107 protein-coding genes and 1 pseudogene (1 of these 108 running past the window's edge) are annotated in these 115343 nt (G+C 67.3%); 70 read left to right on the top strand and 38 right to left on the bottom strand.

From position 1 onward, the window contains the following. The 4 genes from selA to AC3IMC_RS12055 all read left to right on the top strand — a co-directional run. Positions 1-660, top strand: partial view of an L-seryl-tRNA(Sec) selenium transferase gene (gene selA, locus AC3IMC_RS12070; RefSeq protein ID WP_490918795.1) — the 3' end only. It extends 672 nt beyond the left edge of the window; the window shows 660 of its 1332 coding nt (coding positions 673-1332); the start codon falls outside the window, past its left edge; it ends in the stop codon at positions 658-660. Positions 661-663: 3 nt separating this feature from the next. Then, entirely contained in the window at positions 664-2460 is a 1797-nt protein-coding gene (gene selB, locus AC3IMC_RS12065) for a selenocysteine-specific translation elongation factor (RefSeq protein WP_490918794.1), read from the top strand. 70 nt (positions 2461-2530) lie between these two features. Next, positions 2531-3565 (top strand): zinc-binding dehydrogenase, encoded by a 1035-nt coding sequence (locus tag AC3IMC_RS12060; RefSeq protein WP_490918793.1) that lies wholly within the window; start codon positions 2531-2533, stop codon positions 3563-3565. Positions 3566-3761: 196 nt separating this feature from the next. Next, positions 3762-4343, top strand: coding sequence for a lytic transglycosylase domain-containing protein (locus tag AC3IMC_RS12055; protein ID WP_490918792.1), 582 nt, complete (start codon positions 3762-3764; stop codon positions 4341-4343). A 13-nt stretch (positions 4344-4356) separates the two neighbouring features. Here AC3IMC_RS12055 and AC3IMC_RS12050 read toward each other — a convergent pair whose 3' ends face one another. From AC3IMC_RS12050 to AC3IMC_RS12040, 3 genes are all read right to left on the bottom strand, one after another. Further along, a complete protein-coding gene (locus AC3IMC_RS12050) occupies positions 4357-5265 on the bottom strand; it encodes a cytochrome P450 (RefSeq protein WP_490918791.1) in 909 nt (302 codons plus the stop codon). A gap of 82 nt (positions 5266-5347) precedes the next feature. After that, positions 5348-5527: a hypothetical protein gene (locus tag AC3IMC_RS12045; protein WP_490918790.1), complete on the bottom strand. Its 180-nt coding sequence runs from the start codon at positions 5525-5527 to the stop codon at positions 5348-5350. Between the two features lie 140 nt (positions 5528-5667). After that, positions 5668-5856, bottom strand: coding sequence for a hypothetical protein (locus AC3IMC_RS12040; protein WP_490918789.1), 189 nt, complete (start codon positions 5854-5856; stop codon positions 5668-5670). 710 nt (positions 5857-6566) lie between these two features. On the opposite strand from AC3IMC_RS12040, the gene AC3IMC_RS12035 reads away from it, so the two are divergent. From AC3IMC_RS12035 to AC3IMC_RS12020, 4 genes are read left to right on the top strand one after another with little or no spacing between them, the layout of a single operon-like run. Continuing rightward, complete coding sequence (locus tag AC3IMC_RS12035) at positions 6567-8738, top strand: bifunctional polysaccharide deacetylase/glycosyltransferase family 2 protein (RefSeq protein WP_490918788.1); 2172 nt, start codon at positions 6567-6569, stop codon at positions 8736-8738. Between the two features lie 15 nt (positions 8739-8753). Then, a complete protein-coding gene (locus AC3IMC_RS12030) occupies positions 8754-9032 on the top strand; it encodes a YciI family protein (protein ID WP_490918787.1) in 279 nt (92 codons plus the stop codon). Positions 9033-9065: 33 nt separating this feature from the next. Beyond that, complete coding sequence (locus AC3IMC_RS12025; protein ID WP_490918786.1) at positions 9066-9959, top strand: SMP-30/gluconolactonase/LRE family protein; 894 nt, start codon at positions 9066-9068, stop codon at positions 9957-9959. 13 nt (positions 9960-9972) lie between these two features. After that, positions 9973-11004, top strand: a complete 1032-nt coding sequence (locus AC3IMC_RS12020; RefSeq protein WP_490918785.1) for an aldo/keto reductase — start codon at positions 9973-9975, stop codon at positions 11002-11004. A gap of 10 nt (positions 11005-11014) precedes the next feature. Here AC3IMC_RS12020 and AC3IMC_RS12015 read toward each other — a convergent pair whose 3' ends face one another. Both AC3IMC_RS12015 and AC3IMC_RS12010 read right to left on the bottom strand, forming a co-directional pair. Continuing rightward, a complete protein-coding gene (locus tag AC3IMC_RS12015; protein ID WP_490918784.1) occupies positions 11015-11212 on the bottom strand; it encodes an NfeD C-terminal domain-containing protein in 198 nt (65 codons plus the stop codon). 54 nt (positions 11213-11266) lie between these two features. Beyond that, complete coding sequence (locus AC3IMC_RS12010) at positions 11267-12700, bottom strand: flotillin family protein (RefSeq protein ID WP_490918783.1); 1434 nt, start codon at positions 12698-12700, stop codon at positions 11267-11269. A gap of 256 nt (positions 12701-12956) precedes the next feature. On the opposite strand from AC3IMC_RS12010, the gene AC3IMC_RS12005 reads away from it, so the two are divergent. Continuing rightward, a complete protein-coding gene (locus AC3IMC_RS12005) occupies positions 12957-14129 on the top strand; it encodes a serine hydrolase domain-containing protein (protein ID WP_490918782.1) in 1173 nt (390 codons plus the stop codon). A 156-nt stretch (positions 14130-14285) separates the two neighbouring features. After that, on the top strand, positions 14286-15110 hold the full coding sequence (locus AC3IMC_RS12000; RefSeq protein WP_490918781.1) for a DUF1206 domain-containing protein: 825 nt from the start codon (positions 14286-14288) through the stop codon (positions 15108-15110). A 61-nt stretch (positions 15111-15171) separates the two neighbouring features. Here the strand turns inward: AC3IMC_RS12000 and AC3IMC_RS11995 are convergent, their stop codons facing one another. Beyond that, positions 15172-15936, bottom strand: a complete 765-nt coding sequence (locus AC3IMC_RS11995; protein ID WP_490918780.1) for an MBL fold metallo-hydrolase — start codon at positions 15934-15936, stop codon at positions 15172-15174. A 171-nt stretch (positions 15937-16107) separates the two neighbouring features. On the opposite strand from AC3IMC_RS11995, the gene AC3IMC_RS11990 reads away from it, so the two are divergent. Next, positions 16108-16842 (top strand): SGNH/GDSL hydrolase family protein, encoded by a 735-nt coding sequence (locus AC3IMC_RS11990; protein WP_490918779.1) that lies wholly within the window; start codon positions 16108-16110, stop codon positions 16840-16842. 29 nt (positions 16843-16871) lie between these two features. Here the strand turns inward: AC3IMC_RS11990 and AC3IMC_RS11985 are convergent, their stop codons facing one another. Continuing rightward, positions 16872-17573 (bottom strand): SCO1664 family protein, encoded by a 702-nt coding sequence (locus tag AC3IMC_RS11985; protein ID WP_490918778.1) that lies wholly within the window; start codon positions 17571-17573, stop codon positions 16872-16874. A 28-nt stretch (positions 17574-17601) separates the two neighbouring features. Further along, entirely contained in the window at positions 17602-18231 is a 630-nt protein-coding gene (locus tag AC3IMC_RS11980) for an MSMEG_4193 family putative phosphomutase (RefSeq protein ID WP_490918777.1), read from the bottom strand. 107 nt (positions 18232-18338) lie between these two features. Between AC3IMC_RS11980 and AC3IMC_RS11975 the strand changes: the two genes are divergently transcribed. From AC3IMC_RS11975 to AC3IMC_RS11940, 8 genes are all read left to right on the top strand, one after another. Further along, positions 18339-19727 (top strand): sigma 54-interacting transcriptional regulator, encoded by a 1389-nt coding sequence (locus tag AC3IMC_RS11975; protein ID WP_490918776.1) that lies wholly within the window; start codon positions 18339-18341, stop codon positions 19725-19727. Positions 19728-19741: 14 nt separating this feature from the next. Continuing rightward, complete coding sequence (locus AC3IMC_RS11970) at positions 19742-21742, top strand: vWA domain-containing protein (protein WP_490918775.1); 2001 nt, start codon at positions 19742-19744, stop codon at positions 21740-21742. Between the two features lie 84 nt (positions 21743-21826). Then, entirely contained in the window at positions 21827-22435 is a 609-nt protein-coding gene (locus tag AC3IMC_RS11965) for a dihydrofolate reductase family protein (RefSeq protein WP_490918774.1), read from the top strand. Positions 22436-22629: 194 nt separating this feature from the next. After that, entirely contained in the window at positions 22630-23568 is a 939-nt protein-coding gene (locus tag AC3IMC_RS11960; RefSeq protein WP_490918773.1) for a 5'-3' exonuclease, read from the top strand. Positions 23569-23750: 182 nt separating this feature from the next. Continuing rightward, the gene (locus AC3IMC_RS11955) at positions 23751-24053 is read left to right on the top strand and encodes a hypothetical protein (RefSeq protein WP_490918772.1); all 303 of its coding nucleotides are present in this window, start codon (positions 23751-23753) and stop codon (positions 24051-24053) included. Next, the gene (locus AC3IMC_RS11950) at positions 24043-24633 is read left to right on the top strand and encodes a hypothetical protein (protein ID WP_490918771.1); all 591 of its coding nucleotides are present in this window, start codon (positions 24043-24045) and stop codon (positions 24631-24633) included. Before AC3IMC_RS11955 ends, AC3IMC_RS11950 begins: the two co-directional genes overlap by 11 nt. Positions 24634-24673: 40 nt before the next feature. Continuing rightward, positions 24674-27280 (top strand): ATP-dependent helicase HrpB, encoded by a 2607-nt coding sequence (hrpB, locus tag AC3IMC_RS11945; RefSeq protein ID WP_490918770.1) that lies wholly within the window; start codon positions 24674-24676, stop codon positions 27278-27280. A 152-nt stretch (positions 27281-27432) separates the two neighbouring features. Further along, a complete protein-coding gene (locus tag AC3IMC_RS11940) occupies positions 27433-27582 on the top strand; it encodes a hypothetical protein (RefSeq protein ID WP_490918769.1) in 150 nt (49 codons plus the stop codon). Between the two features lie 12 nt (positions 27583-27594). On the opposite strand, the gene AC3IMC_RS11935 is transcribed toward AC3IMC_RS11940, so the two are convergent. Together AC3IMC_RS11935 and AC3IMC_RS11930 are read right to left on the bottom strand one after the other, a co-directional pair. Continuing rightward, positions 27595-29748, bottom strand: coding sequence for an amylo-alpha-1,6-glucosidase (locus AC3IMC_RS11935; protein ID WP_490918768.1), 2154 nt, complete (start codon positions 29746-29748; stop codon positions 27595-27597). A 140-nt stretch (positions 29749-29888) separates the two neighbouring features. After that, positions 29889-30566, bottom strand: coding sequence for an alpha/beta hydrolase family protein (locus AC3IMC_RS11930; RefSeq protein WP_490918767.1), 678 nt, complete (start codon positions 30564-30566; stop codon positions 29889-29891). 79 nt (positions 30567-30645) lie between these two features. On the opposite strand from AC3IMC_RS11930, the gene ligD reads away from it, so the two are divergent. Next, positions 30646-31668 (top strand): non-homologous end-joining DNA ligase, encoded by a 1023-nt coding sequence (gene ligD, locus AC3IMC_RS11925; RefSeq protein WP_490918766.1) that lies wholly within the window; start codon positions 30646-30648, stop codon positions 31666-31668. Positions 31669-31778: 110 nt separating this feature from the next. Here the strand turns inward: ligD and AC3IMC_RS11920 are convergent, their stop codons facing one another. Further along, positions 31779-32399 carry an L-threonylcarbamoyladenylate synthase gene (locus tag AC3IMC_RS11920; protein WP_490918765.1) on the bottom strand — a complete coding sequence of 207 codons (621 nt, stop codon included), beginning with the start codon at positions 32397-32399 and terminating at the stop codon, positions 31779-31781. Between the two features lie 136 nt (positions 32400-32535). Between AC3IMC_RS11920 and AC3IMC_RS11915 the strand changes: the two genes are divergently transcribed. From AC3IMC_RS11915 to AC3IMC_RS11890, 6 genes are all read left to right on the top strand, one after another. After that, on the top strand, positions 32536-32970 hold the full coding sequence (locus tag AC3IMC_RS11915; protein ID WP_490918764.1) for a VOC family protein: 435 nt from the start codon (positions 32536-32538) through the stop codon (positions 32968-32970). Positions 32971-33075: 105 nt separating this feature from the next. After that, positions 33076-33798: a hypothetical protein gene (locus tag AC3IMC_RS11910; RefSeq protein WP_490918763.1), complete on the top strand. Its 723-nt coding sequence runs from the start codon at positions 33076-33078 to the stop codon at positions 33796-33798. 18 nt (positions 33799-33816) lie between these two features. Next, positions 33817-34323, top strand: a complete 507-nt coding sequence (locus AC3IMC_RS11905) for an HAD domain-containing protein (protein WP_490918762.1) — start codon at positions 33817-33819, stop codon at positions 34321-34323. Between the two features lie 151 nt (positions 34324-34474). Further along, positions 34475-35770 carry an inorganic phosphate transporter gene (locus tag AC3IMC_RS11900; RefSeq protein ID WP_490918761.1) on the top strand — a complete coding sequence of 432 codons (1296 nt, stop codon included), beginning with the start codon at positions 34475-34477 and terminating at the stop codon, positions 35768-35770. Beyond that, entirely contained in the window at positions 35767-35988 is a 222-nt protein-coding gene (locus AC3IMC_RS11895; protein ID WP_490918760.1) for a hypothetical protein, read from the top strand. Before AC3IMC_RS11900 ends, AC3IMC_RS11895 begins: the two co-directional genes overlap by 4 nt. A 56-nt stretch (positions 35989-36044) precedes the next feature. Next, on the top strand, positions 36045-36605 hold the full coding sequence (locus AC3IMC_RS11890) for a dihydrofolate reductase family protein (RefSeq protein ID WP_490918759.1): 561 nt from the start codon (positions 36045-36047) through the stop codon (positions 36603-36605). A 27-nt stretch (positions 36606-36632) separates the two neighbouring features. Here AC3IMC_RS11890 and AC3IMC_RS11885 read toward each other — a convergent pair whose 3' ends face one another. Beyond that, on the bottom strand, positions 36633-37097 hold the full coding sequence (locus AC3IMC_RS11885; protein ID WP_490918758.1) for a hotdog fold thioesterase: 465 nt from the start codon (positions 37095-37097) through the stop codon (positions 36633-36635). A gap of 217 nt (positions 37098-37314) precedes the next feature. On the opposite strand from AC3IMC_RS11885, the gene polA reads away from it, so the two are divergent. From polA to rpsA, 3 genes are all read left to right on the top strand, one after another. Then, the gene (gene polA / locus AC3IMC_RS11880; protein WP_490918914.1) at positions 37315-39957 is read left to right on the top strand and encodes a DNA polymerase I; all 2643 of its coding nucleotides are present in this window, start codon (positions 37315-37317) and stop codon (positions 39955-39957) included. Positions 39958-40032: 75 nt separating this feature from the next. Beyond that, complete coding sequence (locus tag AC3IMC_RS11875; RefSeq protein ID WP_490918757.1) at positions 40033-41331, top strand: GNAT family N-acetyltransferase; 1299 nt, start codon at positions 40033-40035, stop codon at positions 41329-41331. Between the two features lie 221 nt (positions 41332-41552). Then, complete coding sequence (gene rpsA, locus AC3IMC_RS11870) at positions 41553-43028, top strand: 30S ribosomal protein S1 (protein ID WP_490918756.1); 1476 nt, start codon at positions 41553-41555, stop codon at positions 43026-43028. A gap of 195 nt (positions 43029-43223) precedes the next feature. Here the strand turns inward: rpsA and AC3IMC_RS11865 are convergent, their stop codons facing one another. After that, a complete protein-coding gene (locus AC3IMC_RS11865) occupies positions 43224-43721 on the bottom strand; it encodes a GNAT family N-acetyltransferase (protein ID WP_490918755.1) in 498 nt (165 codons plus the stop codon). Continuing rightward, positions 43705-44394, bottom strand: coding sequence for an IMPACT family protein (locus AC3IMC_RS11860; RefSeq protein ID WP_490918754.1), 690 nt, complete (start codon positions 44392-44394; stop codon positions 43705-43707). The genes AC3IMC_RS11865 and AC3IMC_RS11860 overlap by 17 nt, the downstream gene beginning before the upstream one ends. A gap of 442 nt (positions 44395-44836) precedes the next feature. On the opposite strand from AC3IMC_RS11860, the gene AC3IMC_RS11855 reads away from it, so the two are divergent. The 5 genes from AC3IMC_RS11855 (at position 44837) to AC3IMC_RS11835 (ending at position 51351) form a co-directional block, all read left to right on the top strand. Next, a complete protein-coding gene (locus tag AC3IMC_RS11855) occupies positions 44837-45172 on the top strand; it encodes a hypothetical protein (RefSeq protein ID WP_490918753.1) in 336 nt (111 codons plus the stop codon). A gap of 43 nt (positions 45173-45215) precedes the next feature. Beyond that, positions 45216-46430: a dephospho-CoA kinase gene (gene coaE / locus AC3IMC_RS11850; protein WP_490918752.1), complete on the top strand. Its 1215-nt coding sequence runs from the start codon at positions 45216-45218 to the stop codon at positions 46428-46430. Positions 46431-46523: 93 nt separating this feature from the next. Further along, positions 46524-48656, top strand: a complete 2133-nt coding sequence (uvrB, locus tag AC3IMC_RS11845) for an excinuclease ABC subunit UvrB (protein ID WP_490918751.1) — start codon at positions 46524-46526, stop codon at positions 48654-48656. Between the two features lie 187 nt (positions 48657-48843). Next, the gene (locus AC3IMC_RS11840) at positions 48844-49872 is read left to right on the top strand and encodes a TerC family protein (RefSeq protein ID WP_490918750.1); all 1029 of its coding nucleotides are present in this window, start codon (positions 48844-48846) and stop codon (positions 49870-49872) included. A gap of 108 nt (positions 49873-49980) precedes the next feature. Beyond that, a complete protein-coding gene (locus tag AC3IMC_RS11835; protein WP_490918749.1) occupies positions 49981-51351 on the top strand; it encodes an MFS transporter in 1371 nt (456 codons plus the stop codon). On the opposite strand, the gene AC3IMC_RS11830 is transcribed toward AC3IMC_RS11835, so the two are convergent. The 3 genes from AC3IMC_RS11830 to AC3IMC_RS11820 all read right to left on the bottom strand — a co-directional run bounded on the left by AC3IMC_RS11830 (position 51337) and on the right by AC3IMC_RS11820 (position 55749). Beyond that, complete coding sequence (locus AC3IMC_RS11830; RefSeq protein WP_490918748.1) at positions 51337-52611, bottom strand: alpha/beta fold hydrolase; 1275 nt, start codon at positions 52609-52611, stop codon at positions 51337-51339. The two genes, AC3IMC_RS11835 and AC3IMC_RS11830, sit on opposite strands and share 15 nt — an antisense overlap. A gap of 67 nt (positions 52612-52678) precedes the next feature. Then, positions 52679-53179: a GNAT family N-acetyltransferase gene (locus tag AC3IMC_RS11825; RefSeq protein ID WP_490918747.1), complete on the bottom strand. Its 501-nt coding sequence runs from the start codon at positions 53177-53179 to the stop codon at positions 52679-52681. Positions 53180-53205: 26 nt separating this feature from the next. Next, entirely contained in the window at positions 53206-55749 is a 2544-nt protein-coding gene (locus AC3IMC_RS11820; RefSeq protein ID WP_490918746.1) for a DEAD/DEAH box helicase, read from the bottom strand. Between the two features lie 95 nt (positions 55750-55844). Here AC3IMC_RS11820 and AC3IMC_RS11815 point away from each other — a divergent pair, with 95 nt between their 5' ends. From AC3IMC_RS11815 to AC3IMC_RS11735, 17 genes are all read left to right on the top strand, one after another. Next, a complete protein-coding gene (locus AC3IMC_RS11815; protein WP_490918745.1) occupies positions 55845-56624 on the top strand; it encodes a trans-aconitate 2-methyltransferase in 780 nt (259 codons plus the stop codon). Positions 56625-56776: 152 nt separating this feature from the next. Then, entirely contained in the window at positions 56777-58525 is a 1749-nt protein-coding gene (locus tag AC3IMC_RS11810; protein ID WP_490918744.1) for an ABC transporter ATP-binding protein, read from the top strand. A gap of 92 nt (positions 58526-58617) precedes the next feature. Next, complete coding sequence (locus AC3IMC_RS11805; RefSeq protein ID WP_490918913.1) at positions 58618-60336, top strand: ABC transporter ATP-binding protein; 1719 nt, start codon at positions 58618-58620, stop codon at positions 60334-60336. Beyond that, a complete protein-coding gene (locus tag AC3IMC_RS11800; protein ID WP_490918743.1) occupies positions 60333-60713 on the top strand; it encodes a GntR family transcriptional regulator in 381 nt (126 codons plus the stop codon). Before AC3IMC_RS11805 ends, AC3IMC_RS11800 begins: the two co-directional genes overlap by 4 nt. Positions 60714-60760: 47 nt before the next feature. Next, entirely contained in the window at positions 60761-63685 is a 2925-nt protein-coding gene (gene uvrA, locus AC3IMC_RS11795) for an excinuclease ABC subunit UvrA (RefSeq protein ID WP_490918742.1), read from the top strand. 82 nt (positions 63686-63767) lie between these two features. Further along, entirely contained in the window at positions 63768-64484 is a 717-nt protein-coding gene (locus AC3IMC_RS11790; RefSeq protein WP_490918741.1) for an HAD hydrolase-like protein, read from the top strand. Further along, complete coding sequence (locus tag AC3IMC_RS11785; protein ID WP_490918740.1) at positions 64471-65139, top strand: lysophospholipid acyltransferase family protein; 669 nt, start codon at positions 64471-64473, stop codon at positions 65137-65139. Before AC3IMC_RS11790 ends, AC3IMC_RS11785 begins: the two co-directional genes overlap by 14 nt. Before the next feature lie 59 nt (positions 65140-65198). After that, entirely contained in the window at positions 65199-67196 is a 1998-nt protein-coding gene (uvrC, locus tag AC3IMC_RS11780) for an excinuclease ABC subunit UvrC (RefSeq protein ID WP_490918739.1), read from the top strand. A gap of 69 nt (positions 67197-67265) precedes the next feature. Then, entirely contained in the window at positions 67266-68189 is a 924-nt protein-coding gene (rapZ, locus tag AC3IMC_RS11775) for an RNase adapter RapZ (RefSeq protein ID WP_221385646.1), read from the top strand. Then, on the top strand, positions 68189-69208 hold the full coding sequence (locus tag AC3IMC_RS11770; RefSeq protein ID WP_490918738.1) for a gluconeogenesis factor YvcK family protein: 1020 nt from the start codon (positions 68189-68191) through the stop codon (positions 69206-69208). Before rapZ ends, AC3IMC_RS11770 begins: the two co-directional genes overlap by 1 nt. 9 nt (positions 69209-69217) lie before the next feature. Further along, positions 69218-70198 (top strand): DNA-binding protein WhiA, encoded by a 981-nt coding sequence (gene whiA, locus AC3IMC_RS11765; protein ID WP_013600892.1) that lies wholly within the window; start codon positions 69218-69220, stop codon positions 70196-70198. Between the two features lie 99 nt (positions 70199-70297). Next, the gene (locus tag AC3IMC_RS11760; protein WP_454486811.1) at positions 70298-70924 is read left to right on the top strand and encodes a superoxide dismutase; all 627 of its coding nucleotides are present in this window, start codon (positions 70298-70300) and stop codon (positions 70922-70924) included. Positions 70925-71178: 254 nt separating this feature from the next. Next, a complete protein-coding gene (gap, locus tag AC3IMC_RS11755; RefSeq protein WP_490918737.1) occupies positions 71179-72189 on the top strand; it encodes a type I glyceraldehyde-3-phosphate dehydrogenase in 1011 nt (336 codons plus the stop codon). Positions 72190-72199: 10 nt separating this feature from the next. After that, entirely contained in the window at positions 72200-73426 is a 1227-nt protein-coding gene (locus AC3IMC_RS11750; protein ID WP_490918736.1) for a phosphoglycerate kinase, read from the top strand. Between the two features lie 108 nt (positions 73427-73534). Next, entirely contained in the window at positions 73535-74350 is an 816-nt protein-coding gene (gene tpiA / locus AC3IMC_RS11745) for a triose-phosphate isomerase (protein WP_490918735.1), read from the top strand. 48 nt (positions 74351-74398) lie between these two features. After that, positions 74399-74653 carry a preprotein translocase subunit SecG gene (gene secG, locus AC3IMC_RS11740; RefSeq protein WP_236802620.1) on the top strand — a complete coding sequence of 85 codons (255 nt, stop codon included), beginning with the start codon at positions 74399-74401 and terminating at the stop codon, positions 74651-74653. Between the two features lie 138 nt (positions 74654-74791). After that, complete coding sequence (locus AC3IMC_RS11735) at positions 74792-75187, top strand: RNA polymerase-binding protein RbpA (protein ID WP_221385640.1); 396 nt, start codon at positions 74792-74794, stop codon at positions 75185-75187. Here AC3IMC_RS11735 and pgl read toward each other — a convergent pair. The 6 genes from pgl to tkt are packed head-to-tail and all read right to left on the bottom strand — an operon-like array spanning position 75140 to position 83358. Beyond that, positions 75140-75910 carry a 6-phosphogluconolactonase gene (pgl, locus tag AC3IMC_RS11730; RefSeq protein ID WP_490918912.1) on the bottom strand — a complete coding sequence of 257 codons (771 nt, stop codon included), beginning with the start codon at positions 75908-75910 and terminating at the stop codon, positions 75140-75142. The genes AC3IMC_RS11735 and pgl overlap by 48 nt on opposite strands. Before the next feature lie 37 nt (positions 75911-75947). Then, entirely contained in the window at positions 75948-76889 is a 942-nt protein-coding gene (locus AC3IMC_RS11725) for a glucose-6-phosphate dehydrogenase assembly protein OpcA (RefSeq protein ID WP_221385638.1), read from the bottom strand. Continuing rightward, the gene (gene zwf / locus AC3IMC_RS11720) at positions 76886-78445 is read right to left on the bottom strand and encodes a glucose-6-phosphate dehydrogenase (RefSeq protein ID WP_490918734.1); all 1560 of its coding nucleotides are present in this window, start codon (positions 78443-78445) and stop codon (positions 76886-76888) included. Before zwf ends, AC3IMC_RS11725 begins: the two co-directional genes overlap by 4 nt. Positions 78446-78460: 15 nt before the next feature. After that, complete coding sequence (locus AC3IMC_RS11715) at positions 78461-80092, bottom strand: glucose-6-phosphate isomerase (protein WP_490918733.1); 1632 nt, start codon at positions 80090-80092, stop codon at positions 78461-78463. Positions 80093-80098: 6 nt separating this feature from the next. After that, the gene (tal, locus tag AC3IMC_RS11710) at positions 80099-81214 is read right to left on the bottom strand and encodes a transaldolase (protein WP_490918732.1); all 1116 of its coding nucleotides are present in this window, start codon (positions 81212-81214) and stop codon (positions 80099-80101) included. A gap of 26 nt (positions 81215-81240) precedes the next feature. Then, a complete protein-coding gene (gene tkt, locus AC3IMC_RS11705) occupies positions 81241-83358 on the bottom strand; it encodes a transketolase (RefSeq protein WP_490918731.1) in 2118 nt (705 codons plus the stop codon). A gap of 510 nt (positions 83359-83868) precedes the next feature. On the opposite strand from tkt, the gene AC3IMC_RS11700 reads away from it, so the two are divergent. Beyond that, complete coding sequence (locus AC3IMC_RS11700; protein WP_490918730.1) at positions 83869-84825, top strand: heme o synthase; 957 nt, start codon at positions 83869-83871, stop codon at positions 84823-84825. A gap of 213 nt (positions 84826-85038) precedes the next feature. Next, on the top strand, positions 85039-87297 hold the full coding sequence (locus tag AC3IMC_RS11695; RefSeq protein WP_490918729.1) for a SulP family inorganic anion transporter: 2259 nt from the start codon (positions 85039-85041) through the stop codon (positions 87295-87297). A gap of 94 nt (positions 87298-87391) precedes the next feature. On the opposite strand, the gene AC3IMC_RS11690 is transcribed toward AC3IMC_RS11695, so the two are convergent. From AC3IMC_RS11690 to AC3IMC_RS11680, 3 genes are read right to left on the bottom strand one after another with little or no spacing between them, the layout of a single operon-like run. Continuing rightward, positions 87392-88336, bottom strand: a complete 945-nt coding sequence (locus AC3IMC_RS11690) for a COX15/CtaA family protein (RefSeq protein ID WP_490918728.1) — start codon at positions 88334-88336, stop codon at positions 87392-87394. Positions 88337-88343: 7 nt separating this feature from the next. Next, positions 88344-89111, bottom strand: a complete 768-nt coding sequence (locus AC3IMC_RS11685; RefSeq protein WP_490918727.1) for an ABC transporter permease — start codon at positions 89109-89111, stop codon at positions 88344-88346. After that, complete coding sequence (locus AC3IMC_RS11680) at positions 89108-90076, bottom strand: ABC transporter ATP-binding protein (protein WP_490918726.1); 969 nt, start codon at positions 90074-90076, stop codon at positions 89108-89110. Before AC3IMC_RS11680 ends, AC3IMC_RS11685 begins: the two co-directional genes overlap by 4 nt. 166 nt (positions 90077-90242) lie before the next feature. Between AC3IMC_RS11680 and AC3IMC_RS11675 the strand changes: the two genes are divergently transcribed. From AC3IMC_RS11675 to AC3IMC_RS11650, 6 genes are read left to right on the top strand one after another with little or no spacing between them, the layout of a single operon-like run. After that, positions 90243-91049, top strand: a complete 807-nt coding sequence (locus tag AC3IMC_RS11675) for a helix-turn-helix transcriptional regulator (RefSeq protein ID WP_490918725.1) — start codon at positions 90243-90245, stop codon at positions 91047-91049. Further along, positions 91049-92512: a Fe-S cluster assembly protein SufB gene (sufB, locus tag AC3IMC_RS11670; protein ID WP_490918724.1), complete on the top strand. Its 1464-nt coding sequence runs from the start codon at positions 91049-91051 to the stop codon at positions 92510-92512. Before AC3IMC_RS11675 ends, sufB begins: the two co-directional genes overlap by 1 nt. Next, complete coding sequence (gene sufD, locus AC3IMC_RS11665; protein WP_490918723.1) at positions 92512-93753, top strand: Fe-S cluster assembly protein SufD; 1242 nt, start codon at positions 92512-92514, stop codon at positions 93751-93753. The genes sufB and sufD overlap by 1 nt, the downstream gene beginning before the upstream one ends. A gap of 17 nt (positions 93754-93770) precedes the next feature. Then, positions 93771-94127, top strand: coding sequence for a non-heme iron oxygenase ferredoxin subunit (locus AC3IMC_RS11660; protein WP_490918722.1), 357 nt, complete (start codon positions 93771-93773; stop codon positions 94125-94127). A 42-nt stretch (positions 94128-94169) separates the two neighbouring features. Next, positions 94170-94964, top strand: coding sequence for a Fe-S cluster assembly ATPase SufC (gene sufC, locus AC3IMC_RS11655; RefSeq protein ID WP_490918721.1), 795 nt, complete (start codon positions 94170-94172; stop codon positions 94962-94964). Between the two features lie 12 nt (positions 94965-94976). Further along, positions 94977-95309, top strand: a complete 333-nt coding sequence (locus tag AC3IMC_RS11650; RefSeq protein WP_490918720.1) for a metal-sulfur cluster assembly factor — start codon at positions 94977-94979, stop codon at positions 95307-95309. A 141-nt stretch (positions 95310-95450) separates the two neighbouring features. Here the strand turns inward: AC3IMC_RS11650 and ypfJ are convergent, their stop codons facing one another. Beyond that, positions 95451-96332, bottom strand: a complete 882-nt coding sequence (gene ypfJ / locus AC3IMC_RS11645) for a KPN_02809 family neutral zinc metallopeptidase (protein WP_490918719.1) — start codon at positions 96330-96332, stop codon at positions 95451-95453. A 58-nt stretch (positions 96333-96390) separates the two neighbouring features. On the opposite strand from ypfJ, the gene AC3IMC_RS11640 reads away from it, so the two are divergent. Next, the gene (locus AC3IMC_RS11640; protein ID WP_490918718.1) at positions 96391-97794 is read left to right on the top strand and encodes a class I adenylate-forming enzyme family protein; all 1404 of its coding nucleotides are present in this window, start codon (positions 96391-96393) and stop codon (positions 97792-97794) included. Next, positions 97784-98971: a thiolase family protein gene (locus AC3IMC_RS11635; RefSeq protein WP_490918717.1), complete on the top strand. Its 1188-nt coding sequence runs from the start codon at positions 97784-97786 to the stop codon at positions 98969-98971. Before AC3IMC_RS11640 ends, AC3IMC_RS11635 begins: the two co-directional genes overlap by 11 nt. Before the next feature lie 13 nt (positions 98972-98984). On the opposite strand, the gene AC3IMC_RS11630 is transcribed toward AC3IMC_RS11635, so the two are convergent. The 5 genes from AC3IMC_RS11630 to AC3IMC_RS11610 form a co-directional block, all read right to left on the bottom strand. Further along, on the bottom strand, positions 98985-99608 hold the full coding sequence (locus tag AC3IMC_RS11630) for an energy-coupling factor transporter transmembrane component T family protein (protein ID WP_490918716.1): 624 nt from the start codon (positions 99606-99608) through the stop codon (positions 98985-98987). Next, positions 99605-100351, bottom strand: a complete 747-nt coding sequence (locus tag AC3IMC_RS11625) for an energy-coupling factor ABC transporter ATP-binding protein (RefSeq protein ID WP_490918715.1) — start codon at positions 100349-100351, stop codon at positions 99605-99607. Before AC3IMC_RS11625 ends, AC3IMC_RS11630 begins: the two co-directional genes overlap by 4 nt. Before the next feature lie 9 nt (positions 100352-100360). Beyond that, the gene (locus AC3IMC_RS11620; RefSeq protein ID WP_490918714.1) at positions 100361-101005 is read right to left on the bottom strand and encodes a biotin transporter BioY; all 645 of its coding nucleotides are present in this window, start codon (positions 101003-101005) and stop codon (positions 100361-100363) included. 168 nt (positions 101006-101173) lie between these two features. After that, positions 101174-102004 (bottom strand): hypothetical protein, encoded by an 831-nt coding sequence (locus tag AC3IMC_RS11615; protein ID WP_490918713.1) that lies wholly within the window; start codon positions 102002-102004, stop codon positions 101174-101176. Positions 102005-102023: 19 nt separating this feature from the next. Next, positions 102024-103088: a spore photoproduct lyase family protein gene (locus AC3IMC_RS11610; RefSeq protein WP_490918712.1), complete on the bottom strand. Its 1065-nt coding sequence runs from the start codon at positions 103086-103088 to the stop codon at positions 102024-102026. A 193-nt stretch (positions 103089-103281) separates the two neighbouring features. Between AC3IMC_RS11610 and abc-f the strand changes: the two genes are divergently transcribed. Continuing rightward, entirely contained in the window at positions 103282-104880 is a 1599-nt protein-coding gene (gene abc-f, locus AC3IMC_RS11605) for a ribosomal protection-like ABC-F family protein (protein WP_454486354.1), read from the top strand. On the opposite strand, the gene AC3IMC_RS11600 is transcribed toward abc-f, so the two are convergent. From AC3IMC_RS11600 to AC3IMC_RS11585, 4 genes are read right to left on the bottom strand one after another with little or no spacing between them, the layout of a single operon-like run. Further along, complete coding sequence (locus AC3IMC_RS11600; protein WP_490918711.1) at positions 104877-105353, bottom strand: YbaK/EbsC family protein; 477 nt, start codon at positions 105351-105353, stop codon at positions 104877-104879. The genes abc-f and AC3IMC_RS11600 overlap by 4 nt on opposite strands. Before the next feature lie 3 nt (positions 105354-105356). Then, positions 105357-106229 (bottom strand): SURF1 family cytochrome oxidase biogenesis protein, encoded by an 873-nt coding sequence (locus AC3IMC_RS11595; RefSeq protein ID WP_490918710.1) that lies wholly within the window; start codon positions 106227-106229, stop codon positions 105357-105359. After that, positions 106230-106493 carry a hypothetical protein gene (locus AC3IMC_RS11590; protein WP_490918709.1) on the bottom strand — a complete coding sequence of 88 codons (264 nt, stop codon included), beginning with the start codon at positions 106491-106493 and terminating at the stop codon, positions 106230-106232. Beyond that, positions 106490-106918: a DUF3099 domain-containing protein gene (locus tag AC3IMC_RS11585; protein ID WP_490918708.1), complete on the bottom strand. Its 429-nt coding sequence runs from the start codon at positions 106916-106918 to the stop codon at positions 106490-106492. Before AC3IMC_RS11585 ends, AC3IMC_RS11590 begins: the two co-directional genes overlap by 4 nt. Positions 106919-107070: 152 nt before the next feature. Here AC3IMC_RS11585 and AC3IMC_RS11580 point away from each other — a divergent pair, with 152 nt between their 5' ends. The 3 genes from AC3IMC_RS11580 to AC3IMC_RS11570 all read left to right on the top strand — a co-directional run bounded on the left by AC3IMC_RS11580 (position 107071) and on the right by AC3IMC_RS11570 (position 109027). Beyond that, positions 107071-107796, top strand: a complete 726-nt coding sequence (locus AC3IMC_RS11580) for a beta-ketoacyl-ACP reductase (protein ID WP_490918707.1) — start codon at positions 107071-107073, stop codon at positions 107794-107796. A gap of 138 nt (positions 107797-107934) precedes the next feature. Further along, a complete protein-coding gene (locus tag AC3IMC_RS11575) occupies positions 107935-108699 on the top strand; it encodes an SDR family oxidoreductase (RefSeq protein WP_490918706.1) in 765 nt (254 codons plus the stop codon). 118 nt (positions 108700-108817) lie between these two features. Then, complete coding sequence (locus AC3IMC_RS11570) at positions 108818-109027, top strand: PLDc N-terminal domain-containing protein (RefSeq protein ID WP_490918705.1); 210 nt, start codon at positions 108818-108820, stop codon at positions 109025-109027. Positions 109028-109034: 7 nt separating this feature from the next. On the opposite strand, the gene serB is transcribed toward AC3IMC_RS11570, so the two are convergent. Further along, positions 109035-109928 (bottom strand): phosphoserine phosphatase SerB, encoded by an 894-nt coding sequence (gene serB / locus AC3IMC_RS11565; RefSeq protein ID WP_490918704.1) that lies wholly within the window; start codon positions 109926-109928, stop codon positions 109035-109037. Between the two features lie 404 nt (positions 109929-110332). On the opposite strand from serB, the gene AC3IMC_RS11560 reads away from it, so the two are divergent. From AC3IMC_RS11560 to AC3IMC_RS11545, 4 genes are all read left to right on the top strand, one after another. Beyond that, on the top strand, positions 110333-110752 hold the full coding sequence (locus AC3IMC_RS11560) for a hypothetical protein (protein ID WP_490918703.1): 420 nt from the start codon (positions 110333-110335) through the stop codon (positions 110750-110752). 98 nt (positions 110753-110850) lie between these two features. After that, entirely contained in the window at positions 110851-111636 is a 786-nt protein-coding gene (locus tag AC3IMC_RS11555; RefSeq protein WP_221385082.1) for an ABC transporter ATP-binding protein, read from the top strand. Between the two features lie 20 nt (positions 111637-111656). Then, on the top strand, positions 111657-112442 hold the full coding sequence (locus AC3IMC_RS11550; protein WP_490918702.1) for a sulfite exporter TauE/SafE family protein: 786 nt from the start codon (positions 111657-111659) through the stop codon (positions 112440-112442). A 7-nt stretch (positions 112443-112449) separates the two neighbouring features. Further along, a complete protein-coding gene (locus AC3IMC_RS11545) occupies positions 112450-113343 on the top strand; it encodes a TrmH family RNA methyltransferase (RefSeq protein ID WP_490918701.1) in 894 nt (297 codons plus the stop codon). A 73-nt stretch (positions 113344-113416) separates the two neighbouring features. Here AC3IMC_RS11545 and AC3IMC_RS11540 read toward each other — a convergent pair whose 3' ends face one another. Next, positions 113417-114802: an NAD(P)-binding protein gene (locus tag AC3IMC_RS11540; RefSeq protein WP_490918700.1), complete on the bottom strand. Its 1386-nt coding sequence runs from the start codon at positions 114800-114802 to the stop codon at positions 113417-113419. A 167-nt stretch (positions 114803-114969) separates the two neighbouring features. Here AC3IMC_RS11540 and AC3IMC_RS11535 point away from each other — a divergent pair. Then, positions 114970-115343, top strand: a pseudogene (locus tag AC3IMC_RS11535) (TrmH family RNA methyltransferase); the annotation flags it as partial.

Here is a 115343-nt window from a genome sequence, read left to right as displayed (position 1 = left end):
GGATTCACGTCCGCCGTTCCGCTGCACGAACTCAGCCCGCTGACGGCGGAACGGGGGGTGCCACTCGTGGCCGACCTGGGCAGCGGATTGCTGGCCCACGACCCCCACCTGCCGGATGAACCCGATGTTGCCTCGGCCCTGGTGGGCGGGGCCGACGTCGTCATCGCCAGCGGTGACAAGCTCCTGGGCGGCCCCCAGGCGGGTTTGCTGCTCGGCCGCAAGGAGATCATCACCCGCCTGGCCCGCCACCCGCTCGCCCGTGCCGTCCGTGCGGACAAGCTCGCCCTCGCCGCCCTGGAAGCGACCATCGCTGGTGGACCGCCGCCCGTTGTCCAATCGCTGCACGCCGACGCCGCGCAGTTGCGGCGCCGTACGGACAGGCTCGCCCGGGCCCTCGGGGTACCCGTCGTGCCCCATGACGGCCGGGTGGGCGGCGGGGGAGCCCCCGGTTTTCCCTTGCCGGGATGGGCACTCCGGCTCCCCGAAGGGCTCGCAGTTTACTTGCGGACCGGCGATCCCGCCGTGCTGCCCCGCGTCCATGACGGTTCCTGCCTGATCGACCTGCGCTGCGTGGCGGCAGGGGATGATGACCGGATTCTCGAGGCCGTGCGCCATGCGTTGGCAACCCTGCAGGTCGCGAATGCAGGCAGGGCGGGCTGAACCGTGCACGTCGTTGCCACCGCCGGACACGTCGATTCCGGTAAAAGCACCCTGGTCCGCGCCCTCACCGGCATGGAACCGGACCGCTGGGAGGAGGAACGGCGCCGCGGGCTGACCATTGACCTGGGCTACGCCTGGACCACCCTGCCGTCCGGCCAGGACGTTGCCTTCGTGGATGTGCCCGGCCACGAACGTTTCCTTGGCAATATGCTGGCCGGGATCGGTCCCGCTCCTGTGGTCTGCTTCGTCGTCGCCGCCGACGAGGGCTGGCAGGCACAATCAGGCGATCACCGGGACGCCGTGGCCGCCCTTGGAATCGAGCACGGCGTCGTGGTGCTCAGCAGGGCGGACCGGGCGTCCGGGCAGCGGGTGGCGGAGGTATTGGCACGGGCCCGCGTGGAGCTGGCCGGGACCGGCCTGCGCGATGCCCCCGCAGTTGCCGTCTCCGCCGTCGACGGCACCGGCCTGGCTGACCTGCGTACAGCGCTCGACGACGTCCTGGCCCAGGTGCCTGCCCCCACCACGGGCGGGAGGGCGCGGTTGTGGGTGGACCGCTCGTTCACGATCACCGGTTCCGGCACTGTGGTCACCGGAACACTGGCAGCCGGCACGCTTGCCCAGGGTGACCGGCTGGAGCTGCTTGGCCACGTCGGTTCCCGGCCCGTCGCCGTCCGCGGCCTGCAAAGCCGCGACACCTCATACACTTCGGTGGAGCCGGTGAGCCGGGTGGCGCTGAACCTGCGGGATATAGCCGCCACGGACATCCGGCGCGGGGATGCGCTGGTGACCCCCGACGCGTGGCCCACCACCGCCGTCGTCGGCATCCAGCGCACCACCGGAGTACCCTACACCGAGGTGCCGGAGCAGCTCATGGTGCATGTTGGCACGGCATCCGTGCCGGCCCGGCTGCGTCCGTTCGGTGCCGACCACGCCCGACTCGTCCTCGACAGGCATCTGCCGCTGGTCCTCGGGGACCGGCTGGTGCTCAGAGATCCGGGGAGCCGCTCCGTGCTGGGCGGCGCGCGCATCCTTGACGCGGACCCGCCGGCACTGCGCCGGCGCGGCGATGGTGCCCACTGGGCGGAGCGGCTTGCCGGCATGGACGCCGAGGGAGACGTGCTGGCAGAAGTTGCAGCCCGCGGAGCGGTGCAGGCAGGACATCTTCGCCGGCTTGGGCTGCTGCCCGGGCATGATGCGGAGGCGCCCCCGGGCGTCCGGGTTTTCGGTGACTGGTGGGTACATGCCCCTGTTCTTGAGGCATGGCAGCATCGCCTGCGTGCTGCGGTCCAGTCGCTGCAGGAGCGGGACCCCCTGGCCCCAGGCCTGTCGATGGGGGCAGCCCGGGACCTTCTCGCGCTGCCCGACGAAAGATTGCTTTCCCACGTCATCCTTGGGGCAGCCCTGGAACAGGACGGCGGCCACATCCGGCTGCCCGGCAGCCAGGGCAACCTTGGTCACATCGAACCGGCCATCGCGGAGTTGGAACGCCGGCTCCGCACCCGCCCGTTCCAGGCACCGGAAGCCGAAGATTTGGCAGCACTGGGGCTGGGCGCCCGGGAACTTGCTGCCGGGGAACGGGCCGGACGCATACTCCGGCTGCGCGACGGGGTGGTCCTGCTGCCTACAGCTCCTGCCCTTGCAATGCGCACCCTCGCCCGCCTGGACCAGCCGTTCACCACCAGCCAGGCGCGCCAGGCCCTTGACACAACACGCCGGATCGCGGTTCCACTCCTGGAGCACCTCGATTCACGTGGGTGGACCCAGCGCCTGGACGCCGGCCACCGAAACGTGGTGCGGTGACGGTCACCGCACCCGTGCAGAGTGCGGTGATCCCCCTGAAACCCGCGGCCTTTGCCTAAGGTGGAGGATTATGCGTGCAATTGTTATGGATCGGATTGCCGGTCCACTATCTGTCCAAGAGGTGGCTGCACCGGAGGTACCGGCAGGAGGTGTGGTGGTCGCAGTCGTGGCCACCGGGTTGTGCCGGAGCGACCGGCACGCCTGGGCCGGCCACGATGACATCGCGCTGCCGCACGTTCCCGGCCACGAGTTCGCGGGAAGAATCGCCGCCGTAGGCCCCGGAGTCACCAAGTGGTCAGTCGTTGACAGGGTCACGGCGCCCTTCGTCGAAGGCTGCGGGGCATGCCAGTGGTGCCGGGCCGGCAACGCGCAGGTCTGTCCGGACCAGCAACAACCAGGGTTCACGCACTGGGGTTCCTTCGCCGGGCAAGTCGTGATCCACGCTGCGGACACAAACCTGGTGGCCATCCCCAAAGGTGTCAGCTTCGAAGCCGCGGCGAGCCTGGGGTGCCGATTTGCGACGGCCTACCGTGCACTCACGGGTCGGGCACGCCTGGCGAAGGAGGAGTGGGTCACGGTCGTGGGAGTGGGCGGCGTGGGTCTCAGCGCCGTCATGATCGCGAAGGCACTCGGCGGAAAGGTGGTCGCCGTCGACCGCAACCGGGAGGCCCTCGCGGCAGCGGCTTCGCTGGGCGCCGACCACGTCCTGGTGGCAGACGGCGCAGACATCCCGGCACAGGTGCATTCCCTCACCGGAGGCAGCCACGTCTCCATTGACGCGGTGGGCAGTGAGCAGACGTGCGCGAATGCGCTGCTCAGCCTTCGCCGCCGCGGCCGGCACGTCCAGATCGGACTCCTCCCACCTGTTGACGGGCACCCCCGCGTGCCCATGGCCCGCGTCATCGCCTGGGAACTCGACGTCTTCGGCAGCCATGGGATGGCCGCGGCAGACTACCCCGGAATGCTCGCCCTGATCGGGTCCGGGGCACTGGAACCACAGAAGCTCATTGAACGGGTTATCGGACTGGACGAAGCCGCGGACATGCTGCCCCGCTTCGACACCGCAAACGTCGCGGGCATGACGATGATCGACCCCACGCGGTGACGCTTCCCGGGTGGGCTTGGACTGGTCTGGTTAGCCAGTGCTCCGGGTAAGGCGCTTCTTGGTCTTTAGCCTGTTCGTGGTGTGCGCCAGTGCAGCCTTCTCATTCGGGGTGATGCGTCAACCGGGTCCTGAAGTGCGAGCTGCCATGGCTCCGCCGCCGCGTGCGGGATTCAAGCTTGAGCAGGGGACCGGTGGCATGGCCACCGCGGTGAACGTCACCAGGAGCCCGGACGGGCAGTGGCTGGCGCAGGCAACCGCCCGGACAGGTATACCTGCCCGGGCCCTGCGGGCCTACGTTGCCGCGGCCGCCGCGGCGAACGAATCCATGCCCCGGTGCGGGGTCGGCTGGAACACCCTGGCCGCCGTCGGCTTTGTCGAATCCGGACACGGGTCCTACGGTGGCGGCACGCTCAATACCGCAGGGCAGGCGAGCGGCCCAATAGTCGGCCCCAGCCTCAACGGCCATGGATTCGCTGCCATCGCGGACACCGACGGCGGGACGCTGGACGGCGACGCCCTGTGGGACCACGCCGTCGGCCCCATGCAGTTCATTCCTTCCACGTGGCACCTTGTTGGACGGGACGGGAACGGGGACGGGACAGCAGACCCCTTCAACATCGATGATGCCGCCCTCAGCGCCGCCACGTACCTGTGCGGCCAGGGCCGTGACCTGACAACCTCCCACGGGTGGACTGACGCCATCTACTCCTACAACCAGTCCGAGGCGTATATCAGCCAAGTGCGGGACCAGGCCGTTGCCTACGCCGGGAAAGCGTAAGCAAACGAAGGAGTCAGGGGGCCGGCTCCCAGATGACGGGAAGTGCCTTCAGCCCGTAGACGATAGTGCTTTCCATGCGCTCCAGGCGGGCATTCGGAGCGACGGAAAGTCCGGGCAGCCTGGACAGCAGTGCCTCCAGCACGATCCTGGCTTCAAGCCGGGCGAGGGGTGCGCCGAGGCAGAAATGGATGCCGTGCCCGAATGCCAGGTGCCGGTTCGAATTGCGGTCGACGTCGAACTCGGCCGCGCGTTCAAACTGCCGCTCGTCGCGATTGGCCGAGCCAATCCAGGCCACGATCGGCGCCCCGGCCGGAATGTGTTCGCCGCCCACGTCGGTGTCCGCTACGGTCACCCGGTACATCGACTGGACAGGGGAGCGAAAGCGCAGAACCTCTTCCAACGTCTGGGGCAACAAGGCCGGGTCCTTCAAGAGACGCTCAAGGGTGCCGGGCGATTCGGCCAGGCATAAAACGGCGTTGCCGATCAGGTTGGTGGTGGTCTCGTTGCCGGCGACCAGCAGCAACGCGCAGAAACCCAGCAATTCAGGCACCGTGAGTTTTTGGCCTTCGATCTCGGCAGACAGCAGGCTGCTGATCAGGTCGCTGCCCGGCTGGTTCCGGCGCTGCCCGATCAGGGCCAGGAAGTACTCGACCATCTCTGTGGTGGTGGTGTCCTGCATCCCGCTGGATGCCGCCGTCCGTGACTGGCTGACAATGACATCCGACCAGTGTTTAAAGCGCTCGCGGTCCTCTACGGGGATGCCCATGAGCTCGGAGATCACTATGACCGGCAACGGGTAGGCCAACTCCCTGATCAGGTCTGCGCTGCCGCGGGCGGCGATGCCTTGCAGCAGTTCGTCGGTGAGTGCGGCGATCCGGGGAGCAAGCGCGTCCACGGCCTTTGGCGTGAAAGCCTGCGTCACCAGCGAACGCAGCTGCCGGTGCCTTGGGGGATCGGTGGTGATGAGGCTCGATGCAAACAGTTGGCCGGAACCGGAGGGATTGTCACCCCCCCATCCGCGACGAGAACGTGGCGTGCTCGGACAGGACCCGCTGGACATCGTCGTACCGGAACACGTGCCAGCTCCCCGACTGGTCGTCCTGGAAGACAGGGGCGGTTGCGCGCATCCGCTCGTAGTAGGGGAAGGGGTCAAGCGAATATTCGGGGGACTGGGTGAGGTCCATCGTCGCCTCTCTGCCTGCCTGGCGCCCAAGGGGGACGATAGGCGCCAAGTCCTTGACTGACCATAGAACCCCGATCCTAGCCAAAGCCTGTCCCTGGGTCACTAGTCCCGCCGTCGTAAATCCCGGTGCTTGCGGGCGGATCAGGTGCGCCGGGCACCTGCTGCGTCACTGGACCGCTTCCCGCCGTAAGCCACCACGGCGCCGGCCAGGAAGAGAAGGACGGAGAGGTACACGGGGCCCAGATGCCAGGGCGTGGCCAGGCCCCACGGGTAGTGTGCGGCGACGGCCAGGCCGGTGGTGGCGATGAAACCGCTCAGCGCGATGTGCACATGGCTGATGTAGTGGTAGAGCTGGGGCGCCCGTTCTGATGCGGGTGTGCCGGCCCCTGGGAGTGCGGATGGCGCGCATAGCCAATAGGAATCCCGGGCCGGCAGGTGCCTGTCAAGGGCATCACGCCGGGTTTTGTGGTAGCCCTTCCGGACCCTCTATGGTTGATGCTCGATGAAAGCCCCTGAGAAGACTTCCGACCAGCCGCGCGCCGTTCATACGCGAGGACCCGTGTTTGTAGATACCTCAGGCAGGCGCCTTAGGCGGGTCCAATTGATCGGCCTGGGGGTTCTCGGGCTTGTTGCAGGCTACGTCCTCCTGGTGCTGGCCGCATTCATTGGCGGGTCCGGAGTCTCCGCACCTTTCCTGCCCGTACCTGCCGCGGCAGGGGCCCACGATCTTCCGACAGCCCCGCCGGTTTCACCGGAGCCCGACCCTCACCCCGCGGACGGACTGTCCGGACCCGCCGTGCCCGCAGTAATCGGGTCGCCGGCGGCTGTTGCAGTGGCCGTCCCAGCCGCACCGCCGGTGGACAGTGCCGCTGCGGCGCCTCCTGCGCCGGCCGGTCCTGTTGCCGCTCCCGTTGCCACTGCCGTGCCCGCGGAACCCGGCATGAGCGGGACTGCACCCGGTTCGAGCGGGACGGCCCAGGGTGGCAAGGACACGGCCCCGGGCCAGACAACGCGGCCCTCGGCCCCCGCGCACCAGTAGCATGGGCCGCCGGAACGCCAGACCCGCCAAACGCAACGTCCCCGCCAACGTCCGGGCGCACTGGCTTGTCCTCCTGGCCACCCTGATGGCGCTGGGCCTCGCTTTGGCGGTCCAGGGGTACATGCACCACTTGGGCGGAGTCGGCAAGGACTCCGTGCCCGCGGATCCGTCTGCGGGCAGCGTCCCCAGCGCCGTGTCCCACGGCGGCCCGGTAGTGGATTCCCGCGGCGGGACGGTACAGGCCGTCAGCCCGCCGGACCGGACGGTCGCCCTGACGTTCGACGACGGCCCCGACCCAGAGTGGACGCCCCGCATCCTCGACGTCCTGCGGGAACACCATGTCCACGCGACCTTCTTCGTCGTGGGGTCTGCGGCGGTGGACCATCCGGACCTGCTGCGCCGCATCGTGGCGGAGGGCCATGAAGTGGGGGTCCACACACTGACCCACACGGACCTCGGCTCGGCCCCCGAGTGGCGCCGCGAGCTTGAGGTGCAGGGCGGCCAGGACGCTATCGTCGGGGTCACCGGCCAGGCTGCCTCCCTGCTGCGTCCGCCCTACACCGCCGGGAACGAGGCGCTTACCGACGGCATGTGGTCCGCGCTGCACGGAATTGCCGATGAGGGGTACCTCACCGTGCTGAGCAGCATGGACAGCAAGGACTGGCAGGCGCCAGGGGTTGAAGCGATCGAGCGCAACCTCATGCCGTCCGGGCCGCAGGGACAGGTGGTCCTGATGCACGACGGCGGCGGTGACAGGGGGCAAACGGTCGCCGCGCTGGACCCTGCACTTTCGCGGTTCTCCGACCAGGGCTACCGCGTCACCACGGTCGGTGAGGCCGTGGGCGTCGACAGCATGCGCCCCGCCTCCGGCATCGAGCAGATCCGCGGCGCTGCATTCGTCTGGGGCATCCGCCTCAGCGACTTCGTTGTCACGGCCATCTCGTGGGGCCTTGTTGCCGCCGGCGTCGTGACCTTCGTCCGCGCCATCCTGGTGATGTTCTTTGCCGCGCGCCACAGCCGCGCCGCGCGGCGCCTTCCCGGGGCCGGGCGGGCCCGGCGGAGGGCGGACGTGATGGTGGGGCCAGTGGTGACCGAACCTGTAACCGTGATCGTCCCCGCCTACAACGAGTCCGCCGGCATTGAAGCTGCGGTCCGCTCCATCGTGGCCTCCTCGCACCCGGTCGAAGTCATCGTGGTCGACGACGGTTCCACCGACGGGACGGCGGACATCGTGGAGGCCCTCGGCCTGCCCGGCGTTACGGTCATCCGGAAGGAAAACGGCGGCAAGCCGTCCGCGCTGAACGCCGGGATACAGGCTGCCAGCCACGATCTCGTGGTGATGGTCGACGGCGACACCGTTTTCGAGCCCGACACAGTCCGCGCCCTGGTCCAGCCCTTCGCCGATCCCGGCGTGGGTGCCATTTCGGGGAATACGAAGGTGGCCAACCGGGGCGGCATCCTGGGCGCCTGGCAGCACATCGAATACGTGGTGGGCTTCAACCTGGACCGCCGGCTGTTCGACGTCGCCGAATGCATGCCCACCGTCCCCGGCGCCATTGGCGCCTTCCGCCTTGGCGCCCTTCTCCATGTGGGGGGTGTCAGCGACGACACCCTCGCCGAGGACACCGACCTGACCATGGCGCTCTGCCGGGACGGCTGGCGCGTCGTCTACCAGGAGGACGCCCGGGCCTGGACGGAAGCTCCGGCAACCCTCGGCGCACTGTGGCGCCAGCGGTACCGATGGTGCTACGGCACCCTGCAGGCGATGTGGAAGCACCGGGGCGCGGTAGTCCAGCGCGGTGCGGCCGGCAAGCTCGGCCGGCGGGGACTCGGCTACCTGCTCGTCCTGCAGGTGCTGCTTCCCCTCTTCGCGCCCGTCGTCGACGTCTTTGCCCTCTACGGCCTGATCTTCCTCGACCCGCTGCGGATCGCGGCGCTCTGGCTGGTCTTCCTGGCGGTGCAATTGCTCATGGCCGCCTACGCGTTCCGGCTCGACAGGGAACGGCTCGGACCGCTCTGGACCCTTCCCCTTCAGCAGTTCGTCTACCGGCAGCTCATGTACCTGGTGGTCATCCAGGCCGTTGTTACCGCGGTGGCCGGCGTCCACCTGAGGTGGCACCGGATGGAAAGGTATGGCAGCCTGCGCGTCCCGCAGGCCCACAACCAGGCCTAGGGTAAGTTCGGACGCATGGAATGTGTCGTGATCTACAGGGTGCGTGAAGGCGTGGACCGGTCGATGGTCATGGAGGTTTATCCACGCCACAAGGCCTACTACGAGGCATTCCAGGCTGCCGGTGGAGGGCTGCTCGCGCTGGGCCCTTTCCTGCCTCCCGATCCGGATATCAGTTCCCTGGGCATTTTCACCTCACGCGGGGAAGCCGAGCGGTTCATCGCCGGCGATCCGTTCATCACCGAAGGACTTGCGGACCCGCGGCTCCTGGACTGGAATCCCGTCCGCTTCGCCTAGGCAGCGGCACGGCAACAAAGCAAAGGGGCTTGGATGGGTGGCACACTGACGGCTGGCGGCCTGGAGCGCCTTTACACGGGCTCCATCTGGGCCGAGGGCCCGGTCTGGGTACCTTCATCGCAGACCGTGCGGTGGAGCGACATCCCCAACAACCGCATCCTCCAGTTTGACCCCGCCACCGGGACGACACAGGAATACGCCACGGGGGTGGAGTACACCAATGGCCGGACGCTCGACGCCGACGGCAGCGTCGTGCAGTGCAGCCACGGCCGGCGCCGGGTGGAGCGTGACCGTGACGGCAGCGTGACGGCACTGGTTGACTCATTCCAGGGCCGCCGGCTGAACTCGCCCAACGACGTCGTCATCGCCACGGACGGCAGCGTTTGGTTCACGGACCCGCCCTACGGCATTCTTCCGGGCACCCGGGAGGGGCACGAAGGAAACCAGGAGTACGGCGGCTGCTACGTCTTCCGGTTCGAACCCGGGCCGGAGACGCTGACCGCCATGATCACCGACCTCGTGCATCCCAACGGGCTGGCCTTTTCGCCGGACGAGTCCGTCCTCTACGTCGCCGACACTGCCGGCCCGGGTTACGGCGTGCCGCTGCGGATCGTCGCCTACGACGTGCGCGACGGACAGTGCAGCACGGCAGGAACCGGCGTCGAACTGGAGGACGGGTGCGCTGCCGACGGCTTGCGCGTTGACGTCGAGGGCAGGATTTGGACCTCCGCCGGCCCGGCGGTCCGCATCTACTCGCCCGCCTTCGAACTCCTGGACAGCATCGAAGTGCCGGAGACGGTCTCCAACCTGTGCTTCGGCGGTCCCGATGGCCAGGACCTTTACATCACCGCCACCACCAGCCTGTACCGCATCCGCACCGCCACCGGGGACTCCGCGTCCCGGAACCCTGCCCCCAACCACGACTGATCGCGAGGACCCCATGCAGCACCGAACCCTTGGCCACAGCGGCACCATCGTCACCAGCTACGCACTGGGCACCATGACGTTTGGTGCGGAAGCCACGGAGGAGGCTTCCCACGCGATGCTGGACGCCTACTTTGCTGCCGGCGGCAACTTCGTCGACACCGCAGATGTCTACAGTTCCGGCGTCTCGGAAGAGATCATCGGCCGCTGGCTGGCCAAACGCCCCGGGCTGAGGGACGAGGCCGTCATCGCCACCAAGGGCCGGTTTCCCATGGGAACGGCGCCGAACGACGTCGGGACCTCCCGGCGGCGTTTGACCCGCGCACTGGACGATTCCCTCCGGCGCCTCGGAGTGGAACAGATCGACCTGTACCAGCTGCACGCATGGGACCCGGTCACGCCCCTGGAAGAGACCCTGCGCTTCCTGGACGACGCCGTGGGCCGCGGCAAGATCGCATACTACGGCTTCTCCAACTTCCTGGGCTGGCAGCTGACCAAGGCCGTCCACACTGCACGCGCCCACGGCTGGAGCCCGCCGGTCAGCCTGCAGCCCCAGTACAGCCTGCTGGTGCGGGATATCGAATTCGAGATTGTCCCGGCGGCACTGGACGCGGGAATCGGGCTGCTGCCGTGGTCCCCGCTGGGCGGCGGCTGGCTGTCCGGCAAGTACAAGCGCGACCAGCATCCCGCCGGTGCCACGCGCCTCGGTGAAAATCCCGAACGCGGCATGGAGGCGTGGAAGGCACGCAATGAGAACCCCAACACCTGGCGGGTCATCGAAGCGGTTGAGGACATTGCCGCCGCCCATGGCGTCAGCCAGTCACAGGTAGCGCTGGCGTGGCTGGCGGACAGGCCGGCCGTCACCTCTGTGATCCTGGGGGCCAGGACCGCCGAGCAGCTGGCGGACAACCTCGCTGCGGCCGACCTGCAGCTCAGCACCGACGAAATCCGCAGGCTGAGCCAGACCAGCCGGCCCCACACCGGTGTCTATCCCTACGGCCCGATGGCGCAGGAGCAGCGCAGCCGGAAAATGGAGGGCGGGCGGTAGCAGCGCGCTGTTAGTCCCCGTGCCGCAGCACGTCCGGGAGGGCGTCCACGTAGACGGTTTGGGGCGGTTCGAAGTAGATCACCAGCACCTCCTCACCCACCGCGAAGCTGCTGGCCTTGCCGAACGGGTGGGCGTGGAAGGCCATGATGCCGCCAAGGTAGGGCAGCATGACCTCCCCGATGGTGCCCGGACCGACGCGCCCGGTCACCCGCCCGATTCTGCCTGTCAGGCTGCGGTCCACCTCCCTGTGCATCCGGAGTTCCTACGCCTCCGGAGCCGCAGGCGGCCGTTTGGTTCCCCGTCCGTTCCGTAGAGCGGACGCCACCGCGGGAAGATAATGGCCCGCCTGGGCCAGGATGCCGCCCAGCATCTTATTGACGCCGTCGCCGCCGTTCAGGACGGTCATCTGGCCCACGTGCGCGAACGGCTCTGCTGCGGCGGCAACGATGGCCGGCATGTTTTCGGCCAGCTGCTGCGAAATGACCGCGTCCTGGTTCGTGCCCAACGCTTCCGCCCGTGCCTTGATGCCGTCCGCCTCGGCGAGCGCCTTGGCCTTGATCGCGGACGCCGCGGCATCACCCTTGGCCCTGGTGGCTGCGGCTTCGGCCTCGCCGGTGACCTTGGTGGCTCCGGCGGTGGCGGCCGCGGCCGTGGCATTCGCCTGCGCCTGCAGTTCCGTGCGGCGCGCGTTGGCCTGCGCCTCAAGCTCAGTCCGGCGCGCGAGTGCTTCGGCGGCGCTGATGTCGGCAGCTTTCTGGCCTTCGGCTTCGGTGCGCTTGGCGTAGGCCTTGGCGTCCGCCGGTTTCCGGATAGTGGTCTGCAGCTTCTGCTCTTCCCGGTCCGCCTCAAGCTTGGCGACTTCCGTTTCCTGGACCACCACCTGCTGCCGGGCCGTCGCCTCGGCCAGCGGTCCGGCCTGGGCGGCGTTGGCGCGGGCGCGCTCGGCGTTCGCCTGCGCCACGGACTGCCTGATGGCTGAAACGCTCTGCGCGTCCGCGATCAGGGCCGCGGCCTCCGCCTCTTTCTCCGCCGCCTCACGGTTGCGGGTAGCCTCGGCGATCCGGGCCTCCATCTTCACCTGCGCAATGTGCGGCTTTGCGATGTTTTCGATGTACCCCGTGGGGTCCTGCAGGTCCTTGATCTGCAGGGAATCCACCACGAGCCCGAGCTTTTCCATTTCGACGCCGCTGGCACTGCGGACCTGCGAGCCGAGCTTGTCCCGCTCGCGGATGATTTCCTCCACTGTCATGCTGCCGATGATGGAGCGCAGGTGGCCTTCAAAGACGTTGTACACCTGGCTTTCCATCCTGGGCTGCTGGCCGAGGAAGCGCCGGGCGGCATTGGCGATGAACGGCGGGGCGTCGCCGATCTTGTAGATGACCACACCCTCCACGACCACTTGGATGCCCTGTGAGGTGACACAGGAGACTTTGAGTTCGGTTTCATTCAGGGTCAGTGACAACGCCCGCACTGTCTGGAGGCCGGGAAGGACAAGGGCGCCCTTGCCCGTGACGATCTTGAAATCCATGCCTGCGCGCGTTTCGAGGGTTCCACGGGTCAAGCCGGAAATGATGAGCGCCTCGTTGGGTTCTGCCACCTTCCACATCAGCCTCGTTGCCATCCAGATGAAGCCGATGGCGACGACGACTCCCACAATGATGGCAAGCAGCGGGAAGAATGCTGACACGTCAGGCATGGCCGGGTCCTTTCGGAGGTGTCTTGTGCTTCTGTCTTACGCGCGGCCCCCCTCGGCGGCAAGGGCACTGAGTCCTGTCTGTTGGCTTCCGGCAAGCGTGACCGCCATGGGGGTGCCGGTGGCAGTGCGGAGGCGCCGGGCCGGCGCTAAAATACGGCTGTGGGACGACGGCGGCGCTGCCACGAAGCCTGGCCGGGCCCGGCGCCGCAGCACACGGCCGGGTTCCTTGCCACCCCATCATTGACCGGCGGCCCTCATGGGTTCGAAGAACCGTATCTGGCAGCGGGCGGCCCTCGCCGCCGCCCTGACCGTCTCCGGTTGCACTTACACGGACGACACCGTTCCGCAGCCTGCGGAACCCGCTGCCCTGCAACCCCTGGTGCAGCAGGTCCAGCTCTTTATGGACCAAGGTGCCGTCTCCGCCGTCGTCCAGGTCCGCTGGCCCGGCGGCGAATGGTCCCGGGCATACGGGGTGCGGGACCTTGACTCCCTGGCGCCGGCCCAGCCCGCGGACCGGGTGCAGATTGCCAGCGTCACCACGTCGATGACCGCCGTTGCGGTGTTGAAGCTTGTCGATGACCACCTGATCGGCCTCGACGACCCGGTCAACGGCGTTATCCCCGGATTCAACACCGCCTTGCAGCCGCCCGGTCCGATTACGGTGCGGCAACTGCTGAGCCACACCTCCGGCCTGCCGGAGGTCAACGATGCCCTGCCCCGCGACGTCGACTTCCGTGGCGAACTCTCCCGGACGCTCACGATGGAGCAAGGGCTCCGGGCCGCGGGAACCCTGCCCTGGCCGGCCTTCAACGTCGGACTGTTCCACTACTCGAACACGAACTACCTCGCCCTCGGCCTGCTCGTGGAGGCCTTGCGCCACAAGCCCTTCACGCAGGCCATGAATGATGAGGTGTTCGCTCCGCTGGGGCTGAAGAGCACCAGCCTGGACCGCCTGGACCTACAGGCGCCCGACCTGCTGCACGGCTACGTCATGCTGCGCGGGGAGCGCATAGACACTACCGATAACACCTTCGCGGCAGGGTCCCCGGCGTCAGGGGCGGTTTCCACGGTGGCGGACATGAACCTCTTCATGGCCGGCCTCCTGCAGGGCCGTGCCGTTTCGGCGTCGTCCCTGCAGGAGATGAAAACAAGCCCCGGCTTCGGGCCGTACGGGCTGGGGCTGTGGCGTTTCGCCGATTCGTGCTCGGCGGCCAGCCGCCAGGAGGGACTGGGGTCCTTCTGGGACTTCCAGTCAGTGGTGGTGAGCAGCGATGACGGGCGCTACCAAGCGGCGATGACAGTGACGACGCCGCCCATGCCGGGCGAAATCGAGGACCCGTCGACGGCGGACAGGCGCGACCTCCTCAACGGCCAGATTGAGTCAACACTCAACGAGGCCCTGGACAGGCTCTGCGAACCCGCCCAGTAAGGAAAAGCCCGGCAACAGCCCGGAAAATCCACAGGCCCGGGCTCTGTCAGGATGGCCCGCACGGATCTACACTGAAGCCATTCCGAGGCGACCATGGGCACGGGCAGCTCACCGGGGAACAGAACATTCGCAAAGAGCAACCGGGAAGGGCCGGCCATGGGCAACGCGTCGCAGGGAGCCAACCGGGCGGTATCCGAGGCGGCATCGGCGGGCCGCAGCCCGGCCGTGCGGGTCCTGGCCCGAGCCGGATTCGTCTTTATCGGCCTGGTCCACATCCTGGTGGGTGCCATCGCACTGCAGATCGACAGGGGACAGGGCGGCGAAGCGGACCAGTCAGGTGCCATCGGGACGCTGGCGTCAAAGCCGGGTGGCGGCCTGCTGCTGTGGGCCGGTGCAGTCGCGTGCGCGGCGCTCGCCTTGTGGATGGTCAGTGAAGCCGTTTTCGGGGCCCGGTCCGAGACGGACACCCGGAAGAAATGGAGGAAGGCGGCGTCCGCTGCCGGCAAGGCCGTCATCTTCGCCTTCCTGGCTTACACGTTCGCCGTCTTCGCTTCCGGCGGCAGCAAAAACTCGAGCCAGTCGGCCAGCGACTTCACCGCCAGGTTGATGGGGGTGCCCGCAGGGACCGTGCTGCTGGTCGTGATCGGGCTCGCCATCATCGCCGCGGGCGGGTACTACGCCTACCGGGGCATCAGCCGTAAGTTCCTGAAGGACCTGCAGGTCGCGGGCACGGCCCGCACGGTTGTCCAGTGGCTCGGGACCATTGGGTACGCTGCCAAGGGCGTCGTGCTCGTCGTCGTCGGTGTCCTGATCATCGTTGCCGCTGCCACCGCCGACCCGTCCAAATCCTCGGGCCTGGACGGCGGCCTGAAGACCCTGGGAGCCCAGCCGTACGGTGTCTTCCTGCTCGCCGCCATCGCCGCAGGGCTGATCTGCTACGGCGTCTACTCGATGGCACGGGCGCGCTACGGCAAGTTCTGACCGTCCTGGACGCCTGGCCGTCCTCCCTGCTCCGGCATGAACAGCCCGGAAGGGGCGGAGCCTACGTCCGGGCCGCCGCGACCGCGCTGCGCAGGGCAGTGCGGAGCGCGGGGCCATGGCCCGGCAGGATGACTGCCGCTTCGATGCCGGCAAGGCTGTCCAGTGCGGCCAGCGCCGCCGCGGGATCGGAATGGTACATCGGGTGCAGCATCTGCGGTCCGGTGGTCCGGCTGAGCGGATGGCCGGAAACGAATGAGTCCCCGACCGCGACGGCGCCGGCATTGCGGAGGAGGATGGCCGCGTTGCCCGGAGTGTGACCGGGCAGCAGGACCGCTTCCGGGGAGCCGGGCAGGTCACGCAGCCGTGCGGCGTCCCATGCTTCGGCCCGGGGCGCGGGTTTGGCTGCCAGGGCGCCGGCGCGGATGACGTGCACCAGCCATCGGAGAACGCGCGGCCGCCAGGCTCGGACCAACACCTGCCCGAGGGTGACCTGGTGCTTCTCCCTGCCCTGGACATGCGCCACTTCTTCCGGCGCACACAGGACCGGGGTGCCGAATGACTCCGAGAAGTATGCGGCCGAACCGGTGTGGTCCACGTGCCCGTGCGTGAGCAGCAGCGCCCTCGCGTCCGCCGGCTCCAGGCCCAGATGACGGAGGCAGGCAAGGACATGTGGACGGTCGCCGGGGTACCCGCTGTCAATGATGATGAAACCCGTGGCGTCCCGGACCACGATCCAGTTCGAGGCGGGCCCTTGGGCGAAGTGCACGCCGGGCGCCTCCTCCGTAAGGGCTGCGGCGGGATTCCATTCCGTGGTGTGGCTTTGCACGGCTTCATGGTAGCTGGCGGCCGGACCTGTGCAGTTGCTGTGCGCTCTGCCGCAAACGGTCCTTTGGGCCTAAAGTGTCTTTCCTGACGCCTACGATGGAGTACTGACACAGACACGAGTCGGCGGCCGGGGCAGGGGGCGCCCGCGGATTCCAGGCAGGAGGGCAGCGCCATGCACCCGATTGTGCCGGCCCGTGCGCAACCCGGCCGGTTGCTTGCCGCCGGAGCGGGCGCCCTGCTCCTCGTGGCAGGAACCTCCTCCATTGCAGGCAAGCCGCAACCGGCAGTTCCGTCCACCCATCCGGTACGCGTGGTGGTGGTCGGCGACTCCCTCAGCACCGGCCACGGAACGTCGCCGGAGGAGGCGTGGCCCGCGTTGATGCGCAAGGATCCGCTGGGGACAGGCTTCGACGTGTTCAATGCCGCCGAGAACGGCAGCGGCTATCTGAGCCCCGGCGACTACAACGGCACCTTCGGCACCCAGGTGGAAGACTTTGTCACCCCGGATACCGGGGTGGTGGTGTTCTTCGGCTCGGAAAACGACCTCGGCTACGCCGGCCCTGACATTGGTGATGCCGCCCTGGCTGCCGTGACCCGCGCGGAGGAACTCGCACCGGCAGCGAAGATCATCGTGGTGGGCCCGCCGTCGTACACCGCCACCCCGGATCCTGCCCTGGTGGACATCAGCACGGCGCTCAAGTCAGCTGCCCGCGAGGCGGGTGGGGAATTCGTCGACCCGATTGCCGAAGGCTGGATCAGCGACGACGTGGACGACCTGATCGGCCCGGACGGCGACCACCCCACAGTGGCCGGGCAGCATTATCTGCTGGAGCACATCGGTGCCCGCATCGACCAGGCCGCGCCCGCAGCGGCGTCGGGCATGAAAGGGCACTCGCAGCCCCAGTAGGGCCCTGGCAGGTGTCCGGCCGCACGGCGTCAGACCAGCGGCCACGGATAGCGCATCCCCGTGTGGTCGGTGGGCAGCACTCCTTCCAGCATGATGCGCCGGACCCGGCGCTGCAGGGCCGTGACTTCCGCGCCGTCAAGCAGCGCAGCCACTTCCTCCGGCACGGCCGTTGCCAGCGGACTGATGTCACCCAGCAGCGCGTCCGGAACCGGGTCACCGGCAAAATCCCAGATCACGGTGCGCAGCTTGAATGCGGCCGCGAAGCACAGGCCATGGTCAATGCCCCACACGTGCCCGTCCGTGCCGCGCAGGACATGCCCGCTTTTCCGGTCCGTGTTGTTGGCCACATAGTCGAACAGGGCGATCTGTGCGAGCGCAGCGTGCGTCTCCGGGGCACCGGCATAGAGGGTGAAGTAGTGCTCCTGGGGGTCGCCCTCGATGAACCACTGCAGCGACCCCACGCCCAGCGGCGCGTCCGTTCGGACCACCGTGGGCGGCACGAGTCTCCACCCAAGTGCTTCGCTGAGGAGGTAGGCGGCGCGCTCCCGGCGGTACAGGCCGGCGTCGAAATCTGCCAGTGGGCGCTCGCCGGCTTCCGGCTTGTACACGGCCCACGCCGAGTCGTCCCCGCACGTCAGTTCGGCGAGGAACGTCGCGTTGCTGCCGGACAGGAGGCGCCCCAACAGCTCGACGCGGCCTTCAGCGAGAAGGGTCAGCTCCCGGCCGGACACCGTACGCCCCGCGCCAGCCCCTTGGCCATCACTGTGCCCTCAGACCGCTGAGGGGTTCCGACGTCGAATTCACCGTCAGCACGGCAGGCGCCTTTCCGTCCGCGTAGGAGATGGCAGTGACCGACGCCGGGCTGATCACCAGCCGCTGGAAAAGGTCCAGGTGGGTGCCCAGCGCGTGGGCCACGGCCGCCTTGATCGGGTCGGCGTGGGAGAAACAGACGATGATGCGGCCCGGGTGGGCGGCGCGCAGTGCATCCAGCGTGCCCACCATCCGGGCCTGCATCCCGGCGAAGCCCTCGCCGTTCGGGAACCGGAAGGCCGAGGGATTGTGCTGGACCGTCTGCCACTCCGGCAGGCCCGCCAGGGCCGTGAGCGCCGAGCCCGTCCAGTCGCCGAAGTCGCATTCCAGCAGCCCCGCCTCCTCGCGCACATCCTGCCCGCTGCGCACCGCGGTCGGCTCCGCCGTCTCCCGCGCCCGCTCCAGCGGAGAGGAGTAGACGGCGTCAATGGCGAGGCCGGTGAGTCGCTCCGCGACCTTCTCCGCCTGGGCACGCCCACGCCCGGAAAGATGCAGCCCGGGGGCCCGCCCCGGCAGCACAGTGCCTGTGGTGGGTGTTTCCCCGTGGCGAACTAAAAGGATCAGCGTGCTCTCGGTCATTGCGACCAAGCTTACGTTCTTCGGCGCCCCATGCCACCGACGTGCAACGGTACGGGAATCTGGAGGAATCTATCGATTAGCCGCAGGACGGGGATTACCGTAGAGGGGTGACTGATCGCCCCGAGATCTATACCGCCGGTGAACTGCGTGCAGCAGGGTACGTCCACAAAGACCTGCGCCATGAAATCCGGGACAACCTCCTCGCCGCCCTCGCCGCAGGGCGCGACCCATGGCCGGGCCTGTACGGGTTCAGCCGGACCGTCATTCCCCAGCTGGAGCGTGCCCTGATTGCCGGGCATGACGTCGTCCTGCTGGGCGAGCGCGGCCAGGGCAAGACCCGCCTGCTCCGCACCCTCGCCGGGCTGCTGGACGAGTGGTCGCCGGTGATTGAGGATTCGGAGCTGAACGAGCACCCCTTCGACCCCATTACCGAACAGTCCCGGGCGCGGGCCCTTACGGAAGGGGACCGGCTGCGGGTTGCATGGCGCCACCGGTCGGAGCGGTACGTCGAGAAACTCGCGACGCCGGACACGTCGGTGGCAGACCTCATCGGCGACGTCGACCCCATGCGCGTGGCCGAGGGCCGCCGGCTGGGGGACCCCGAAACCATCCACTACGGCCTGGTGCCCCGGTCGAACCGCGGCATCATCGCCATCAACGAGCTCCCGGACCTCGCCGAACGCATCCAGGTCGCCATGCTGAACGTCATGGAGGAACGCGACATCCAGATCCGCGGCTACGTGCTGCGGCTGCCGCTTGACGTGCTCGTCGTCGCGTCCGCCAACCCCGAGGACTACACCAACCGCGGCCGCATCATCACCCCCTTGAAGGACCGGTTCGGCGCCGAGATCCGCACCCACTACCCGATCGAGCTCGAGGACGAAGTGGCGGTCATCCGGCAGGAGGGCCGGCTGGTGGCGGACGTCCCGCCTTTCATACTGGAGATCCTGGCCCGCTACACGCGGGCGCTGCGACAATCCCCGGCCATCAACCAGACCTCCGGGGTTTCGGCGCGCTTCGCCATCGCCGGCGCCGAAACCGTGGCTGCCGCAGCCCTGCGCCGGGCGCGCATCCGTGGCGAGGCCGAGGCCGTGGCGCGCATCATCGACCTTGAGCCGGCCGTGGAAGTGCTGACCGGCAAGATCGAGTTTGAGTCAGGCGAGGAAGGGCGCGAACAGGGCGTCCTGGACCACCTGCTGCGCACCGCCACCGCCGAAGCCGTCAGGGCCCACTTCCAGGGCCTGGACATGGGCCCGCTGGTGGCGGCACTGGACGGGCACCGCACCGTCACCACCGGCGAGCAGGTCACCGCGGAGGAGTTCCTGGGCAACCTGCCGTCCCTGAACGGCTCCCGCCTCTACGACGAAATCAGCCGTCGCCTCGGTGCGGCCAACGACGGACAGCGGGCCGCCGCCGTCGAACTCGCCCTGGAAGGGCTGTACCTCGGCCGGCGGATCTCGAAGGAGTCCGACGACGAGGAAACGATCTACGGCTAGGCACAGGAGGCACAATGGCCATCCACAAACGCTCCGCCAAGTACGGCCGGTACACCGGCGGCCCGGACCCGCTCGCGCCACCCGTTGACCTGGCCGAGGCACTGGACGCCGTGGCGGAGGATGTCATGGCCGGCTACTCGCCCCGCCACGCACTGCAGGAATTCCTCCGGCGCGGCGGCCGGAACCGGGAGGGGCTGGATGACCTCGCGCGCCGCGTCCAGCAGCGGCGGCGCGAACTTCTGGACCGGCACCGGCTGGACGGCACACTGGACGAGGTCCGGAAGCTGCTGGACACCGCCGTGCTGGAGGAACGCAAGCAGCTGGCCCGCGACGCCATGATGGACAACACCGACCGCGCCTTCCGGGAAATGCAGCTGCAGAACCTGCCCCCGTCAACAGCGGCGGCGGTCAACGAGCTGTCCTCCTACGACTGGCAGTCCAGCACCGCACGGGAAGCCTACGACAAGATCAAGGACCTGCTGGGCCGGGAAGTCCTGGAGCAGCGGTTCGCCGGCATGAAGCAGGCCCTGGAGAGCGCCACCGACGAGGACCGCGCAGCGGTGAAGGACATGCTGAAGGACCTCAACGGGCTGCTTGGCAAGCACCGGCGCGGCGAAGACACGGACGCTGACTTCCAGGAGTTCATGGCCAGGCACGGCCACTTCTTCCCGGAAAACCCACAATCGGTGGAGGAACTGGTGGACGCCCTCGCCCGCCGCGCCGCGGCGGCCCAGAGGCTCCTGCAGTCCATGTCCGCCGAGCAGCGTGACGAATTGATGCGGCTGTCCGCCCAGGCCTTCGGCTCGCCCGAACTGATGGCCCAGCTCAGCGAGCTCGACGCCACGCTGCAGGCACTGCGCCCCGGGGAGGACTGGACGGGGTCGGAACGTTTCGAAGGGCAGGAAGGGCTCGGCCTGGGGGACGGCACCGGCGTGCTCCAGGACCTGGCCGAACTTGATGAACTGTCCGCGCAGCTGTCGCAGTCCTACAACGGATCCCGGCTCGATGACCTGGACCTGGACGCACTCGGCCGGCAGCTCGGTGAGAACGCAGCGGTCAGCGCCCGCACCCTGGCGGAGATCGAACGGGCCATGCAGGACGGCGGCTACCTGCGCCGCGGGGCCGACGGCGACCTCCGGCTCTCACCCCAGGCGATGCGGCGGCTGGGGAAATCGCTGCTCCGCGACACTGCGAAGCAGCTGTCCGGCCGGCAGGGGAACCGGGACACCCGGGCAGCAGGGGCGGCCGGCGAACAAACCGGCTCCAGCCGGCAATGGGAGTTCGGCGACGCCGAGCCCTGGGACGTCACCCGCACCATGACCAACGCCATCCGCCGGACCATGGCCGACGGCGGCAACCCCGCGCGCGGACTGCGCCTCGCCGTCGGGGACATCGAGGTGGCGGAAACCGAAGCCCGGACGCAGGCCGCCGTCGCCCTGCTGGTCGACGTGTCCTTCTCCATGGCCGCCGAAGGACGGTGGGTGCCCATGAAACGCACGGCTCTCGCCCTGCACCACCTCATCACGACACGCTTCCGCGGGGACCGGCTCCAGCTGATCACCTTCGGCCGCTACGCCCAGTCGATGGACATCGGCGAACTCACGGCCCTGCCCGCCCTGCGGGAACAGGGCACCAACCTGCACCACGGCCTGCTGCTGGCCGGACGCTTCTTCCGCCAGCATCCGTCCATGCAGCCGGTGCTCCTGGTCGTGACCGACGGCGAGCCCACCGCGCACCTGTTGCCCGATGGGGACTCCTGGTTCAACTGGCCTCCGGACACTGAGACCATCCGGGCCACGGTTGCCGAACTGGACCGGCTGGGCCGGGCCGGCGCCCAGACCACGTTCTTCCGCCTCGGCAACGACCCCGGCCTGGAGCGCTTCATCCAGCGGATGGCCCGCCGCGTCGACGGCCGCGTTGTGGCGCCCGAGGCCGGCGACCTGGGGGCCGCTGTCGTGGGGGAGTACCTCCGCGCCCACGTCCGTAGCACCTATGCCGACGGCGACTGGTTCTGAGCGGCCGTCCGCTGCTCGCCGGCGCGCCCAAGCGGCCCCGGGAACCCCTTGATCACCCTGCGGGCCCGGCATAGCATGTCCGGCATGGGCCAGCTGATGGTGGATCTGATCGTCACCCTGGACGGGTGCGCTTCCGGGGAGGGGTGGCCGGGCTGGTGGGGCCTGGAGGGGCCGGAGTACCTCGCCTGGCTCCAGCAGGAGGCGGAGAAGAACTACACCTTCCTGCTGGGAGCCAACACCTACCGCCTGATGTCGGGCATGTCGCAGGAGGCTTCCGCCGGCGGCGGGGAGTTCTCGGCGGATGAGGGAGCGGCCCTGACGGGCCTGGCGGCCGTGCCCAAGGTGGTCTTTTCCTCCACGCTCAAAGCTCCCCTCACATGGCCGAACTCGGAATTGGTGGCGGGGGACGCCGTCGAGGCCGTACGGGAAATGAAGCGTGCAGGCTCCGGCCCCCTGAGCACCATGGGCAGCTTGAGCCTCGGCCGCTCCCTGCTGGCAGCCGGCCTCGTGGACCGCTTCCGCCTGGTTGTCTTTCCCCTGATCACGGGCCGCACCGGGAGCGAGCGGATCTACGACGGCTATCCGGACGTCGCCCTGGAAATGGTGGAGAGCAGGACCTTCGACCGGGGCCTGCAGCTCCTCGAATACATCCCGCGCGTTATCGACGGCCCGCCCGGAAGCACCGCGCTGTAACGCCGCCGCCCAGGGAGTCAGCGGGACGGTGTCGCCGGCCCGCAGCACCACCATCACCTCTGTCCCGGCGGCTGCCGGCGGATGCAGGTCCCAGTGCGTCCCGTCAAGTAACAGCCATGTCCTCATCAGGCATCCCCTTTACGGCAAACACGCCCGCTGCTGACCTTCAGCGCGTTTCCATGTCAGGATCAGGTATGCCCCAGCGACTGATGCTGCTCGACACCGCCTCGCTGTACTTCCGCGCCTTCTACGGGTTGCCGGACAGCATCCGGCGCCCGGACGGCACGCCGGTGAACGCCGTCCGCGGACTGCTGGACATGATTGCCAGGCTCACCACCGACTATGCCGCCACCCACCTCGTGGCGTGCTGGGACGATGACTGGCGCCCCCAGTGGCGGGTTGACCTCCTTCCCACCTACAAGGCCCACCGGGTGGCGGAAGCGGTAGCGGATGCCCCGGATGTTGAGGTGGTCCCCGAAGGCCTCCAGGCGCAGCTGCCGTTGATCCGCCACGTGCTTGAGCTCGCCGGCATCGCGGTCGTCGGGGCGCCCGGGTATGAGGCCGACGACGTGGTGGGCACCTATGCCAGCAATGCGGCCTGTCCGGTGGACGTGGTGACCGGGGACCGCGACCTCTTCCAGGTGTGCGACGACGGACGCCGGGTAAGGGTGATCTACACCGCCCGCGGGATGAGGAACCTCGAAGTCATCACCGAAGAGGCCGTGGTGGCCAAATACCGGGTCCTGCCCCGGCAGTACGCGGACTATGCCACCCTGCGCGGCGATGCTTCCGACGGCCTGCCCGGGGTGGCGGGGATCGGCGAGAAAACCGCAGCGTCACTCTTACTGAAGCACGGCACCCTCGAAGGCCTGCTGGAAGCTGCGGAAAAGCCCGACGGCGGCGTGTCCGGTCCCGTCCGGGCCAGGCTCTCCGCAGCGGCCCAGTACCTTGAAGCAGCCCCCGCCGTCGTCCGGCTGGTGCGGAACCTGGAGCTGCCCACCCTGGACGAGGCGGGTGCCCGGCTGCGCCCCGTGAGCGGTGACCGGCGCCCGGAGCTGGAGCAGTTGGCCACCGACTGGAACCTGGGCGGCTCGGTCCGCCGCATCCTGGCTGCGCTGGACCTGCGGGAGTAGGCACCCCGCGGGTGTCGCGACACCTTTCGAGCATCTGCCACCGGCTCGACGGTCACCACCAGCTCCACCCAGCGCGGCCCACCCTGAGTGCCGCGCACCTTGCGTCAGATCCTTTAGGTAGTAAGCTTGCTGAGCATTACTAGTAAGCTTGCTGATGAGTTTGGACGATGGGAGCAGGAGCCATGGGCGCAATACTTGGTACGGCCCTTTCGCTGACGCTGACAATAACCGGCGCAGCAGTGGCCGCAGGGGGCGGCCCCGCAGCCGCCCGAAACCACTTGGCCGGCCACGTCCTCCTGGGCGTGGGCATCGGCTTGCTGATTGCCGCCGCCCTTCGCCTCGCTGCGCGCATGGTGATCGCGCGGATTGTTGCCCGCGGACAGGAGCCCGAGGCCGGCCCCGCCCCTGCCGGCGCAACCGTCGTGGCCCTCGTGCCGGCCCGCCCGGCGCCGGTGGTACAGCTGCGGGGCAGGCATGCCGCTTAAGGACGTCCCGCAGACGTCCCCGGGGCCCATTGCCGCCGGCGGTTCCGCAGCGCCTGTGGCACACCGCCACCCTGCAGTCCGCGCGGCCATCCTTCTCTGTATCGCCGCCCTCGCAGCCGCCCTCGTGGCCGGTGCCGCGGCGGTCCGGCCGCCGGACGCGGACGCCCATACGCTGCGAGGCTTCCAGGTCCGAGTGCTGAGCATCAGCCAGGCCGTGGCTGAGAACCGCACGGACGGCGCCCTGGCGGCGTTGCAGGGGCTGGAAAAGGACCTCAACGACGCCGCCGCAACGGGGCGGCTTTCGGCCGCACGGTACCGCGGCATCGCTTCCGCGCTCGAAGCAGTCCGGGCGGACCTCGCCACACAGGTGGCGGCCGCAGCCCCGGTCGCAGAGGTGGACGCACCGGCTCCCGCCCAAACCAACACCTCCCAGCAGGAGTCCCAACCGCAGGAGGCCGCCGTTCCCGCCGTCGCGCCCGCTCCTGCCCAGGCGCCCGTTGAATCAGCGGATTCCGGACCCTCCCTCCCTGACAAGGCCAAGGAAGCCAAGGCCAAGGGCAAGGCCCAGGGCAAGCCCTGACGCAAGCGGAAGCGTCGGCGGATGAAGGCACAATGGACGGATGACTCCTCCTGCAGGTCCCGCCCTCGATGACGCCTTCGATCTTGAAACCATCGGCACTGGGCTGGCCTTTGCCGGTTCCCTGTCCGCCCTGGCGGACGCGCTGCAGCGCGGGACGGTCCCCGGCGCGGCGGTAGTGCAGGCACCGCCAGGCACGGGCAAGACCACCCTTGTTCCGCCTTTGCTCGCCAACGTCTTTGGCAGCTCCGGCCGCATCGTCGTGACCCAGCCCCGGCGCGTCGCCGCCAGGGCCGCCGCCCGCCGCCTCTCAGCCCTGGACGGCAGCGGCCCCGCCGGGCGGGTGGGCTACACGGTGCGCGGCGAACGCCACACCGGTACTGGAACCCGGGTCGAATTCGTCACACCGGGCATCCTGCTGCACCGCCTGCTGGCAGATCCGGGCCTCGACGGGACGGCCGCCGTCGTCCTGGACGAAGTGCACGAACGCGGCCTGGAAACGGACCTCCTCCTCGGCATGCTCGCCGAGGTCCGGCAACTGCGCGGGGACCTCGCCGTCGTGGCCATGTCCGCCACCCTGGACGCCCCGCGGTTCGCCGCGCTGCTGGGTGATCCCGACGGCGGGACGCCGGCGCCCGTCGTCGACTGCCCTTCCGTGCTCCACCCGTTGGACGTGGCGTGGCGCCCGGGGCCAGGGCCGCGCCTCGATGGCCGGGGCGTGACGCCGGTGTTCCTGGACCATGTGGCCGCGACTGCCGCCGAGGCCCACGCCCGCGCCCTGGCCTCCGACCCGGCGATCGACGCGCTGGTGTTCGTACCGGGCGCCAGGGAAGTGGGCCGGGTAGCCGCAGCACTTCGGGTCCGGCTGAGCTCCAGCGTGGATGTGCTCGAACTGCACGGGCAGGTGGGCGCCCCCGAACAGGACCGGGCGGTATCCGGCCGCCGGGCCGGGGGCGGTCCGCGGATCATCGTCTCAACTGACCTCGCCGAGTCCTCGCTGACCGTGCCCGGCGTCCGGCTGGTCATCGACTCGGGGCTGACCAGGGAGCCTCGCCGCGATGCCGCCCGCGGAATGAGCGGACTGGTCACCGTGTCCTGCTCCCGGGCGTCGGCGGACCAGCGCGCCGGCCGCGCGGCACGGCAGGGACCCGGCATGGCCATCCGGTGCTACAGCCAGCAGGCCTACGGTGCGGCACCGGCCCACGTGACCCCGGACATCGCCGTTTCGGACCTCACCGGCGCCGCCCTGACCCTTGCCTGCTGGGGTTCGCCCGGCGGTGAGGGCCTGGCCCTGCCGGATCCGCCGCCCCGCCAGGCCATGGCGGACGCCGTCGAGGTCCTCCGGGAACTGGGCGCGGTGTCCGGCGACGGCCACGTCACCGCAACGGGACGGGCCCTCGCCGCCATCCCGGCCGACCCTCGGCTTGCCCGTGCGCTGCTCGACGGCGCCGCGTCCGTGGGAGTGGAACTGGCTGCCGACGTCGTGGCCGCCCTCTCGGGCGACTACCGCGCACCGGGAGGCGACCTGCCCCGCCTCCTGGCCCAGCTCCGCGCGGACAAGGGTCCCGCAGGCGCCCGCTGGGCCCGGGAAGCGCGGCGCTTTGCCGCTTTTCCGGGACGGCAGGGCCGCGGTCCTGTCCCTTCGGGTGCGTCCGGCGCGGAGGCGGTGGGGGCCGTCGTCGCCCTCGCCTTCCCGGACCGGGTGGCACGCCGGGCGCCCGGCAGTGGCGAACAATACCTGCTGTCCTCGGGAACCCGTGCCGGCCTGCCCGCCGGCAGCCCCCTCTCCGGGCAGGAATGGCTGGCCGTGGCTGAAGTGTCGCGGGCGGGCGGCCGGGACGCGGCCCGAACCGGGGCCGTCATCCGTGCAGCGGCACCGCTGGCGGAAGGCATGGCAGAAACCGCCGCGTCGCACCTCCTGGCCGAGGTGGTGGACGCCCAGTTCAAGGACGGCCGCGTCACTGCGCGCAGGATCAAACGGCTGGGCGGCATCGTGCTTTCCGCAACGCCGGTGCGCCCCACGGCGGAGCAGGGCAGGGCTGCCGTGCGTGCCGCTTTGCAGTCAGCGGGGCTTGAAGTCCTCCCCTGGTCGACGGCGGCGGCAGGCTTCCGCCGCAGGCTTGGGTTCCTGCGCCGTGAGCTGGGCGATCCGTGGCCGGATGTGTCTGACGCCGCCTTGCTCGAGCGGCTGGAGGAATGGCTCGGACCCGAACTGGAACGGTTGGCGGGGGGAGCGGCGGTCAGTTCGATTGACCTCGCCGAGCCGCTGCGCCGCCTGCTGCCGTGGCCTGAGGCGTCCAGGCTCGACCAGTTGGCCCCCGAGTGGCTGGATGTCCCCAGCGGGTCACGGGTCCGGATCGACTATCCGGAGCTGTCCGGCGACGGCGGCGCACCCGTCGTGGCCGTTAAGCTCCAGGAATGTTTCGGGTTGGCCGAGTCACCGCGGCTGGTGGAAGGGCGTGTTCCCGTGCTGTTCCACCTGTTGTCCCCGGCGCGCCGGCCGCTCGCGGTGACCGGTGACCTGACGTCCTTCTGGTCCGGTCCGTATGCACAAGTCCGGGCCGAGATGCGGGGCCGCTACCCCAAACATCCCTGGCCCGAGGACCCGTGGACTGCGCCCGCCACCGCACGCGCGAAGCCGCGCGGGTAGCGCCGGGCGGGGCAGCCTGGCGGCCGCCAAACCGGCACGTGAAAAGTCCGATACACGGCCGAAACCTTGCGTCGACCTGTTGAAACAACTCCTGTCTAGGCTCTTTCCTACGTGGACGGCGTTGTCCATACACCCCTCGGAAGGACGGAACCATGTTTCTCTTGAACCCCCTGAACCTGCTGCTTGACGGCCGCCGCGCGGAAGACGGACGCGCCCAGGAAGACGCTGCCCGGGACGTGTTCCCTGCCGGGCAGCTGACGTCGGCCGCCTGGGAGGGCTGGTGGCACGAAGAGGCCGCGTAGCGGCCTTCGCCGTCAGTGCAGCAACCCGGTTTCCGCCATGAGCTCCGTCAGCCACGGCCGGTGCTCACGGTGGAAGGTGATTCCCTCCGGCAGTCCCTGGACGGTGGGTTCGGAACCGACAATGTCAATGGTCATCCGGCTCCCGGCGATCGGCGCGTTGGTCAGGTGCACGTCACCGTAGGATTCCGGCAGCACGGGATCCATCCAAAAGCCCCCGCGTGACACGTGCGCGTCATAGCGCATGAGGCTGGTGATCAGCATGATCGGGGTGGTGGCAGCCCAGGCCTGCGGCGAACAAGCGGTGGGATAGGGGACGGGCTCGGTAACCTGCTCCCGGCTGAAACCGCAAAAGAGCTCCGGCAGCCGGCCGTTGGAAAAATCAGCGGCCTCCAGCAATGCGGTGGAGATCCGCTGTGCCTCCTCGACGAACCCATAGCGCAGCAGGCCCGCTGCAATAATGGCATTGTCGTGGGGCCACACCGAGCCGTTGTGGTAACTGGCCGGGTTGTAGGCGCCCATGTCGGTGCCCAGGGTCCGGACGCCCCAGCCGCTGAACATCTCCGGCGACATGAGCCGCTCCGCAACCGCGGACACCTTGTCGTCGTCGACGATGCCATGCCACAGGCATTGCCCCATGTTGGAGGCGCAGGCGTCGACCGGCCTCTTGTCGCGGTCCAGGGCGACGGCGAAATACCCCCGCTCCGGCAGCCAGAATTCCTCGTTGAACTTCTTCTTCAGCCGCCCTGCCTCATCGGTGAGCTGCGCCGCCAGCGGTGCGTCCCCGGCGTCGTACGCCATCCACGCGCGGGACAGCAGCGCGCTGTAGACCAAAGCCTGTACTTCACACAGCGCAATCGGCGGCTTGGCTATCGTTCCGTCGGCGAAATTGATCCCGTCCCAGGAATCCTTCCAGCCCTGGTTGATCAGGCCCTGGTCGTTCAGGCGGGAGTACTCGACGAACCCGTCCCCGTCCTTGTCGCCAAACTCCCGGACCCAGTCCAGGGCCCGGTCGGCGTGGGGGAGCAGGGCAGCGATGGTGTCCTTGGCGAAACCCCAGCGGCTGACGGACCCGAGGGCCATGACGAACTGTGGAGTGGCGTCCACGCTGCCGTAGTACACCGATTTCCCGCCCAGGGCCAGGCCGCTGGAGACGCCGAGCCGGACTTCGTGCAGGATCTTCCCGGGTTCCTCCTCGCTCATCGGGTCCACCACTTTGCCCTGCCGGTCCGCCAGCGTCTGCAGCGTGCCCAGCGCCAGGGAGGGATCCACGGGGAGGGCCATTTCCGAGGCCCAGAGCGAATCGCGGCCGAACAGGGTCATGAACCACGGCGCGCCTGCGGCCACCACGATCCGCTCCGGATGGGCAGGATCCTGGATGCGGAGCGCGCCCAGGTCGTCATAGCTGCGCCGCAGCGTCCTTTCGATCGAGCGGTTGCCCATGTGGAGTTTGGGGATCTTCGCCACCCATTCCTTCCGGCGGCGGTCGCTGGGCGACATGTCGGGTGCAATGGGATGGCGGTGCTCCGGAGCAGGGGCCGGTTGATCACCGCTGACGGGGATCACGCTCAGTTGCGTGCTCCACTGCCCGTGCGCCGGGACCAGCGCCTGGTACGTCAGGACGTCGGGGGTGGAGGCGGCGCCCTCCCCGTGCACGACCACCCGTTTGAGGACATCGTGCCAGACGGCGCTGATGGTCAATGAGTCCCCGTGGTTGCTGCGGGATTCCTCCCAGGTTCTTTGGACCCGGGCCTCTTTCACCTCAAAGAGATCGGCGAAATCGGATTCAGCCCGGACCGATACAGTGCATTCGGCGGGCTGTGAGGAATAGTTCCGGATGGTGACCCCCTCCAGGACCCCGGCGGCAATCTCCCGCAGGCGTTCCACCACCAGGGGGCTGTCAGCGTATCCGTCCGAGCGGGGGACCCGGCCGATGAACAGGGCACGGTATGGCTCCTTCACTTCCGCCGCCAGCGGCTCGAGCGCCATGCCGTTGACCCTCAAGTCCCAGCGGGAGAGGATGCGGGTGTCTTCATGGAAGACGCCGTGGGGATGGTCGGGATGGATATCCCCGTTGGCGAGGGAAATGCAGAAGCACGAACCCTCCACGAGCGTGATGTTTCCGGCTCCGACAGGTCCGGCAGCAGTGTCGGCATTCCAACCAGCCATCCCCGTTCCTCCATCCTTGGGCGTTCCCGCGGCCGGCGGGTCCGGGCTGGGGAAGCGCCGCGGTATCCCGCTCAATCAACGCTACGCCGTTGGCCGCCGCGGTGTAAGGGTGCCGGACTCCCCGCAGCCGTTCCGGGCGCTCAGCCCCTCGCGGCGATGAAGCGCGCCACCGTACCGGCCAGCGAGGCACCGGTTTCCTCCGCGGACCGCTTTTGCCCTGCCACCGCAAAGGAATGGTCTCCGCCTTCCACCCACTCCAGCACCGCGGACGGGCCAATCCGGGAGACAACGTCCGCGAGGATCTCCCCTGTGGCGAACGTGTCCCTGGTTCCCTGCAGGAACAGCATGGGCGCGGTGATCCCGTACAGGTGTTCATCACGGAGCTTCTCCGGCTTCCCTGGCGGGTGGAGGGGGTAGCCGAGGTACACCAGTCCGGCGGCCTCCATTCCTTCCGCCACTGCCATGGACGCCATCCTGCCGCCAAAGGATTTGCCCGCCGCCCACAGCGGCCCGTTGTCGCCGTGGGCGGCGGCCTGCGCAGCGGCGGCGGCCATCACGGCGCGCCAGGTGGCGACCGCCAGAGGTGGCCGGTCGGGGAACTTGCGTCCCGCCTCCCGGTAGGGGAAGTTGAAACGGAGGGTGGCCACGCCGAGGTTATTAAGGGCATCGGTGAATCCGCGCATGAACGGGTGTTCCATTCCGGCCCCTGCCCCGTGGGCGAGCACCAACGTTGCCGTGGGCTGGTCGGGGCGTGCGTAGACGGCGGACACCGCCGTGTCGGCCACGGTGATGGAGAGCTGCTGTTCGGGCGCGGGCATGGGTCCATCATGCCGGAATGCCCGGCCATTCGGCGGCCCGTTCACCGACCCTTTCCGCGGCTGGGTGTACGTTGTCCCCATGGCGAGTGAACAGACCACCATCACGGTGCCGGGTCCGCACGGCGCGCGCGAGATGCGCATTTCCAGTCCCAGCCGCGTCCTCTGGCCGGAGCCCGGCATCACCAAGCTGGACCTGGTCAACTACATCTGCGCGGTGGGGGAGGCCTTCATCGCCGCGAACGGGGACCGGCCTGTGGCGCTGCAGCGGTTTTCCGGCAACATCGACGGTGAGCAGTTCTTTTCGAAGAATCCGCCCAAGGGGACCCCGGACTTCATCCGGTCCGTCAAAGTGGTGTACCCGAGCGCGCGGTCCCACCCGCAACTGGTCCTCGACGAGCCCGCCGCCGCCGTGTGGGCCGTCCAGATGAACACCGTGGTGTTCCACCCCTGGCCGTCCCGGGCGGAAAACACCGACAACCCCGACCAGCTGCGCATCGACCTTGACCCGCAGCCCGGAACCGACTTCGACGACGCCGTCCCGGCCGCCCTGGTGCTGAAGGAGGTCCTGGCCGAGGCCGGGCTCACCTGCTTCATCAAGACGTCCGGCAACCGCGGCCTGCACGTCTACGCGCCCATCGAACCGACCCGCGAATTCCTGGAAGTCCGCCACGCCGTCATCGCCGCTGCCCGGGAAGTGGAACGCCGCATCCCGGACCAGGTGACCACCGCCTGGTGGAAGGAGGAAAGGGGCCGGCGCGTGTTCCTGGACTTCAACCAGGCCAACCGGGACCGGACCATCGCCGGCGCTTACAGCCCCCGGGCCCTCCCGCACGCCCCTGTGTCCTGCCCTATCACCTGGGACGAACTGGAACACGCGGATCCGAAGAACTTCACCATCCTCACCGTCCCGGAACGGCTGAAGACCGTGGGCGACCCCTGGGCGGGCTTCGGTGCCGAACCCGGAACCATTGACACCCTCCTCGGGTGGTGGGAACGCGACTGCAAGGCCGGCTTGGGCGAAATGCCCTTCCCGCCCGACTACCCCAAGATGCCGGGCGAGCCGCCGCGGGTCCAGCCCAGCAGGGCGCGCAAGCAGGACTGAGCCTTGACGCCGTAAAGGGGCACTTTGGCACGGACACGCCGTCCGCCGTCGTAAGTTACGACGGCGGGTGGCGGCAAAGTGCCCGCGAGGGCTGCCGGCCGGGCTGGCGTCTATTCGAACCTCGACGGATCGCCCATGCCGCGCCGGACGACCTCGGCCACTCCGCTGGAGAAGTCCACCACCGTGGTGGGCTCGGCCCCGCAGTCCCCGGCATCGATCACGGCGTCCACCTGGTGGTCCAGCCGCTCCTTGATGTCCCAGCCGACCGTCATCGGCTCCTCCTCGTCCGGCAGCAGCAGCGTGCTGGACAGCAGCGGTTCGCCCAATTCGTCGAGCAGCGCCTGGACGACCCGGTTGTCGGGAATGCGCACGCCCACCGTCTTCTTTTTGGGATGGAGCAGCCGCTTGGGAACCTCCCTGGTGGCCGGGAGGATAAAGGTATAACTGCCCGGCGTGACGGCCTTGATACTGCGGAAGACGTCATTGCCGATGTTCACGAACTGTCCCAGCTGCGCAAAGTCGCGGCAGACCAGCGTGAAGTGGTGCTTGTCATCAAGGTGCCGGATACTCCTGATCCGGTCCAGGGCCTCCCGGTTGCCCATCTGTGCGCCCAGGGCGTAGCAGGAGTCGGTGGGGTAGGCGATGAGGCCGCCGTCGCGGAGTATTTTCACGGCCTGCGCGATGGCGCGCGGCTGGGGGTCCTCTGGATGAACATCAAAGTATCTGGCCATGACCTCGAGCCTACGTTCCCTCCGGCTTTGCTGCATGAGGACTGGCCGGGGGGAGTTTGCCCCCTACCGGCTGCCGAAGGCATGGGGCAGGATGTTGTCTGCCCCAGTTCCCAGCCCATGTGAAGGAGATTCCGTCATGCCGACCATCCTTAACCCCTACCTGAGCTTCCGGGACAATGCCCGGGAAGCGATGAACTTCTACCAGTCCGTGTTCGGTGGCGAGCTCACCATGAGCACCTTCGGCGACTTCCAGGCCAGTGACGATCCCGCGGAGTCGGAAAAGATCATGCATGGCATGCTGACCACCACCAAAGGCATGGTGCTGATGGGAGCGGATACCCCCAACAACATGGAGTACCACCCGGGCTCATCCATCTCCGTTTCCCTCAGCGGCGACGATGAAGTGGAGCTTCGTGGCTACTACGAAAAGCTCAGCGGCGACGGCGGAGCGGTGACCGTCCCCATGGAGAAGGCCCCGTGGGGGGATGTCTTTGGCATGTGCACGGACCGCTTCGGCGTAGCCTGGCTGGTCAACGTCAGCAGCGGGCAGGCGGCAACAGGCGCACCCTGACACGTGAAAGGTGCGGCCAGGGTCCGGCCCCGGGTGCCTTGGCCGCACCGCTGAAACCTGCCGCGCAACCTTGAGGCCACCGCTGCGTGCTGCGAGGATTAAGGGGTGAGGTCCATCCTGGAGTTCCTGGCGGACAAGTGGTGGCTGGTATTTCCGTTAAGTGCGCTGGCCGGCCGCTGGACCCATGGCTTGCGGCGCGCCGGCGAACGCCGGCACCAACGCCGGGTCGAGCTGTACAAGCTCAGGAACGAAGCCCGGGAGGCAGAAGAGGCTTCCGTGGCCGGGGTGCAGTCCCTGATGGCGACCCACGACGCCACCAACCGCCGCTGGCTCGACTACGAGCTTGACGTCGGCAGGCTCATCGACTTTCCGATGATGACGGATGTGCGGGAACCGCTCACGGTGGCCTTCCTCCGCGCCAAAAGGGAAGCCGATGGCTTGCGGCCGGCCGCTGCAGCGGACCTGGTGCAGGGACCGGGACTAGACGCCTACCGGGAGGCCGTGAACAACTTCGCACTGGCGCTCGACGTGGCCGAGCGGGAAGCCCGCCGGATCAGGGACAGCCGGTTCAGCGGACCGGAACGCCAACGGCTTGCCACAGCGCGGAAGCTGCTCATGATCGCCGAGAACGAGGCCGCAACCCCGGCCGAACGCCAGTCCGCCTACAAACGGGCCCGCCGTGAGCTGGACGGCCTCATCGTCCTGCCGGACGTGACGCTCGCTGCCCTGGAGAAAAACATCGCGCCCCAGCTGGACAGTGGTCCCAAGCTCGACGGTGGTCCCCGGTTGGACAGTGGGCCCCGGCCGCCGCAGCTGCACCAGGGCTGAAACCCAGGCAGGCGCGCCGTGAACCGCACGCTCTACCTCGACGTCGACGGCGTCATCTGCCCCTTCGGTCCCACCGGACCCACAGCATGGGGCTCCACCTGGCGGCGGGCCGACGCCGGCCTGCTGCCTGTCGCTTTCGCCGCCGAGCTGGTTGCGGGTCTGAACACGCTCGCCCGCACACCGGGGCTGCGGTGCGTCTGGCTCACCAGCTGGGAGGAACTGGCACCGCAATACCTGTGCCCCGCCGTCGGCCTGGACGGAAGCCACTGGCCCTTCCTGGCCGCGGACGGCACAGCCGGCGGCAACGGCTGGTGGAAGCTGTCCGCCATCCAGGACGACGTTGAGGAAACCCGCCCCGACGCCGTGGCCTGGATCGATGACCAGCTGGCATTCGAAGGCGAAGCGCAGCGCTGGGCGAGGTTCCTGGGCCGGGGCATCCTCACGGTCTCGCCGGATCCGAGGCAGGGGATATCACCCACGGAACTGGCCCGGGTGGCGGACTTCCTGGCCGGGCCGTTGTTTTGACCTCATGCCCCGGACGCGTACGATCGATAAGGTTTCCCGCCGCTCGGCCGCCACCGCAATCCATTCCCGGTAAACAGCTGGTGAATTATGATGTGCAAGGCAGCCTGGCAGGAGAAACTGCTGAACCTCGACTCTGCAGATTGGGCAACAGGTGGATATCACCTTCATGGTGGCGCTGGTCATCGCACTGGCACTATTTTTCGACTTCACGAACGGGTTCCACGACACCGCCAACGCCATGGCCACGCCCATCGCGACGGGTGCCATCAAGCCCAAGACGGCTGTGGCACTGGCAGCAGTACTGAACCTGGTGGGTGCCTTCCTGTCCACCGAGGTGGCCAAGACGGTGTCCGGCGGGATCATCCGTGAAGGGTCCGGCGGGGTGCAGATCACTCCGGAAATCATCTTCGCGGGCCTGATGGGTGCCGTGCTGTGGAACATGATCACCTGGCTCAAGGGGCTGCCGTCCAGTTCTTCGCACGCCCTCTTCGGCGGCCTCATCGGCGCGGCAGTGGTTGGCGCGGGATTCAGCTCCGTTAACCTGGAAACCTTGCTCCAGAAGGTCATCCTTCCCGCCGTCTTCGCCCCGGTCATTGCCGGCCTCGCCGCCTATGCGTGCACCCGCCTCGCCTATGCCCTCACGGCGCGCCACGACCCCGAGACGGGATCCAAACTCACCCAGAAGCGCGGCGGCTTCCGCACCGGCCAGATCTTCACCTCCAGCCTCGTGGCCCTTGCGCACGGAACCAATGACGCCCAGAAGACAATGGGTATCATCACGCTGGTCCTGATCGCTGCGGGAAGCCAGGCCCCCGGTTCCGGTCCCCAGCTGTGGGTCATCGCCGCTTGCGCACTGGCCATCGCCATCGGCACGTACGCCGGCGGGTGGCGCATCATCCGCACCATGGGTTCCGGCCTGACTGAAGTCAAGCCCGCCCAGGGCTTTGCTGCCGAGACCAGCACTGCCTCCGCCATCCTTGCTTCCTCGCACCTCGGCTTCGCACTGTCCACCACCCAGGTGGCCTCCGGCTCCGTGATCGGGTCCGGCATGGGACGCCGCGGCACCACCGTCCGCTGGGCCATGGTGGGCAAGATCGCGCTGGGATGGCTGTTCACCCTGCCCGCGGCCGCCATCGTCGGCGCCCTGACGGCACTGCTGGTGAAGACCGGCGTCGTCGGCGTGCTCATCGCCGCGGTCGCCGGGAGCGGGGCCGTGCTGTTCATGTTCTTCTACTCACGCAAGTCCGCCGTGAGCCACCACAACGCCGTCGAGGTCGAGGAAGCGGGCCAGGCCGTCCGGTTCGCCAAAAAGAAGGCCATGGCACGCGCACGCGCCAAGGCCAAGGCAAAAGCCAAGGCGGAGGCCGACGCCGCTGCCAACAACCCCCAGGCCGCGGCTGATGCTCCCACGGCCGCCGCCAGCAACCCCAAGGAGAGTCAGCGATGAAGTGGTTGGAACTCCTGACCGTTGGTGCCGCAACGCTCGTGTCAGCCGCCGTCGTGGTGACCCTCTACTCGCTCGGCGTCCGGCTGACCGCCATCGCCGGCGATGCCGACCAGCCTTCACCCGGTACCAAGCGGGCCCTGGCCTACGCCTGCTTCGGGCTGTGCGGCCTGGCCGTCCTCTTCGGGCTGTACCTGATCATCCCGTACTTTTCGAAGTAGCGCCGGGCTGCACCGCGGTGCTGGGCAGCGCGGCGGCGTTTGGCTAGGCTGGGCGCATGCCGCGCATCCAGTACTTCGTCGCTGCGTCCCTGGACGGCTTTATTGCCACGCCCACGGACGATCTTGGCTGGCTCCTGCAGTTCGACGGGTTCGAAGGCGGCGCCGAGAGCTACAACGCCTTCCTGGCCGATGTGGGATGCATCGTCATGGGCGGAGAGACCTTCGCCTGGCTCATGCAGCATGAACCGGGCAGGTGGCCGTACAGCGGAACACCCAGCTACGTCTTCACCCGGCATGAACACCGCGCACCTGAGGGCGCCGACATCACCTTTGTCCGCGGAGACGTGCGTGAGTTCATCGGCGATCTGCGGCGGGACGCCCAGGGCAGGAACATCTGGCTGGTGGGCGGCGGAAACCTCGCAGCCCAGTTCGCCGACGCCGGCCTCCTGGACGAGATCATCCTTTCGGTCATCCCCGTGGTGCTGGGGGATGGCAAGCGGCTGCTGCCGCTGAAGGGCCCGACGCCGCCACTTGAACTGGCCGCTTCCCGCACCCTGGGCAGGGGCGTGGTTGAGTTGCGGTACCTGCTGCCGGCAGGAACCGCAGCGCCGGAGTGACAGGCGCCGGCGCAGCGCTGCCCTCGGTCAGCGCGCGTCGTCCCTGAGCATGTTCGTGATCCGGGCGGTGGAAAGCCGCCGCCCCTGGTCATCGGTCATGACGATCTCGTGGGTGGCCAGTGTCCGGCCGAGATGGACCGCCGTGCAGGTGCCTGTCACCAGGCCACCGGTGATGGACCGGTGGTGGGTGGCGTTGACTTCGATGCCGACGGCATGGCGTCCCGGGCCGGCATGCATGCCCGCCGAAAAGGAACCGAGGGTCTCGGCCAGCACCACGTGCGCACCGCCGTGCAGGATCCCGGCCACCTGGGTGTTGCCCTCCACCGGCATGGTGGCCACGCTCCGTTCCGGGCTCATTTCAAGGAAACGGATCCCCATCTTCACGACGAGGGCGCCGATGCCGAACCGTCCCAGCCAGTCGTGCAGATGGTCCGGAATTCCGGCGGCCGCCAGCTCCTCGGCGAAAGCGCCCGGCGTGAAATTGTCAGTCATGCCAACTAGGCTGGCACCTGTGAGTGAAACAACCAAACCGGCCCCTTTCCCGTCCCAGGCAATCGACGGGGAGGCCACGGCCCAGGACACGTCCTCCGCCCGCAGGCCCGCTGCCCGCGCCGCAAAGCCCGCTGATGTTCGGTCTGTTTCTGCTACCGAAGCGCCAGTCATTCCCATCACCGACCAGCCCCGCCTGCTGGTGCTTGACGGCCACTCCATGGCGTTCCGTGCCTTCTTCGCCCTCCCGGCGGACAAGTTCTCCACCTCCAACGGCCAGCACACCAACGCCATCCACGGCTTCACGTCCATGCTGATCAACCTCATCAAGGAACAGCAGCCTACGCACATCGCGGTCGCCTTCGATGTCTCGGACGAATCAACCCACCGGAAGACGGAGTACAGCGAATACAAGGGTGGCCGGAACGAAACCCCGCGCGAGATGAGCGGGCAGATCGACCTCATCGCCCAGGTGATGGAGGCCTGGGGCATCAAGACCATCAAGATGCCCGGATACGAGGCCGATGACATCCTCGCCACGCTCGCCACCATGGGCGAGAAGGCAGGGTTCGAGGTCCTCCTGGTCTCCGGCGACCGGGACGCTTTCCAGCTCGTCACAGACAACGTCTTCGTGCTCTACCCGAAGAAGGGCGTCAGCGACATCCCCCGGATGGACGCCGCCGCCATCGAAGCAAAGTATTTCGTCAGCCCCGGCCGCTACTCCGACCTCGCTGCCCTTGTGGGGGAAACCGCTGACAACCTCCCCGGCGTCCCGGGCGTCGGACCCAAGACCGCGGCCAAGTGGATCAACCTCTACGGCGGGCTTGAAGGCGTCCTGGAACACCTGGACTCCATCGGCGGAAAGGTGGGCGATGCCCTCCGCGAGAACATCGAGAACGTCAAGCGCAACCGCCGCCTGAACCAGCTCCACACCGACCTCGAGCTCCCCGTCACCCTGGACGACCTCTACCAGCCCCGGCCGGACCAGGCAGCCCTGGAGGACCTGTTCGACCAGCTCGAATTCAAGACCATCCGCAGCCGCCTGTTCGCCCTCTACGGCGACGCCGACACCCCCGCCGCGGAACGGGAAAGCATTGAAGCGCCCCCGTACACCACGCCGTCGGACGCCGCGGAACTGGACGCGTTCCTGGCCGCCGGCGCCGGGCAGCGGTCCGCCCTCGCCGTCGACCTCGTGCCCGGCCGCATCGGCGAGGACGCGGCCGCCCTGGCTATCGTCCGTGGCGATGCCGCCGTGTACCTCGACCTTGCCGGCCTTGACGCCGGGACCGAGAATGTCCTGGCCGGCTGGCTGCGTGATCCCGAGGCGCCCAAGGTGCTGCACGGGTTCAAGGCCGCGCTGAAGGCGCTGACGGCACGCGGCCTCGAGCTGGAAGGCGTGGTGGACGACACCTCGATCTCCGGGTACCTCATCCAGCCGGACCGCCGCACCTACGAACTGGCCGAACTGGCCCAGCACCACCTCAACGTGGGCATCCCGGCCGCCACTGCCAAGGCCGGCCAGCTGGAACTTTCGTTCGACGGGGACGACGCCGCGGCTGCCGACGCGCTCGTCCAGGCCGCTGCCGTCGTGCAGGCCCTCAGCCGGTATTTCGAGGACGAGCTGAAGGAACGCAAGGCGGAGGAGCTCCTGTCCACCCTGGAACTGCCCGTCAGCCGCGTCCTGGCGGACATGGAACTCGCCGGCATCGCCATCGACATGGACCGCATGGACGAACAGCTTGCCGACCTCGCCAGGGTCATCGACCAGGCCCAGGAGCAGGCCTTCGCGGCCATTGGACATGAGGTCAACCTTGGTTCGCCCAAGCAGCTGCAGACCGTCCTGTTCGATGAACTGCAGCTCCCCAAGACCAAGAAGATCAAGTCCGGCTACACCACCGACGCCGCGTCACTGAAGAACCTCCTGGAGAAGACCGGGCACGAATTCCTGGTGCAGCTCATGGCGCACCGCGAAGCGGCCAAGCTCCGCCAGATGCTCGAGTCGCTGAAGAAGTCGGTGGCCGAGGACGGCCGGATCCACACCACGTACGCCCAGAACGTGGCCGCCACGGGCCGGATCTCGTCCAACAACCCCAACCTGCAGAACATCCCCATCCGCAGTGAGGAAGGCCGCAGGGTCCGTGGGATCTTCGTGGTCAGCGACGGCTACGAATGCCTGCTGTCTGCCGACTACTCGCAGATCGAGATGCGCATCATGGCCCACCTCTCCGGCGACCAGGGCCTGATCCAGGCCTATAAGGACGGCGAGGACCTGCACCGCTTCGTCGGCTCGAACATCTTCCACGTCCCCACCGACCAGGTCACCAGTGCCATGCGCTCCAAGGTGAAGGCGATGTCCTACGGCCTTGCCTACGGGCTGACCTCCTTCGGGCTGTCCAAGCAGCTGGAAATTTCCGTGGACGAGGCCCGGACGCTCATGAAGGACTACTTCGACCGTTTCGGTGCCGTGCGGGACTACCTGCGCGGAGTAGTGGACCAGGCCCGGGTGGACGGATACACCGCCACCATTGAAGGCCGGCGCCGCTACCTGCCGGACCTCACCAGCACAGACCGCCAGCTGCGCGAGAACGCCGAGCGGATCGCCCTCAACAGCCCTATCCAGGGCTCTGCCGCGGACATCATCAAGCGCGCCATGCTCGGTGTCCACGCCGAACTGCAGGCGCAGGGGCTGAAGTCGCGGATGCTGCTGCAGGTCCATGACGAACTGGTCCTGGAAGTGGCTGCGGGGGAGCGGGCCGCCGTCGAGAAGCTGGTCACCGAGCAAATGGCCGCCGCTGCGGACCTGAGCGTGCCGCTGGAAGTCCAGATCGGCGTCGGACCCAGCTGGTACGACGCCGGCCACTAGGCCGGAGGGGGTCCAAGCCGCTCTCCGACACGTTTTTGCTGGTCATGCGCCGGATTCATTACTACGCTCGGACAAATGGGTGATCTGAGCGGAAACTACGAAATCCGGCGCTTTCCCGCCGTGTCCAAAGGCAAGGACGGTTACGCGGAGGCCGAAACGTGGGCCCGGGCCGTGGGATTCGGTTTCCATGAATCCACCCGCACGCCCGACCACGTGGAGCGTTCCCTCGCCACCTACGAAACGGACGGCCGGATCTTCACCGGCGCGTACCAGACCGGACCTGTGGCGGCATCGTCCCTGCCGGCCGACGTACCGGTAGCCACCTTCGGCACCATGCGGAAGAGCCTGAACATCGGCTTCGGCCGGATGGTCGAAGCCCAGCTCGTCACCGCGGTGACGGTCCGCACGTCCCACCGCCGGCGCGGCCTGCTCCGCCGCATGATGACCGAGGACCTCCAGCTCGCGAAGAAGGACGGCATCGCCGTGGCAGCACTCACCGCGTCCGAAGGAACCATTTACGGGCGCTTCGGGTACGGCGTGGCCAGCCTCGAGCGCGCCGTGAAGGTGGACACCACGGCGCGGTTCAACCTGCGGCACCAGGCCACCGGCACGGTCGAGGTGGCAGACCCGAAGGTCCTGCTCGAGGTGGCGCCCGCAGTCTTCAGCCGGGTCCACCGCCACACGCCCGGCTCCATCGACCGGCAGGAATGGTACCGGCAGCTCGCGTCGGGGTCGCTCGCGCGGGACGGCAAGGAAGATCCCGCAGTCAAGGTGGCACTGCACTATGGGCCGGACGGCGGGATCGACGGCTACGTCTCCTACAAGTTCCTCGGCTGGGACACCGAGCCGGCCACCGTTGAAGTGGTGGACCTCGTTGCCGCCACCGACCACGCCTACCTGGAGCTCTGGCAATACCTGGCCGCCATCGACCTCGTGGAACGCGTTTCCTGGAACGAGGCGCCGGTGGACGATCCCCTCGCATGGGCGTTGGCGGACGCGCGCTGCATCGAAGCGTCGGACAGCCGGGACATGCTCTGGCTCCGGCTCCTGGACATTCCGCAGGCCCTGGCAGCCCGGCACTACCCGGCCGACGGGCGGCTGGTCCTGGAGGTGGGGGACCCGCTGGGCCTCACCGCTGGAACTTTCGCCCTGGACGTCAAGGGCGGCCAGGCCGCCGTCGAACACGTTGCCGACGGCACAGGTGCGGACCTGGTACTCGACGTCTCCGCCCTCTCCTCCATCTACCTGGGCGGCGTCTGTCCCGTGACCCTGAAGGCGGCCGGCACGATCAGCGAGGCAACGCCCGGCGCTGTCCTCAGCGCCCGGCAGATGTTCGCCGTCGAGCGGGCGACGCACTGCCTCACGCACTTCTAGGGGATGGGCTGAGCACCGCTTTTGACCCGTGTTGGCGGCAGCGACTAGAATAAACGGGCGTGTACCACGTGCACGTTCTGCAGTATCTGTAACAGCAATCCACAAAATCAGGATGACCCGGAGGATCCATTCGGATTCACCGTACATTGCGCCTGCGTTCCATGACGCGGGCGCGCCGGTTTGCCTGACCGACTAACTATCCACAACGGAGCCCCTACTACATGACCATCACCTCCACCGAGAAGCCCGGTACCCCGCAGGTCGCCATTAACGACATCGGTACCGCTGAGGACTTCCTCGCAGCAGTCGACGCGACCATCAAGTACTTCAACGACGGAGACCTCGTCGAAGGTACCGTCGTCAAGGTCGACCGCGATGAAGTCCTGCTCGACATCGGTTACAAGACCGAAGGTGTCATCCCCTCCCGCGAGCTCTCCATCAAGCACGACGTTGATCCCGGAGACGTTGTCTCCGTCGGCGATCAGGTCGAAGCCCTGGTGCTCACCAAGGAAGACAAAGAAGGCCGCCTGATCCTCTCCAAGAAGCGTGCTCAGTACGAGCGTGCCTGGGGCGACATCGAGAAGGTCAAGGAAGAAGACGGTGTTGTCACCGGTACCGTCATCGAGGTCGTCAAGGGTGGTCTTATCCTCGACATCGGCCTGCGCGGCTTCCTGCCCGCATCCCTCGTCGAGATGCGCCGTGTGCGCGACCTGGCTCCGTACATCGGCCAGCAGATCGAAGCCAAGATCATCGAACTGGACAAGAACCGCAACAACGTTGTGCTGTCCCGCCGTGCATGGCTCGAGCAGACCCAGTCCGAGGTCCGCTCCACCTTCCTCAACAAGCTGGAAAAGGGCCAGGTCCGTCCCGGCGTCGTTTCCTCCATCGTCAACTTCGGTGCCTTCGTGGACCTGGGCGGCGTAGACGGCCTGGTGCACGTTTCCGAGCTGTCCTGGAAGCACATCGACCACCCGTCCGAGGTTGTCGAGGTTGGCCAGGAAGTCACCGTCGAGGTCCTCGAGGTCGACCTGGACCGCGAGCGCGTCTCGCTGTCGCTCAAGGCTACGCAGGAAGACCCGTGGCAGACCTTCGCCCGCACCCACGCCCTCGGCCAGGTTGTTCCGGGTAAGGTCACCAAGCTCGTTCCGTTCGGTGCGTTCGTCCGCGTCGAAGACGGTATCGAAGGCCTGGTCCACATCTCCGAGCTCGCCGTGCGCCACGTTGAGCTGGCCGAGCAGGTTGTCTCCGTTGGCGACGAACTGTTCGTTAAGGTCATCGACATCGACCTCGAGCGCCGCCGCATCTCGCTGTCCCTCAAGCAGGCCAACGAGGGTGTCGACGCCGACAGCACCGAATTCGATCCCGCCCTGTACGGCATGGCCGCAGAGTACGACGAAGAGGGCAACTACAAGTACCCCGAGGGCTTCGACCCCGAGTCCAACGAATGGCTCGAGGGCTACGAAGCTCAGCGCGCCGCATGGGAGCAGCAGTACGCTGACGCCCAGGCACGTTGGGAAGCACACAAGAAGCAGGTTGCCCAGCACGCTGCCGACGACGCCGCTGCGGCAACGTCCGGCGACAGCGAGTCCGGCGCCACCAGCTACTCCTCCGAGCCTGCTGCCACCGACTCCGGTGCCGGCACCCTGGCCTCGGACGAGGCGCTTGCTGCCCTGCGCGAGAAGCTGACCGGCAACTAATTGCCACCGGCCCGGACCTTCCGGGTTGAAGCATCAGACCCCCTGCCTTACCGGCAGGGGGTCTGATTGCTTTAAGGCGGCTTCCCGGCGACGCAAAGGCGTGAATTATGCCGGTCGAGGGCTAAAGGGTCCGCGGATTCCCAGAACCGGCGGCCTTCAGGCAGCGCAAAAGTCACGCATTCCGGTCTGCGCGGGTTAAAGCTCGACGACGGCGAGGACCGTCCCGTCGTCGTCGGGCGTCAGTACGGCCCCGGCTGCAGCGAGAAGCCGCTGCGCGCTGTGGTTGCCGGCCAAGGTTCGGGCGGTGACCCGGTGCATCCCGGCGCAGCGGGCCTCTGCCAGGAGCAGGTCCAGGGCGGCACTGCCGATGCCGCGGGAGCGGAAGCTCCTGCCGAGCCAGATGCCTGTCTCCGCCGAGTGATTGCCGGAGGCATCACGCTTGAGCCGAACGGAGCCAGCCACGCCGCCGTCGCTGAGCACGGCCCATGACTTCTCGCCGGCAGGGCCGTCAAGTCCTTGGGCAGCGGCCCGGTGGTAGCCGAAGAACCAGGCGGTCCGCTCCAGGTTCCAGCCGGGCCCGCCGAGCGGGGGAGCCACCTCGTCAGGGGAGGCATCGCGTTTGGCCAGGTCGAGCAGCTTCTCCGCGATGTCGTCGTCAACGTCCACCAGGGAGACCTTAGGCGAGGGGTTCATCTATCCACTCCGTTCCTTCGGGCGCCAACGAAGCGCTCCCGGCGGTGAGGACCTGGACGCGTTCGGCGGCAGCCGCAATGGCGCCGGCTTCATCCGCGACGGCGACACGCAGGACAGTGCCCTGGGCGGCGTAGCTCGTCGTTGCCATGGTGAAACCGGCGGCACGCAGGTCGTTTTCCAGCCGTCCCGCCGCGGCATGCGGCACGTCAACGGCGCAGACGCGCAGCCTGCTGCGGCGCACCAGCGGCGCGAGTGACAGCGCGGAGGACACGGACTCGGAGTACGCCCGGACCAGCCCGCCGGCCCCGAGCAGGACGCCGCCGAAGTAGCGCACGACGACGGCACTGACGTCGCTCAAGTCGGCCACCCCGGGGGCCGTCTCCCTTTTGGCGAGCGCCTCGAGCATCGGGATCCCGGCGGTTCCGGAGGGTTCGCCGTCATCGCTGGAGCGCTGGATGCCCCGGTCCGGGCCGATGATGAACGCCGAACAATGGTGCCGTGCGTCATGGAACTCCCGGCGCAGGTCCGCCACGAGGTCCCGGGCCTGGTCCTCGGTGGCCGCCCTCCGAAGGACCGTGATGAACCTGGACCGTTTGATCTCGAGTTCGTGGCGGAAATCCGGACCGGAAGCCAGCGTCGTATAAGCCGTGGCCCTGCTCTCCTGTTCATGCACCCGGCCCAGTCTAGTGCGGCGTCCCGGCCCTATTGGCTTCGGAATACGGCGCAGCATCCGCGTTGGCACACCAGGGCTTAGGGCCCATGACAGGGAAGGGACGCGGTCCAGAGAATTGATTCATGTCATTGTCACTGGATAGGAACCGTCTCCCTGTGCCCGTAGTGGCCGCCGCCTTGGCAGCGGCGGGTTTCTTCTTCCGGCGGTTCTACTTGCGGTGGGGTGCCACGGATCCCGAACCGAACGGTCCCCTGCCGGGAGATGACTTCCTGCCTGCCGCTGACCTGCAGGCAACACGGGCAATTTCCATCAATGCCCCGGCGTCGGCAGCCTGGCCCTGGCTGGCGCAGATGGGCCAGCGCCGCGGCGGGCTGTACAGCTACGACTTCCTGGAAAACCTCGCCGGCCTGGACATCCACAGCGCGGACCGCATCCATCCCGAATGGCAGGACGTTCAGGCGGCGACCGTTTCCACCTGGCTCCGGCTGCGTCCGCAGACCTGGAAGTGGGTTTGGTGGACCCAGGCCGGGCGCTGGTCCTGCGCGTACCACCCGATTCGCCTCCCGGGCCGTTCGACTTCTCCTGGGCGTTCGTCCTGCGGCCACAGCCAGATGGCACCACCCGGCTGCTGGTGCGGGAGCGGTATGCCTACCGTCGGTGGTGGACAGTGTGGATGGTTGAAGTGGTGGAGGTGGCCAGCTTCATCATGTCCCGGCGCATGCTCCAGGGCATCAAAAGCCGTGCCGAGCAAAACGCGCAAGGGCATGAGGGGGCCTAAGGGGGCCACAGGTGATCCTAGGGGCGTGCCCTAGGGTGGGAGTGTGCTGAAGATTGGGTTGACGGGCGGCATCGCGTCCGGGAAGTCACTGGTGGCTGCGCGCCTGCAGGAACGTGGCGCGGTCCTCGTGGATGCGGATGCCCTGGCGAGGGAAGTGGTGGAGCCGGGCACCGACGGCCTGGCCCGCGTGGCGGAAGAGTTTGGCAAGGAGATGCTCGACGGCGGCGGGCGGCTTGACCGCGCACGGCTCGGCGAGGCGGTGTTCGGCAACCCGGAGCGGCTCGCGGCGCTGAACGCCATCATCCATCCGCTGGTGCGTGCCCGCGCCGCTGCAATCACGGGAGCCGCACCCCATGATGCGGTGGTGGTCCAGGACATCCCCCTGCTGGTTGAGACAGGGCAGGGGAGCGCCTTCCACCTGGTCTTGGTGGTTGATGCCCCGGATGAGGTGCGGCTGCAGCGCATGCAGGAGCTGCGCGGCATGACAGGGGACGCAGCGCGCGCCCGGATGGCCGCCCAGGCCGCCCGCCAGGTCCGGCTTGCTGCGGCCGACGTCGTCCTGGACAACTCGGGGAGCGTCCAGCAACTGCTGGACCAGGTGGACCGGCTCTGGGACGACAGGCTGGTGCCCTTCGCCCGCAATCTCGCTGCGGGCCGGCGCGCCCCACGGGACGGCGCACCGGTCCTGCAGCCGCACCGGGACGAGTGGGCGCGGCAGGCGGACAGGATCGGCGCACGGATCATGGCGGCCGCCCCCGGGCTCGTCCTTGGCGTGGACCATATAGGCTCCACGTCCGTGCCGGGGCTGGCAGCCAAGGACGTGATCGACCTGCAGGTTGCGGTAGCCAGCCTGGGCGCCGCGGACAGCGCCGCGCCGCTGCTTGCGGCAGCCGGCTTTCCTCTGGTGCCGGAAGCGGGATCCGATACACCCAAGCCGGGCGAGCCGGACCCTGGCCAATGGCAGAAACGGTTCCACGCCAACGCCGACCCGGGCCGCACCGTGAACATCCACGTCCGCGTTGCCGGCTCGCCCGGGTGGCGCTACGCCCTGATGTTCCGGGACTGGCTGCGGAACGAACCCGCCGCGCTCAGCGACTACCAGGCGCACAAGGCAGGCCTCGCGGAACGTTTTGCCGGCCCGGACGGCACCAGGGCCTACGCTGAAGCCAAGGAACCCTGGTTCACCGACGCCGCCTGGCCCCGGATGTGTGCCTGGGCCGAGGCCAGCGGGTGGGCCCCGCCGTCGTACGGGTCCTGACGCTGCCGGCGCTTCATGAAACCGCACCTGCTGCATGTTCGCCCGTAACGGACTGGACCGGCCAGTGTCCGAGCCCGGCTGTAGATTAGATCCATGAGCCTTGCGCAGGATATCAACCGTGTTGTAGCGCCCTTCGAAGTCATCAGCGAGTTCAAGCCTGCCGGTGACCAGCCTGCCGCCATCGCCGAGCTGACGGAGCGGATCAACAACGGCGAGAAGGACGTGGTCCTGCTGGGCGCCACCGGTACCGGCAAGAGCGCCACCACCGCCTGGCTCATCGAACAGGTGCAGCGCCCCACCCTGGTGATGGTGCAGAACAAGACGCTCGCCGCGCAGCTGGCCAATGAGTTCCGCGAACTCCTGCCCAACAACGCGGTGGAATACTTCGTCTCGTACTACGACTACTACCAGCCGGAAGCGTACGTGCCGCAGACGGACACGTTCATCGAAAAGGACTCCTCCATCAACGAGGAAGTCGAACGGCTCCGCCACTCGGCCACCAACGCCCTGCTGACCCGGCGCGATGTCATCGTGGTGGCCACGGTCTCCTGCATCTACGGCCTGGGCACTCCCGAGGAATACATCGCCGGGATGGTCACCCTCCGCAAGGGCCAGGAGATGAACCGGGACGCACTGCTGCGCAAGTTCGTCTCCATGCAGTACGCCCGCAACGACATGGACTTCCACCGGGGTACCTTCCGCGTGCGCGGCGACACGGTGGAGATCATCCCCATGTACGAGGAACTGGCGCTGCGGATCGAGTTCTTCGGCGACGAGGTGGAGAACATCTACACCCTGCACCCCGTCACCGGTGAGGTGATCCGCGAGGAGACGGAGATGTACGTCTTCCCCGCCTCGCACTACGTGGCCGGGCCCGAACGGATGAGCCGTGCCATCAAGTCCATCGAGGATGAGCTGGCCGACCGGCTGGCGGTCCTGGAGGGCCAGAACAAGCTGGTGGAGGCCCAGCGCCTCCGCATGCGCACCACGTACGACCTCGAGATGATGCAGCAGATGGGGTTCTGCAACGGCATCGAAAACTATTCCCGGCACATCGACGGCCGCCCCGGCGGTTCCGCGCCGCACTGCCTCCTGGACTACTTCCCGGACGACTTCCTGCTGGTGGTGGACGAATCCCACGTCACCATCCCGCAGATCGGCGCCATGTACGAAGGCGACATGTCCCGCAAGCGCACCCTCGTGGACCACGGCTTCCGGCTGCCGTCCGCCATGGACAACCGCCCGCTGAAATGGGACGAGTTCCTGGAACGCATCGGCCAGACCGTCTACCTCTCGGCCACCCCCGGCAAATACGAACTGGGCAAGGCCGACGGCTTCGTCCAGCAGATCATCCGTCCCACGGGCCTGGTGGACCCGGAGGTCATCGTCAAACCCACGAAGGGCCAGATCGACGACCTCCTCGGCGAGATCCGCACCCGGGTGGAGAAGGACGAACGCGTCCTGGTCACCACGCTCACCAAGCGCATGGCCGAGGACCTCACCGACTACCTGCTGGGCCACGGCGTGAAGGTGGAGTACCTGCACTCGGACGTGGACACCCTGCGCCGTGTTGAGCTCCTGCGCGAACTGCGGCTGGGCAGCTTCGACGTCCTGGTGGGCATCAACCTGCTCCGCGAAGGCCTGGACCTGCCCGAGGTTTCCCTGGTCAGCATCCTGGACGCAGACAAAGAAGGCTTCCTGCGCTCCTCCACGTCGCTGATCCAGACCATTGGCCGAGCGGCCCGTAACGTGTCCGGCCAGGTGCACATGTACGCGGACCGCATCACCGACTCCATGGCCAGCGCCATCGACGAGACCAATCGGCGCCGCGCCATCCAGGTGGCCTACAACCAGGAACACGGCGTGGACCCGCAGCCGCTGCGCAAAAAGATCGCGGACATCACGGACCAGCTGGCCCGCGAGGATGCCGACACCGACGCGCTGTTGGGCAGTTTCGATTACGGCAAGGGCAAGCGCGGTATTACCGCGGCGGCCAAGCCCGGTGCCAAGGCCGCGAAGGGGGCCAAGAAGGGCGCTGCCATGGTACGGGCCGACGGCCTGGCAGCAGCCCCGGCCGAGGACCTGGTAGGCCTGATCGAACAACTCACCGAGCAGATGCACGGCGCAGCGGCCGAACTCCAGTTCGAGGTGGCGGCACGCATCCGTGACGAGGTCAGCGAACTGAAGAAGGAACTGCGCCAGATGCAGGCGGCGGGGCACGCCTAGGGCGCGCGGCCGCTGCCGCCTGGGGTACAGTTAACGGCACGTAGGGGAGTATCCCAAGCGCTACGATCGTCAACACGCAGGGCACAGTTGCCCCGCCGGGCGTAGCGGGCCGCCACATCAGCACCGAGTGCACAGGCAGGCCGGAGAGACTTACACCGCTTCTGTGTACCCTGCGAAAGGCTTACCCGTGCTCGATTTGCCCGTATGGTTTGAGGTCGGCTCATTTGTCGTCCTCGGCCTGATCCTCCTGACCGATCTCCTCCTGGTGGTCCGGCGCCCGCACGAACCCTCCATGAAGGAAGCCGGCCTGTGGGTGGCGTTCTACGTCTCCCTGGCCCTGGTGTTCGCGGGCGCAATGTTCGCTTTCACCGGCCCGGAGTTCGGCGGCCAGTTCGTGGCAGGCTGGGTCACCGAATACAGCCTCAGCATCGACAACCTGTTCGTCTTCATCATCATCATGGCCAGGTTCTCCGTGCCGCGGAAGTACCAGCAGGAAGTTCTGATGGTGGGCATCATCATCGCGCTGATCCTGCGCGGCATCTTCATCCTGCTCGGCGCCATGGTCATTGAACAGTTCAGCTGGGTCTTCTACATCTTCGGCGCCTTCCTGCTGTGGACCGCCTGGAAGCAGGCCCAGGACGAAGGCGAAGAGGAAGAGGACCGGGAGAACCCGCTGATCGCCAGGATCCGCAAGGTCATCCCCATGTCGGAGAAGTTCGACGGCGGAAAGCTCCGCACCACGGTGAACGGCAAGAAGGTCTTCACCCCCATGGTGATCGTCTTCATCACCATCGGCCTCACGGACCTGCTCTTCGCGGTGGACTCGATTCCCGCCATCTTCGGCCTCACCCAAAGCCCGTTCATCGTCTTCACCGCCAACCTGTTCGCACTGATGGGCCTGCGGCAGCTGTACTTCCTGCTGGGCGGCCTGATGAACCGGCTCATCTACCTGAAGCACGCACTGTCCTTCATCCTTGCTTTCATCGGCGTCAAGCTGGTCCTGCACGCCATGCACGTCAACGAACTGCCGTTCATCAACGGCGGCAAGCACATCGAATGGGCGCCTGAGATTCCCACCTTCGTGTCCCTTGCGGTCATCGTGGGTACCATCGTCATCGCCGTGATCGCCAGCCTGGTCAGCTCCAAGGCCCAAACGTCGAAGATCGATCCACGCCTCGAGGAAGACGCCCGGAAGAGCCACAGCGACATCGACTAACGGGCACGCACCCCTGCCATCTGAGGGGATCCCGGCCGCCCGCGCGGCCGGGATTTCCTGTTTAAAAACCCTCTTCTGGTGGTGGCCGGTGAGGACTAGGCTCGTCCCATGGCCCGCACACTTGCGAAGGAACAGGGCGTGCGCCAGGTGCAGCGGCGCACCGTGGTGCTCCTGGGCGCAGCCCAGGTGTTCGGCGGGATCGGGACGGGAGCAACCGTCTCGATCGGGTCCATCCTTGCCGTTGAGCTTTCGGGCTCCACGGCGTGGGCCGGTGCGGTAGCCACGGTGATGACGCTGGGAGCTGCTGCAGCCGCGTTGCCGTTGGCCGCACTTGCCGACCGCCGCGGTCGCCGCACCGGCCAGGTGGTCGGGCTCTCGGCCGCGCTGGCGGGGACCGTGCTCATGGTGCTCGCTGTGGTGTCCGGGCTCTTCATCCTGCTGCTCCTGGGCGCGGCAGGCATCGGCATCGGAACGGCCGCCAGCCTGCAGGCGCGCTTCGCCGCCGTCGACCTCGCTGTTGCCGAGCACCGGGGCCGGGCGCTGTCCGCCGTCGTCTGGGCGATGACCGTGGGCGCCGTGGCGGGCCCCAACCTGATCCAGCCCGGCGCCGCTGTGGGAACAGCCCTCGGACTTCCCCCTGTGGCGGGTCCGTTCGTCATTGCCGCCGCCGGGCTTGTCGTGGCAACCGTGCTTCTGTTTGCCGGCCTTCGCCCGGATCCGCTCCTGCTGGCGCGCGAGCTCGCCGCCAGGGGTGCGCCGCCGCTGGAGGTGCGCGCGGCCGGGACGTCCCCCGCCCTGGAAGCCGCCGCGGGCACGCCGGGCACGCCGGGGACCGCCGGGTCGTTGGTCCGGGGCCTGCACTCCATCAGGGACTCGCAAACCGCACTGCTGGCCGTCACTGCCGTGGTCGCAGCCCATGCCGTGATGGTCGGGGTGATGTCCATGACGCCCCTGCACCTGCAGCACCTGGTGGAAGGTCCTGCAGCTTCCCACACCGGCCACGTCGCCGCAGGGGACGTCCTGGTCATCATCGGCTTCACCATCTCGCTGCATATCGCGGGGATGTTCGCCCTGTCCCCGGCCATGGGGTGGCTGACCGACAGGGCCGGCAAGATCGAGACCATCATGATCGGGTTCGCCGTACTGGTCCTTGCGGCAGCGGTCGCCGGGTTCGGGCAGGGCGCAACGCCCGCCGTGGCCGTCGGCCTGGTGTTGCTGGGCATGGGCTGGTCAGCCGCCACCATCTCAGGGTCCACCCTGCTGGCCGAAAGCGTCGGCCAGGAAGCGCGGGTGGCCGTGCAGGGCGTGTCCGACATGCTGATGGGTGCGGCCGGGGCCATCGGCGGCGCCGTTTCCGGAGTCGTCCTGGGGTGGATCGGCTACCTTGGCCTGAACCTGCTCGGCGGAACCATCGGGAGCGCCGTACTTGCAGCGGCATTCCTGACGCGAACGGCGCACCGCCGGTCAGCGGCCGCCTGACCTGGCCATTCCCAGGAGACGGGCGAAGATCCGTTCACCGTCGTCGGCGATGCCATCGTGGTGGAAGTCGGCCGTTTCCCAGACCTGCAGTCCCCGGACAGCCGATGCCGTCTGCAGGGACAGGTCCCGGTCAACGTAGATGTCGTCCGTGTAGACCGCTGCGGCTACCGGAACGCGGTTGGCTGCCAGCCGTTGCGGGTCATAAAGCGGCTTCCAGTCGTCCTTCGCGGCGAGGAGCGCGGCCACTTCACGCAGCGGCTGAAGGGCCGGGTCCTGCTCGAAGTACCACGGGTAGACCATCTCGCCGGTGAGCAGCAGGGGATCGGCATCGGGGCGGAACTCCGGGTACTCCTGGAGTACGCGCCAGGCGGACCAGCCGGTGGCTCCTCCCTGCCCGTAGATGGACTCATGCATCAGCGCGTAGAGGGGATTGGAGCGCCGGGAGACGATGCCCTGGAGCTGCTCCAGGAACGGGTCCGAAAGCCGGGTGCCGGCCGCGGTCTCCACGAAGGCATCCTCCAGGAGGTAGTGGAGGCTGTCCACCCGGGTGTTGCCGCCCAGGAACGCGCCCAGCATCTGGAAGCGCTCCACCGTGAGGGGTGAGCCGTCGGGCAGGACCTCCGGGGCGGACCGCAGATGCGCCGCGATCCGATCAACAGTTGTCCGGTCCTCCGGATACCAGCCGAAGTACTCGGCGTTACGGGCCGCCACCCGCCGGAACGTGGCCCGGTAGACACGGTCCGCACCACCGGTGAGCGGTGGCAGGCCGCCGGTGATCAGCGCCTCCCGCACGCCCTCCGGCGCGAAGGAAAGGTAGCTCAGGGCGCAGAAGCCCCCGTAGCTCTGGCCGTAGATGGTCCAGGCCGGCGAACCGAGTGCCGTGCGGATCAGCTCGGCGTCCGCCACAATCGAATCCGCCCGGAAGTGTTCCAGGTAGGCGGCCTGTTCGGCTGCAGATCCACGAAGGGGCAGGGTAGTGCGGTCAACCGGGGTGGAAAGGCCGGTACCGCGCTGGTCCAGCATCAGGACGCGGAAGTCCTGGGCCGCGGCTTTGCCCCAGCCGCCCAGGGAACCCCACCTGTTCCCCCGGCCACCTGGACCACCCTGCAGGAAGAGGAGCCAGGGCAGGCGCGCCGCGGCTTCCTCGCTGTGGTTCGCGGACACGTACTCGCGGGCGAAGACGGTGATGGTCTCCCCGGAACCGTCCCGGGGCGCCCAATGGTCCAGGGGGACCGTGAAGTAGTGTTCCACCGTCCGCATTCCCCGGAACCCATGCCTTGCCCGGACCTCATGCCCTGCCGCAGGGAGGAGTGCGGGCAGCCCCGTCCTAGCCACGGGCGGCCGCGGGTACAGGACCGCCGAACTGTTCCAGCGCGTCGCCGGTCAGGCGGAAGGTGGACCAGCCGTCCATGGGGCGGGCGCCCAGGCTGCGGTAGAAGTTGATGGATGGTTCATTCCAGTCCAGGACACTCCACTCCACCCGTGCATAGCCGTTGGCCACGGCGATCCCGGCGAGGTGCTGCAGCAGTGCCTTGCCATGCCCCTCGCCGCGGGCCTCCGGGCTGACGTAGAGGTCCTCGAGGTAGATGCCGTGCACGCCCTCCCACGTGGAGTAGTTCAGGAACCACAGCGCAAAGCCCTGGACTTCGCCTGCGGCGTTTTCGGCCATGGCCGCGAACACGCGGGGGTTTTCGCCGAACAGCACCTGTTCCAGCATCCCGGGGGTGTTCCGGACGGCGTCGGGTTCCTTTTCGTAGTGGGCCAGTTCGTGGATCATCCGGAGGATGGCGGGGACGTCCTGCCGGGTTGCGGGGCGGATAACACTCATTGTCCGAGCTTACCGCCGGTGCCGGTTCAGAGCCGGTTCACGTCCGTCACCCGCACCACGGCGGTTCCGGTGGCGTCGGATTCCGCCAGGTCCACCTCCGCCGAGATGCCCCAGTCGTGGTTCCCGGCCGGGTCGTCGAAGATCTGCCGTACCTTCCAGGTGCCGCCTGCTTCGGTGATGATCAGCAGGCCCGGACCGCGCGCGTCCGGACCGGTGCCGATGTCGTCGTGCTCGTCGAAGTAGTCGTCCAGCGCATCTTCCCAACGGTCTGCGTCCCAGCCCGAGCCGCCGTCGAGCTCTCCCAGCGCCGCGGCGTCCTCGTCGGCGAACAATTCCACGCGGCGGAACATCTCGTTGCGCACCATCACCCGGAAGGCCCGGATGTTGGAGGTAAGCGACGGCGGGGGAGGCGGCGGTGCGTCGTGCGGGGTGGGTGCCGCCCCGGAGGCCAGTTCCTCCCATTCGTCCAGGAGGCTGGAATCCACCTGGCGCACCAGCTCGCCGAGCCAGGCTGTCAGGTCCGCGAGGTCCTCCCGGAGCATGTCCTGCGGCACGGTCTGCCGCAGGGCCTTGAAGGCGTCCGCAAGGTACCGCAGCACGATGCCCTCGGAGCGCGCCAGCCCGTAGAACTGGACGAACTCGCCAAAGTTCATGGCCCGTTCGTACATGTCGCGGACCACCGATTTCGGGGCAAGTTCGAAGTCGCCCACCCACGGGGCAGCCTTCCGGTACACCTCGAACGCTTCCCCCAGGATCTCCGCCAGCGGCTGCGGGTAGGTGACCTCCTCCAGCATGGCCATCCGCTGGTCGTAGTCGATCCCGTCCGCCTTCATCGCGGCCACCGCTTCGCCGCGTGCCTTCTTCTGCTGGGCGGAGAGGATCTGCCGCGGCTTCTCGAGCGTGGCCTCGATCACGGACACCACGTCCAGCGCGTACGACGGCGACTCCGGGTCAAGGAGCTCCAGTGCGGCAAGTGCGAAGGGGGAGAGCGGCTGGTTCAGGGCGAAGTTCGGCTGCAGGTGGACGGTCAGCCGGACAGTGCGGCCGTCAGCCCCCTGCTCGCCGGCGGGAATCCGTTCGATGACTTCGGCGGCCAGCAGTTCCCGGTAGATGCCCAGTGCCTTCTTCATCAGGCGCAGCTGGGAAGGGCGCGGCTCGTGGTTTTCGGTCAGCAGGCGGCGGGCAGCCGTGAACGGGTCGCCCGGGCGCTCCATCAGGTTCATCAGCATGGCGTGCGTCACGGTGAAGCTTGAGTTCAGCGGGTCGGGGACCGACTCCACCAGCCGCTTGAACGTCGGTTCCCCCCAGGACACGAAACCTTCCGGCGGCTTCTTCTTCACCACTTGGCGCAGCTTCTTCTGGTCGTCGCCAAACTTTGCGGTGGCCTTCGCCATCGCCTTGACATTCTCGATCACGTGCTCGGGCGCCTGCACCACCACCGTCCCGGCGGTGTCGTAGCCCGCCCGCCCCGCGCGGCCGGCAATCTGGTGGAACTCCCTGGAGTTCAGCAGCCGGGTGCGTACGCCGTCGTACTTGCTCAACGCCGTGAGCAGCACCGTCCGGATGGGCACGTTGATGCCCACGCCCAGCGTGTCAGTGCCGCAGATGACCTTCAGCAGCCCCGCCTGCGCCAGCTGCTCCACGAGCCGGCGGTACTTGGGCAGCATGCCCGCGTGGTGAACGCCGATCCCGTGCCGCACCAGCCTGTTGAGCGTCTTGCCGAAGCCGGCCGCGAAGCGGAAGTTGGCAATCAGCTCGGCAATCCGGTCCTTCTCCTCCCTGGTGCACATGTTGATGCTCATCAGGTTCTGCGCACGGTCGATGGCTTCGATCTGGCTGAAATGCACCACATAAACCGGCACCTGCCGGGTGGACAGCAACTCCTCGAGCGTCTCGTGCACGGGAGTCTGGTGGTAGTAGTAATGCAGCGGGATGGGCCGCTCGGCGGAACTGACCGTGGTGGTGGGGCGGCCGGTGAGCGAGGTGAGCCCCTCTTCGAACCGCGATACGTCGCCCAGGGTGGCGGACATCAGCAGGAACTGTGCCTGGGGAAGCTCCAGCAGGGGCACCTGCCACGCCCAGCCGCGCTGCGGATCCGAGTAGAAATGGAACTCGTCCATGATGACTGCGCCAAGCTCCGCCGCCGACCCCTCGCGGAGGGCAATGTTTGCCAGGATTTCGGCGGTGCAGCAGATGATGGGGGCGTCCTGGTTGACCCCGGAGTCGCCCGTGATCATGCCGACGTTCTCCGCGCCGAAGATATCGCACAGGGCAAAGAACTTCTCCGACACCAGTGCTTTAATCGGGGCGGTGTAATAGCTGCGCCGGCCGAGGGCCATGGCCTGGAAGTGCGCGGCGATGGCCACCAGCGATTTTCCCGACCCCGTGGGCGTGGCCAGGATAACGTTGGCCCCCGTTGCCAGCTCCATGATTGCCTCGTCCTGGGCCGGGTACAGTGACAGCCCCCGGCTTTCCGTCCACTCCACGAACCGGGTGTAGAGGTCGTCAGGGTCGACGGCGGCGGAAACGTTCCGGGCGGGCAGATCAGTCAGCTGGTCAACGAGTTTCATTGGTTTCCAGCTTAGTGCCCGGTGCCAGGCATACCCGACCGGCCGCGTTAGGCTACGGCAGTACCTGCCAAACGCGCCGGAAAGTGGAGAAATTGATGAAATGGGACCCCGCCAAGTATGTGCAGTTCGGTGACTACCGGGACCGGCCCTTCTTCGACCTCACCGGCCGGATCCGTGTGGAAAAGCCTGGCCTGGTGGTTGACCTGGGCTGCGGTCCGGGCAATCTGACAGCAACGCTGGCCCGCCGCTGGCCCGGCGCCGAGGTGGTGGGAGTGGATTCCTCGGCCGAGATGTTGGCAAGGGCGGCGGCGGTGGCCGGGGACGTACCGTCCCTGCGTTTCGAGCTTGCTGATATCGCCGGCTGGATGCCCTCGCCGGAGACGGATGTTGTGGTCAGTAACGCGGCGCTGCAGTGGGTTCCCCGCCATCTGGAGCTGATGCGGGCCTGGCTGGCCGCGCTCCGGCCAGGGGCATGGTTCGCCATGCAGGTTCCCGGGAACTTCAACGCCCCCTCGCATGCCCTGATGCGGCAGCTGGCCTCCTCGGACCGGTGGGCTGCGAAGCTGGGCGGAATACTGCGCGGCGGGGAATCGGTGGGCGAGCCGGCCGATTACCTTGGGATCCTGCTCGACGCCGGATTCGCGGCGGATACGTGGGAGTCCAGCTACCAGCAGGTCCTGCCGGGCCCGGACCCGGTGCTGGAATGGGTCCGGGGGACAGCGCTGCGCCCGGTTTTGGCCGCCCTGCCGGCTGAGGACGGCGCCGCCTTCGAAAGCGAGTATGCGGCCGTCCTCCGGGAGGCCTATCCGGCGGGTCCCCACGGCACGGTTTATCCTTTCCGGCGCATCTTCGCAGTGGGGCGGAAGCAGGGGTGAAGGGTTTTACCGCCGGCTTTTCCAACGCCGTCAAAGGCTGTGACAGCAGCCGAAAGTGATCTGGCCTACAATGACGCCAAAGCTTTAGGGTCAAGCCGCCGGCCCTCTCTTCGGCTATGGCATGTACGGGGGGTATTTTGCTGGTCGGACTCATGAGGCGGCTGCTGGAAGGCCAAGGGCTCCGCGTCGGCGCCATCGTTCTTCTGCAGTTGGTCCAGGCGGCAGCGAACCTCCTGCTGCCCACGGTGAACGCGGCGATCATCGACGACGGCATCGTGGCCGGCGATACCGAAGTCATCACACGCCTCGGCGCGCTCATGGCCGTCATTGCGGCCGTGCAGGCTGCATCGGCGGTCGCCGCCGGCTACCTCGGCGCGCTGCTCGCCATGCGGATCGGGCGCCGCCTCCGGGCGGATATCTTCACCAAGGTCCAGTCGCTGTCCTCGCAGGACGTGGCACTCTTCGGGACCCAAAGCCTGACCACCCGTGCCACCAACGATGCCCAGCAAGTGCAGGCGTTCGCCGTGCTGGTCTTCACCATGCTGGTTGCCGGCCCTGCCATGGGCGTGGGCGGAGTCATCCTTGCCTTGCAGCAGGACGTGGCATTGTCCGTCGTCGTTATTGTCATCGTGCCCGTGCTCCTGCTCATCATGTACCTGATCGTCCGCCGGCTGATCCCGCTGTACCGGGAGGGCCAGGACCTGCTCGACCGCGCTGGCGGAATCCTCCGCGAGCAGATCATCGGGGTGGATGTCATCCGGGCCTTCGTCCGCCAGGAGCACGAAGTGCGGCGCTTCGCCCGGACCAATGCGGGGTTGACGGCAAACAACCTGCAGTCCGCGCTGCTGGTGGCCGCGATGCTGCCGATGATCATGCTGGTGGTCAACATCAGCTCCGTGGCCATCGTCTGGTTCGGCGGCCATCGCATCCAGGCAGGCCAGATGAACCTGGGGGCGCTGACGGCCTTCATCGCGTACATCATGCAGATCCTGCTGGCCATCATGATGGCCATGTACGTCCTGATGACTGCGCCGCGTGCCGCCGTCTGCGCCGAACGGATCCAGGCGGTCCTGGATACAGAGCCATCGGTCCAGGACACTGCGGCCGGGAGCGCTGCGGCGTATGCAGCCACGCTGCCGTCAGACGATTCCAATCGGGCAGTACAGGTGGAATTCAAGGGGGTCGGTTTTTCCTACCCGGGGGCTGAGGCGCCTGTCCTGGCGGACATCAGCTTCACGGCCGCGCCGGGGACCACCACCGCGATCGTGGGTGCCACCGGCAGCGGGAAGACAACGCTGCTGAACCTGATCCCACGGTTCCTCGACCCCACCGAGGGCAGCATCACCCTGGCCGGCCGGGACATCCGCGACCTGCCCCTGGACCACCTGCGGGGGTCCATGGCCGTCGTGCCCCAGCACTCCCATCTCTTCACCGGCACCATCGCGGACAACCTCCGGATGGCCGCGCCCGACGCAACGGACGAGGAACTCTGGGCTGCATTGGAAACGGCCCAGACCATGCGGTTCATGCGCGACCTGCCGCTCGGGCTCGCCACCCCGGTAGGACAGGGGGGAGCGAGCCTGTCCGGAGGGCAACGCCAGAGGCTGTGCATCGCCCGGGCACTGCTCCGCGATGCGCCCCTCTACCTCTTCGACGACAGTTTCTCCGCGCTCGATTACGACACCGATACCCGGCTCAGGTCCGCCCTGGCCCCACGGCTCGGCAGCGCCACGGTCATCATTGTCGCGGAACGCATTTCCGCCGTGGAGGGGGCAGACCTCATCCTGGTGCTCGACGACGGCCGCCTTCTGGCGCAGGGAACGCACCAGGACCTGTTGGCGGCTTCCCCCACCTACCGGGAAATCGCCGAATCACAGCTTGTGCTGGACGGCCCCCTGTGACGGCTTCGGAGGCAGCCGGGGCAACAGCGCCGGGCAGGTTCTGGCCCACGGCGCGAAGGCTGCTCGGCCTGCTGCGCCCCTTTCGGGCCCGGATGCTGGGAGCCGTCGGCGCCACGTGCGCCTTCGCGGGCCTTAATGTGGCCGCCCCGAAGTTCCTGGGCGACGCTACCGACGTCGTGGTGGACGGCGTCCTCCAGGGCACGCTGGATCAACGGCTTGGAATTCTGCTGGCAGCCGTGGCGGTGATGTATATCTTCGCTTCCCTCTTTAACTGGGTGCAGGGCGCACTGACAGCCCATGCCGTGCAAGGGCTGATGTACGGCCTTCGGGCCTCCGTTGAGGACAAACTCCACCGCCTGCCCTCGACCTACTTCCGCGAACGGTCCCGCGGGGACGTCCTGAGCCGTGCCACGAACGACGTCGACAACATCGCCCAGGCCTTGAACCAGGTCCTGACGCAGCTGATCGTGGCGTTCCTGATGCTGACCGGATCCCTGGCCATGATGCTGTGGATTTCACCGCTCCTGGCTGCCATCGCCGTCGCCATCGTCCCCGTCTCGACCTGGATCACCGTTCTGGTGGCACGCCGGTCCGCGGAACACTTCGCCAGGCAGTGGAAGGAAACCGGCGAACTCAATGCACACGTCGAGGAGTTCATCAGCGGCCATGAAGTCATCAAAGCCTTCGGCCGGCAGGCCCAGGCCGCGGAGGTCTTCAGCCAGAGCAACCGTCGACTGGCGCGGGCGGCAGGCACCGCGCAATACTCGGCCGGGGTGGTCCAGCCGCTGATGGTGCTGATGTCCAACCTGAACTACATTGCGGTGGCAGTCGTCGGGGCCCTCCAGGTCATCGCGGGAGCCATGACCATCGGCGGCGTCCAGGCCTTCATCCAGTTCAGCAGGCTGTTCACGCAACCGGTGGGGCAGATCGGCGGGCTGCTCAATGTCATGCAGTCCTGTGCCGCCTCCGCGGCCCGGGTCTTTGCCCTGCTGGACGCGCAGGAGGATCCGCCGGAGCCGGCGGAAGCCCCGTCCGCAGCCCCACTGGGCGGACCCATCGTCTTCGAGGACGTGTCGTTCAGCTATCCGGGCTCGGTCCCCGCCGTCCGCAACCTCACCTTCACCGTCGAGCCCGGCCAGGCTGTCGCCATCGTCGGCCATACCGGAGCCGGCAAGAGCACGGTTGTGAACCTGCTCATGCGCTTCCTGCAGCCGGGATCAGGGCGGATCACCATGGGCGGGACCGACATCGCAGCCATACCCCGGGACCGGCTGCGCGGACAGTTCGGCGTCGTCCTCCAGGACGCGTGGCTGTTTGCCGGCAGTATCCGCGACAACATTGCTTACGGGCTTCCCGGCGCGTCCGAGCAAGCCATCGTCGCCGCCGCGGAAACCAGCCATGCCGACCGCTTTATCCGGTCGCTGCCCCACGGGTACGGGACAGTACTGGAAAATGGGGGCGAACCGCTCAGCCAGGGCCAGCGGCAACTGCTTACCATTGCCAGGGCGCAACTGGCCGGCCGGGACGTGCTGATCCTCGATGAAGCCACGAGCTCTGTCGACTCCAGGACGGAGTTGCTGATCCGCCAGGCCATGCGCCGGCTCCAGGAAGGCCGCACCAGCTTCATGATCGCCCACCGTTTGTCCACGGTTCGGAACGCTGATCTAATTCTCGTCATGGACCATGGACGCATCGTGGAGCAGGGAACGCATGAAAGCCTCCTGGCCGCCAACAGCTATTACGCCCGGCTCTACAACGCGCAGTTCTCGGCCCGTCCTGGCAGGGCCGGCGTCCTGGAGGCGGGACTGTGAACCCCGCCGCTGACTTCCCCGGCACCTGGCGGCCCAATCCCGCCAGCAGCGTTGCGCTGTTCGAGCAGTTGAGGCTCCAGGTCATCCACCTTGCCGACAACGGGGCGCTGCCGCCCGGCACCCGGCTTCCTGCCGTGCGGGCGCTGGCCGGACAGCTTGATGTAGCCCCGCACACGGTGGCGCGGGCGTACAAGGAACTTGAAGCGGCAGGCGTCGTGGCAACCCGGGGCCGGAACGGGACGGTGGTCTGTGCCCGCGACGAGCGGTTGGGCGGCCTCTCCGAGGCCGCGGCAGCCTACGCCGCTGTCGCCAAATCGCAGGGGGCAACCTTCGCCGAGGCGGTGAAGCTGCTGGCTGCCGCCTACGATGTTCCCTGAGGGCGGAACCGTCAGTGTTCGAAAAAGTTTTCGATTAGCATAATGGGGTGCCTAAAGCCGTAGCTGAAGAAACTCCTGCCCCCTCCGCGTCCTTCGCCGTCGCCTCTGCTGCCGCCCCGCAGCGGCCGGACCTTTCCCGCCTCGTGGTGAAGGGGGCGCGGGAGCACAACCTGCGCAACGTGGACCTCGACCTTCCGCGCGACGCCATGATCGTCTTCACGGGCCTCTCCGGATCCGGTAAGTCTTCACTGGCGTTCGACACCATCTTCGCCGAGGGCCAGCGGCGGTATGTTGAATCGCTCTCCGCCTACGCCCGGCAGTTCCTGGGCCAGGTGGACAAGCCGGACGTCGACTTCATTGAAGGCCTGTCGCCGGCTGTTTCCATCGACCAGAAATCCACCAGCAAGAACCCGCGGTCAACGGTGGGCACCATCACCGAAATCTACGACTACATGCGCCTGCTGTGGGCGCGCGTGGGGCGCCCGCACTGTCCCGTCTGCGGCGAGCCGGTGTCCAAGCAGACACCGCAGCAGATCGTCGACCAGCTGCTCGAGCTGGACGAGGGTACCCGCTTCCAGGTCCTGGCCCCGGTGGTGCGCGGACGCAAGGGCGAGTTCGTGGACCTCTTCAAGGAGCTCACCGCCAAGGGTTACTCCCGGGCAAGGGTCGACGGCGAGCTGGTCCAGCTGAGCGATCCGCCCAAGCTGGGGAAGCAGTTCAAGCACACCATCGAGGTGGTGGTGGACCGCCTGGTGGTCAAGGAAGGCATCAGCCAGCGGCTGACCGACTCCATCGAGACGGCCCTTGGCCTCGCCGAGGGCCGGGTCCTGGCCGAATTCGTGGACGTCGACGCAGATGCGCCGGAACGGATCCGGGCGTTCTCGGAAAACCTTGCCTGCCCCAACGAGCATCCCCTCGCCATCGACGAGATCGAGCCGCGCTCCTTCTCCTTCAACAACCCCTTCGGCGCCTGCGCCGCCTGCAGCGGAATCGGCACCCGCCTTGAAGTGGACGAGGAACTCATCGTCCCCAACCCGGAACTGTCCTTGTCCGAGGGCGCCATCGCCCCCTGGTCGATGGGCACGGCCACCACCGAATACTGGAACCGGCTGCTGGAGGGCCTCGCCAAGGAAGTGGGCTTCTCCATGTCCACCCCCTGGGAGAAGCTGGGCAAGGATGTCCGGCAGACCATCCTGCACGGCAAGGACCACAAGGTGGTGGTGCAGTACCGCAACCGGTTCGGCCGGGAACGCAAGTACAGCACCGGCTTCGAGGGCGCCATCCAGTACGTCCACCGCAAGCACGGCGAGACCGACTCCGACTGGGCCCGCGACCGCTACGAGGAGTACATGCGGCAGGTTCCCTGCCCGGCCTGCAACGGCGCCAGGCTCAACCCGGCGTCGCTGTCGGTCCTGATCAACGGCAAGTCCATCGCCGAAGTCGCGGCACTGCCCATGCGGGACTGCGCGGAATTCCTGAACAACCTGGTACTGACAGGCCGCGAAGCCCAGATCGCCCACCAGGTCCTCAAGGAGATCCAGGCGCGGCTGACCTTCCTCCTCGACGTCGGCCTGGAATACCTGAACCTGGAGCGGCCCTCCGCCACCCTGTCCGGCGGCGAGGCGCAGCGTATCCGGCTGGCCACCCAAATCGGGTCCGGCCTGGTAGGTGTGCTCTATGTCCTCGACGAGCCGTCCATCGGGCTGCACCAGCGCGACAACCGCCGCCTGATCGAAACCCTCACCCGGCTGCGCGATATGGGCAACACGCTCATCGTCGTCGAGCACGACGAGGACACCATCCACGTCGCGGACTGGGTGGTCGACATCGGGCCAGGTGCCGGCGAGCACGGCGGCCAAGTGGTCCACTCCGGACCGTACAAGGAGCTGCTGGAGAACCGGGAATCACTGACCGGTGACTACTTGTCCGGACGCAAGGCCATCGAAGTCCCCAAGAAGCGCCGCAAATACGACAAGAAGCGCGAAATCAAGGTGGTGGGCGCGAGGGAGAACAACCTCCTGAACGTCGACGCCGCCTTCCCGCTGGGACTCTTCACCGCCGTCACCGGCGTCAGCGGTTCCGGCAAGTCCACCTTGGTCAACGAGATCCTCTACAAGGTGCTGGCCAACAAGCTCAACGGCGCCAAGCAGGTGGCCGGCCGCCACAAGACCGTGCAGGGACTGGAACACCTGGACAAGGTGGTCCACGTGGACCAGAGCCCCATCGGGCGGACTCCGCGGTCCAACCCGGCCACCTACACGGGCGTGTTCGACAACATCCGCAAGCTCTTCGCCGAGACCACCGAGGCAAAGGTCCGCGGCTACCTCCCGGGCCGGTTCTCCTTCAACGTCAAGGGCGGCCGATGTGAGGCGTGTTCCGGCGACGGCACGCTGAAGATCGAGATGAACTTCCTTCCGGACGTGTACGTGCCATGCGAAGTCTGCCATGGCGCGCGCTACAACCGGGAAACCCTGGAGGTGCACTACAAGGGCAAGACCATCGCCGACGTCCTCAACATGCCCATCGAGGAAGGCGCCGAATTCTTCGCCGCGTTCTCGCCGATCGCACGGCACCTGAAGACCCTGGTGGACGTGGGCCTGGGCTATGTCCGGCTGGGCCAGCCGGCCACCACCCTGTCCGGGGGCGAGGCGCAGCGCGTCAAGCTGGCCGCGGAACTGCAGAAGCGCTCCAACGGCCGCAGCATCTACGTCCTGGACGAGCCCACCACGGGCCTGCACTTCGAGGACATCCGCAAACTCCTCATGGTCCTGCAGGGGCTGGTGGACAAGGGCAACACCGTGATCACCATCGAGCACAACCTGGATGTCATCAAGAGTGCGGACTGGATCGTGGACCTTGGCCCGGACGGCGGCTCGGGAGGTGGCCAGATCGTGGCGGCCGGAACCCCGGAACAGGTTGCCGGCTCGGACACGAGCCACACAGGGAAGTTTCTGGCCGAAATCCTGCGCTGACCAGCATCGGGATCCGGACCGAAATATTCCCCTCCGGGAATGCGAGTTTCAGGCACTGCTGGTGTCATGAGAAACTAACCCGGTGACTTCAACAACAGTGCCCGTGATCTTTGACCTGGACGGCACTCTTGTCGATCCGGCCGGCGGAATTACAGATGGCATCGCGGCGGCCCTGCGCGAACTGGGCCTCCCGGTTCCCGGCCAGGAACTCCTCGATTCAATGATCGGCCCCAAATTGAGCGACTCGCTGCTCAATGTGGCGAAGGTCCCGGCGGACCGCCTGGCAGAGGTGGTCCGTCTGTACCGGGAATATTACGTGGCCACCGGCATCGCGCAGAGCAGGCTGTACCCGGGCATCAGGGAAGTCCTCGAGTCTTTCTCGGCCGCCGGCCGCCCTGTCGCGGTCGCCACCCAGAAGCCGCAGCGGCTGGCCCGTACCGTCCTGGCTCACCACGGTATTGACGAATTCTTCCATGGCATCCACGGCTCCGCGGACGACGAAACGGCAGTCGAAGGCGTCCCGCTGGGCAAAACCCAGATTATCGCCGCGGCGCTCAGGGACCTGGACACCCAGCACGCCATCATGGTGGGGGACCGCGCCCAGGATGTTTCCGGCGCCATTGCCAACGGACTGGACTGCATCGGGGTCGTCTGGGGCTTTGCTCCCGACGGGGAATTGGAAGATGCCGGATCCTTCGCCGTCGTCAACGACGCCAGGGAACTGCTCACGGTCATCGACCGGCTCCAGGCCATCCACTTCGCTGCCATGAGCGGGGTGAGCAACGATGGAAATGTTTGATGTTGTCCGCTGGACCACCCGCAACCTGATCTCCGGCACCTGCCGGCCCACCGTCGTCGGGCTCGAAAACGTCCCCGCCGACGGCCCCTTCATCGTGGCCCCCAACCACCTGTCCTTCTTTGACAGCGTCATCGTGCAGGCACTCATGCCACGGCCGGTGGCGTTCTTTGCCAAAGCGGAGTACTTCACCACCGGCGGCGTCAAAGGCAAAGTCATGAAGGCCTTTTTCGAATCCGTAGGATCCATCCCAGTGGAGCGCGGTGAACAGGCCGCCAGCGTCCAGGCGCTCAAGACGCTGCTGGACATCCTCGAGGCCGGCCGCGGCATCGGCATCTACCCGGAAGGCACCAGGTCCAGGGACGGCATCCTGTACCGCGGACGGACCGGCGTCGGCTGGCTTGCCCTCACCACCGGTGCGCCTGTGATTCCGGTGGGCCTGATCGGCACGGAAAAACTCCAGCGTGCCGGCGAAAAGGGGGTCAAACCCCAGCACTTCACCATGAAGGTGGGGGAGCCGCTGTACTTCGACAAAACCGGCCCCGACCACTCCCTGCCCGCCCGCCGCGAGGTCACGGACCGCATCATGGATGCCATCGCCGCCCTCAGCGGCCAGGAGCGTTCAGGCAGCTACAACCAGAGCAAGTCCGTCGACTGACCCGGCCGGCGGCACCGGCCCGTGCAATGACACCGGCAGCGCCTCAGTAGACTGGACAGGTGGCAAATCCAGCAAGTTACCGCCCGAAGACCGGTGAAATCCCCACCAATCCGGGCGTCTACCGGTTCCGTGATCCGCACGGCCGGGTCATCTATGTAGGCAAGGCCAAAAGCCTCCGGTCCCGGCTGAACTCCTACTTCGCCAACCCCGCCGGGCTGCTGCCCAAGACCTACGCCATGGTCCACGCTGCGAGCAGCGTGGAATGGACCGTGGTGGGCAGCGAACTGGAGTCGCTGCAGCTCGAATACACCTGGATCAAGGAATTCAAGCCACGCTTCAACGTCGTCTTCCGCGACGACAAGACGTACCCCTACCTTGCCGTGACCATGGGGGAGAAGTACCCCAGGGTCCAGGTCATGCGGGGGGACAAGCGGAAGGGAACCCGCTATTTCGGCCCGTACACCGCCGGGGCCATCCGGGAAACCATGGACACCCTGCTGCGGGTCTTTCCCGTGCGCAGCTGCAGTCCCGGCGTCTTCAAGCGGGCCGAAGCCAGCGGCCGCCCCTGCCTGCTGGGCTACATCGACAAGTGCTCGGCACCCTGCGTGGGCAGGATCTCCCCGGCGGACCACCGGGCCCTGGCAGAGGATTTCTGTGCCTTCATGGGCGGCGAGGCCAAGCGCTTCATCGCCAAGCTGGAAAAGCAGATGGCCGAGGCCGTGGCGGAGCTTGACTACGAACGCGCTGCCCGCCTCCGCGATGACATCACCGCCCTGCGGAAGGTCTTTGAACGCAACGCGGTGGTGCTGGCAGAGGACACCGACGCCGACGTCTTCGCCCTGCACGAGGACGAGCTCGAGGCGGCAGTCCAGGTCTTCCACGTCCGCGGTGGCCGGATCCGCGGGCAGCGGGGCTGGGTAGTGGAAAAGGTGGAGGACTTCTCCACCCCGGACCTGGTGGAGCACCTCCTGCAGCAGGTTTATGGCGAGGACGGCGACACCCACGGCCGGCTGCCCCGCGAGGTCCTGGTGCCGGTGGCGCCCAGCAACGCCGAAGACCTCGCCAAATGGCTGGGCGGCATCCGTGGCGCCAAGGTGGACATCAGGGTTCCCCAGCGTGGCGACAAGGCGGCGTTGATGTCCACGGTGCGCGAAAATGCAGAGCACGCACTCAAGCTGCACAAGACCCGCCGGGCCGGGGACATCACGGTGCGGTCCCAGGCGCTCCAGGAACTGCAGGAAGCGCTTGACCTGCCCGTGCCGCTCCTGCGGATCGAGTGCTTCGACGTCTCGCACGTGCAGGGTACCAACGTGGTGGCATCCATGGTGGTGGTGGAGGACGGGCTGCCGAAGAAGTCCGACTACCGGAAGTTCTCCATCACCGGACCGGCCGCCGCCGACGATACGGCGGCCATGCACGACGTCCTTACCAGGCGGTTCCGGCATTACCTCCAGGACAAGTCCGCACAGGTGGATGAATCCGCCCTCTCATCCGGCCCCGTCGCGGCGGCTGGGGAAGATGCCGCGCTGGACACCACCACGCCGGCTCCGAAGGCAAAGTTCGCCTACCCGCCCAACCTGGTGGTGGTGGACGGCGGCCAGCCCCAGGTGAACGCCGCGGCCCGCGCCCTCAGGGACCTGGGCGTTGACGACGTCTACGTGGTGGGCCTGGCCAAGCGGCTGGAGGAAGTCTGGCTGCCCGACAGCGACTTTCCGGTCATCCTGCCGCGGACGTCCCAGGGGCTGTACCTGCTGCAGCGGATCCGCGACGAGGCACACCGCTTCGCCATCACATTCCACCGCCAAAAGCGCGGCAAGGCCATGACGGTCTCGGCCCTGGATGCCGTGCCGGGTCTGGGTTCGTCCAAGCGCAAGGCCCTGCTGTCGCACTTCGGCTCCGTCAAGGGCGTGAAGGCCGCCACCGCGGAGGAGCTCTCGCAGGCGAAGGGGATCGGCCCCGCACTGGCCAGTGCCATCGTGAACCACTTTGCCGGCGACGGTCCGGAGGCGGCGCTGCCGGCGATCAACATGACCACCGGCGAAATCATCGAAACTTAGCTAGGGTAAAGGACGGGGTTGGGGCCGGTGCGGCCGCCCCGCGACGACAAGGGAAACGGGGCGGACTTGATGGCAGACACGACGGCGGAATCCGGAGCAGGGGAGGACGGGCTGGAGCCGGTCAAACCGCTCGAAGCGGAGCTGCTGGTGGTCACCGGAATGTCCGGCGCCGGGCGGAGCACCGCCGCCGACGCGCTCGAGGACCACGGCTGGTACGTCGTGGAGAACCTGCCCCCGCAAATGCTGGGCACCCTGGCCGAGCTGGTTTCGCACGCCCCGCAGTCGATTCCCCGGCTGGCGGTGGTCATCGACGTCCGCAGCAAGGGCCTCTTCGCCGACATCCGCTCCGCCCTGGGGGCACTGGCCGCCAGCGGGGTGACCTTCCGCGTACTGTTCCTGGACGCCAGCGACAACGTGCTGGTCCGGCGCTTCGAACAGGGCCGGCGCCCGCACCCGCTGCAGGGCGGCGGGCGGATCCTCGACGGCATCGCCGCTGAACGTGAACTGCTGCAGGAACTGCGCGACAGCTCCGACGTCGTCCTGGACACCTCCAACTACAACGTCCACGGCCTCGCCACGGCCATCACCGAACTGTTCAGCGAAACAGGTCCTGTCGCCCTCCGGCTCAATGTCATGAGCTTCGGCTTCAAATACGGCCTGCCCGTGGACGCCAACTACGTTGCGGACGTCCGGTTCATCCCCAACCCGCACTGGGTGCCGCAACTGCGGCCGCAGACCGGGCTGGACAAGGACGTCAGCGACTATGTGCTGGAAGCCGAAGGCGTGAAGAGCTTCGTGGACCGCTACGTGCTGGCGCTCGAGCCTGTCCTGGAGGGCTACCGCCGGGAAAACAAGCACTACGCCACCATCGCCGTGGGCTGCACGGGCGGCAAGCACCGCTCCGTCGCGGTCGCCGTCGAACTTTCCAAGAAGCTGGCCCAGTACCCGCGGGTCACGGTGACCACCGCTCACCGGGACCTGGGCCGCGAGTAATGGCGCTGTTCACCGGTGCCCTGCCCCTGGTGCCGCCCGCCGCCGGATCGGCACCGGGCCAGCAGGACAAGGGCCCCAACGTTGTTGCCCTGGGCGGCGGGCATGGGCTGTCGGCATCGCTTTCCGCGCTGCGCCTGCTCACCTCCGAGCTCACCGCAGTGGTCACGGTGGCGGACGACGGCGGCTCGTCGGGGCGTCTGCGCGAAGAGTACGGCGTCCTGCCGCCGGGTGACCTCCGGATGGCGCTGTCGGCGCTGTGCGATGACACCGACTGGGGGCGCACCTGGCGGGACGTCATGCAGCACAGGTTCCGCCCCGGCAAAGGCCCCGGCGGCTCCCTGGACGAACATGCCATGGGCAACCTGCTCATCGTCACCCTGTGGGAACTGCTCGGCGACACCGTCGCCGGCCTTCGATGGGCCGGTGCGCTGCTGGGCGCACGCGGCCAGGTTCTGCCCATGTCCACGGTCCCGCTCACCATCGAAGGCGACGTCCGGGTGACAGCACCGGACGGCGCCACCGCGGTGCAGACCATCCGGGGGCAGGCCCGCTGTGCCGTGGCCGGCTCGCTGGAAGAGGTGCGGCTCCTGCCCAAGGCCGCCCCCGCCTGCGTCGAAGCCCTGACGGCGATCGAACTGGCGGACTGGGTCATCCTGGGCCCCGGCTCGTGGTACACATCGGTCCTGCCCCACCTGCTCCTGCCCGAAATGCGGCAAGCCCTGTGCAGCACTCCTGCGAAGCGCTGCCTGACCATGAACCTGGCCACGGACACGAAGGAAACCAGCGGGATGACCGCCGCCGACCATCTGCACGTCCTGCGACGGTACGCGCCGGAGTTCAGCGTCGACGTCGTGCTCGCCGACCCCGCGTCCGTCCCGGACCGGCAGGAGTTCGAGGAGGCGGCCGGGATGATCGGCGCCGAGGTGGTCTTGGGTAAAGTAGGGGCGTCAGGGCGCCGCCCCGTCCACGAGCCGCTGCGGCTGGCGACGGCGTACCAGGACATTTTCGGGAACAGTTAGGAAGGTGCCATGGCACTGACATCATCAGTCAAGGAAGAACTGTCCCGTCTGGACATCAAGAAGTCATCCGTGCGGAAGGCTGAAGTCTCCGCAATGCTCCGGTTCGCCGGGGGACTGCACATCATCTCGGGCCGGATCGTCATCGAAGCGGAGGTCGACCTCGCCTCCACCGCCCGCCGGCTCCGGGCCGCCATCGCCGAGGTGTACGGGCACCAAAGCGAGATCATCGTCGTCTCCGCCGGGGGACTGCGGCGTGCCAGCCGGTACGTGGTGCGCGTTGTCCGCGACGGCGAGGCCCTGGCCCGGCAGACCGGGCTCCTGGATGGCCGCGGGCGCCCCGTGCGCGGCCTGCCGTCCGCCGTCGTCAACGGTTCCGCTGCCGACGCGGAGGCCGTGTGGCGCGGCGCATTCCTGGCCCATGGATCCCTGACGGAACCGGGGAGGTCCTCGTCCCTCGAGGTGACCTGCCCGGGGCCGGAGTCGGCTCTTGCCCTGGTGGGGGCAGCCCGCAGGCTGGACATCCAGGCCAAGGCTCGCGAAGTCCGGGGCGTGGACCGCGTCGTGATCCGCGACGGCGACACCATTGCTGCCCTCCTCACCCGCATGGGCGCGCACGACGCCCTGATGGTGTGGGAGGAACGCCGTATGCGCAAAGAGGTCCGCGCCACCGCCAACAGGCTGGCGAACTTCGACGACGCCAACCTCCGCCGGTCCGCGCAGGCCGCCGTCGCCGCCGGTGCCCGCGTGGAGCGGGCCCTGGAAATCCTGGGTGACGACGTTCCTGACCACCTCAAGTACGCCGGCGAGCTCCGGGTGGCGCACAAGCAGGCCAGCCTGGACGAACTGGGCCGGCTCGCCGACCCCGTCATGACCAAGGACGCCATCGCCGGGCGGATCCGCCGGCTCCTGGCCATGGCGGACAAACGTGCGCTTGACCTCGGCATTCCCGGAACGGACGCCAATGTGACGCCCGAAATGCTGGACGAGTAGCAGGCCCATAGAATCAAAAAGATTCCGGGCGCCAGACGCCCGGATGCACAATCCGAGAGTTACCAACCGGACCGCGTGTCCACGATATTGGAGGATTTTGTGACTGAGTACGTATTGCCCGAACTCAAGTACGATTACGCCGCCCTCGAGCCGCACATCTCTGCGCGGATCATGGAGCTGCACCACAGCAAGCACCACGCTGCCTACGTTGCAGGCGCCAACAACGCGCTGGCGCAGCTTGCCGAAGCACGGGAAAAGGGCGACTTCGCCAACATCAACCGGCTCTCCAAGGACCTTGCCTTCCACACCGGCGGCCACGTCAACCACTCCGTCTTCTGGAACAACCTCTCCCCGGACGGCGGCGACAAGCCCGAAGGTGAACTCGCGGCCGCCATCGACGACGCCTTCGGTTCCTTCGACGCGTTCCGCGCCCAGTTCTCCGCAGCCGCGCTCGGCCTGCAGGGCTCCGGCTGGGGCTTCCTGGCCTACGAACCCATCGGCGGAAACCTGGTCATCGAGCAGCTTTACGACCAGCAGGGCAACACGGCACTGGGCACCATCCCGCTGCTGATGCTGGACATGTGGGAACACGCCTTCTACCTCGACTACGTCAACGTCAAGGCTGACTACGTCAAGGCATTCTGGAACATCGTGAACTGGGCGGACGTCGCCCGGCGCTTCGAAGCAGCACGCACCAACGCCACGGGACTCATCACCCTCCCGTAGCAGGCTGCACCACGGTGTAACAAACTTCACATTCGGACTTAAACGAGCCGGGATGTGGACCGTCCGCCCCCGCACTTGCGGGGGCGGACCCAGTTAAACGTAAGATAGGTCACGGAAGGCGGTTAGCCTTCAGCAATGAGGCTGGTCGCCCTCCGTGTTCATCATCTCTGCCCAATGGCGTGCGGGATCTGTTAGTTGGCTTGAACGCCCGCTCAACTAGTAGTGCTTTTGAAAGCACCAAGGAGACTGTAAAAGTGACGACCCGTATTGGTATTAACGGCTTTGGCCGTATTGGCCGCAACTACTTCCGCGCAGCGCTTGCCCAGGGCGCGGACCTGGAAATCGTTGCCGTCAACGACCTCACCAGCCCCGAGGCCCTGGCGCACCTGTTCAAGTACGACTCCGTGGGCGGCCGCCTGAAGGAAACCATCGAGGTCAAGGACGGCAACATCGTCGTCAACGGCAACGTCGTCAAGGTCCTGGCTGAGCGCGATCCCGCCAACCTCCCCTGGGGCGAGCTCGGCGTGGACATCGTCATCGAGTCCACCGGCTTCTTCACCAAGGCCGCCGACGCGCAGAAGCACATCGCCGCCGGCGCGAAGAAGGTCCTCATTTCCGCTCCCGCCTCCGACGAGGACATCACCATCGTGATGGGTGTCAACCACAACCTCTACGACAACGCCAAGCACAACATCATTTCCAACGCCTCCTGCACCACCAACTGCCTCGGCCCGCTGGCCAAGGTGGTCAACGACGAATTCGGCATCGAACGCGGCCTCATGACCACCGTCCACGCCTACACCGCCGACCAGAACCTGCAGGACGGCCCGCACAAGGACCTGCGCCGTGCACGCGCCGCAGCCATCAACATGGTCCCCACGTCCACCGGCGCCGCCAAGGCCATCGGCCTGGTCCTGCCCGAGCTCAAGGGCAAGCTGGACGGCTACGCCATCCGCGTTCCCGTGCCCACCGGCTCCGCCACCGACCTCACCGTCACGGTCTCCCGCGAGACCACGGTGGAGGAAGTCAACGCCGCCCTCAAGCGTGCCGCCGAGTCCGAGGAACTGCAGGGCTTCCTGACCTACACGGAAGAGCCCATTGTCTCCTCCGACATCGTCGGCGACCCCGCCTCGTCCATCTTCGACGCCGGCCTGACCAAGGTCATCGGCAACCAGGTCAAGGTTGTTTCCTGGTATGACAACGAATGGGGCTACTCCAACCGCCTCGTTGACCTCACGGAGCTTGTCGCGTCCAAGCTGGGCTAGGGTTAGACACATGACATCTCACACCCTCAACGAACTCATCGCTGAAGGTGTCCGCGGGCGGTACATTCTGGTTCGAAGTGACCTGAATGTGCCGCTCGACGGCTCTACAGTCACTGACGACGGCCGCATCAAGGCCTCCCTGCCAGTGCTGTCAAAGCTCACGGACGCCGGTGCCCGCGTGCTGGTAACAGCCCACCTCGGACGCCCCAAGGGCGCCCCGGAGGACAAGTACTCCCTTCGGCCCGCAGCGGACCGCCTCGCCGAACTGGCGGACTTCAAGGTCTCCTTGGCTGCGGACACAGTGGGCAGCTCCGCCAAGGAAGCTGCTGCCTCGCTCCAGGACGGCGAAGTACTGGTCCTGGAGAACGTGCGTTTCGACGCCCGGGAGACCAGCAAGGACGATGCGGAACGCGGTGCCTTCGCTGACGAGCTCGTGGCCCTGACAGGCAGTGACGGAGCGTACGTGGACGACGCCTTTGGTGCCGTCCACCGCAAGCACGCCAGCGTGTTCGACGTCGCTACCAGGCTTCCGTCGTACCAGGGCGACCTCGTGCACACCGAAGTCGAGGTCCTGCGCAAGCTGACCGCCGACACCCAGCGTCCCTACGTGGTGGTGCTGGGCGGTTCCAAGGTTTCCGACAAGCTCGCCGTGATCGACAACCTGCTGGGCAAGGCCGACACCATCCTGGTGGGCGGCGGCATGCTCTTCACTTTCCTGGCAGCGGCCGGGCACAAGGTGGCATCAAGCCTGCTTGAGGAAGACCAGATCCCGGTGGTCCAGGACTACCTGAAGCGCGCTGCCGATGCCGGCACGGAATTCGTGGTCCCCACGGATGTGGTGGTCGCTGAGAAGTTCGCCGCTGATGCCGCGCACGAAACCGTTGCTGCCGATGCCATCGAAAGCAGCAGCTTCGGTGCCGGGGGCATCGGCCTGGACATCGGTCCGGATTCGGCTGCGGCCTTCGCCGAGCGAATCAAGGGCGCCAAGACCGTGTTCTGGAACGGCCCCATGGGCGTCTTCGAGTTCGAAGCGTTTTCCGCCGGAACCCGTGCCATCGCGCAGGCCCTGACCGAAACCGCTGCGTTCACCGTAGTGGGCGGCGGCGACTCTGCTGCGGCAGTCCGCACCCTGGGCTTCGCCGATGACCAGTTCGGCCACATTTCCACCGGTGGCGGCGCCAGCCTGGAATACCTTGAAGGCAAGGAACTGCCCGGGCTCAGCGTCCTGGACCGCTAGGTAAGCGGCCGCTGTCCGGCACTGAACGGACTTTGCAGTCCTCCGGCCGGCAGGTTGCCTGTGGCAGCCTGCCGGCCGAACACATATCAAGTACTTTTTGGAGATCACGTGACAACGTCAACGAACGGCGCTTTCGACCGCAAGCCCTTCATCGCGGGCAACTGGAAAATGAACATGGACCACGTGCAGGGCATCACGCTCCTGCAGAAGCTGGCCTGGACCCTCTCTGACGCCAAGCACGACTACAGCAGGGTCGAGGTTGCCGTCTTCCCGCCGTTCACCGACCTGCGCGGGGTGCAGACCCTGGTCCAGGGCGACGACCTCCAGGTAGCCTACGGCGGCCAGGACCTGTCCCAATTCGATTCCGGTGCCTACACCGGGGACATCTCCGGCCAGTTCCTGAACAAGCTCGGATGCAAGTACGTGCTGGTGGGCCACAGCGAACGCCGCACCATCCACAACGAGTCTGATGAGGTCCTCAACGCGAAGGTCAAGGCCGCGTTCAAGCATGGCGTCATCCCCGTGCTCTGCGTGGGCGAGGGCCTGGAAATCCGCCAGGCCGGGACGCACGTTGAGCACACCCTCCAGCAGCTCCGCGCCGGCGTTCAGGGGCTCACCAACGAGCAGGCAGCCGAACTTGTGGTGGCTTATGAGCCCGTCTGGGCCATCGGCACCGGCGAGGTGGCCGGCCCTGAGGACGCGCAGGAGATGTGCGCCGCCATCCGGGCAGAACTGCAGACCCTCTTCGGCGCCGATGTCGCAGCCAAGACCCGGCTCCTCTACGGCGGCTCCGTGAAAGCGAACAACGCCGCTGCCATCCTCCAGGAACCTGACGTGGATGGCGTCCTGGTCGGTGGCGCCAGCCTTGATCCGGCCGAGTTTGCTAATATTGTCAGGTTCGAGAGCCACCTGGTCACCGACTAGTCCGGTACCGGCGCACACTCCCGCAATCCCAACTTCCGAAAGGCCGTCGTGGACGTTCTTCATGTCATCCTGCAGATCCTCCTGGGCATCACCAGCCTCCTGCTGACGCTGCTGATCCTCCTGCACAAGGGCCGCGGCGGCGGCCTGTCCGACATGTTCGGCGGCGGTATGAGCTCGGGCCTGAGCTCCTCCGGTGTGGCGGAACGCAACCTGAACCGCTTTACCATCATCCTGGGAGTCACCTGGGGCTTGGTGATCATCGCGCTCGGCCTGATCATGCGGTTCAGTGGCGGCGACTCTTAAAGCCCTTCGCGAATAGGGTCTTGCGGCACTCCTGCCGCAGCGCCTGGCCTTCTAGACTGTGGCTGTCGGTTCAACCGGCAGCCACAGTTCTGTTTAAGCCGCGGATGCCCAGGCATCCGCATCACGGCAGGAGTTGCAATGGTCCATCCAGCATCTGGCTTCCGGGGCACCCGTGCCGGCGTTACCGCAGGCTCAGGGTCCAGCCTGCAGTCCAGCGACCCGAGCCCCCATCCGCTGCCGCGCATCCGTGTTTCATACTGGTGCGCGAAAGGCCATGAGACCCAGCCCGTCTTCCTGAAAATGCCGGAAGACCAGATTCCGCTGACATGGGACTGCCGGAGATGCGGCGGGATCGCTTCCCGGGACGGACAGGCGGCGGCCGCAGACGATCCGTTTGACGACGGTTACAAGAGCCACCTTGAGTACGTTAAAGAGCGGCGCTCCGGCCAGGACGCCGAAGACGTCCTGGCCGGAGCGCTGGAAAAACTACGCGCCCGCGGCGTCCTTCCGGACGAGTTGCTGCGGGACACGTGAGGCCGCGTTCTCGTCGATCAGCCACAGGGTACGGGATGTTCCCCGGGGACCCGCGGCAGGCACCTGGACAGGGTTCGCGCCGGCCAGTGCCAGCCCTACCGCGCCGGCTTTGTCCTCTCCTGCCACCACCATCCACACCTCCGCTGCCGTGTTGATGGCCGGCAGGGTGAGGGAGACGCGCAGCGGCGGTGGCTTGGGCGAGTTCCGCACGCCCACCACCGTGCGCTCCTTCTCGCGTATGCCGGCCTGCTCCGGGAAGAGCGAGGCCACGTGCGCGTCAGGACCCACACCGAGCAGGACCACGTCCAGCCGGGGGAGGGATGCAGGCTCCTCTGGCCGGTCGTCGGACATGTCGGCTGCGTGTTCGGCTGCAGCCGCATCCCGAAGCTGCCTGGCGTAGTCGTCCGCTGCCTCTTCCGGGGTGCCGAAATCATCGGACGAGCCCGGGGAGTGGACCCGGTCCGGGTCCACCGGAATGTGCGACAGCAGGGCATCGAACGCCTGTTTCGTGTTCCGGTCCGGGTCGGCGGAAGCGACGAAACGCTCGTCCCCCCACCAGAAATTGACCTTCGACCAATCGACGGCGGGCGCCGCCGGAGAGTCAGCAACAGCCTTCAACGTGCCGATTCCCACCGTTCCCCCGGTGAGCACCACGGTGGCTTCGCCGTACTTGTCCTGCACATCAACGAGCTTGGTGATCAGGCGCGCCGCGATGGCAGCCATGAGGACGGACGAATCAGGATGAATGCTTACTCTTGGGTCAACGCTCACTGGGTCGGACGCTCCTTAGGTTGGTTCGTGGCAGTCCCATAGTAATCACTTCGCCAAACACTTCGTCCGGGTCCAGGCGGCGCAGCTCTTCGGCGAGGCAGTCCCGAAGACTGCGTCGCGGCAGGGAGATGCGCTGGGCCGGCTGGCCGGGCTGGGTGAGCTCGGCGATGGACAACCCCGGGCGGAAGAGCTGGATGTCTCCGCCCGGGCGGGTGAGCCGCACGCGGCGTATGCCTGTCCCGGCTGGGTCCGCGACAATGGTGACCGGTGCGTCCAGGGTCAGCGTGAGCCAGGCGGCCAGGAGGATGGTGCTCGGCGAGTCCGATGCTCCTTCCACCGCGACCGCAGTGACGGGGGAGGAGTCGGCTTCGTCCAGTGCGGCGGCGAGTTGGATGCGCCAGTTGGTCAGGCGTGTCCAGGCGAGGTCGGTGTCCCCGGCTTTGTAGGTCCGGTGGATGCGTTCCAGCGCGGCCTGGGGGTCGGGTTCATTCGCGGAGTCGGTGATCCGGCGGTGCGCGATCGCGCCGATGGAGGTTTCGCAGGCGTTCTGCGGGGCGCCGTGCGGCCACCAGGCCACGATGGGTGCGTCCGGGAGCAGCAGGGCGGCGACGAGGGATTCGGATTCGTGCGCGAGTTGGCCGTAGCCGCGCAGCACGATCACCTCCGACGCGCCGGCGTCCCCGCCGACCCGGATCTGGGCGTCGAGCCGGTCCGCGTGGTCCTTCCCGGCGTCCGCGAGAACGATGATCCGGCAGGGGTGTTCGCGGGAGGCGTCGTTCGCGGCCTCGATCGCTTCTTCCTCCAGCCCCGACTTCGTGACCACGACCAGGGTCAGGACCCGGCCCAGGGCGATCACACCGCCCTGCTCGCGCAGGGCCATCAGTTCCTTGGAGACCTTCGACGTGGTGGTATCGGGCAGGTTAACGATCATGGCCTTCTCCAGGTTCGTCCGTCACGGGCCAGCAGCTCGTCAGCGGAGGCGGGCCCCCAGGAGCCGGGGGCGTAGGGTTCAGGCTGTTCATCCAGGGACGCCCAGTACTCCTCGAACGGGTCAAGGATCTTCCAGGACAGCTCAACTTCCTCATGGCGGGGGAACAGCGGCGGCTCACCGAGCAGCACATCCAGGATCAGCCGCTCATACGCCTCCGGGGAGGATTCGGTGAACGAGTGCCCGTACCCGAAGTCCATCGTCACGTCCCGCACTTCCATCTGCGTGCCGGGGACCTTGGACCCGAACCGGATCGTCACGCCCTCATCGGGCTGGACCCGGATGACCACCGCGTTCTGCCCGAAATCATCCTCACCATGGTCACGGAACAGCAGGTTCGGGGCGCGTTTGAACACCACCGCGATCTCCGTTACCCGGCGCCCCAACCGCTTCCCGGCGCGCAGGTAGAACGGCACCCCGGACCAACGCCTCGTGTGGATGTCCACCCGGACCGCCGCGTAGGTCTCCGTGGTCGAGTCTGCAGGGATGCCTTCTTCCTCCAGATATCCCTGAACCTGCTCGCCGCCCTGCCAGCCGCCGGTGAACTGCCCCCGCGCAGAGTGCGTCGACAAATCCTCCGGGAGCTTGACCGCAGCGAGGACCTTTTCCTTCTCCGCGCGCAGATCATCGGCGTTGAACGAAATCGGTTCCTCCATCGCCGTCAGAGCCAGCAGCTGCAACAGGTGGTTCTGGATGACATCCCGCGCCGCACCCACGCCGTCGTAATACCCGGCGCGCCCGCCGGTGCCGATGTCCTCGGCCATCGTGATCTGGACATGGTCCACGTAGTTCGCGTTCCACAAGGGCTCGAACAACTGGTTCGCGAACCGCAACGCCAGGATGTTCTGCACCGTCTCCTTGCCCAGGTAATGGTCAATCCGGAACACCGCATCCGGCGGGAACACCGACTCGACAATGTCGTTCAGCTTCCGCGCCGACTCCAGGTCATGGCCGAAGGGTTTCTCGATCACCACCCGCCGCCACTTGTCCCCCTCAGCCTGCGCCAGGCCGTGCTTGGACAACTGCCGGCAGACCTGCTCAAAGGCCTTGGGCGGGATCGACAAATAAAACGCATGGTTCCCCCGGGTGCCCCGGACATCGTCGAGCTCCTTGATGGTCTCGCCAAGCCGCTCGAACGCCGCGTCGTCGTCGAACTCGCCCTGGACAAACCGGATGCCCTCGGAGAGCTGGTTCCACACCGCCTCATCAAACGGCGTCCGGGCGTGCGCCTGCACCGAGTCCTTGACCTGGGCGGCGAAATCCTCATCACTCCAGGGCCGCCGGCCAAACCCCACGAGCGCAAAGCTCGGCGGCAACAGCCCACGATTCGCAAGATCATAAACAGCCGGCATCAGCTTTTTCCGGGCCAAATCGCCTGTCACTCCAAAAAGGACCAACGAGGACGGGCCGGCAATCCGGTTCAAACGGCGATCACGCGGATCACGCAGCGGATTACGCCCGCGGCCCGCGCCCTTCCTGCCGTATTCAGTTTCTGGCATGGTTGCTTCTGCGCCTTAGCTTTCGGTTGCGGATGCCCGGGCGGACAGGGCAGTGACGATGTCCTGCAGCTGCGCCACGCCGGCGGCACGGTCGGTGAGGTGGAGGCGCAGCACGGGGCGGCCGTGTTCAGCCAGTACCTGCGCGTCCCCGGCCGCCTGGGCGGCGATGAGTTCACCGAAGGTGAAGGGACGGTCCGGGATGGCGAGGTCTTCCGTGGCGGCGGCGGTGACCTGGAGGAACACGCCGATGGCGGGTCCGCCCTTGTGGAACTGGCCCGTGGAGTGCAGGAAGCGCGGTCCCCAGCCGAAGGTCACCGGACGGCCGGTTACTGCGGCCAGCTCATCGCGGACACCTTCGAGTTGAGCGAACGCCAGCCGGTCGAAGTAGGCCTGGACGCTGAGGTAGCTGTCCGGCTGAAGAGTGTCCAGCAGGGCACGGACTGCTTCTTCAGCCGTTGCGGCGGCGCCAAGCCAATCGCCGCCGCGGACCTCGATGGCGCCGTCGACGAAGGCGGCCGGAGTCGGCTCAGGCTGCGCGTCCAGGAGTCCGCGGGCGGCCACCTTGGCAGCTTCGACGTCCGGCTGGTCGAACGGGTTGATGCCCAGCAGGCGACCGGCCACTGCGGTGGCGAACTCCCACACCATCATCTGCGCCGCGAGGCCACCGGCGATGGCAACCTCGTTGGCGCCGAGTTCGACGTCCGCGTCGGCGCCGACCAGGCGCACCACCAGGACGTCGTCGGCGCCGGTCTTCGCCTCCGGCGATGAAGGGCCGGCCACGACCGGGAGGACACCGGTACCGAGCTTGCCGGTCGATTCGGCGATGAGCTGTTCGGCCCAGTCGGCGAAGCCCACGATGCCGGAACCGTCCTCGGCGATGACGATCTTGTTGCGCAGCGGACTGGTTCCGCCCAGTGCGGTGCCAAGTGCCAGGCCGATGTTTTCCGGTGCGTCCTCGTTGAGGACCTCGGCTGCTTCCTCGGCCTCGTCCAGGAAGGCCTGGATGTCCACGCCGGCCAGGCCGGACGGTACCAGGCCGAACGCGGTCAGGGCGGAGAAGCGGCCACCGACGTTGGGGTCGGCGTTGAAGACGGCGCGGTAGCCGGCTTCGCGGGAAGCCTTGTCCAGGGGGGAGCCGGGGTCGGTGACGATGATGATCCGGCTGCCTGCGTCGATGCCGGCGTCATTGAAGGCCTTTTCGAAGACCCGGCGCTGGGAGTCGGTCTCAACGGTGGACCCGGACTTGGACGAGACCACAATGGCGGTTTCGGCCAGGCGGTCCGCCAGGGCAGCACGGACCTGGTCCGGGTCCGTGCTGTCCAGCACAGTCAGCTCGACGCCGGCGGTGCCTGCGATGACCTCCGGGGCCAGCGAGGACCCGCCCATGCCGCAAAGCACGATGCGGGTTACCCCTTCAGCCCGGAGGGCGTCGCGGAGTTCCAGGATTTCCTTGACCAGCGGCTGGGAGACCGTGGCCGCCTCCACCCAGCCGAGGCGGATGGCCGACTCGGACTCCGCGTCGGGGCCCCACAAGGTGTGGTCCTTTGCGAAGATCCGGGTGGCGATCCGGTCCTCAACCAGGGCGGGAAGGTGCTGTTCAAGTGCCTGCTGTGCGGCACCGGTGGCTTCGTAGCTGAGTGTGCTCATGGGTGGTTAGGAGGCCTTCCGTGCAGCGGCGAGTGCGCCTTCGACGTCGGCCAGTAGTTCCTTCCAGCTGGCCACGAATTTGTCGAGGCCCTCGGATTCGAGGAGGGCAACGACGTCGTTGTAGGAGACGCCGAGCTTCTCCAGGGCGTCGAGCGTGGCGTTGGCTTCGGCGTACGTGCCGGTGACGGTGTCACCGGTGACCACGCCGTGGTCGAACGTGGCGTCGAGGGTCTTCTCGGGCATGGTGTTCACGACGCCGGGGGCCACCAGTTCGGTCACGTAGAGAGTGTCCGGGTAGGCGGGGTCCTTCACGCCGGTGGATGCCCACAGGGGACGCTGGGGGAGTGCCCCGGCGTCGGCCAGCAGTGCCCAGCGCTCAGTGGCGAAGAGTTCCTCGTAGACCTGGTAGGCGAGGCGGGCGTTGGCCAGCCCGGCCTTGCCCTTGAGGGCCTTGGCTTCGTCGGTGCCGATCGCATCCAGGCGCTTGTCGATCTCGGTGTCCACGCGGGAGACGAAGAACGACGCGACGGAGTGGATCTTCGACAGGTCGTGGCCGTTTTCCTTGGCCTGTTCCAGGCCGGACTGGAAGGCGTTGATGACCGCGCGGTAGCGCTCGAGGGAGAAGATCAGGGTCACGTTGACGCTGATGCCCTCGGCGAGGGTGGCCGTGATCGCTTCGAGGCCTTCGAGCGTTGCCGGGATCTTGATGTGGACGTTGTCCTTGTTGACCTTTTTGTACAGGTGCTTTGCCTCGGCGATGGTACCTGCCGTGTCCCAGGCCAGGCGCGGGTCGACTTCGATCGACACGCGGCCGTCGACGCCCTTGGTGGCTGCTGCCACGGGGGCGAACAGATCGCAGGCGTCGGCGACGTCGGTGGTGGTGATTTCGAAGATGGTGTCCTCGACGCCGGCACCGGCGGCGGCCTGGGCTGCGATGGTGGCATCGTAGTCGGTGCCGGTGGTGATGGCGGCGTGGAAGATGGACGGGTTGGTGGTCACGCCGACCACGTTCTTCTCTTCGATGAGCTTGCGGAGGGTGCCGGTTTCCAGGCGTCCGCGGGAAAGGTCATCAAGCCAGATGGAAACTCCGGCGTCGGAGAGCTGCTGGGTGGGGGTAGTCATGGTGTTGATCTCCTAAAAGTTTAGGTTCAGGCCTGGAGGGCGGAGAGGGAGTCCTTGGCAGCGGCGGCCACTGCTTCGGCGGTAATGCCGAACTCCTGGAAGAGGCGCTTGTAGTCGGCGGAAGCGCCGTAGTGCTCGAGGCTGATGGAACGGCCGGCGTCGCCGACGAATTCCTGCCAGCCCAGGGCAAGTCCTGCTTCTACCGAGACACGGGCCTTGACGGCGGCGGGCAGGACCGATTCGCGGTAGGCGGCGTCCTGCTTCTTGAACCACTCAACGCAGGGCATGGATACGACGCGGGCTGCGATGCCTTCGGCCTGGAGGGCTTCGCGGGCCTTGACAGCGAGCTGGACCTCGGAACCGGTGGCGATCAGGATGACGTCGGCCGGGACGGTGGCGCCGTCCTTGGATGCCTCGGCCAGGACATAGCCGCCCTTCGCAACGCCGGCGGTGGAGCCGAAGGTGTCGCCGTCGGCGTCGCCCGTGCCGCGTTCCCACGTGGGGATGTTCTGGCGGGTCAGGACGATGCCTGCGGGGTTGGCGTGGTTTTCCAGCATGGTCTTCCACGCCGCTGCCACTTCGTTCGCGTCACCGGGGCGGACCACGTCCAGGCCCACGATGGCGCGCAGGGAGGCGAGCTGTTCGACCGGCTGGTGGGTGGGGCCGTCCTCGCCGAGGCCGATGGAGTCGTGCGTCCAGACGTACAGCGACGGGACCCCCATCAGGGCGCCGAGGCGGATGGCGGGGCGCTGGTAGTCGGAGAAGATCAGGAACGTGCCGGAGAACGCGCGGGTGTTGCCTGCCAGGCTGATCCCGTTCACGATCGAGGCTGCGGCGTGTTCGCGGATACCGAAGTGCAGGACCCGGCCGTACGGGTTGCCGGACCAGGCGCCGGTCTGCTTGGAGGCCGGCACGAACGACGGCGAGCCCTCGATGGTGGTGTTGTTGGACTCGGCGAGGTCGGCGGAGCCGCCCCAGAGTTCGGGCAGGACCGGGCCCAGGGCGTTGAGGACCTTGCCGGAGGCGGCCCGGGTGGAGACGTCCTTGCCGGCTTCGAAGACGGGCAGGGCGGCGTCGATGCCTTCGGGCAGTTCCTGCGCCTCGATGCGCTGCAGCAGGGCTGCACCTTCAGGGTTGGCTGCCTGCCAGGCGTTGAAGGACTCTTCCCATTCCTTGCGGGCGGCCGCACCGCGGTCCACGACCTGGCGTGCGTGGTCGAGGACTTCCTGGTCTACCTCGAAGGACTTGGCGGGGTCGAAGCCCAGGACTTCCTTCAGCGCTGCGACTTCCTCGGCGCCGAGGGCGGAGCCGTGGATCTTGCCGGTGTTCTGCTTCTTCGGTGCCGGGTAGCCGATGATGGTGCGCAGCGAGATGATGGACGGCTTGGAGGTCTCTGACTTGGCCGCGAGCAGGGCGCTGTAGAGCTCCTGGACGTCTTCCTTGTATTCACCCGTCTTGGTCCAGTCCACCCGCTGGGTGTGCCAGCCGTAGGCTTCGTAACGCTTGAGGACATCCTCGGTGAACGCGATGTCGGTGTCGTCCTCGATGGAGATGTGGTTCTCGTCGTAGATGACCACGAGGTTGCCGAGCTCCTGGTGGCCGGCCAGCGAGGAAGCCTCGGCAGTGACGCCTTCCTGGAGGTCGCCGTCGGACGCGATGACCCAGATGGTGTGGTCGAACGGCGACTCGCCCGCGGGGGCATCGGCGTCGAACAGTCCACGCTGGCGGCGCTGCGAGTAAGCAAAGCCCACCGAGGAGGCCAGGCCCTGGCCCAGCGGGCCGGTGGTGATCTCCACACCGGCCGTGTGCTTGTATTCCGGGTGGCCTGGAGTCAGTGAACCCCAGGTACGGAGCGCTTCCAGGTCCTTCAGTTCCAGCCCGTAGCCGTTGAGGAACAGCTGGATGTACAGGGTCAGCGAGGTGTGGCCCGGGGACAGGATGAAGCGGTCACGGCCCAGCCACTGCGGATCGCGCGGATCGTGGCGCATTAGCTTCTGGAACAGCAGGTACGCGGCCGGAGCCAGGCTCATCGCCGTACCAGGGTGGCCGTTGCCCACCTTCTCCACGGCATCGGCAGCCAGCACGCGGATGGTGTCCACCGCCTTCTGGTCCAAGCTGGTCCATGACAGTTCTTGCTCTTCCAAATGTGGCACGAAAACCGGGCCCCTCTCTGTGCTGATCGCGCCGGTACACCCGGTCCGGTTGCAGGCGCGCTTTATGGCGCCCGTCGCGGGTGTACCCAGTCGCCATCGAAACGTTGATCCTTGACTCAGCCACCGCGTATCTCGGAATGCGTTTTCCACTGCTTCCTTCATGCGGGCTGACCTGCTGCCAGCTTAGCCCTTATCCATACTCCGGGCGGCGCAAATCTCACGTTTTGGACGCAATTTCCCCTTTTGTGAATCACCCTGACGGCAGGTTGAGTTAATCTGCTCGAATCGGCGCGCGAGCGATCAATTGCGCATATGGACGGGCGGGAACGCCGGTGCCGGCGCGGTATGATATTTGAGGCCAACACCGGGTGTGCCACTACTGCCGTCCGGAGTTACCAGGCTCTTGCACGGCCCGCCGGATTTGATCCTTCCGCGGCGTGCCCGGGCTGCGGGCCGCAAGACCGGAGCTGCACTGCCAGCCGCAACTGCCATACAGAACGGGTGACCGCCACCGTGAGCACAACAGATACGCCGCTGAACGCATCCCGGGCCACCGGCACCGGGTTTGCCCGCAAAGCCAAGGCGTATCTCGCCCTCACCAAGCCGCGCGTCATTGAACTGCTCCTTGTCAGCACGCTGCCCACCATGATCTACGCGGAGCGCGGCTTCCCCTCGATCGGGCTCATTCTGGCCACGCTGGTGGGCGGCGCCTTCGCCGCCGGAAGTGCCGGTGCCTTCAACTGCTACATCGACCGGGACATCGACAAGCTGATGCACCGTACCGAGAACCGGCCGCTGGTCACCGGCGAAGTCACCCCGCGCGAAGCCCTGGTGTTCTCGTGGCTCCTGGGTGCCGCGGCCATCGTGATCCTGTGGTTCGGCGCCAACCCGCTCTCGGCCTGGCTTGGGCTGGGCGCCATCTTCTTCTACGTGGTGATCTACACCATGATCCTGAAGCGGCGTACCGCCCAGAACATCGTGTGGGGCGGTGCTGCCGGCTGCTTCCCTGTCCTGATTGCCTGGGCCGCAGTGACCAACTCCGTGGAGTGGCCCGCCATCATCCTCTTCATGGTGATCTTCCTGTGGACGCCGCCGCATTACTGGCCCCTGTCCATGCGCTACGGCGAGGACTACCGCAACGCGAACGTTCCCATGCTCGGCGCCATTGCCGGCGCAAAGGTGGTTTCCGTCCAGGTTGTCCTCTACGCGTGGGCTATGGTGGCATGCTCGCTGCTCATGGTCCCGGCAGGCGGAGCGGGCTGGGTCTACACCATGACCGCCGTGCTCGCAGGCGCCTGGTTCCTCTACGAGTCACACGCCCTGTACGCGCGCGCCCAGCGCGAGGACATCCCTGACAAGCGGGCCATGAAGGTCTTCCACGGTTCCATCAGCTACCTGACCCTGCTGTTCATCGCCCTGGCGGTGGACCCCTTCGTCGGGCCCGCGCTGGTGGGGTAGCAACAGCAGACTCCTCACTGCAACACACCGGAAGCGGCCCCACATCATGGGGCCGCTTCCGTTTTAACGCACGACGTGACGCGCCATCACGCCCTGCGACAACGGCGCGCCAAGGCGCCATGACATTTTTGTCACATACGTCACTTTTCCTGTCACTGTGCGTGACTGCGTGCTTACGGTGGAGCGGACCCTTCCCTCAAACAAAGGACAATCATGGAAGCCCGTCCCTCCGCAGTCCCTGCTCCCAGCCACAGCCCGCCGGGAGGAAAGGGGGGCCGCAGCCGCTTCACACGTTTCCGGACGCCGTTCAGCCACCTTGGCGCCGACGTGCCGGCGTCCCTGGTGGTCTTCCTCGTCGCCCTGCCACTGTCGTTGGGGATCGCGGCCGCATCAGGAGCGCCGATCATGGCCGGACTTATTGCAGCCGCCGTCGGTGGAATCGTCGCCGGCAGCCTGGGCGGGTCACCGCTGCAGGTGAGTGGTCCAGCGGCCGGCCTGACCGTGGTGGTGGCCGGACTGGTCCAGGAATTTGGCTGGCAGGTGACGTGCGCGATCACGGCCGCCGCCGGCGTCGTACAACTCCTGCTGGGTATCAGCCGCGTGGGCCGGGCGGCCCTGGCCGTTTCCCCGGTGGTGGTGAAAGCCATGCTGGCCGGTATTGGAATCACCATCATCCTGCAGCAACTCCAGGTGCTGCTCGGGTCCCGGCCCGCCGGTTCGGCCTTCGAGAACCTTCTTGCCCTGCCCGCCGCCATCACCAACCTCGAACTGCACGCGGCCCTGCTGGGGCTGGCGGTGGTTGCGATCCTGCTGTGCTGGAGATTCCTGCCCGCGGTGGTCCGTCGTGTCCCCGGCCCGCTCGCCGCCGTGGCGGCCGGCACTGCCCTGTCCGTGGCCTTCGCGCCCGGCGTTGAACGCATCGCACTGGACGGCTCCATCTTTGATGCCGTTGCCTTGCCGGAACTTCCCGACGGGAACTGGCGTGCCTTCGCTTTCGCCGTCCTGACGATGGCCCTCATCGCCAGTATCGAGTCCCTGCTGTCGGCCGTGGCGGTGGACAAGATGCAGACCGGACCCCGCACCAACCTCAACCGTGAGCTCATCGGCCAGGGCGCAGCCAACATGGTCTCCGGCTCGCTTGGCGGGCTGCCCGTCACGGGCGTGATAGTCCGCAGCGCCACCAACGTCGAAGCGGGCGCTGCCACGCGGACCTCCGCCGTATTGCACGGCGTGTGGGTCCTGGCTTTCTCGGCCCTCTTCGCCGGACTGATCCAGCTGATCCCGCTGGCTGTCCTGGCCGGGCTACTCATCGTGATCGGCGCCCGCCTGATCAAGGTGGCCGACATCCGCACCAGCCTGCGCACCGGCGACCTTCCCATCTACGCGGTGACGCTCCTCTGCGTGGTATTCCTGAACCTGCTTGAAGGTGTCATGATCGGCCTCGCGCTGGCAGCCGCCAGCGTGCTGTGGCGGATGCTGCGGACCACCATCCATGCCCACGCCCCGGCCCTGCCGTCGTCGCCCTGGCGGGTCACCATAGCCGGTTCCTGCAGCTTCTTTGCGCTTCCGCGGCTGAACGGCGTCCTGCACTCCCTGCCCGCGGGCACGGCGGTCGTTGTCGAGTTGAACGCTGACTACGTGGACCACGCGTTCCGCGAGGCCCTGCTCGCCTGGCAGCTCCAGCACCAGGCTGCAGGGGGTTCCGTCCACCTCGAAGAGCACGGCAACACCCTGTTCCGGGACGCGGCAGACCAGGCGCCCAGGCGCGAGGAAGCGTCCGAGCTGCCACTTCCGCCCCGGCAGGAACCGCTCCTGCACGGCATCGACAAGTACCACCGCCGGTTCGCCGGCCAAGTCCGCCCGCTGGTGCAGGATCTCACCGACGCGCAGAACCCCGACACCCTGTTCGTTGCCTGTGTCGATTCCCGCGTCAACCCGAACCTGATCACCAGCAGCGGCCCCGGCGATCTGCTCACGCTGCGGAACATCGGCAACGTGGTGTGCAACGACCGCCGCGACAGCTCGATAGATTCGGCGCTGTCCTTCGCGGTCAACGGCCTGGACGTGGAGACCATCGTCATCTGCGGGCACTCGAACTGCGGCGCCATGAAGGCGGTGCTGGGGGAAGCGTCCGGGGAGGACATCGCCACCCTCGGTTCCGGCTTCAACGACTGGCTGGACCATGCGCGGCCCAGCCATCTTGAGTTGCTGGCAGGGCATCCCGTCGGCAGGCAGGCCGCTGCCGCGGGCTACAGCATAGCGGACCAGCTGGCGATGGTGAACGTCGCGGTGCAACTGGGCAAGCTGGACGGCCATCCCGTCACAGGACCGGCCCTTGCGGCCGGACGCCTGCAGGCCATGGGCCTGTTCTACGACATTGCCACCGCCCGCGTCCTGCAGATCACCGCCGAGGGCATCGAACACCTTGACCCGGCCGGTGCAGCGCGGCTGGAGGCCGTACCGGCGCCCTGACGGGCCGCTAGGCCGGACGGTCCAACTACCTAGGCAAAAAACCAGGTGCCCCGGTTCCACAACGGAACCGGGGCACCTGGCGCAGGGGCATGGACTACTGCACGGGGCTGGAGCGGGCGACGTCCCACGCGTTCGTCGCCGCCGCCATGAGCAGGGCGGCGCCCAGCATGTGTGCCGCCACCAGGAGTGCGGGAATGCCGTTGTAGTACTGCGTGAAGCCGATGACGGCCTGGAGCACGGTGACCCCGAGGAGTGCCAGGACCGCAGTCCGGAATGGTCCGGTGATCCGGCGCCGGAAGACGAGGACCAGGGCCACCAGGGTCCCGGCCGTCACCAGGTAGGCCGGCACGGCGTGGATGTGGGAGAACAGGTCCCAGTCCAGGTCGTTGCGCGGAGCGTCGGCGTCGCCGGCGTGGGGGCCCGCACCCGTCACCACGACTCCCAGCATCACGGCAACGGCGGAGAAAAGCGCGACGGCGGCCGTCACCGGACGCAGCAGGCCCGGCAGTGCCTGGTGCCGGGCGGACAGGAAGCGGCCGGTCCGCCCGTAGGCGCGGTTGACCAGCAGGGTGGCAAAGACCACCAGGGCCATGGAGACCAGGAAGTGCAGGCCCACCACCCAGGGGTTGAGGTTGGTCAGCACGGTGACCCCGCCGATCACGGCCTGGGCCGGGATGCTGGCCAGCAGTCCCAGGGCCAGCAGGAACAGGTCCTTGCGTTCCTTCCTCAGGTTCCACAGGTACACCAGCATCAGGGCGGCCACCGCGGCAAGCGCGAAGGTCAGCAGCCGGTTCCCGAATTCGATGAAGCCGTGGATGCCCATCTCCGGAGTGTTGACCAGGGAGTCTGAGGTGCAGCGGGGCCAGGTGGGGCAGCCCAGGCCGGACGCGGTCAGGCGGACCGCGCCCCCGGTGACCACCAGCAGGGTCTGGCCAATCAGGGAGGCGACGGCGAGCCGGCGGACGCGGGCGTCGACGGTGCGCGGCAGCCGTGATGCCAGTCGGCCGGCCAGCTGGGGGAGGCGTGAAGCCGTGCTCACAATGATCTCAATTCCACTTGAACCAACGGATGGCTGCTGCGCCGGCGATAACCGTCCAGAGCAACAGGATGATGGCGGCGCCGCCGTTGAGGGCACCACCAAGGAAGGCCGCGCGCATGGACTCGCCCAGCGCGCCGGAGGGCAGGAAGTGCACCACGGCCTGGGCCGCGGCGGGCAGCCTTTCGGCGGGGATGACAATGCCGCCCATGGCCCCAAGCAGGATCCACAGCAGGTTGGTGATGGCCAGGGTGGCTTCCGGGCGTACTGTCCCGGCCACCAGCAGGCCAAGCGCGGTGAAGGCTGCGGCACCCAGGGCCAGGAGGGCCAGGCCGGGGAGCCACCCGGCTGCCACCGGCTGCCAGCCCAGTGCCAGGGCAACAACCCCCACCACCACTACCTGCAGGCAGAGGACGGCCAGCACGGACAGCATCTTGCCGGCGATGAGGCCGCCACGGCCCAAGGGCGTGGTGGACAGGAAGCGCAGGACTCCGTAACGCCGGTCAAAGCCGGTGGCGATGCCCTGGCCCGTAAACGCCGTGGACATGGCGCACAGAGCCAGGATTCCCGGAACGGCAACGTTGATCCGGCTGTCGCCCATCCCGTCCAGGAAGGGAGTCACCGTCAGCCCGACAAGCGCCAGCAGGGGGAGCACGACGGCGAGAATCAGCTGCTCGCCATTGCGGAGCATCGTCAATGCCTCGTACTTGCCCTGCAGCAGGACCCGCCGCAGGAGGGACGCGGGCTGCTGCATTTGCTGCGTCGCCGCCGGGCTCATCGGATGTCCTTTCCCGAAATATCCAAAAAGACGTCTTCAAGGCTACGCGCCTGGAGGCTCATTGACGCGGGCATGATGCCTTGCTGGTCCCACCATTGGGCCAGGGCCGAGAGATGACGGGGCGTTAGGGTCCCGGTCACCGTGTAGCTGCCGGCGCGGGGTTCGGAGACATCCACGCCGCCCGGCAGCACCAGGGAAAGGTCCAGGCCCGGCGGGCCCTCGAAAACCAGGGTCCGCACGTGTTCCGTGCCCTGGTCTGCACCGGGGTTTCGCTGCAGGAGCTCCTGGACGGTTCCTTCGGCAACGTTCCGGCCGCCGTCGATGATGTACACGTAGTCCGCGAGGCGCTGCGCGTCGTCCATCAGGTGCGTGGTGAGGATGATTCCCATGCCGCCATCGCGGAGTTCGGCGATCAGGTCGAACACGAGCTGCCGGGACTGCGGGTCGAGGCCCGCGCTGGGCTCGTCCAGGAAGAGCACTTCCGGCCGGCCGATCAGGGCCGCCGCGAGCGCCAGGCGCTGCTTCTGCCCGCCGGAAAGGCGGCGGACACCAGTCCTGCTGAAGGTGTCGATGCCAAGCCGGCCCACCAGGTCTTCCACCGGCCAGGGCCGCGCATAGAGTCCGGCGATGTGGCGCAGTAGAGGCAGGGGACGGGCCGACGGCGGGAGCCCGCCGTCCTGCAGCATGACACCCACCCTGGAGCGCAGGTCCGCCCCTGCCGTGGCAGGGTCCTGGCCCAGCAGGGAAATGGTGCCGCCGCTGCGCTTCTGCAGTCCCTGCGCGCATTCCAAGGTGGTGGTTTTTCCCGCACCGTTGGCCCCCAGCAGGGCTGTAACCTGCCCGCGCTCCGCAACGAGTGAGACGTCACTCACCACCCGCAGCATTTTGCCGTCCAGGCTGGAGAGGGGGCCAACGTCCTTGATGAGCCCATGGATGGACAAGACAGGGGATTGGGGGGATCGCACCACAGTATTCTACGGGATGTAGTATTTACCGGCGCCCCGGCCGGTGCGGGGAGGGCGCTGCCGGTCGGCGGAGTCGCGGCCTGGTCATAATCGGTGCGCACCCAAGGTCAGCCTGCCCTTACTGGAGTGCGGGAGTAAATTACGACATGATTGTGTTGTGTATTCCATGACCAACGCTACAGCTGCGCCCGTCGCCGGGCCCGGTCCCGCGGGATCCAGCCCAGTGGCTGACGCCGACGAGCGGACCCGTGACCGCGTCCTTTCGGCGGTCCTGGAACACGGCCCCGTCAGCGCGGCCGAACTCGGCGACATGCTCGGATTCACCCCCGCTGCCGTGCGCCGGCACCTGGACCACCTCTCCCGCGCGGGCGTGATCGAAGTGAAGCGCATCGCCAGGCCCGGCGCCGGTGCAGGCCGCCCCGCCCGCCGCTACGTCCTCAGCTCCCAGGGCCAGTCCAGCCTGGGCAACGACTACCTGGACATCGCCGCCCTCGCACTCCAGCAACTGCAAAAGGTCGCCGGTCCGGACGCCGTCCGCGCCTTCGCCGTCGAGCGCTTCGCCGACATGGAAAAGCGCTACGCACCGGAAATCGAAAAAGCCGGGACCGATGTCCGCGACCGCGCAGCAGCCTTGTCGGCGGCCTTGAGCCGGGACAACTTCGTAGCCTCCACCGCTTCCATTGAAGCCAAAGCGCCCCTGCCGGCCGCGCTTTCCAGCGTCCAACTGTGCCAGGGCCACTGCCCCATCCAGCAGCTCGCGGCCCGCTTTCCCGTCTTCTGCGACGTCGAAACCGAAGTCTTTTCAAGGCTGGTGGGAGTTGACGTCCGGCGGCTTTCCACCCTGGCCCGCGGCGGACACGTGTGCACCACCCACATTCCTACAGGCAGGCTGTCTGCCAAACCGGCCACCGTGCCGGAGGCAGCCCCCGCCAGCCTGGATGAAGTAACCAACCATCAGCAAGAAAGGCCGTGATGACGGACCAACTATCAGAGAAAGCAGTAGCCGAAAACACTGTGATCTCGGAGATTCTGGAAAAGAATCCCGAGCTCCACGGCATCGGCAACTACGAGTACGGCTGGGCCGACAAGAACGACGTCGGCGCCAATGCACGGCGTGGTCTCGATGAAGAGGTAGTCCGGGACATTTCGGCCAAGAAGAGCGAGCCCGAGTGGATGCTCGACCTCCGCCTGAAGGGCCTGAAGTACTTCGACCGCAAGCCCATGCCCACCTGGGGTGCTGACCTCTCCGGCATCGACTTCGACAACATCAAGTACTTCGTCCGCTCCACCGAGAAGCAGGCTGCCACCTGGGAAGACCTGCCCGAGGACATCCGCAACACGTACGAGAAGCTGGGCATCCCGGAAGCTGAGCGCAGCCGCCTGGTCTCCGGCGTCGCCGCGCAGTACGAGTCCGAGGTGGTCTACCACCAGATCCGCGAGGACCTCGAAGCCCAGGGCGTCATCTTCCTGGACACCGACACCGCGCTGAAGGAGCACCCGGAGATTTTCCAGGAGTACTTCGGCACCGTCATTCCTGTCGGTGACAACAAGTTCGCCTCGCTGAACACCGCCGTATGGTCCGGCGGCTCCTTCGTGTACGTGCCCAAGGGCGTCCATGTGGAGATCCCGCTGCAGGCCTACTTCCGCATCAATACGGAAAACATGGGCCAGTTCGAGCGGACCCTGATCATCGCCGACGAGGACTCCTACGTCCACTACATCGAAGGCTGCACGGCCCCGATCTACACGTCGGACTCCCTGCACTCCGCCGTCGTCGAGATCGTCGTCAAGAAGGGCGCCCGCGTCCGCTACACCACCATCCAGAACTGGTCGAACAACGTCTACAACCTGGTGACCAAGCGCGCCGTCTGTGAAGCAGGCGCCACCATGGAGTGGATCGACGGCAACATCGGTTCCAAGGTGACCATGAAGTACCCGGCCGTCTACCTCGTGGGCGAGCACGCCAAGGGTGAGACCCTGTCCATCGCCTTCGCCGGCGAGGGCCAGCACCAGGACACCGGATCCAAGATGGTTCACATCGCGCCGAACACCAAGAGTTCCATCATCTCCAAGTCGGTGGCCCGCGGCGGCGGCCGCGCAGCCTACCGCGGCCTGGTCCAGGTCCGCGAGGGTGCCAAGCACTCCGCCAACACGGTGCGCTGCGACGCGCTGCTGGTGGACACCATCTCCCGGTCCGACACCTACCCGTACATCGACATCCGTGAGGACGACGTCCAGCTGGGACACGAGGCAACCGTCTCCCGCGTCAGCGAGGAGCAGCTGTTCTACCTCATGTCCCGCGGCATGCCCGAGGACGAGGCCATGGCCATGATCGTGCGCGGCTTCATCGAGCCGATCGCCCGCGAACTGCCCATGGAATACGCCCTTGAGCTGAACCGCCTCATCGAACTCCAGATGGAAGGATCCGTCGGTTAATGACTGCCGAAGCAACTACTGAAAAGGCGCGCATCGGCGCACCGTCGATCGCCGGCTTCACCGAGGAGGGCGAGCAACTCGTCGCCTCCAAGGTGGACCGCCACCACAGCCATGGCGTGCAGGTCATGGCCTCCCGCGCAGAGCGCCTGACCAGCCACGATGTGGCCGACTTCGCCCTGCCGAACGGCCGGGAAGAGGAATGGCGTTTCACCCCGGTCCGTGAACTGGCCAACCTGCTCTCCGACGCTGGCGCGGAAGACAGCGCCCTGGCCGTTTCGGTCGAGGCACCCGCTGCCGTAGTGCAGCGCGTGCTCCGCGCCGGCGAGGCCCCGCGCGGCGCCACCCTGGTCCCTGCCGACCGGGCCGCCGTCGTCGCCTCCGCCAACGCGGAGGAAGCCCAGCTCATCTCCATCCCGGAGAACGCCGAGCTGGACGCGCCCGTGCGCCTCGTCCTGACCGGCAACGGCGCAGGCCGCCGCACCAACTCGCACCACGTGATCGAAGCCGGAGCAAACAGCCGCGCCGTCGTCATCATCGAACACGACGGTTCCGCCGACCACAACGGCAACGTGGAGATCCTGGTCCGCGAAGGCGCCCAGCTCACCGTGGTTTCGGTGCAGCTCTGGGAGGACGACGCCAAGCACCTGGCGCAGCATGATGCCGAGGTGGCCAAGGACGCCGTCTACAAGCACATCGCGGTTTCCCTGGGCGGCAAGATCGTGCGCTTGAACTCCAACGTCCGGTTCGCCGGTGAGGGCGCCGAGGCCGAGCTCCTCGGCCTGTACTTCGCCGACGCCGGCCAGCACCTGGAGCACCGCTCCTTCGTGGACCACAACGTCGCCAACTGCAAGTCCAACGTCCTGTACAAGGGCGCACTGCAGGGCAAGGGCGCGCACACGGTCTGGGTTGGTGACGTCCTGATCCAGAAGCAGGCAGAAGGCACCGACTCGTACGAGAAGAACCAGAACCTGGTGCTGACGGACGGCTGCCGGGCGGACTCCGTGCCGAACCTCGAAATCGAGACAGGCCTGATCGAGGGCGCAGGCCATGCCAGCGCCACCGGCCGCTTCGACGACGAGCACCTGTTCTACCTGATGGCCCGCGGCATCCCCGAGGACGTTGCGCGCCGCCTGGTGGTCCGCGGCTTCCTCAATGAGATCATCCAGCAGATCAAGGTCCCGGCCCTCGAAGAGCGGCTGACCGAGGCTGTGGAACGCGAACTCGCGGCCACGGACAACTAGAGGACAGGCAGGAACGTATGAGCGGGACCCCCAAGGGCCAGCTGGTCTGCAGCGCCAGTGACATCAAGGTCAAGCAGGCGCTGCGCATCCTGGTCGACGGTTACCCCGTGGCCGTGGTCCGGGATTCGATGGGCGAAATCCACGCCATCGGCGACACCTGCTCGCACGCGGACATTTCCCTGTCCGAAGGCGACGTGGAAGGCTGCGCCATCGAATGCTGGGGCCACGGTTCGCAGTTCGACCTGCGCAGCGGCCAGCCACTGCAGTTGCCCGCCTACGATCCCGTTCCGGTGTTCGCCGTCGAGCTCGATGGCGACGACGTCTACGTGGACGTCACCAACGTTTTGAACGGCGCGGCAGTAGACAACTACTGACCGCCGCCAGCACCAGACTTACGAGCTAAAAGAAAGAAGAGCATGTCAACTCTTGAGATCAAGGACCTGCACGTCAGCATTGAGACGGAACAGGGCACCAAGGAGATCCTGAAGGGCGTCAGCCTGACCATCCGCACCGGTGAGACCCACGCGATCATGGGCCCCAACGGTTCGGGCAAGTCCACCCTGGCCTCCACCATCGCAGGCCACCCCCGGTACACCGTCACCAGCGGCACCATCACCCTGGACGGCGAAGACGTCCTGGCGATGAGCGTTGACGAGCGCGCCCGCGCCGGCGTGTTCCTGGCCATGCAGTACCCGGTGGAAGTTCCCGGCGTCACCATGACCAACTTCCTGCGCACCGCCAAGACCGCAATCGACGGCGAAGCACCCAAGCTGCGTACCTGGACCAAGGACGTCAAGGATGCCATGGAGAAGCTGCGCATCGACGCCGACTTCGCGCAGCGCAACGTCAACGAAGGCTTCTCCGGCGGCGAGAAGAAGCGCGTGGAGATCCTGCAGCTGGAGCTCTTCAAGCCCAAGTTCGCCGTCCTGGACGAGACCGACTCCGGCCTGGACGTCGACGCGCTCAAGATCGTCTCCGAGGGCGTCAACCGTGCCCATGCCGCAGGCAACATGGGTACGCTGCTGATCACGCACTACACGCGCATCCTGCGCTACATCAAGCCTGACTTCGTCCACGTGTTCGTGGACGGCCAGGTTGTCGAAGAGGGCGGTCCCGAACTCGCCGACCGCCTTGAGGAAGAGGGCTACGACCGCTACGCCAAGGGCGCCGGCGCTGCCAGCATCGCGGCTGCGGCCGCAGCACAGGCCTAGTAAGGACTTGCCATGACCGAAATCACGCCGGGCCGCACGGCCCTGGAGGACGTCGAAGAGGCGCTCAAGGACGTCATCGATCCTGAGCTTGGCGTCAACGTTGTGGACCTCGGGCTGCTCTACGGCCTGAAGTACTCCGAGGACGACGGTGCGCTGTTGATCGATATGACGCTCACCACTGCTGCCTGCCCGCTCACCGACGTTCTCGAAGAGCAGGTGGGCAAGGCCCTGGACGGCGTCGTTGACGACTGGCGCCTGAACTGGGTATGGATGCCGCCGTGGGGTCCGGAACGGATCACGGACGACGGCAAGGACCAGATGCGGGCCCTCGGGTTCAACATCTAAGTCCCCATTGCTATAAGTACGACGACGGCCGGTTGCCTTTCACAGGAAAGGCAACCGGCCGTCGTCGTCGCGCTTAAATCGATTGCTGCGTAACTGCCGTTTTGACCCTTTAAAAGGGCCGTTACGGAGCAGTCGACGGGGTTAGAGGGTGGCGGCGGAGAAGGTGTCGCACTGCTTGATGTCGCCCGACTCGTATCCGCGGGAGAACCAGCGCTGGCGTTCCTCACTGGAACCGTGCGTCCAGCCTTCGGGGGAGACCCTGCCCGTCGCTGCCTTCTGGATCCGGTCATCGCCCACGGACGCAGCTGCCGACAGGGCGTCGTTCACATCCTGTTGAGTCAGGGGCTCCAGGTATGGCTGCCCGGTGTTCGGGTCCGGCGTCGTGGAAGCGTACTTGGCCCACAGGCCCGCATAGCAGTCGGCCTGCAGTTCGGTACGGACGGAGCCCGACTCCGGACCCTGCGGATCCTGCTGCGCCCGGTTCAGGTCGCCCAGCAGGTTCTGGACGTGGTGTCCGAATTCGTGGGCCACCACGTATTCCTGCGCCAGCGGGCCGCCTGAGGAACCAAACCGGTCCACAAGTTCCTGGAAGAAGCCCGGATCGAAGTAGGCGGTAGTGTCCGTGGGGCAGTAGAACGGGCCCACGTCGGAGGTGGCTGCGCCGCAACCGGTGTTGGTGCCACCGCTGAAGATCACAGCTTCCGGCCGCGGATACTGCACGTTGTACTGCTGCAGGTAGCCGGGCCAGAACGCATTGAGGCTGTTGACCGTGCCGGTGATCCGGCAATCCAGGCGGGCATCAGCGTCCGCGCCGGTACTGCAGGCCGGTGCGGTGCCTTGGGACTGTCCAGTGCCGGTGTCCTGAGTGAGGCCGCCGAGCATATTGGGGTTGATGCCCAGCAGGAGCGCAACGAGCAGCACCAGGCCGCCGCCGATCCCGCCGCCAACCTTCACTCCCCGGCCCATGCCGCGCCGGTCCTGGACCTGTGACGGATCCAGCTGCACGTTGTCATTGAAACTCATAAAGTCACAATACCCACCGGCCCGCCGCTCAACCCGTGCCGGCCGGTAAAGTTGGTGCGTGCCTTTCCTGAACAGAATCCAGCGCTGGGCGGAAGAGCGGCCGCACGACACCGCCGTCGTGCTTGCCGGCCGCCGCCTTGACTGGGCAACGCTGCGGGATGAAGCGGCGGCCATGGTGGCGGAAACGAAGTCGGTCACCACCCTTTGCGAAGCCAACTCGGTGCACTTTGCCGTGTCCTTTGCAGCCGCGGTGGCCGGCGGCCGCCAGTGCGCAGTCCTGGACCCCGCCTGGCCTACGGCCTTGCAGGAGGACATTGCCCGCCGGGTGGAGGCGTGTGCGGCCGTTGCCCCTGTATCCCCGGACGACACCCTGGCCGACGGCCCACCGGAGTCCAGTTTCCTCATCGGCCTCACCTCCGGCACCACCTCCGTGCCGAAGGCCTTCACCCGGTCCCGCCGGTCCTGGCAGCAGTCCTTCGACGCCTCCATCCAGTTCTTCGACCTCCGCCACGACGATGTGACCCTTGCGCCGGGTCCGCTCGCGGCGAGCCTGAACCTCTACGCCCTCGCCGAATGCCTTTATGCCGGCTCCGAGTTCCAGGCCCTCGAAACCTTCGACGTCGGCGACGTCCACGCAGCGATCACCCATGACCGCGTGACCCGGCTGGTCCTGGTCCCCACCATGCTGCGCATGCTCAGCGAACGGGGGATGACGGGCTGCGTTGACGCCTCCGGCATCCGGACGATCATCTGCGCCGGATCCAAGCTTGACGCCCGCACTTTGGAGGCGGCGCGGAGGTGGGCGCCCCATGCCACGATCTACGAGTACTACGGTGCTTCCGAACTGAGCTTTGTCTCGGGCGTGGGACTTGCAGCCGGAGAGTTGGCCGCGGGAGGCACCGGCATCGGCCGTCCGTTCCCGGGTGTTGACGTCCGGATCCTTGATGACGGCGGGGCCGAGGTGCCGGAGGGAGCCTACGGAAACATCTGCGTCCGCAGCGGAATGGTCAGCAACGGCTACCTCTGGGGCGACGACGGAGAGGCACTGCGGTCCTTCGACGGCTGGTTCACCGTGGGGGACCAGGGCTACCTGCAGGCGGGCGAGCTGCACATCCTCGGCCGACGCGCGGACATGATCCTCACCGCGGGCAGGAATGTCTACCCGCACGAGGTGGAACTGGCACTGGCCGCCGTTCCCGGCGTGGGCGCGGCGGTCGCCGCGGGGATGCCCGATGACCTGCGCGGCCAGCGGGTGGTGGCGGGTGTGGTCCCCTCGCAGGGCGGGATCACCGCCACCCAACTGCGCGCAGGCCTGGAGAACATCCTGGCCCGGGACAAGCGGCCGCTGCAGTACTTCCTCCTCGCCGAACTGCCCGTCACGGACCGCGGCAAGGTCAGCCGGAACCTGCTGCTGGATTGGATCGATTCCCGAGACCCCAGGGTGCGCGCCCTTGCCGGCTGAGCTCCTTCCCCCTGAACGCCAGCCGGTCATCATCGCGGCCCGGCGGACCCCGGTCTGCCGCACGAACGGGGCCCTGCGGACGCTGCGGGCCCACGAACTGCTGGCCCCGGTCCTGCGCGAACTCGTGTCCAGCCTAGGGTTGGACGCTGGATCCGTCGATGACGTCGTGATCGGCAATGCCGTGGGCGGCGGCGGGAACGTCGCCCGGCTGGCCCTGCTGGAGGCGCGACTTCCGGTGGGCGTGCCGGGACTCACGGTGGACCGGCAATGCGGTTCAGGCCTGGACGCCATCGTGCTCGCCGCGCGGCTGGTGGCAGCGGGCGGCAGCCCGCTGTACCTGGCAGGCGGCGTGGAGAGCACCAGCACGGCCCCCCTGCGTGCCCACCGGAATGACGACGGCGGCCCGGAGTTCTACAGCCGCGCACAGTTCGTGCCGGAAAGCTACGGCGATCCGGACATGGGCGTCGCTGCGGAGACCGTGGCGACCGAATACGGCGTCGGCCGGGACCGGCAGGATGCGTTCGCCCTGGCCAGCCATCAAAAAGCCCTCGCTGCCGCCAAGGATGGCGTGTTCGATGCCGAGCTGGTGCCCCTGGCCGTCGACGGGGGAACCGTGTCTGTGGATGACGGCCCGCGCCGCAGCCTGACGACCGCCCTCATGGGCCGTTTCCCTGCCGCCTTCGTTCCCGGGGGAACTGTCACGGCCGGGAACTCCTGCCGTGACGCGGACGCTGCTTCCGCCGTCGTGGTCACCTCTCTGGCGCGGGCCCGGCAGCTGGGGGCTGAAGACGCACTGCTGGTGCGCGGGACCGGAACTGCCGGCGTTGCCCCCGGTGTCCTGGGCATCGGCGCTGCCGTGGCCGCCCGTGACGTGCTGGCCACGGCAGGCGTGACGGCGGCCCAGGTAGACCTGGTGGAGTTCAACGAGGCCTTCGCATCCCAAACCCTGGCGTGCCTGGACCAATTGGGAATCCCGTCCGCGCGGGCGAACCTGGACGGCGGGGCACTCGCGCTGGGCCACGCCTACGGTGCATCCGGCGCCGTCCTGGTGACGCGGCTGCTGGCGCAGGCGCGCAGGTCGGCGACGCCGGGAAGCCTGGGGCTGGCCATGATCAGCATGGCCGGCGGTATGGGGACTGCAGCCTTGCTGGAGTACCAGCGGCCGCTGTCCCGCTGACGCTTGAAGCGCCTCAATCCTCCGCTTCGGCGAGCCCCCGGGCGGCCAGCGCTTCGCCTGTCTGGCGGGCGAACGCCACTGAGGTGATGAACACGGGAAGCACCAGCGCGCGGGGGTTCCGCTCCAGTCCCCGGGCCCGGGCGGAATCCCTGACATCCGAGAACGTGCCGGCGATGTAGGGGATGCTTCGCAGCATGATGCCGATGGTGAGTGCGAAGCGCTCGGGGTCCGCGCCCAGCCTCCGGAACGGCCCGGCCGCCTTGACCACACCGTCCAGCAGCCGCTGCACCGGGGTGGTGGCGGTGAGCAGGGAGGCGGCGACGATGCAGACGAGGATGTTGAGGACGATCCGGGCGGCCGTGGGGGCGCCCAGCTGCCACCACTGGAACGCGCCGATCACCAGCAGCACCGCGGCGAGGGGACGGACCGCGCGCCAGAGCCGCTTCGCGCCGGCGCCGGTCAGCAGGAAGAGGCCGCAAAGGACCACCAGCATGGCAGCGGAGATCCGCCAGTCCACAATGATGAAGGATGCCAGGCCGCAGGCAAAGACCAGGAGGAACTTCAGTCCCAGCGGGCAGCGGTGGAGGACGGAATCGCCCGGCACGTAGTTGGCCAGCAGGAAGCCGTGCGCCCTCACCGGATGTCCTGCCCTGGGGCACCGGGTCCTGGGGCGCCGAGGCCTTCAAGGCTCCAGGAACGGTAGGCCGCCACGGCGTCCGCCGGATCGCCGTCGAACGCCACCCGGCCCTGTTCGATGACCAGCACACGGTCCATGTCCATGGCGAGGTCGAGGTCGTGGGTGGACATGATGATCTGCTGGTCCAGGCCCGCCAAGGTCCGGCGGAGCAGTTCCCGGTTGCGCAGGTCCAGCAGGGTGGACGGCTCATCGAGCACCAGGACTTTCGGGTCTACGGCCAGGACGGCGGCGAGCGCCATCAGCTGCCGCTCCCCGCCGGAGAGTTCGTAGATGCTCTGGTCGGCCAGGGGCAGCAGGCCAAGACGCTCGAGCGCAGCCTCGGCGTGGGCGCGCCGCTCGGCGCCGTTGCGCACCGAACGCCGCAGCGAGAGTTCCACGTCTTCCCTGCCGGTGGGCATCACCAGTTGCGAGAGGGGATCGGTGAAGACGAAGCCGACGTTCCGGCGGACTTTCCGCACGGCACGAACGGTGTCGTCGCCGTCGACCGTGACCGTGCCCGCGGTGGGCTGGATGAGCCCGTTGACCAGCCGCAGCATGGTGGACTTTCCTGATCCGTTGGCGCCGATGACGCCCACCCGGGCTTCGTCCAGGCGCAGGTTGACCGCATCGAGGAGGACCTTGGGCTGCGGAGAGTCGTCGCGTTCGACGGCGATTGCCACCTGGTCGAAGATCACTGCGGGCATGGTTCGGTCCTAGGCCTTTGCGGCGGGGATTGCGGTGCGCCGAACGCGGCGGACCAGGACGTCGGGGAAGGCGCGGTGCAGCGCGACGGCGATGGCGGCGGCGAGGATGTTCTTGATGATGTCCCCAGGGTAGAAGACCAGGTCGCTGATGAAGGCCTGGGCGATGGTGGCCTTGGAGTTCAGGGCGATGCCAAGGATGCCCAGGGAGTGCACCACCACAACGCTGGTGGCCGTGGCTGACAGGAAGAACCACAGGGCGCGCGCCTTGGTGGTCCGCCGGATCACCACGGTGGCCAGCCATCCCACGATTCCCGCGGCGATGGGGAAGGCGATGATGTATCCCGCGGAGGGCCCGGCGAGGATGATGAGGCCGCTGCGGCCCTGGCTGAAGATGGGCAGGCCGGCGAGGCCGAGCAGGGTGTAGAGGCCGACGGCGGCGAATCCGCGGGCGGGTCCAAGCACCAGTCCGGTGAGCATCACAGCCAGGGTCTGGAAGGTGATGGGGACGCCGAAGCCGTTCAGGGCCAGGCCCGGCACCAGGGCTGCGCCGGCCACCAGGGCGGCGAAGACGGCGATCAGTCCGAGGTCTGTGCCGTTCCACCGGCGGCGTTGCGTGCGGGGACTGTTGGTGGTGGGGGTTTCGGTGCTGCTCATGGCTGTCCTGTCGGGGTTGTACAAGCGGAATCTCATGTACTGCCGACGTTACCGGGGCGGGGTGGCCGTCATTTTGTAGGCTGCCTACTAAGACAAGGGGCCGGCGCTGAGGGCTGGACACAATCCTGCCGCGCCGGGACTTTGAGGGTGCATATGAAGGAAGGCTGCTCAGGCAGGGAGCGGCAGCACCAGCAGGTAGCCGGCGGGGAGGTTGCTGCTCCACCGCCGGGGCTCGCGTACGACGAACTGGGTGGCGAGCTGCTCCGGGCTGAGCAGGCTGTTCGGCGGGGGCGAGGGTCCCCACTGCCCGCTGCCGTAGGGGTAGAGCGGATCCAGCACGCGGATGCCGGTCACCGAAAAGTCCGCGAATTGCCGGGGATCGCCGATCGACTCGAACCCGCTCATTACCCAGGCGTGGCGGCCACTCCACATGACCAGTCCCACCGGCCTGCCGGTATCGGTGAGGGCGCGGGCAGCGGTGCGCAGCGCGGTGCCATAGTCCGCGATGCTGACGAGGCCATAAGGCCCCATCCCGGACTGGGCCAGGATGTCCGCCCAGCCATAGGGGTTGGCGCCGTTGAAGGAGTCTGACGACCGCGCCCGCGCCATCTCCCACAGGGTGCCCTGCTGGGTGCGGTCGGACCAGGTGGCGGTTCCGGTGGCATCGATCAGGTTGTGCGCCATTTGGATGCTCGCCGCGACGCACCAGTCGAACGTGTACTGCGGCACGAAGTCGCCCTCCTGGTAGAGGTTGAGGGCGAATGGCTGCGGAGCCGGGGGTGGCGTGGGAGCCGGAGAGGGCGTCGGAGATGCCGGGGGCTCCGGCCCGGACGTGGAAGCAGGAGCGGATGTGGCCGCGGCGGCAGGGGCCGGGGCGGAGGAAGAAGGAGCCGGGGCGACGGTGGCGGCCTCGTGGAGTCCGACGGCGGGTGTGCAGCCGGAAAGGAGGGCCGCCAGGATGACGGACCAGACCAGGAGGCGGGAACGGGCGCCAGTCATGATCTGGCCAGTTTAAGCCTCAGAACGCGTAGCGGATACGGCAGTACGGCGCGATGCTGCCGACCAGGTCGGTGAGCTGCCTGACGTACCGCGCCTTGGTTCCGGCACGGTAGCGGACGTTCGTGAAGCCGTTGGAGGACACCTTGGATTCCTGCAGGTCCGGGCGCCAGAGCACTCGTTCGGCCTGGGGGTGCCAGCCCAGGTTGACCTCGTGCAACTGCTCGTTGTGGGTGAGGAAGATAATCTCCGCCGCCAGCTGGGCCTTGGCGGCGGCCGAGAGCGTGGCATCGAGTTCCCGCAGCAGTTCAGCCCAGTCGCTGAGCCAAGTGTCCGTGACGATCACGGGGGAGAAGTTCACGTGCACCTCATAACCGGCGTCGACGAAGTCGTTGATGGCTGCCATGCGATCGGACACCGGCGACGTCCTGACGTCCACCGATTTCGCCAACTGCGCGGGCATGAGTGAAAACAGGATCCTTGTGTGTCCGCCGTGGTCCCAGTCCAGCAGGGCGGGATTGACGTACTTGGTGGCGAACGACAGCTTCGCGGTGGGGATATCGCGGAAGAGCGTCACGAGGTCCTCCACGTTCCCGCTGATCAGCGCGTCCACGGAGCAGTCGCTGTTTTCTCCGATGTCGTACACCCATAGCTCGGGATCACACTGGTTGGGCTCCAGCTTCAAACCCTGGCGCACGGCATGCCGCTCCACCGCCCCGGCGATCTGGTCAATGTTCGCGAACACTGTGACCGGGTTGCTGTAACCCTTATGCCGGGGGACGTAGCAGTAGGCGCAAGCCATGGCGCACCCGTTCGCACTCGAAGGGGCAATGAAGTCGGCGGAGCGGCCGTTCGGCTTAACAGTCAATGCTTTCTTGACGCCGAGAACCAGCGCTTCGGTCTTGATCCGGGACCAGCGCGGCACGTTCGCTTCGTCGCCGTGTACCTCCGGGATGTTCCAGTGGTTGTCGACCAGCACGACGTCTGCTTCCGGCCAGCGTTCGGCGATCTCCCTGCCCCGGGGTAGCTCCAGGGCAGCCTGCTGCGCGTAAATACGGCGGATTTGCAGCAAGCGATCGAAATGCATGTCTCCATTCTTGCCGGGTGCCGGCGGTGCCGGGGCGGTTTAAGCCCTGGGCGTCCGCCGCGGCAGCCCGCCGTCGTTGGTGCAGGCGGACCAACGGTAGACTTGGATGGGCCGTTCTGCGGCCCGTTGCCGCCCATGCCCCTGACGCCTCGGGGGTGGCGGCCCACCCCCTTGCTGAAAGGCCTTACCTGCTGTGATTACTGTCCAGGATCTTGAACTGCGTGCCGGCGCCCGGCTCCTGATGGACCAGGTGAGCTTCCGCATCGACAAGGGAGACAAAATCGGGCTGGTGGGGCGGAACGGTGCCGGCAAGACCACCCTGACCCGGGTCCTTGCCGGCGAAGGGCTGCCCGCCGCCGGCAAGGTGACCCGCAGCGGCGAAATCGGCTACCTGCCCCAGGATCCACGCACGCCTGACATGGAACAGCTCGCCCGGGACAGGATCCTGTCGGCACGTGGCCTCGATATCGTCGTCGGGAAGCTCCGGAAGGCGCACGACGAAATGGCCAGCGAGGACGCGGATGTCCAGCGGAAGGCCATGGCCCGTTACGACCGGCTGGAGTCCGAATTCCTCGCCGCCGGGGGCTACGCCGCCGAAGCCGAGGCTGCTTCGATCTGTTCCAACCTTGCACTCCCGGACCGCTTGCTGAACCAGCCGCTCAAAACGCTCTCCGGCGGCCAGCGGCGCCGTGTCGAGCTGGCCCGCATCCTCTATTCGGATGCCGAGACAATGCTCCTGGACGAGCCCACCAACCACCTTGACGCCGATTCCATTGCGTGGCTGCGTGACTTCCTGAAGAACCACCAGGGCGGCCTGATCGTCATCAGCCACGACACCGACCTGCTGGAAGCCACGGTCAACAAGGTCTTCCTGCTGGACGCCAACCGCGCCCAGATCGACTTCTACAACATGGACTGGAAGCGCTACCTCATCCAGCGGGAGACCGACGAGCGTGCACGGAAGCGTGAACGCGCCAACGCCGAAAAGAAGGCACAGGTCCTGATGGACCAGGCCAACAAGATGCGGGCCAAGGCGACCAAGGCTGTCGCCGCGCAGAATATGGCCAAGCGTGCCGAACGCCTGCTCAGCGGCCTGGAAGCGGTCCGCGAGCAGGACCGCGTGGCAGCGCTGCGGTTCCCGGACCCGGCGCCCTGCGGCAAGACCCCGCTGACCGCGGACGGGCTCAGCAAGTCCTACGGCTCCCTGGAGATCTTCACCGACGTGGACCTGGCGATCGACCGCGGCTCCAAGGTGGTCATCCTGGGGCTCAACGGCGCCGGCAAGACCACGCTGTTGCGGATGCTCGCCGGGGTGGACACCCCGGACACCGGCGAAGTTATCCCCGGCCACGGGCTCAAGGTTGGCTACTACGCCCAGGAACACGAAACCCTGGACCACAACCGCACCGTGCTGGAGAACATGCGCTCGGCTGCCCCCGACATGAAGGACGCCGAAGTCCGCGGGATCCTCGGCTCATTCCTGTTCTCCGGGGACGACGTCGACAAGCCCGCCGGCGTGCTGTCCGGCGGCGAGAAGACCCGCCTGGCCCTCGCCACCATCGTGGCGTCCAGCGCGAACGTCCTCCTCCTCGACGAACCCACCAACAACCTGGACCCAGCCAGCCGCGCGGAGATCCTGGGCGCGCTGCGCAACTACACCGGCGCCGTCGTCCTGGTCAGCCACGATGAAGGCGCGGTGGAAGCCCTGAACCCCGAACGCGTGGTCATGCTTCCCGACGGCGTCGAGGACCTGTGGAACGAGGACTACCTGGACCTGATTACGCTGGCCTAGCGGACCTGCAGTTCCTGCGCTCCGGTGATCCGGAGCAGCTCACGGTAGGTGATGCTGAACATGGACTTGTGGTCACCTGCTCCTGCCCAGAGGAGACTGTGGGTCTGCAGGGACTCGTCGAGCAGGGTCCTGATTCTCTTCGGGTGGCCTACCGGGGCCACTCCGCCGACCTCCTGGCCCGTGTGTTCCAGGACGAAACGCGGTGTTGCGCGGCGGATCTTTCCCGTTCCCAGCTGCCGGGCAACCAAAGCGGTGTCCACCCTCGCTGCGCCGCTAGCCAGGATCAGCAGCGGATCACCACCAACGTCGAAGATCAGGCTGTTGGTGATTGCCGCGAGGTCGCACTCCAGCGCTTCCGCGGCCGCGGCCGCCGTAGGGACCCCTGCCACGAAGGTGCGCACGGTGTCGCCGATGCCGGCAGTAACCAGGGCCGAACGCACCAGGGCGACCGGGCCGCCGTCGTCATCCGTCATCCGTCAGTACCCCTGCGCATCCAGGAGGGCGTCCTCTTCTTCCTCGGCCGTCGCCTTCTTCCGCTTGCGCTGGACAGGCGGCCGACGGCGGGCAGTCACCGCTGCATGGACGGTCCCTTCGTCATCCAACTCCTCGTCCTCGGCGTCAATGGCCGCATTGCGCGCCTGCTGCCGGGCGGCATACCCGAAGCCGACGAACATCAGGACGCCGAAGGCGAACCACTGCAGCGAGTAGGACAAATGTGTCCCTTCGTCCGTGGACGGCTTGGGGAACGGGACCGGCATGTCGGCGACGGGCGGCGTTTCGGAGGCAAGCTGGCCATAAGCGCCGGTGCGGAGGGGATAACCCAGCTGCGCGGCGTACGTCGGGAGGTCAATGGAGGCCAGCTGTCCTTCCGGCGCCCCGCGCTGCAGTTCCGGCTCCCCGTGCTTCAGGCGGACCACGGCGGTCACTTCGCCGGACGGAGGTGCCGGCACCGAGTCCGGGCTGCCGGGATTCCTGTTGCCGATCGGCAGCCAGCCCCGGTCAATGACGACGGTTTCGCCGGTGGCCAGCCGAAACGGAACCACTACTTCGTAGCCCGGTTGGCCGTTCAGCGGGCGGTTCCGCACAATGCGCTGGCCGTCAGCGAGGTACGAGCCTTTGAGCTCCACCTGGGTCCACTCCTTGGCAGGGTCCAGCTGGTTGAATTGGTCGCTGGCCTGGGCGAAAGGAATCGGGGTGGCGGAATAGTTGGCAACCACCCGGTTGATTTCGGCCAGCGTCTCCGCCCTCCGGTCCATCTGCCAGCGGCCCAGGAAGACGCACGCGGTGGCAAAGATGGCGGCCAGCAGCAGGTAGCCCAGCCACTTGCTGGAGAAGAGGAAACGGTACATTCAGATGTCCTGCTCCATCGAGCCCGTGCCGTCGGCCTCGAGGGGCACAGTTTCCTTCCACAGCCCGCGGGTCTGCAGGTAGTCCTGGAGCCAGTCCCGGTGGTCCGAACAGGCAAGCCAGATCTTGCGGCGGTCCGGTTCGTGGATCTTCGGGTTGTTCCAGAGCAACTGCCAGGACGCCTGCGCCCGGCACGCCTTGCGGGAGCAGATGGCGCCGGCTTCGGACTCGACGTCGGTCCCTGCCGCGAAGTCAAAGATGCTCATGATGCGTGGCGCTCCTCTCCAGGCCCCGGTTCATCGTCCTTGACGAGTTCACCCTGCAGCACGGCGCTGCCGGCCTCACCGTCCACAGGGAGGGCTGGGCTTTCAATCTCCGCCAGGGGAGCGGAGTCAAGCAGCAGGTCGCTGTGGACCTCCGCCTTGTCGCTCCCATTGGCTATCACCACGGCGATCCAGGGAAGGAAGACGGCTCCGGCCACCGCAATGATCTTCAGCCAGCCATCCAGCACGAAGATCAGGATCAGGCACACCATGCGGATGCCCATGGCCAGGGCGTACTTGATCATCCGCTCACGCATGTCTTCCGAGTGCGCGGCCGCGGCATCGGTAATGCTGTGGACCTCGGTGTCACCCGAGAACCGTCCCGGTTCTTCGGGCGCGGAGTGTCCCGCATGGTTTTCAAGGGTCACGGTGATTGATCACGCTCCAAAGGCTTCCCTTAATTCTCGCACCATCGGCAGTGCTGCCCAAACCCGCGCCGGGGCTGCCGCTAAGATCAAAGGCAGCCCAAACCACACCTTGCTACCGCGGCGCCGCCTGCCGCAGATTCCGGAGCCCCTCCATGACTGAAGCAGTTCCCGCCGCCCGCAGCGTCCTGATCACCGGCGGCAACCGCGGCATTGGCCTGGCCATCGCGGAAGCGTTCCTGGCCAACGGGGACAAGGTGGCCGTGACGTACCGCAGCGAGGCGAAGCTGCCGGAAGGCATCCTGGGCGTCAAGGCTGACGTGACCGATGAAGCGTCCGTCGACGCTGCCTTCAAGGAAGTGGAAGCCGCCCACGGTCCGGTGGAGGTCCTGGTGGCCAACGCCGGCATCACGAAGGACACGCTGCTGCTGCGCATGAGCGAGGACGACTTCACTTCCGTCGTCGACACCAACCTGACCGGCGCCTTCCGGGTCATCAAGCGCGCGTCCAAGGGCATGATCCGGCTCCGCAAGGGCCGCGTGGTCCTGATTTCCTCCGTGTCCGGCCTGTACGGTGCGCCCGGGCAGATCAACTACTCGGCGTCCAAGGCGGGCCTGGTGGGCATCGCCCGGTCCCTGACCCGTGAACTCGGCTCCCGCGGCATCACCGCCAACGTAGTGGCTCCCGGCTTTATCAACACCGACATGACTGCCGAACTCCCCGAGGCCACCCAGAAGGACTACCTGGCCAGTATCCCCGCCGGGCGCTTCGCCGAGGCCTCCGAGGTGGCCAATGTGGTCCGCTGGATCGCCAGCGACGAAGCAGCCTACATCTCGGGTGCGGTCATCCCGGTGGATGGCGGCCTTGGCATGGGGCACTGACCCGCCGACCCCTGCGCTGCAGGAACTAGCCGCACGGTCCTTATTTGTCGGACCCGGACAAGGGGATACGGCAACCGTCGCTGGCAAGATGGACTGCAGGCCACAACGATTTAGACGTTTCGAACAAAGGAAGCATGCATGGGACTGCTGGACAACAAGACGGCCATCGTTACCGGATCCTCGCGGGGCATCGGCGCTGACGTCGCCAAGATTCTTGCCTCGGAGGGCGCCGCCGTCGTCGTCAACTACCGCCAGAAGGCGCCCCGCGCCAACAAGGTGGTCCAGGGAATCGAAGCCGCGGGCGGCCGTGCCGTCGCCGTGGGCGCCGACCTGACCACGCAGGAGGGCGTACAGGCCCTGGCCAGCGCCGCCATGGAGAACTTCGGATCCCTGGACATCCTGGTCCTGAACGCTTCCGGCGGCATGGAGACCGGCATGGGTGAGGACTACGCGCTCAAGCTGAACCGCGACGCCCAGGTGAACATGCTCAACGCCGCGGTGCCGCTGATGAAGGAAGGGTCCCGCGTGGTGTTCGTCACCAGCCACCAGGCCCACTTCATCAACACCGTCCCCACCATGGCCGCGTACGAGCCGGTGGCCCGGAGCAAGCGCGCCGGCGAAGACGCGCTGCGGGAGCTCATTCCCAACCTGGCGGAAAAGGGAATCTCCCTCGTGGTGGTGTCCGGTGACATGATCGAAGGCACGGTCACTGCCACGCTGCTGGACCGCTCCACCCCGGGTGCCATCGAGGCCCGCCGCGCTGAGGCAGGCAAGCTGTACTCCGTGGAAGAATTCGCGCAGGTTGTGGCCGGGATGGCCACCGCCGACGTCGAATCCGGCCACACCGAGTACGCGGGTGGAGCAGACTACTTCGGCAAGGGCGCGCCGCCGGCTTCCAGTTAAGCTCCGACGTCTCCTGAGTTGGCAGCTCGCGGCCGTGCCCGTCCCGGACATTGCCGCGGGCTGCCAGCCCCGTTTAAAGCCCGTGTCTTAAGGGAAGGCGGCAGGCGATAATGAAGGCATGACGCCTGGGCAGCCCATGTTCTGGCTTCCGTTGCTGGTTCTGGCCGCCGCGGTTATTTTCTGGGCCTACTGCCTGGCCGACTTCACCCGGGCTGATCCCCGCCGGATCCGGGGAATGACCCGGGACGCGTGGCTCGTCCTGCTGGTAGTGGGCAATGTGTTCGGGGGCCTGGCTTGGCTGATTGCCGGGCGTCCCCGCCCGCGCTAGCGCCTGTTCAGACGCCGGCCACGTGCCGGACCGCGTCCAGGTACGGCATGTTCAGGGCGGCGTCGGCAACCGCGCGCACAGCGGGCTTGGCGTTGAAGGCCACCCCGATGCCGGCAGCGCCCAGCATGTCCAGGTCATTGGCCCCGTCCCCTACGGCAATCGTGTGCTCCAGTGCGATGCCTTCGGCAGCAGCCCATTCGCGCAGGTACTTCTCCTTGGCGGCGCGGTCCACGACGGCGCCGAGCACCTTGCCCGTCAGGGCGCCGTCCACGATTTCCAGTTCGTTCGCCTGCCAGTAGTCCAGGCCCAGCTCCGCGGCGATGGGCTCCAGGATCTGGTTGAACCCGCCGGACACCACGGCCACCACGTGCCCTGCTGCCTTGAAGGCGGCCACAAGCTCCGCCGCCCCTTCGCTGAGCTTCACCTCGTTCCGGACGGATTGGACGACGTCGGCCGGCAGCCCCGCGAGCACCGCCACGCGGGCGTGCAGGCTTTGGGCGAAGTCCAGCTCGCCGCGCATGGCGGCTTCGGTAACGGCGGCGACCTCTTCGCGCTTGCCAGCGTAAGCGGCCAGGAGTTCAATGACTTCCTGCTGGATCAGCGTGGAGTCAACATCCATGATCAGCAGCTTCCGGGCGGCGGAGCGGAGGGCGGCCGGGACCAGGGCCGTATCAAAACCGTCGATGGCGGCATCGGCCACGGCGCGGCGCAGGGCGGCAAGGCCGGCGGCGGTGGTGTCCGGCAGTGCCAATTCGGTGGCGTGGACCTGGTAGCGGCTGTCACCGGCGGTGGAGGCAGACAGCACCTGGGCGCCCTGCCCGGTGAGGACGGACTGCAGCTGCTCCATCCCGGTTGCGGTCAAATTCGGGCCATAGCTGACCGCAGTCACGTTCGAAGTCATGCCTGCAATCTTAGTCAGCGGGGGGCTGCTCCCTTGAATCTGTTGCGCCGGGCGAAGCGGGGGACGGGGCCCGGACGCCTCTGTCGAAGTCGTGGGCACCGGCCTACGATGGGTTTGGGCTGGGTACCTTATTGGATGCATCCTGACACGGGAGGGCACTGTGGACCAGCTGACCGATATTCCCGGTGACACCACGGCGTCACGCTTCGCCTACGCAGCGGCGGCCACAGGGGCCGTGGGGGTTGTGACCCTCGCCGCCATGTACGCCGTGGAAGTTCCCCGCGGGGGTCCGTACGTTTTTGGCACCATCAACGACGCTACCGGCGCCGTGTTCAACGTTCTGGTCATCCCCGTCATCCTGCAGGGTCCACCGCCGGGTGCCGCCGGCGGCGTGGACCGAGCCTGTGAAATGGCTTACCGTCACCGCCTGTGCGGCCGGCGCCGCCAGTTCCGCACTGCTGGTCCTCAGGGTGCTGGACTTCAACACCTCAACGGCCGTGTCGGTGGCGTCCATCACGCTCCAGGGTGGCTGGCTTTTCGTGGTCCACCGCCGCCTCCGCGGTGTACAGGGATACCCGCAAAAGCTGTCCCGGTTGGGCCGGTTCATCGGTGGTGCGCTGCTGGCGGGACTGCCGGTTGCTGGTGCAGGCTACGTTCTCGAGGGGCCGGAGTGGCTGCGGATGGCCGTGATGGGGGCCGGGATCGCTACGGGTGCAGCAGCCTGGCTGGCCTGGCCGTACTGGTACCTCCGGGCAGGGCTGTTCCTCAACCACAAGCCCCGCAGCGGGACGGCACCTGCATCTCCCCTGCAGGCGACTGGCTGAGGGCGCCCACATCCGGCGCTGATCCGGTGCACGTCATGCTTTTGGTGCAGTCACACCGGTTATCAGTCGGCCTCTTTTTTGTCCTAGTGTCTATTCCTATGAGTGATGTTCTGGAATTGGACTCCGTCAGCGTTGTCCGAGGCAAAAAGACCCTGCTGGACAAGGTCGACTGGCAGGTCAACGAAGGCGAGCGCTGGGTGATCCTTGGCCCCAACGGCGCCGGCAAGACCACTCTCCTCCAGATCGCGGCGGCGAGGCTGCACCCCAGCAGCGGTACCGCCGGCATCCTCGACGAGGTCCTGGGGCGCGTTGACGTCTTCGAACTCCGCCCCCGCATCGGCCTCTCCTCCGCGGCCCTCGCCACCCAGATCCCGGAACACGAGAACGTCCTCAACGTGGTGGTCACCGCCGCGTACGGGGTGACCGGCCGCTGGCGGGAGGGGTACGAGCGCGACGACGAACGCCGCGCCTTCCGCCTGCTCAACGACTGGGGCATGGGGCCGCTGCTCAACAGGACCTTTGCCACGCTGTCCGAAGGTGAACGCAAGCGCGTCCAGATCGCCCGCGCCCTCATGACGGATCCCGAGCTGCTGCTGTTGGACGAGCCCGGCGCCGGACTGGATCTCGGGGGCCGCGAGGAGCTGGTCCACAAGCTCGGCGAGCTCGCCCGCGACGAGGCGGCGCCGGCCATGGTCCTGGTGACGCACCACCTCGAGGAAGTCCCCCCTGGATTCACCCACGCCATGCTCCTGCGTGACGGCGGCGTCGTTGCGGCAGGCCCCATCACCGAGGTCCTGACCGAAGAGCACCTCAGCACCACCTTCGGCCTGCCGCTGGACGTGTCCGAAAACGGCGGCCGCTACACGGCCACAGCCCGCCGCTAGAACAGGCCGCCACCAGTACCTTGGAACTCTTCGGCAGCATCATTGTGTCCATCGCCGGCCTGTGGGCCGGCACCATCAATGCGGTGGTGGGCTCCGGCACGCTGGTCACTTTCCCCGTGCTGATCGCCCTGGGGGTCGCTCCCGTCGTCGCCTCCATGAGCAACGCCATGGGACTGGTGGCGGGCACGGCCGCCGGAGCCTTCGGCTACCGGCGCGAACTGGCCGGCCGTGGACGGCAAGTCCTGCGGCTGCTGCCGGCGTCGGTCCTGGGCGGCATATCGGGCGCATGGCTCCTGCTGCACCTGCCCGAAAAGGTCTTCCACTACGTCGCGCCGGTCCTGCTGGTCCTGGCGCTGCTCATGGTCGTGTTCCAGCCGCGGCTGCAGGACTGGGTACGCAACCGCGAGGCAAACCCCGAGCACGCGGTGCGGGACAAACGCCACGGCATCCTGCTGCTGGTTTTGGTGTACCTGGCCGGTGTCTACGGCGGCTACTTCGTTGCAGCACAGGGCATCCTGCTGGTGGGGATTCTGGGGGTGTTCCTGACCGGCACCATCCAGAACGCCAACGCCATGAAGAACATCCTGGTGCTCGGCGTCAACATGGTGGCGGCCCTCTCGTACCTGCTCTTCGCGTTCGACCGGATTAACTGGCCGGTGGTGCTGCTCATTGCAGTCAGTTCCACCATCGGCGGCCTGCTGGGCTCGAAAGTCGGCCGCAAGCTATCGCCCCGCGTCCTCCGTGCAGTGATCTTCGCCCTGGGCATCGTGGCACTCGGCGTGATGATCGCCAACCTGCTGAAATAATCGCCCGGTGACCTTCCACTACCTTGAGTCCGCCGACGATCCGCGCGTCAGCGATTACACCACCCTGACCGATGTGCACCTGCGCAAGCTCCGCGAACCGGCAGAAGGAATGTACATCGCAGAATCGTCGCGCGTACTCCGCCGCGCCCTCGCAGCCGGGCACCAGCCGCGCTCCTTCTTCCTCGCCGAGAAATGGCTGGCCGACCTCGACGACGTCTTCAAGGCCTACCCCGATGTTCCTGTGTTCATCGGCTCGGCTGCGCTGCTGGAGGAGATCACCGGTTTCCACCTGCACCGCGGTGCCATGGCGGCCATGCAGCGCCCCGCCCCTGTTCCCCTGCCGGACCTGCTCGCCGGAGCCCGCCGCGTGGCGGTCCTGGAGGACATCGTGGACCACACCAACGTCGGCGGTTCCAAAGTACAAGGGCAGCAAACCGCTGAACTACGGGGACGATCGAGAATCGCGGTACTTGAGAACCTTACCGATCACACAAATGTAGGAGCGATCTTCCGCAGCGCCGCAGCCATCGGCGTCGACGCTGTCCTGGTCTCGCCCCAGTGCGCCGACCCGCTCTACCGACGCTCCATCCGGGTGTCGATGGGCACTGTGTTCCAGGTGCCGTGGACCCGGATCGAATCATGGCCTGGAGACCTCGAGGTCCTCAAGGAAGCAGGCTACTTTTTGGCCGGCATGTCGCTCGGCGAAGGTGCCATCACGCTCGATGAGCTGGTCGCCCTGGACCATCAGAACTTGGCGCTCGTCTTCGGCACCGAGGGCGAGGGATTGAGACCTGAGACCGATCAGGTGCTCGACGCACGGGTGACGATTCCGATGATGAACGGCGTAGATTCGCTCAACGTCGCTGCCTCGTCGGCGGTCGCCTTCTACGCGACTAGGTAGTGGCTGAACGTACCATTTGCTACCCCCCGTCAGGCGCGCGAGAGCCGCAGCACGAGTCTTGACGACGGCCAGGTCACGCCGAGGCGATGAGGCGGGGGAGGTTTGAGAGCGCTCCGGCGGCATGGGCTCGGCTGCGCTCGCGAGCCTCGGGGATGCGTGGGTCGTCGGCGTAACGCTCCAGCTCGGCGAAAGGATACAGCCGGCTCGTGCGCGACCAGGCGGACACGGCGGGATGCTGGCCGCGTGCCCGGGCGTTCGCCATCAGCGCGGCGTAGGCGATGAGGAAGTCGACATTCCGATCCCAGAGGTGCAGCGGGGGGCACAGCTTGTTCTTCTGGTCGTCGTCGTGGAGTTCCGCTTCGACGACGCCAAGCATCGCGTACTGGAAGGAGACGGTGCCCCAAAACATCGGCTGAAGCGTGATGCGGCCAGGTTCGAAGATCGGACGAAGTGGCGGCCGGACGAGCCCCGACGCCGCGCAGTGGACGTGGAGCGTGTCGCGTGTCGTGGGGATGACACCGTCGTCGAGGATGATGCGGTCGCGCTCGACAGTACGCACGTGGCCGAGGCGGACGACATCCTCGATTTGCCGGAGGAGGGCGATCTCGGCTTCCCCGACGATCGCGCCGTGGAACATCGTGGGTGGCACCGAGGGATCGACCCGCAGCAGGATTCCCTGTTCGTCGAGCCGCGCGAAGAGATCGTCAACCGTCGTCGCTTGGGCCATGGCCTCGATCTGTGCGGCGTTCGCGACGTACTGCTCGACGACTTGGTCGTGCGGCTGCAGGTAGCGTCTATTCGGCCACCAGCCCTCGCGCGGTTTGATCCAAGTGAGGTCGGCGGGATCCACACCCCGCTCGAGAAGCCACACACACGTGTCGAGGGCGGTCTTTCCCGCGCCGATCACGGTGAAGCGTCCGGCCGGGTGGGCGAGTCGGGCGAGCCCACCGGTGGGGATGCAGCGGACTCCCTCGGCCACGGCGAACGGCGGGGCGGAGGTGGCGGGGATGCGGCCCTCAAGATACCTGGCATCCACCACGCGGCGGCGCACGGTGACGGGCACGGTGCGGCCGTCCAGGCGGGAGACGATCCGACCCCCGTCAACGAACTCGCACTCGGGCAGGTAGACAACACGACCGGTCGGCAGGAAGACCCGCGTCATCGCCTCTTCGAAATGCGCGCAAATTTCGCTCGGGCCGGCCAGCTCGTACATGCCTGCGTTCGTGCCGCTGACGTCGCGTCTGTCGGCTCCGAACGGCACCGATTCGACGCCGTAGAGGTTCGCGGGCTGGTGCAGCCGAACGAACGGATATGCGTCCTGCCAGTGTCCCCCGGGCGCGTGCCGACGATCGACGATCGCCACCGTGGCATCCGAATGCGCGAGGATCCGGTCGGTGAAGACCATCCCCGCTGTCCCTGCGCCGACTACCAGATAGTCGGCTTCGATGCGCCCGCGCACGCACTCACAGTAAACCCGGCCGTCTGCGCAGGGGAACCCTCCGGTGCGCAGGTACGGTCGGGCGGCCGCCCGAAGGTAATCGCCCGGTCTGCGCCTGACCTACGGGCGGAAGAGCTGCTCGAACGTGCCCGGCTTCCGCCGGCCCGCCGACAGTCGCTCCCGCTCCCGAACAGATTGCAACACCTACGAACGTCGGTGCCCTCTTCCGCTCCGCCGCAGCCCTGGACATTGACGCCGTGATCGTCTCGCCCCGCTGCGGTGACCCGCTGTACCGGCGCAGTGTCCGGGTCAGCGTGGGCACTGTGTTCCAGGTGCCCTGGGCGCGGCTGCAGGACTGGCCCGGCGACCTCCAGGTACTCAAGGACCACGGCTTCACCGTCGCCGCCCTGGAACTGACCCCGGACGCCGAAGGCGCCGGCATGAGCGCCGGGGCCCTTGCCGCCGTCGACCTCGCCGTTAAAATCCCCATGCGCAATGGCGTGGACTCCCTCAATGTGGCCGCGGCCTCGGCGGTGGCTTTCTGGAAGCTGCGCGCCCGGAC

The sequence above is a fragment of the Arthrobacter sp. E70 genome (assembly GCF_058266945.1).
This window is presented reverse-complemented; position numbering and strand designations above follow the sequence as displayed.

Bases quoted from the DNA above. Each gene is read 5' to 3' on its own strand.
- AC3IMC_RS12060 (WP_490918793.1), top strand. From the start codon at position 2,531: ATGCGTGCAATTGTTATGGATCGGATTGCCGGTCCACTATCTGTCCAA.
- AC3IMC_RS12055 (WP_490918792.1), top strand. From the start codon at position 3,762: ATGGCCACCGCGGTGAACGTCACCAGGAGCCCGGACGGGCAGTGGCTG.
- AC3IMC_RS12045 (WP_490918790.1), bottom strand. From the start codon at position 5,527: ATGGACCTCACCCAGTCCCCCGAATATTCGCTTGACCCCTTCCCCTAC.
- AC3IMC_RS12035 (WP_490918788.1), top strand. From the start codon at position 6,567: ATGGGCCGCCGGAACGCCAGACCCGCCAAACGCAACGTCCCCGCCAAC.
- AC3IMC_RS12030 (WP_490918787.1), top strand. From the start codon at position 8,754: ATGGAATGTGTCGTGATCTACAGGGTGCGTGAAGGCGTGGACCGGTCG.
- AC3IMC_RS12025 (WP_490918786.1), top strand. From the start codon at position 9,066: ATGGGTGGCACACTGACGGCTGGCGGCCTGGAGCGCCTTTACACGGGC.
- AC3IMC_RS12020 (WP_490918785.1), top strand. From the start codon at position 9,973: ATGCAGCACCGAACCCTTGGCCACAGCGGCACCATCGTCACCAGCTAC.
- AC3IMC_RS12010 (WP_490918783.1), bottom strand. From the start codon at position 12,700: ATGCCTGACGTGTCAGCATTCTTCCCGCTGCTTGCCATCATTGTGGGA.
- AC3IMC_RS12005 (WP_490918782.1), top strand. From the start codon at position 12,957: ATGGGTTCGAAGAACCGTATCTGGCAGCGGGCGGCCCTCGCCGCCGCC.
- AC3IMC_RS12000 (WP_490918781.1), top strand. From the start codon at position 14,286: ATGGGCAACGCGTCGCAGGGAGCCAACCGGGCGGTATCCGAGGCGGCA.
- AC3IMC_RS11990 (WP_490918779.1), top strand. From the start codon at position 16,108: ATGCACCCGATTGTGCCGGCCCGTGCGCAACCCGGCCGGTTGCTTGCC.
- AC3IMC_RS11980 (WP_490918777.1), bottom strand. From the start codon at position 18,231: ATGACCGAGAGCACGCTGATCCTTTTAGTTCGCCACGGGGAAACACCC.
- AC3IMC_RS11970 (WP_490918775.1), top strand. From the start codon at position 19,742: ATGGCCATCCACAAACGCTCCGCCAAGTACGGCCGGTACACCGGCGGC.
- AC3IMC_RS11965 (WP_490918774.1), top strand. From the start codon at position 21,827: ATGGGCCAGCTGATGGTGGATCTGATCGTCACCCTGGACGGGTGCGCT.
- AC3IMC_RS11960 (WP_490918773.1), top strand. From the start codon at position 22,630: ATGCCCCAGCGACTGATGCTGCTCGACACCGCCTCGCTGTACTTCCGC.
- AC3IMC_RS11955 (WP_490918772.1), top strand. From the start codon at position 23,751: ATGGGCGCAATACTTGGTACGGCCCTTTCGCTGACGCTGACAATAACC.
- AC3IMC_RS11950 (WP_490918771.1), top strand. From the start codon at position 24,043: ATGCCGCTTAAGGACGTCCCGCAGACGTCCCCGGGGCCCATTGCCGCC.
- hrpB (WP_490918770.1), top strand. From the start codon at position 24,674: ATGACTCCTCCTGCAGGTCCCGCCCTCGATGACGCCTTCGATCTTGAA.
- AC3IMC_RS11940 (WP_490918769.1), top strand. From the start codon at position 27,433: ATGTTTCTCTTGAACCCCCTGAACCTGCTGCTTGACGGCCGCCGCGCG.
- AC3IMC_RS11935 (WP_490918768.1), bottom strand. From the start codon at position 29,748: ATGGCTGGTTGGAATGCCGACACTGCTGCCGGACCTGTCGGAGCCGGA.
- AC3IMC_RS11930 (WP_490918767.1), bottom strand. From the start codon at position 30,566: ATGCCCGCGCCCGAACAGCAGCTCTCCATCACCGTGGCCGACACGGCG.
- ligD (WP_490918766.1), top strand. From the start codon at position 30,646: ATGGCGAGTGAACAGACCACCATCACGGTGCCGGGTCCGCACGGCGCG.
- AC3IMC_RS11920 (WP_490918765.1), bottom strand. From the start codon at position 32,399: ATGGCCAGATACTTTGATGTTCATCCAGAGGACCCCCAGCCGCGCGCC.
- AC3IMC_RS11915 (WP_490918764.1), top strand. From the start codon at position 32,536: ATGCCGACCATCCTTAACCCCTACCTGAGCTTCCGGGACAATGCCCGG.
- AC3IMC_RS11895 (WP_490918760.1), top strand. From the start codon at position 35,767: ATGAAGTGGTTGGAACTCCTGACCGTTGGTGCCGCAACGCTCGTGTCA.
- AC3IMC_RS11890 (WP_490918759.1), top strand. From the start codon at position 36,045: ATGCCGCGCATCCAGTACTTCGTCGCTGCGTCCCTGGACGGCTTTATT.
- AC3IMC_RS11885 (WP_490918758.1), bottom strand. From the start codon at position 37,097: ATGACTGACAATTTCACGCCGGGCGCTTTCGCCGAGGAGCTGGCGGCC.
- polA (WP_490918914.1), top strand. From the start codon at position 37,315: ATGGCGTTCCGTGCCTTCTTCGCCCTCCCGGCGGACAAGTTCTCCACC.
- AC3IMC_RS11875 (WP_490918757.1), top strand. From the start codon at position 40,033: ATGGGTGATCTGAGCGGAAACTACGAAATCCGGCGCTTTCCCGCCGTG.
- rpsA (WP_490918756.1), top strand. From the start codon at position 41,553: ATGACCATCACCTCCACCGAGAAGCCCGGTACCCCGCAGGTCGCCATT.
- AC3IMC_RS11865 (WP_490918755.1), bottom strand. From the start codon at position 43,721: ATGAACCCCTCGCCTAAGGTCTCCCTGGTGGACGTTGACGACGACATC.
- AC3IMC_RS11855 (WP_490918753.1), top strand. From the start codon at position 44,837: ATGGCAGGACGTTCAGGCGGCGACCGTTTCCACCTGGCTCCGGCTGCG.
- uvrB (WP_490918751.1), top strand. From the start codon at position 46,524: ATGAGCCTTGCGCAGGATATCAACCGTGTTGTAGCGCCCTTCGAAGTC.
- AC3IMC_RS11835 (WP_490918749.1), top strand. From the start codon at position 49,981: ATGGCCCGCACACTTGCGAAGGAACAGGGCGTGCGCCAGGTGCAGCGG.
- AC3IMC_RS11830 (WP_490918748.1), bottom strand. From the start codon at position 52,611: ATGCGGACGGTGGAACACTACTTCACGGTCCCCCTGGACCATTGGGCG.
- AC3IMC_RS11825 (WP_490918747.1), bottom strand. From the start codon at position 53,179: ATGAGTGTTATCCGCCCCGCAACCCGGCAGGACGTCCCCGCCATCCTC.
- AC3IMC_RS11820 (WP_490918746.1), bottom strand. From the start codon at position 55,749: ATGAAACTCGTTGACCAGCTGACTGATCTGCCCGCCCGGAACGTTTCC.
- AC3IMC_RS11815 (WP_490918745.1), top strand. From the start codon at position 55,845: ATGAAATGGGACCCCGCCAAGTATGTGCAGTTCGGTGACTACCGGGAC.
- AC3IMC_RS11810 (WP_490918744.1), top strand. From the start codon at position 56,777: ATGAGGCGGCTGCTGGAAGGCCAAGGGCTCCGCGTCGGCGCCATCGTT.
- AC3IMC_RS11805 (WP_490918913.1), top strand. From the start codon at position 58,618: ATGCTGGGAGCCGTCGGCGCCACGTGCGCCTTCGCGGGCCTTAATGTG.
- AC3IMC_RS11785 (WP_490918740.1), top strand. From the start codon at position 64,471: ATGGAAATGTTTGATGTTGTCCGCTGGACCACCCGCAACCTGATCTCC.
- rapZ (WP_221385646.1), top strand. From the start codon at position 67,266: ATGGCAGACACGACGGCGGAATCCGGAGCAGGGGAGGACGGGCTGGAG.
- AC3IMC_RS11770 (WP_490918738.1), top strand. From the start codon at position 68,189: ATGGCGCTGTTCACCGGTGCCCTGCCCCTGGTGCCGCCCGCCGCCGGA.
- whiA (WP_013600892.1), top strand. From the start codon at position 69,218: ATGGCACTGACATCATCAGTCAAGGAAGAACTGTCCCGTCTGGACATC.
- AC3IMC_RS11750 (WP_490918736.1), top strand. From the start codon at position 72,200: ATGACATCTCACACCCTCAACGAACTCATCGCTGAAGGTGTCCGCGGG.
- AC3IMC_RS11735 (WP_221385640.1), top strand. From the start codon at position 74,792: ATGGTCCATCCAGCATCTGGCTTCCGGGGCACCCGTGCCGGCGTTACC.
- pgl (WP_490918912.1), bottom strand. From the start codon at position 75,910: ATGGCTGCCATCGCGGCGCGCCTGATCACCAAGCTCGTTGATGTGCAG.
- AC3IMC_RS11725 (WP_221385638.1), bottom strand. From the start codon at position 76,889: ATGATCGTTAACCTGCCCGATACCACCACGTCGAAGGTCTCCAAGGAA.
- zwf (WP_490918734.1), bottom strand. From the start codon at position 78,445: ATGCCAGAAACTGAATACGGCAGGAAGGGCGCGGGCCGCGGGCGTAAT.
- AC3IMC_RS11715 (WP_490918733.1), bottom strand. From the start codon at position 80,092: ATGAGCACACTCAGCTACGAAGCCACCGGTGCCGCACAGCAGGCACTT.
- tal (WP_490918732.1), bottom strand. From the start codon at position 81,214: ATGACTACCCCCACCCAGCAGCTCTCCGACGCCGGAGTTTCCATCTGG.
- AC3IMC_RS11695 (WP_490918729.1), top strand. From the start codon at position 85,039: ATGGAAGCCCGTCCCTCCGCAGTCCCTGCTCCCAGCCACAGCCCGCCG.
- AC3IMC_RS11685 (WP_490918727.1), bottom strand. From the start codon at position 89,111: ATGAGCCCGGCGGCGACGCAGCAAATGCAGCAGCCCGCGTCCCTCCTG.
- AC3IMC_RS11675 (WP_490918725.1), top strand. From the start codon at position 90,243: ATGACCAACGCTACAGCTGCGCCCGTCGCCGGGCCCGGTCCCGCGGGA.
- sufB (WP_490918724.1), top strand. From the start codon at position 91,049: ATGACGGACCAACTATCAGAGAAAGCAGTAGCCGAAAACACTGTGATC.
- sufD (WP_490918723.1), top strand. From the start codon at position 92,512: ATGACTGCCGAAGCAACTACTGAAAAGGCGCGCATCGGCGCACCGTCG.
- AC3IMC_RS11660 (WP_490918722.1), top strand. From the start codon at position 93,771: ATGAGCGGGACCCCCAAGGGCCAGCTGGTCTGCAGCGCCAGTGACATC.
- sufC (WP_490918721.1), top strand. From the start codon at position 94,170: ATGTCAACTCTTGAGATCAAGGACCTGCACGTCAGCATTGAGACGGAA.
- AC3IMC_RS11650 (WP_490918720.1), top strand. From the start codon at position 94,977: ATGACCGAAATCACGCCGGGCCGCACGGCCCTGGAGGACGTCGAAGAG.
- ypfJ (WP_490918719.1), bottom strand. From the start codon at position 96,332: ATGAGTTTCAATGACAACGTGCAGCTGGATCCGTCACAGGTCCAGGAC.
- AC3IMC_RS11625 (WP_490918715.1), bottom strand. From the start codon at position 100,351: ATGCCCGCAGTGATCTTCGACCAGGTGGCAATCGCCGTCGAACGCGAC.
- AC3IMC_RS11620 (WP_490918714.1), bottom strand. From the start codon at position 101,005: ATGAGCAGCACCGAAACCCCCACCACCAACAGTCCCCGCACGCAACGC.
- AC3IMC_RS11615 (WP_490918713.1), bottom strand. From the start codon at position 102,004: ATGACTGGCGCCCGTTCCCGCCTCCTGGTCTGGTCCGTCATCCTGGCG.
- AC3IMC_RS11610 (WP_490918712.1), bottom strand. From the start codon at position 103,088: ATGCATTTCGATCGCTTGCTGCAAATCCGCCGTATTTACGCGCAGCAG.
- AC3IMC_RS11600 (WP_490918711.1), bottom strand. From the start codon at position 105,353: ATGACGGATGACGACGGCGGCCCGGTCGCCCTGGTGCGTTCGGCCCTG.
- AC3IMC_RS11595 (WP_490918710.1), bottom strand. From the start codon at position 106,229: ATGTACCGTTTCCTCTTCTCCAGCAAGTGGCTGGGCTACCTGCTGCTG.
- AC3IMC_RS11590 (WP_490918709.1), bottom strand. From the start codon at position 106,493: ATGAGCATCTTTGACTTCGCGGCAGGGACCGACGTCGAGTCCGAAGCC.
- AC3IMC_RS11580 (WP_490918707.1), top strand. From the start codon at position 107,071: ATGACTGAAGCAGTTCCCGCCGCCCGCAGCGTCCTGATCACCGGCGGC.
- AC3IMC_RS11575 (WP_490918706.1), top strand. From the start codon at position 107,935: ATGGGACTGCTGGACAACAAGACGGCCATCGTTACCGGATCCTCGCGG.
- AC3IMC_RS11570 (WP_490918705.1), top strand. From the start codon at position 108,818: ATGACGCCTGGGCAGCCCATGTTCTGGCTTCCGTTGCTGGTTCTGGCC.
- serB (WP_490918704.1), bottom strand. From the start codon at position 109,928: ATGACTTCGAACGTGACTGCGGTCAGCTATGGCCCGAATTTGACCGCA.
- AC3IMC_RS11555 (WP_221385082.1), top strand. From the start codon at position 110,851: ATGAGTGATGTTCTGGAATTGGACTCCGTCAGCGTTGTCCGAGGCAAA.